Source organism: Candidatus Enterococcus leclercqii, from assembly GCF_009933135.1.
Lineage (GTDB): Bacteria > Bacillota > Bacilli > Lactobacillales > Enterococcaceae > Enterococcus_C > Enterococcus_C leclercqii.
In genome coordinates this window covers 115,343-215,275 of the sequence record NZ_MAEH01000012.1, presented here as the reverse complement: position 1 = coordinate 215,275, position 99,933 = coordinate 115,343, and the positions used below count along the sequence as shown (strand labels likewise).

Sequence of the window (99,933 nt, the reverse complement as noted above, 5' to 3'; positions counted from 1 at the left end):
TGGATATCGGAACTTCCTGAATTTTCGCTCAAGAATCTACATCATCCAAGGGCTGATTTTTGTTTAAGAAAGAGCGAAAAATAAAAAAGCGCTCAGGCAAGAATTTTTTCCTGCCTGAGCTCATTCACTCATTCAATTTGAACTCACCAACACTATTTGACGAAGAGCCAAAAAGAGCCGAAAGCAGGGGGGCTTTCGGCAGTTGAGGGAGAGTGTATCAGATATATTATTGGGAGGTTGAGTTGGCAGGTGTCGTTCAGATAACCTGCCTTTGAAAATGAAACAACAGCTAAAGTGAAAACCAAGAAGATCTTTCTCTGCAAGGCAATATTCCTTGACAAAAGACACCAGTCAAAAAAGTTTAAGGTTGGGGAGACCGTAAACCAAATCAATTGTGTCTAGTTGGGGAAATCTCGGAATATCGGGGAAGCCCGCTTGAGCTATCTCTTGTTTACAAGTTAATTTTATCTCCCTTTGGCAGGAAAGACAATTATTGAATGGAAATTTGAATAAAGAAAAGGCTATTTTGAATCATTATTAACTGAGCTAAGCCTGATTTGATAGTGTTTTCATTGGCTTGTTCCTTTTTTTTCTTTAAAATTGAAAAAAATGGGAGGGTTTTGAGTTTAAAGATAGTGAAAAAAGCTACAATGTCGGTCTTTTTATAGGATTGTTATGCCATAAAAAAATATTTGTTTAATGGTATATATGTGTTTTTGAAATAATAATAAGAGCAGCTGAGGAATCTCCTCAGCTGCTCTTATTATTGGTTTGTTATTTGACGGAACCGGATGTGATGCCTTCGACGTAATATTTCTGCATGTAGATGAACAGCAGTGTGATAGGGATGGCGATCAGAACACAGCCGGCGGTGAAGGTCATGAATAAGGAGTTGGCGGTGGTGCGAGTCATCATCGTGTACAACCCGATGGCCACCGTGTATTTCTGGATGTTGTCTCCCATGATGACGCGGGCGAAGATGAAATCCATCCAAGGGCCCATAAATGCCATCAGAGCGGTATAGACGATGATTGGCTTAGACAGAGGCAACGTAATCTTAGTAAAAATCTGCCATTTGTTGGCCCCGTCAATCATTGCGGACTCATCTAACGCCATTGGAATGGTATCAAAGAACCCCTTGGCGATATAAAAGCCCAGTGCCGCTCCTGCTGAGTAAACCAGAATCAAAGCGAACAGGCTTTGGGTCAAGTTCAATGCTTTCAAAATGTAGTAGACAGCAATCATGCTCATGAAGCCTGGAAACATGTTCAAAACCAAAGCAACTTTCAAAAAAGGTTTGCGCAGTTTAAAACGTAGTCGACTCAAAGCATAAGCCATTGCAATGGTGATAAACGTGGATAACACACAGCTGCAAACAGCAACGAACAAAGTATTTAAGAACCAACGAACAAAGGGATAGTTACCGGAAGCATCTTTTAGCAAGTTGATATAGTTAGTTAAAGTGAACTGCTTGGGGATGATATAAGGGACAAATGCGCCGCCTTCTTCCCGGAAGCTGGTAAGAATAATCCAAAAGATTGGAAACATCCAGACAACTGCCATGATAATCAAAATCGCATAGATCAAGGTTCGACTCAACCGTTGCTTGCGATGATAGCTTTTGTTTTTTGCTTGTACGGCCATGGGTTAACCCTCCTTGAATGAATTGGTGCGGGTGTACATGATCAAGCTGAACACCGCAGATAGAATGAAGATCAGAATACCAATAACGGAAGCTAAGTTGTAATCCATCGTGTTGACAGTCAGGTTATACAGCCAGGTCACCAATAAATCGGTAGAACCGGCACCGTAGAAATCGGAATTTGAAGGGCCACCACCGGTCAACAGGTAGATGACATTGAAATTGTTGATGTTCCCGATAAATTGCTGAATCAACGCTGGCGTCATGACAAACAAAATCTGTGGGAAAGTAATGCTTCTGAAAATCTGGAACTTATTGGCACCGTCGATTTCAGCGGCCTCGATTTGATCACGGTCCAGGTTTTGGATGATCCCGGTAGAAACCAGCATAGTAACCGGAATCCCAATCCACATGTTAACAATGATGACTGTAATTTTGGCCATCAAAGGGTCAGTCAGAAACGGAATTGCACTCTTGATCCAGCCCAAATTCATAAGGATGGAGTTGATGGGGCCGGCATCATTGAGGAGATTACGCATGATCAGCAGCGAGACAAATTGTGGAACGGCCATAGTAATGACGAAAATCGTACGCCAGAACTTTTTGTATTTAATTCCTTTTGATTGAATCAAAAGGGCGAGGATAACTCCGAAAAAGAAATTAGTGACGGTGGCAAGCACTGCCCAAATCAAGGTCCAGCCGAGAACGGGGAAGAAGGTATTGGCCATATCACCGGAAATGACATTTCCGAAGTTGCGTAGACCTACCCAAGTGAATAGACTTTTTGGCGGCAAGTGGTTGTGGTCATAGTTGGTAAATGCGATCGAAATCATGTAAAGAAGCGGTAAAACCGTAAAGAACAAGACGCCCAACAGAGGAATCGTCATCAAAGTTGCATGGAACCGCTCGTTCACTAAGCTGATCAGATCATCTTTGGTAGAGGGAATCGTTTGACCGGCTTGCTTTAATTCATAGATGTGGCGAGCGCTCTTGAGATTGATGATATACATAATCAATAAGAGCACACAGACTAAGATAGCAGCGATCCCAAAGAGGAGGATCAGCATGGAGTTATCGCCTTTTTGCAGTACTTCGATGCCGAGACTTTCATTGTAGACGAGGCCTTGTTTTTTTGTACCTAATGATTGCAGCATCGCCAGCGCGTGAAAGCCTGAATAGAACAACCAACCGATAACGCCCACTTGGGTAGCTAAAAAGATCAGTCCTTTAGGAATTTGTTTGTTGGCAAAGTTGGCTGAACCCATAATAAGAAATGATAGCTTAGTCGGCAGGTCGCCTTCTTTGAACAATTCTCTAAAGGTGATGTGTTGCTGGGAATTTTTTCGTTTAAACATCGATTCTCACCTTACTTTCTGGTAGGTAGGCGCCCAAGTTTCCGAATCATGCGGAAAGCTTCAGCGTTTTAAAAAGCGGGGGGCGCAAATTCACCCCCCGATTATCGTTTGTTTATCAAGTTTCTTCGCCTTGGTACGGCTTAGGAGACTGTCGGTGTAGGGAGTCTGTTCTCACCGGCTTGCCCAATTAAGTCCAAAGCAGCTTTGTCAGAATAGAAAGCAGAACTTATTCTTCCACTTTTTTGGAGATGTCTTGAACAAATTTGTCTAGTTTTGCTTGATAGTCTGCTTCTTTGATATTGCCTTTGTAAGTGTCGTTGATCAAAGCATCCATTGGTGGCCAGAAGGAAACCATTTCTGGCAATTTAGGCATTACGACAGTGTGTTCAGGGTCAGTCATTTCCATAACAGCTTTAGCTACTGCATCGTCAGTCACTTTGCTGTCAGCTTGTGCTTCTTTATTGGAAGGAATCACGCCGTTGGTTTCAAATTCGATCATTTGAGAGTCTTTGTTGGTCAAGTATTCAGCTAATGCCATTGCAGCAAGTGGTGATTTAGTTTGTTGGTTAACACCGTACAGTTTTACACCCATGAAGGCCATCATTTGTTTGGCACCATCACCAAAATCGATGGTTGGGTAAGCAGCTACTGCCATGTTGTCCCCAAGGGCTTTTTCAACGTCGTTTTTAGACCAAGGGCCACTGAGGAAGGCATCTGTTTTACCAGATTGCAGGTTACTCAAGGCAGATTCAGAAGATTGAACAACTCCTGGATTTGATTTTTGAGCAGCAATCCATTTCAAAACTTGAATTCCGTTGTCGTTGTTAAAGTTGGTTCCTTGCAGGTCTTCGCCGTTTTCACCGAAAAGGACGTCACCGTTACTCATAAACAATGGGCCAAAGATATAGTTTGCGCCGGCTTCACCGAAGTTCGTACCGATTTTACCTTTTGCAGTCAAGGTTTCCCAAGTTTTCACATCATCAGCAGACAGTTTTGATTTGTTATAGTAGAGAACTTGTGATTCAACACCGTATGGATAGCCATAAATCTTATCGTTCCAAGTCACACCATTGACAGAAGCTTCGGTATTGTTTTCTTTGATAGTTTCAGCTTGTTTGGTTCCTACTGGATATAAGAGACCGGCTTCAGCCATTTGTCCTACTTGGTCATGTGGCATCATGAAGACGTCGGCAGCTTTTTCAGGGTCTTTTGAAACATCGGCTTTCGCATCTGCAGAAGAGCCGGCTTTGACTTCAACTTTTACATCGGGGTTTTCTTTAACGAAGTTGTCGACAATTCCTTGGATAGCTTTGATATGGTCTGTGTCCACCCAAAGTTTCAAATCACCTTCGATTTTTGCTGCGTCGCCGGATCCGGAAGTATTGGTGTCACCGCCAGACGCATCATCTTTGCTACTGCCACATGCAGCCAGCGTCAAAGCTGAAATGCCCAATACTGCGGAACTCATGAGAATCTTTTTCCAATTTTTTTTCATTTCCTGTTCCCTCCATAATTGTTTGACTGATGTCAAAGAATGATTTCGCTTACAAGAGTATTATGCAACCGATTGCGGAAATAGTCAAGGGATATCCTTCAATAATTTGTTTTTTTCGTGAAAAGATTCTGTGGATGAAAAAGGAAATAAATCATTCAAAAACAAACTCCTACTATAATATGTAAGAGTGATTTGTTTTTATTGACAGCTGCAATCTGAGCCAAGCCTCGTGGAAATACTCAGGAGAAAGTCCTTTTTACAGGAAAATACACCAGATAACGGCTTGTGATTTGTAATGCAAACGATTGCTTAAAATTCTTGAAATGCGTTGCAGATTGTGCCATAATGAACGGGTAATAAGGACGAATAATCAGATTTGTTCGGCAAGATTCCTGTGATCTTGGCCAGAAATTTTTTATGAAGGAATTTTTTGGCACCGACTTTAATTCAGGAGGATGACAATCAATGAATACAGCAGCAATCTATCATCGCCCCGACAGCGAATTTGCTTTTTTGTACACAGCCGATAAGATGCGAATTCGACTGCGAACTGCTCGTGGAGATATCAAGGAAGCCAATCTACTTCACGGGGATACCTACACATTGCATCAAGAAAACTGGTATGAAGCACCCCTCAAGATGGTGCGTTATCTGACCACCAATCTCTATGACTATTGGGTCTGTGAGACGGATGCCCCTTTTAAACGCTTAGCATACGGATTTCATCTAAAAGGACATGACGGGACGGAAATTTTTTATGGAGACCATGGTGTTTTTCCTTATCAGGAAGAATATCTGCAAATGCCCAATAATTATTTCCGGATGCCTTACTTCCATGAATCTGACCGCTTCAAAGCGCCTGAATGGGTAAAAAGCACCGTTTGGTATCAAATTTTTCCAGAACGTTTTGCAAACGGTGACAAGAGCAATGACCCGGAAGGAACCCTGGCTTGGGGCTCCAAAGCGCCAGATCGCCAAGACTTTTTCGGCGGGGACTTGCAAGGTGTTTTGGACCATCTGGATCACTTGGAAGCGCTGGGAATCAATGGCTTGTACTTCTGCCCGATTTTTGAAGCCCACTCCAATCATAAATACGATACCATCGATTATTTGAAGGTAGATCCGGCTTTCGGTGATGAAGCACTTTTGAAAAAATTGATCCAAGAGTGTCACAAGCGAGGCATTCGGGTGATGCTGGACGCCGTATTTAATCATATGGGGGATGTTTCTCCCCAATGGCAGGATGTACTCAAAAATGGTGCAGATTCAAAATATGCCGATTGGTTCCACGTCAATGAATTTCCGGCGACGTATACACCAGGCAACGACTTTGAAGATGCCAAAGATTTGACCTATGATGTCTTTGCATTTACCCCTCATATGCCGAAATTGAATACTGCCAATCCGGAAGTTCAGGCATACCTCTTGCATATCGCTCGTTACTGGATTGAAGAATTTGATATTGATGCTTGGCGCTTGGATGTGGCTAACGAAGTGGATCACGGCTTTTGGAAAAAATTCCGGCAAGTCTGTGATGAAGCCAAGGAGGATTTTTACATTCTCGGTGAAATCTGGCATTCCTCTCAATCTTGGCTGCAAGGAGACGAGTTTCATGCAGTTATGAATTATGCCTATACAGACGCCATCATGGGGTATTTTGTCAAAGGTGAAATCCCAATGGAAAAAATGGTATCTGAGATCAATGGCCAACTGATGCTCTATCGCGATCAGGTGAATCAAATTCAATTCAATGTGTTAGACTCTCACGATACACCGCGACTTTTGACAGAAGCCAAAGGGGATAAGGACCTGATGAAACAGGTGGTGGCCTTTACTTATTTGCAACCAGGAGTTCCTTGTATTTATTATGGCGATGAGTATTCGATGACCGGTGAGATGGACCCTGATTGCCGCAAGTGTATGGTCTGGGATCCAGAAGAACAAGATCAAGACATGTTCGACTTTTTCCAAAATATGGTGGCACTTCGTAAAGAATGGCAACCGATTTTGTCTGAGGGACGGATGGATTGGCAAAAAGCCGATGAAGACAGCGGCATGGTCGTACTAGCCAGAGAATCCGCTGACGGAAAAATTCTGGGTATCTTCAATACTGGAACTGTGACGCAAGAGATCCCGGTTCCGCGATATAAATTGTTGACGGGAAATCTAGCCACGGTGGAAGAAGAGCGGGTTTTGATTTCTCCTAAGGGATTTCTGCTGCTTCATTGAGTTGTGACCGCCGCGTGATCGTGTATCCGTGGCGGTTTTTTTAAAATCAAAATCAATCAAAAAAACAATTATCGCTGTATCAAACAACGCTTAGATAAAGCGCAGCATACGTAAAAGGAGCGAAGGAACATGGAAAAACACTGGTGGCAAGAAGTTGTCGTTTATCAAGTATATCCCCGCAGTTTCAAAGATAGTGACGGTGATGGCATCGGAGACATTCCCGGCATCATTGAAAAACTGCCTTATTTGGAAAAGCTGGGAATCGGAGCTATCTGGCTATCACCCGTCTATCAGTCTCCTAATGATGATAACGGCTACGATATTTCCGATTATCAAGAAATCATGGCTGAATTTGGAACGATGGCAGATATGGATCGCCTAATTGCCGCCGCACAACAGCGGGGAATCAAGATTGTCATGGATTTAGTGGTCAATCATACCTCTGATGAGCATCGCTGGTTTATCGAGGCACAAAAAGGACGCGACAATGATTATCGAGACTTTTATATTTGGGCAGATCCAGCTGCAGATGGTGGCGTACCTAATGGGCTGGGGTCCGCCTTTTCCGGCAGTGCTTGGGAATTTGACGAGGCCAGCAATCAGTATTACTTGCACCTATTTAGTAAAAAGCAACCGGATCTAAATTGGGAGAATGAGAACGTCCGCCAAGCTGTCTATGACATGATGAATTTCTGGATTGAAAAAGGAATTGGCGGCTTTCGCATGGATGTCATCGATTTGATTGGGAAACAACCACAAAAAGAGCTGACCGGCAATGGTCCTAAACTTCATGACTATCTGCAAGAAATGAATCGGGCGACCTTTGGACAACAAGATCTCTTAACCGTGGGAGAAACATGGGGGGCAACACCGGAAATCGCTAAATTATACTCAGATCCAGCGCGCCATGAATTGTCGATGGTCTTTCAGTTTGAACATATGATGCTGGACCAGGAACCGGGAAAAGAAAAATGGGATTTGATTCCGCTGCAAGTAGGTGCTTTGAAACAAGCATTGGCTCGTTGGCAGACAGAATTGGGAACAGAAGGCTGGAACTCACTCTTTTGGGAAAATCATGATCTCCCGCGAATTATTTCGCGGTGGGGCAATGACAAGGAGTACCGAGAGGCCAGTGCTAAATTCTTTGCTATTTTGCTGCATATGATGAAAGGAACACCCTATATTTACCAAGGGGAAGAGTTGGGGATGACCAACTATGTGGCAGAAGACATCAGTGAAGTAGCCGACATCGAAAGCGTGAACATGTATCATGAACGTCTGGCACAAGGCTATTCCAAAGAAGCAATACTGGCTTCAATCAACAAAAAAGGCCGCGACAACGCCCGCACTCCGATGCAATGGGATGACAGTGCCCACGCTGGTTTTACCACCGGAACACCGTGGCTGGCAGTCAACCCCAATTATCGGGATATTCATGCGGCGAAAGCACTGGCTGATCCGGATTCGATTTTTTATACCTATCAAAAGCTGGTTCAACTGCGCAAAAAACATCCTCTGATGATCTGGGGTGAGTTTGAACTGTTGCCAACGGAGGAGAAAATTTTTGCTTATTTGCGGCGCTATGAGGGAGAGACGTGGTTAATCGTGGGGAATTTTTCTGATGACGAACAAACAGTTATGTTGCCGCAATTTACGGTGATGGCGACCATCATTCGAAACTATCCCGGCGATGTAGATGATCTTGCACAAGCCAGACTGGCGCCGTGGGAAGCTTTTGCTGTGAAAGTGAGTGAAAAACGATGATAGATACACTGTCTTGGTGGAAAAATGCGGTAGGCTATCAGATCTATCCCCGCAGCTTTATGGATTCTGATGGCGACGGTATCGGGGATATCAATGGAATTATTGAAAAACTGCCTTATATCAAGTCCTTAGGCGTCGATTTCATCTGGTTGAACCCTATCTATAAGTCACCTAATGTGGACAATGGCTATGATATTTCCGATTATCAAGATATCCAGCAGGAGTATGGCACGATGGCGCAATTCAAGGAGCTATTGGCGCAAGTCCATCAAGCGGGGATGAAGCTGATTTTAGATTTGGTGATCAATCATACCAGTGATCAGCACCCTTGGTTTTTGGAAGCAAAAAAAGGAGTAGAGAATCCTTACCGAAACTATTACCATTGGCAAAGTGCTGCTGGGGAAAAGCAGCCGCCCAATGAGTGGCAGAGTTTTTTCGGTGGGCCTACCTGGACCTATGATGCTACTAGTAAAGAAAGTTATTTCCATGTCTTTGCTCCACAACAGCCAGACCTCAATTGGACCAATTTCAAGGTAAGAGAAGAAATTTATGCCATGATTGAATGGTGGTTGGAGCTGGGGATTGACGGTTTTCGTCTAGATGCCATCAGCCACATCCAAAAAGAGTCTTGGGATTTTAAAATCACTGACAATCCGTGGGCACCCTTTATGAATGTTTCTGGTATCGAGGAGTACATGGCGGAATTGAAAGGGATTTTCGCTAGGTACGACATCATGACAGTGGGAGAAGCCAGTGGTGTCTCTAGCCGTCGCGCAGTCGATTGGACCGATGATGAAGGTTACATCAACATGATCTTCGAACTGGAGCACAATGTTCGTGAAGGAAAACCGGGAGCTGAGCGAATCAACCTACTGGGTTTCAAGAAAGTGCTGGCTCGTTGGCAGAAACATTTAGAACATGCTGGGTGGAATGCGCTGTATGTGGAGAATCATGACAATCCGCGTTTTAATTCTGTATTAGGAAATGAGACCGCCAAATCGGCTCAGGCGATTGGTACGGCCTATATGCTGCTGAAGGGAACGCCATTTGTTTACCAGGGGCAGGAATTAGGGATGACCAACTACCCATTTACCGGGATTGATCAAGTAGACGCCAAAGATTCTCATAACCATTACCGACTGTTGCTGGAAGAAGGTACCGATTCATTGGAAGCGTTGAAGTTGGTGACCCATTGGACCAGAGACCATTCCCGCACCCCGATGCAATGGTCGTCGGCTGTCAATGCAGGCTTTACGACCGGTCAACCGTGGCTCGCGGTGAACCCAAACTATCCACTGATCAATGCGGCTGTTGAAGAAGCAGATCCGGACTCGGCGTTGCAATTTTATCGGCGCTTGATTGCCTTTCGAAAGGCAGAGCCGGTTTTTACCACAGGCAGCTTTGACTTAGTGGCAGCCGGTGATCCAGATATCTTTGCCTATGTGCGGCAGACAGAGGAAAAGGCGCTATTGGTATTGGTGAATCTTTCCCAGCACTTACGAGTCGTAACGTTGCCCAACCGACTGATTGCCACTGGAGATCAAAACTACCGCTATGTTTTCGGTAATCTTTCAAAACAAGCTGCCAGTCGCAGCCTCACCAAACAAATGAGATTGGCGCCTTATGATGCCGCTGTTTTTGAACATGAGAAATAAATGAAAAAAACGGACCTGAAATTCTGAACAGGTCCGTTTTTTTGTGGCGGTGATATAAGAAAAATTGTGAGTGTGACAATGGTTGAGTCACCCTCCTGTGAAGTGAACAATACCAAACGTGAGCCCAAAAAAACCGACGATCTTCCATTAAAATCATTGGAAGATCGTCGGTTTTTCATTGCTAAAAATTTCAAATCCAGACTTTCCTTGATTTCGTCAAGCTAATTCAACCTCATTCACTTCCCTTTACACGTATGGAATTGTTCTCTCTTCCGACTAAGACATCAATAGGATCACAATTTTTTATCACCCGTATACTTTTTATTAATTGTGGTTAAACATTCGCTGTTTAGCACTTAGAAATTACTTATGTCACATTCGCAATTGTACCTGAGGCGAAGACTGGTATAATAAATTGGAAAACCAGGGTTGGATTTGTGAGGACTGCCAAGGACTATGGACTGATCAAGACAAATCATTGGAAAGAAATGGAGTCAGAAGTGATGGGGAAATTTCGCTTATTGTTGGTAATGGCGCTACTCTCAGTGGGACTTAGCGGCTGTCAAAATGATTCACCGGCTTATAAGGCGGCTGTATCCGCAGGTGTAACGACAGCTGCCAAAGGAAACTTTCAAAAAGCAGAGGCCTACTTTGAGATGGCTTTAAGCGAGAAGCCAGAAGATGAAACAGCTAAAGACTATCTGGAACAAGTTGCAGCCATTGGCAAAAGTCAGCGGCAATTGTCTGCCGGACAACTGTCGCAAAGCCGTGAAACAGTCGCTGCCTTATTGAAGCGCAACGATCTTTCCCGTGTCATACGTCAAAAGGCTCAGGAGCAATCCGAAGAAGTGAAAGGCGTGCAACAGGAGACGGATGCTTTTTCAGGGCAGTTAACCGAAATTACTAAATTGATGGATGAAAATAACTATGAAGAAGCGTTGAATAAGTGGATGGAGGCTCGCAATGCCGCCGATGGCAAACCGGCATTGAAAGAAGAGCGGGGGGAACTGGACAAAATTTTAAAACGACTGGTAAGACAAAAATCAACCTATGACGTGGCAAACAAGGTCGCAGAGTTGACCCCACCAGAAACAGAAGAGACCCAAACACCACTAATTCCGGAAATTTTGCAAGGACACTGGTATAGCCAGCCACCTGCTGAAGATGGCAACTTTGCCGGACAAACGCCGGCTTTGACAATTACCAAAGACAGCCTGCTGTTTACAAAAGAGCAAAGAATCTATCAGGTAACTGCAACTGATCATTGGCAGTCACGCTACACCTTGAGCTGGGATATGAACGCCTTTTCTCGTCGTTATGGCGCAGGGTCATTAGGCGAGAATCCGGTACCTTTTCAATTTTACCTGACAGCACCCACCGAAGAAGTCTCCTACACGACACTCACCTGGTTGGAGCAGACATTCTATCGCTGATTTGTAAAAATAGCACAAAAAATAAAGCTAAAACCTCACCAATCGGAACCATGATCTGTCTGTCGGTGGTTGATTCGGTGAGGTTTTTTAATAGCTAAAAATTGCAGACTGGATAGAAAAAGTCACCAGTGGAGCTCAATGTTTGACAGTTACTGACGCTGTTTTTAACTCTACATCTAGGTCCAAGATACCTTCGCTGCTTTTCAGCTGTAAGGTTCCATAACTTGGCTTGAACTGTAAGGTCAGGTCGCTTCTCAGGAAATTTTTCTCGTAGTCGGAAATATAAAAAGTAAAGGTGCCGTTTTCTAAAGGAATGGTAAATGGCGGGGTGCTGTTTTTCACTGGCTGGAGCAGAAAACGATCACCAATCATACAGCAACCTTGTGCGGAACTGTAGACGTTAGAGCCATCATTTAAAGCAAGAATCAAACGAGTGGCAACACCGAATTTGTTCTCTAAATGGCGAGTTGTTTGTTCATCCATAGTGATTTTCATAAGTCTTCACCTCTTTTGCTGCCATCATATAACGATATCGAAAAAAAGGTTATTTTTTTGCCTGAGGAGCTTTTGTTAGGGCCTTTTCTTGAAAAAAATTATAATGAGGGAGACGATAGCGGTGGAAATAAAGGAGTGAGCCGAATGGAAGAAAAGAAAAACGGAGGCATGATGGCGGTTATTGCCGCCTTGATTGCCAATATTTTGGTAGCCATCAGTAAGTTTATCGGTTATCTACTGAGCGGTAGTGCCGCGATGCTAAATGAATCTATTCACAGTGTAGTAGACTGTAGCAATCAGGCGCTATTGATTGTAGGGGATCGGCGAGCCAGCGTCGGCCAAAGCGAGCTTCATCAGTTTGGTGAAGGACGGGCAAAGTACTTTTTCAGTACTATCGTAGCAACGATGCTCTTTTTCGGTGGTGGGGCATTAGGCGTGATGGAAGCAACTGAAAAACTCTTTCATCCAGCCCATGAAGTGGGAAATCAGTGGCTAGTGATTGGTATCCTGATTTTCGGGATGGTGGTCGAAGGAAGTTCATTGCGAATCGCGTTTAAAGAGATTGCCGAACTAAATACAGAAAAGCTGCCCCTGTTCAAATTTTTACGAGTAAGCCGTCACAGTGAGATTTTAATTATTTTCACGGAAGACTTCTGTGCAGTGATTGGTCTGCTGTTGGCATTAGCGGGGACAATTCTAACCATGATCACCGGCAACGCCGTGTTTGATGCTTTAAGTGGGTTGCTGATTGGCCTGTTATTGATGTTTGCGGCTATCTTTTTGGCGAAAGAATTTTACAGTCTGATTATTGGGGAGAGCGTAACCGCCGGCGATCTTGCCAAAATCAAAAGTGCTTTTGCACGACCGGACATTGAGCGTTTGATTGACATTAAAACACTGCACATGTCAGCAGATGAGATCATGATTGCCGCCAAAGTCGACATCGTGGCTCCCAAAGAAGGCGCCGCTTACAGTATCATCAACGAAATCGAAGCGAATATCCGGGGAGGACTGCCAGATAAGAAAGCCTATATCTACATTGAAGTGGATGAATTTCAAGAAAATTATCACGACCATGGTCAGCCGCAAAAAGAGGAATAAAAAACAAACGTGAAAAGAATTTTTCTTGAAAGGTGGCGCTTCTGCCCGCCTTTTGCTAAAATGAACAAGGACTAATTTACGGAAAGAAGGATTATCATGATTTCAGCAAGTGATTTGCGGGCCGGGATGACATTCATCCAAGACGGCAAACTGATCAAAGTATTGGACGCCAGCCACCACAAACCAGGTAAAGGCAATACTGTTATGCGTATGAAACTTCGCGATGTACGGACTGGTGCAACTTATGATACAACTTTGCGCCCAGATGAAAAATTTGAAAAAGCCCACATCGATACCAAAAATGTACAATACCTGTACACAATGGATGATACTGGTTACTTCATGGATACCGAAACTTACGAACAATATGAAATCCCGGTAGAAACTGTTGCAGAAGAGATGAAATATATCTTGGAAAACATGGAAGTGAAGATTCAATTTTACGGCTCCGAAGTCATCGGCGTACAATTGCCTTCAACCGTTGTTTTGCGAGTAGCAGAAACGCAACCATCAATCAAAGGGGCAACTGTGACAGGCTCTGGTAAACCAGCAACAATGGAAACCGGCTTGATTGTCAATGTTCCTGATTTTGTCGAAGCTGGAGAATTATTGGAAATCAACACAGCTGAAGGCACTTATGTAAAACGTGCCGGCAAGTAACACTTATAAAGCGGGATCCGATTTTTCGGGTTCCGCTTTTTTTGCGGCTCTGGGATCGGAAATTACAACTTGAATAAAGGTAAGATACCAGTAAAAGACGACAAGCTTCCGTTGAAAACGAGTGGCAGCTTGCCGTCTTTTCGTTACTTAAAATTTCAAATAGCGACTAAGCTTGATTTCAGCAAGCCAAAGGAAATTTGTTTCCTCTTAACCGGCTTAAAGTATTTGTTTTCTGCCACTTGAAAAAGACTTAATCTGACAAATTTCTGTCAGCAGGTTTCAAAAAATCAGACCGTTTCTCGAATGACCAGCTCAGTGGCGAGCGTGGGAATTTCCGGCTGACTGTCTCCTTCAATAGCAGCAATCAGACTTTTTGCCGCCGCTGTCCCCATTTCAGCGATGGGCTGACGGATCGTAGTGATTTCAGGATACGTCAAAGCAGCGATGGGCTGATCGTCAAAACCCAGTACCGCCAGATCTTGTGGGATAGCAACTTTTAGTTTACGTGCTTCACTGAGAATTCCGGCAGCTACTTCATCACCATTGGAGAAAACCGCAGTCGGAGCTGTTTCAGGACTCATAGCAGCAAATTTTTGCAGAAAATCTCGGCCCCCTTGAACGCCTAATGTTCGTTCAAAGAAAAGTGTCTCATCGAATGTTAGGCCGTGATCCCGCAGGGCAAAAAGAAAGCCTTTGAAGCGGTGGTCATGGACATTCATCACATTACCAGTACAAAAAGCAATCCGGCGATGGCCTTGATTAATTAAATAGCGGGTGCCTTCATAGCTGGCCTTTTCTTCGTCAATCTTGATGACAGTCAATTCTTCGTCGCCGATATAGCGGTTGCACAAAACAATTTTACCTTCTGCCATCAGTTGTTTAATCTGCGGCGTAGCAGTTTCCAAGTTTGTGATGATGATGCCGTCCAGTTGCTTTTTCTGGATCATCTGGATATAGAACGCTTCTGACTGGGGATTGCCCTGGGTTTGCAGCACGACCAGATGATAGCCTAATTCCAACGCCGTTTTTTCGATGGTATTTACTAGATTGGCAAAAAAAGGATTGGTGATATAAGAGATGATAACGCCAATCATCTTAGATTTTTTACCCCGCAGCTGTTGAGCGACATTGTTGGGGTAGTAGTTCAATTCTTCCATCGCTTTATAGATTTTTTTCTTCGTCTTATCCGATACATAAGGATGGTCGTTCAAGGCGCGGGACACAGTTGTCACCGATACCTTGGCTTTTTTTGCCACGTCTTCGATACTGGCCATTCTCAAAACTCCTTTAGTTGTGTGCAATTTGTATTTCATGTTAGGAAATAAATTTAGCTTTTTTGCTCACCCGAGGTCGCCGCAAAAACTTTTTTCTTCTGGTCAGTCAAGCAGTAGGTTTTTCCGTCTGGCCCCCAAAGCAGCAGATTAAATCCTGAATACATAATCTATTCTCCAGTTTAATTATAGTCATATTCACTGATATAGCAACGAAAAAAGTTTATGAAAACGATTGACATATGAAAACGATTGACATATACTCGAGTCAGAAAAAGAAAGCGCGAACAATTAAACTTTTGCTTTCTTTTGACAATTAAAGGGGAAAAAACGTCTAGGAGGAATGAGCAACATGAAAACAAGAAAATTGGTTACTGGGTTGACGACAGCGGCACTGGCACTGGCACTTTTAGTTTTAGTTGGCTGCGGAAATTCTGGAGGGGATTCTGCAAAAAGTGATGAGCTTTACATTTTTAATACCAAGAGTGAGATTTCCGATTCGCTGAAAGAATTGGCAAAGGATTATGAAAAGGAAACAGGGATTCAAGTGAAAACCTTCTCCCCAGGATCCGGTGCTGATGTAACAGAGACGATGAATACTGAGATGACTTCAAAAAATGCACCGGCAATTTTCGCAACCAACAGCTTGATTACTTGGGGACCAAAAGACGGCGACTTCATGTACAACCTCCAAGACAGCAGCAATGAAGAGTTGAAGAAGCTGGCTGAACAAGTTCCTGAAAACATGCGCTTGTCCGTTGATGATAAAACAAATTTTGGCTTACCTTATACTGTTGAAGGTTATGGCTATATCGTGGATAAAGATGTCTTGAAGGAGCTGTTTCCGGCAGCAGATCAAGATGCCTTGCTGACTGATTTAAAAACGGTTGATTTCCAAGGATTTACCGATTTTACGAATGGCCTGAATGAATACTTGCAATCTGATAAAGTGGCGACTTTGAGTTTGAACGGTCACGAGTACCCATTGGCAGCTGAAAAAACAGAGTTGACTAAGAGCCTCACAGGCATTTTTGTTGAAGCAGGTGCGGAAAAGTGGACCTATTCTGATCACATGATTAATGTGGCGATGAATACAGTGTTTAGCAGTTATTCCGATGCATTGTATTCTGACCCAAGCAAATTTGATGAAATGAAAGATTCACTGGTCAAATACATGGAGGTGCTGGATTACAACACTTCCCATGCAGCTGGTGAAGATGGGCCGTTAGTTCGCGGCTCTGAATTTATCAACGGGACTGTCGGTAGTTATGACAATTCCTTGCAACTATTTGCCGATCACAAAGGGGTATTTATCAAACAAGGGAACTGGATTTATCCTACTTTGAATAAATTAAATCCAGACATGTTGGCAACTCTGGATATTATTCCCATCAAAATGCCTTTTGAGCAAAAAGATATTCATTTAGAAGGTTGGACACCAGAAGATTACAACAAGACGATTCCGACATTTGTGCCTAACTATTGGATCATCAACAAGCAAGTCTCTGAAGACAAAATCAAATTGGCGGAAGATTTTCTGGTTTGGCTGTATTCATCAGACCGTGGCCTGAAATTCTTGAAAGATGAATCTGGGTTCATCTTGTTCAATGACTTGGACAGTGGTGGTAGTAACACGTTAAATGAAGCGCTGATTTCCTATTTGAAAACCGGAAAAACATTGTCGAATCCATTCAATGCTTCACCGGGCAATTTCTTGGAATATGTAGGGAACGAGTTGAAAGAAAACTATATGACTAAAAAAGAGTGGGATGCAGGAACTTATCCTGATTTTGCCGACAAAGTAATCAAGAAGTGGCAGGAACTGAAACAAGATAGTTCTTACTGAGTTTAAAGCGAGTCAAAATCGTCTTTTACGGAGGAATCTCCAATGGTTATTCGTAAAAGACGATTTTTGATAGGAGGAAAGAAGTTATGAAAAATATCTATAAGAAATGGTTTGCTCCCTTCACGATTCCGGCAGTTGTCTTGTATTCCTGTGTGGTAATCATTCCGTTTATCATCGGTTTGATCTATTCCTTCTCAGCTTGGCGGGGCGTCTATTTCGCTGGAGGTGGGAATGCGTTTGAAGCTTGGGTAGGGTTAGATAACTATCGTAAAGCATTTGAAAGTGAAAGTTTTCGTCAGGCCTTCTTCTATACAGTTAAATTTACCCTGTTAGCGGTTGTTGTTGTCAACGTCGTAGCGTTAGGATTGGCACTTTTAGTCAACAGTATTGGAAAAGCAGTTGGTTTTTTCCGTGCAACTTTTTTCCTTCCCAATTTGTTAGGCGGATTGGCACTGGGTTTTATCTGGTTGTTCATCTTTGAAAATATTTTCTCACAAGTCTTATTTGGACCAGATGGGCTATTACCAATCAGTTTTTTGACCAATATGACGCAAGACAATACTAAAAATCTGTTTGCAATGCTGATGGTCGTTACTTGGCAGATGTCTGGCTACATGATGATTATCTATATCACTGGTTTAAATAATATTCCTACTGAGTTGTATGAAGCCGCCGCGATGGATGGAGCCAACGCTTGGCAGCGATTTAAAAATATCACAATTCCTATGCTGATGCCGTCGTTCACAATTGTCTTTTTCATGGTGTTATCTGGTTGCTTCAAACTTTTGGATCCCAACGTCGCATTGACCAACGGAGAGTTCAATACCCGGATGCTGGCACTACAAATATTGCGAGCACCGCGAGACAGTTCAAATAACTATGGTTTGGCACAAGCAGAAGCAGTTATTTTCTTTGTTATTATCGCAATAGTTTCTCTGACTCAGGTTGTGATCACGAAACGAAAAGAGGTTGAAATGTAATGAAATCAGTTGGTAAGTTTAAAAAGTTTGGCTTTCTGCGTTATCTGATTTTGACTGTGCTGGCCATCTATACTTTATTTCCCATCAGTTTTTTATTAATCAACTCCTTCAAGTCACAATCAGAAATTGTTAAAACACCGTTGGCTCTTCCAAAGAAAATTGATTTCACCTATATTCGGCGGGCTATTGAAGAGATTGACTTGGGTAATTCAATCGTCTTGACAGTGATTATCACCGTGATTGCTGTGGCTTTGATCGTGTTTGTTTCTTCAACAGTTGCTTGGATGATGGTCCGTTTCAAGTCTAAAGTGTCTAGCATCATGCTGTTGTTTTTTACTTCCTCCATGCTGATTCCATTTCAGGCTGTCATGTACCCATTGATTAATATGTTTGACAATGTAGGGCTTAAAAATACACTGGGCTTGATTTTGATGTACGGTGGTTTCGGAATGAGTATGTCAATTTTCTTATACCACGGCTTTATGAAGAGTGTTCCCATCGCTTTGGAAGAGGCCGCCATAATTGATGGTGCCTCGGTTTTCCAAGTATACTTCAAAGTCATCATGCCATTGGTGCGGCCAACGACGATGACAGTAATTATTTTGAATGCGATGTGGATTTGGAACGATTATTTACTACCGTTTTTAGTTATTGGCAATGGTGAAAAGAAGACACTGACATTGGCGATCTATTTTGCCAAGATTCAATCAGGACAGTATGGGAATGCGTGGGATTTAATTTTCCCAGCAGTACTGATTACGATTGTGCCGATTATTATCTTATTTTTACTGCTGCAGAAAAATATTATCCGTGGTATCTCTGATGGTGCTGTGAAATAAGGAGTAACTTATGACAAGTAAGATGAAATGGTGGCACTCAGCCATCGGTTATCAGATTTACCCGAAAAGCTTTCAAGATACTAATCATGATGGCATTGGTGACATTGCTGGCATCACGCAGCGCCTGGATCATTTGACAGATTTGGGGGTGGATGTTGTTTGGATTAGTCCAGTCAATTTGTCTCCCATGATGGATCACGGCTACGACATTTCTGACTATTACCAAATCGATCCATCTTTTGGAAGCAACGAAGATTTTAGCGAGTTGCTGGCCAAAGCCGGTGAAAAAGGAATCAAGATTTTGATGGATTTGGTAATCAACCATACCTCTACTGAACACCCTTGGTTCAAGGCGGCTATGGCAGATTTAGATAGCGAGTATGCGGACTATTATGTCATCAAAGAAGGCCGTGAAAACGGAGCGCCGCCGAATAACTGGCGTTCCATGTTTGGCGGCAGCGCTTGGGAAAAAATCTCCGGGACGGACAATAAGTTCTACCTGCATCTTTTTACAGTAGGACAGCCGGATCTCAATTGGGAGAATCCCAAATTGCGTCAGAAACTATACGAAATGATTCGCTACTGGCTGGATCAAGGAGTAGCTGGTTTTCGGATTGATGCCATTGCCCACATTAAGAAAATCTACGACGAGAAGATCATCTCGCCAGATGGGCCGGATGGCTTGGCGACTGTTTGGGAACAATACCGCAATGCTTGTGGGATTGGTGAGTTTTTAAAGGAGATGCGAGAGGCAATTTTTGCTGATTCTGATGTGCTGACAATTGCCGAGATGGACGTGCCTGATCCTGATCAGTGGCTTGAATATTTCGGAGACAATGGGTATTTCTCCAGCATTTTTGATTTTTACCACACGCCTTACACGATTCAAGAGGAGAAATATCAGCAAGATCCCGCCGCCTTCGTAGATCTGTTGAAGCAAAAGTTATACAAAAAGCAAGTGTTGGCCAACGATCGAGTTTTCTTCACCAATTTTTTGGAAAATCACGATTTGTCGAGGATGCCCGATCGGTTGATTCCACAGAAAGACATCAGTTTTGACAGTATCACCGCCTGGAGTATGATGTACTTTTTCCTGCGGGGAATTCCAGTCATCTACCAAGGCCAAGAAATCGGAATGCGGGATTACCCGAAAACAAGTATTGATGGTTACTTGGATTTGGCAACCCATAACAGTTACCGAGATTATCTGTTGAGAGGTCTCACACCGGCAGCAGCTTTAGCAAAAATCAATCAGGAGTGCCGCGAAAATAGTCGAACACCGATGCAATGGGACGCTGGCAACTTTGCCGGATTCAGCGAGGTTTCCCCTTGGTTTGCCGTTAATCCAAATTATCCGCAGGTGAACGTAGCCTGGCAAGCCGCTGAACCAGACTCGTTGTTGAACTTTTTCAAAAAGATGACTAGCTTGCGAAAAAGCGAGAAATTAGCACCGCTGATGATTTATGGTCGAACGGTGCCGGTATTGCAAGAGGTAAAAGGACTGGTAGCTTATTATCGTGAGCGCGAGGGGCAGCGATTAGTAGTGGTAGCCAATCTAACGGCAAATATGCAAAAAATTCCGCTAAAAAAAGCTGTCAACGAGCCATTACTGAATAACCTGCCAGGGTTTATACAAACGACAGCTTATGGGGAGCTGCAACCGTATCAGAGCGTAATCTGGTACGAGACAGGAGGGGAGAGCCTTGCTACCTGAAACACGTGAATGGTGGAAAGAGGCGGTGGTCTACCAAATATATCCTAAAAGTTTTCAAGATACCGACGGAGACGGTGTCGGGGATCTGCCCGGCATCATCCAGCGATTGCCTTATTTGGAAAAGCTGGGGGTTGATGTCATCTGGATCTGTCCTATCTATAAATCACCAATGGATGATGGCGGTTATGATATCGCCGACTATTATCAAATTGATGAACGTTTTGGTACCAATGAAGATTTTGATCGCTTGTTGAGAGAAGCTGAAAAACGCGGCATCAAGGTTTTGATGGATCTGGTGGTAAATCATACCTCTGATGAGCATGAATGGTTCCAACAAGCGTTAGCCGATCCTAAAAGCAAATACCGGGATTATTATATTTTCCGTGAAGGACAAGAAGGCCAGCCGCCGAATAATTGGCGAACCTATTTCGGCGATAATGCTTGGACGCAAGTGGCAGGGGAAGAAAACATGTTTTATCTTCATGCATTTACCAAAAAGCAGCCGGACCTGAATTGGGAAAATCCCGAAGTGCGAGAAGAAATCTATCGGATGATTAATTACTGGCTGGATAAAGGACTAGGGGGCTTTCGGATCGATGCAATCCTAAATATCAAGAAGCGACTGGTCTTTGGTGAGCTGCCAGCCGATGGGGAAGATGGATTGGCATTTATCGGTCATTGGATTTTGAATCAGCCGGGAATTGAAGTCTGGTTGCAAGAAATGCAGGAGCGTTGTTTCAAACCTCATGATGCGATGACCGTCGCAGAAGCCAATGTGCCGGCAGAGCGTTTGTCGGAATACATAGGTCCGGAGGGGTATTATTCAATGGTCTTTGACTTTAGTTACACCGATATTGACGTGCCTGTTACTGGGGAGTGGTTTAAACCTAGTGGCTGGACTTGGCAACAGTTGCGGGAAAATATTTTTGACAGCCAGCTAGTGACCCAAAGCGCTGGCTGGGGAGCCTTATATCTGGAAAATCACGATCAGCCGCGCTCTATCAGTAAGTATCTACCGGCTGCTGAAAATAATGACACTGCTAAAAAAATGCTTGCCACGTTGTTTATGCTTTTGCGGGGGACACCGTTTATCTACCAAGGACAGGAGTTGGGGATGTCCAATATCGAGATGACTAGTATTGACGAGTACGATGATGTGGCTACTTATGATCAATACCAGCGGGGGATATTGGCAGGCTTGAGTGAAGGCGAGTCTTTGGCTGCCATGAACCGTCGTAGTCGTGACAATTCTCGTACACCGATGCAATGGAACGATAGTGAAAACGCGGGATTTTCGGATGCGGAAAAGACGTGGCTGAGGGTCAATCCAAACTATGTCTCATTGAATGCGGAGTCGGAATCGCCTGATCCGTATTCGGTGCTGAATTATTACCGGAAATTAACGGCTCTTCGGAAAGATAAAGACTACAAAGAAGCGGTGGTGTACGGTCTGTTTGCTCCCTTGTCGGACACTACAGATGAAATCATTGCCTATCAACGACTGTTGCCAGATGGCAAGGGTTTGACAATTGCAATCAACAACAGTGACCGTTTGATAGCTTTTAAGCTGCCGGCAGCTTTTGAAAAGCGGGTATTAGGTAATTATGAGGATTTTCCTGAAAAGAAAGCTTCTGGAAATTATCTTCTGCGTCCTTATGAAGCTTTGGTTACAACAAATTATTAACAGCAGGCGGCGGCAGTTCTGATAACCATTCGGACAGCAGTCGCCTGCTTGTGAAAAGAGGAATAGCTATGAACATTAAAAACCAAGCCATGCTAATCACTTATGCCGACAGTTTGGGAAGTGATTTGAAAGAATTGAAGAAAGTTTTGACAGATCACTTGCAAGGAGTTGTGGGAGGTGTTCACCTGTTACCATTCTTTCCTTCTACCGGGGACCGAGGATTTGCTCCTAGTGATTACCGGGTTGTCGATCCCGTTTTTGGGACATGGGAAGAAATTGAAGCCCTAGGAGAAGAGTACTACCTGATGTTTGACTTCATGATTAACCATATCTCCCGCGAATCCGAGTATTTTCAAGACTTCAAAACTCACCATGAAAGCTCACCTTATAAAGAGATGTTTATCCAAGTACACGAGTTCTTTCCCGAGGGCCGGCCAACGCAAGCTGACATCGACTTGATCTACAAACGCAAAGATAAAGCCCCTTTTCAAGAGCTGGTCTTTGAAGACGGGGAGAAGACATTGGTCTGGAATACGTTTGGGGAAGAGCAGATTGATTTGGACGTGACCAAAGCTGTGACTAAACAATTTATCCGTGATACCTTGAAGGACATGGCCAAGCATGGCTGTTCACTGATTCGTCTGGATGCTTTTGCCTATGCGATAAAAAAATTAGATACCAATGATTTCTTTGTAGAGCCGGAGATCTGGGAATTGCTGGAAGAGGTTCGTGATGAAGCAGCAAAATACGAGATTCAGCTTTTGCCGGAAATCCATGAGCATTATTCGATTCAAATGAAAATTGCAGACCACGACTATTTCATCTATGATTTCGCGCTGTCAATGCTGACTTTACATGCTTTGTACAGTGGTCGCAGCGATCGTCTGGCTAAATGGCTTGCCTTGAGTCCCATGAAACAATTCACGACGTTGGACACCCATGATGGTATCGGTGTGGTGGATGCCAGAGATTTGCTGACACAAGAAGAGCTGGACTATACCTCCGAAAAACTTTATGAAGTAGGAGCCAACGTCAAGAAGGTTTACTCTTCGGCCAGCTACAACAATCTGGATATCTATCAGATCAACAGCACTTACTACAGTGCGCTGGGAGACGATGATGCCAGCTATCTTTTGGCGCGGGCGATTCAATGCTTTGCACCAGGAATCCCGCAAATTTATTATGTAGGACTTTTAGCGGGGAAAAATGATATTCAATTGTTGGAAACTACCAAAGAAGGCCGCAACATCAACCGTCATTATTATAGTCTAGCAGAAATTGCTGAGGAGACTGAGCGACCAGTAGTCAAAGCACTGTTTGACTTGCTGCGCTTTCGTAATACCAGTCCAGCTTTTGACTTGGCGGGAGAAATCCAGGTGAAGACGCCGAGTCCTAGTGAGCTGGTGATTGTCAGAACAGGTAAAGAGGGGATACAGGCTGTTTTAAATGCTGATTTGGTGTCGAAGACATTTACTATTAGTGAAAACGGAAATCGTGTCTTTTAAGAAGAAGCTCGAAAAAAGTAATCCACCTAAAAAAGCAGCAGGACTGTATGCGGGTGTAAACCGTCAGCAGTCCTGCTGCTTTTGATCGTATTGATATGGATGGCTAACTTAGGAAAAGAGACGCTTTGTTACATATCCTTACTTGTTCGTTCCACCAATCGGGTCTTTCTGGGAGCGCCAATCACTAATGGCACGGTTTCATATAAGACGTCGCTGTATTCCAAGCCAAACCAGTTTTCTGGTGACATGGTGTGTCGTTTGATAAAGAGCTTGGCTTGAATGACTTGTCGTTCCCATTTGCTGATAACAGTGTTGTTGGAAAGCTCTTTTTGAATCAGAACAAATTGGAAATCACCGACACTACGACCAGGAGTGATGGAATACTTTTGTGGTTGTCGTGGGATACGGCCGGTTTTCATCAAGTCGTGGATGATTTGACGAATATAGACGTTGACTTCTTGCTCCACACGAAATCCTAAAAACAGTTTTACTTTGATGACAAAATCGGTGCCCATCGTATCGATTTCATATTCTTGTGTGTAAGGTTCATCGGTGACTTCCACATTGACGAACCAATAAGCTTCTGCTCGTTTTGGTCGTTTGTCCAAGATAGAATAGATGAATTGCCGTTCAATATTGTCGCCGTTGATACGGGGGACTAAAAAGACGACATTGGTTTGATAAACCGGCAGAGATTTATCGTTGCGCAAATTAGTGAGCTGTGGTAAATAATCCCGCAAGTCTGCTTCTTCTGAAACGCTTTCCTCGATAAGATTGCCCCATTCCCAGATAACCATGACAAAGAGAATAGCTAAGGCGATTAATACTGCCACAAAGCCGCCATGGAAGAATTTCACGGCGCTGGAGATGAAGAAGACCGACTCGATGGTGCCAAAAAACAAAGTAATCAATAAAGAAACAGCGATAGAGTGGCCTCGTTCTTTCATAAAGAAGAACAATAAGAAGGTTGTCATCAGCATAGTGACCGTGATGGACAATCCATAGGCTGCTTCCATATGAGAAGAGGTACGGAAGGTAATAACCACTAGTGAACAAGCGGCCCAAAGGAGGCTGTTGACCAGAGGAATGTACATTTGGCCGATAGTTTTTCCTGGGTATAAGATTCTCATACGCGGCAATAGTTTTAATTTGATGGCTTCGGAAACCAAGGTGAAGGAACCTGAAATCAGCGCTTGTGAAGCGATGACAGCGGCAATTGTAGCAAAACCGACACCAATTACCATCCACCCGTCAGGCAACATCCGAAAGAAAGGGTTCAATTGTTCGATGGCTTGCATATCAGCCTCTTGGTAGACGCTGGTCAGCCAGGCTGCTTGCCCCAAATAATTAAGCATCAAACAAATTTTTACATAAGGCCAACTGACGTGGATGTTGCGTTTACCTACATGACCCATGTCAGAATACAAGGCCTCTGCCCCGGTAGTTGCCAAAAAAATGTTCCCTAGAATGAAGATTCCCAGATGGTTTTCAGCAGAAAACAACAGCTTCACTGCGTAATATGGATTCAAAGCCCGGATTACGCTGAGGTCCTGACTAAAGTTGACGATGCCCATAATACCTAAAAAGCTGAACCAAAGAAACATCACCGGCCCAAAGGCTTTCCCCACCAGATCGGTTCCAAAACGTTGCATAGAAAACAATATTAATAAAATGACCAATGTGATGCCGACGATGATGTTTTGATTCATACCGAAACGATCAAAAAATTCCGGAATTCCTCGCAGGCCTTCAATCGCGGTGGTAACAGTGACTGCCGGTGTCAAGACGCCATCTGCCAGTAAGGCTGCCCCGCCGATCATGGCAGGAATGATTAGGAACTTTCCTTGTTTGCGTACCAGCGTATACAAAGAAAAAATACCACCTTCGCCGTGATTATCGGCTCGTAGGGCAATCACGACATATTTGATAGTAGTCAAGAATGTCAGTGTCCAGAAGATCAGTGACACGGCACCAAGGATAAAATCGGGGTCAATAGATGCTAGACCACCGTTTTCTTCTACGATGGCTTTCATCACGTATAGCGGACTGGTTCCAATATCTCCATAGACGACCCCCATTGCTACCAATAGACCTGCAAAAGAAATCTTATGCAGATGGGGATGTTTCGACTGTTCTTCCATGCTTGATCTGCCTCCTGAAATATAGGGCTGACGGGTAATGGTCAGCCGTTTTTGTTTGATTGAAATAAAAAAAAGCGGTAATTAAGACCACTTTACGAACAAAGAGGGAAATAGTCAACTGAAAACCGGCCTATGCAAGTTTGCATGAGACCGGTAATAGAGTTAAATCAATTTATTGGCATACCATTTATTTCCCCGAAAACGCAAGTAAAAGATCGTTCCCCGCAGTGCCCATTCTGAACAGGTAACAGCAAAAAGTCCCAACAGTCCATAGCCCAGATAGATTCCAAAAAAGTAGCCCATACCAATCCGATAAAGCCACATGGAAAGCAGAGAGACCGCAGTGGTAAATTTTGCATCGCCGGCCGCCCGCAATGCAGCAGGCAGAATAAAGCTAATCGACCAGAATAAAAAGTGGGTGACAATATAGATCAAGAAAATTTGAAAAATCAAAGGCAGAACACCGGCTGGTGGATTGAATAAACTCATACCAACATTAAAAAATGGCAACAGTAGGAGATCCACTGTTAGAAAAGCGGTGCAGCCCAACAGCACAAAAGATTTTGTCAGCTTACGGGCATCTTTGATATTGTCACGGCCGATACACTGACCCACGATGGGCACCAAAGAAGTGCTCAGTGCGGAAGGAATAATTTCCGATAACTGTACCCAACTGACAGCAATGGCATTGGCAGCGATATTTTGCGTTCCCAAAGAAACAATCAAAATCTGCATGATGATTTTGCCACCATTGAAAACCAGCGATTCGGTAGCAAAAGGGATCGAAATCGTAATGATATGACGAATCTTGGTGAAAGAGGGCTGACGAAAATACTGGCGCCGAATATTCAGCAGTTCACGATTGGCATACAAGGTATAAATAGCGAAAAAGACAGCGAGAAAGCGAGAGATGTTCAAAGAATAGGTCAATCCTCTGACTCCTAGACCCAAATGGCTGACAAAGATGACGTTGCCGAGAATATAAAGGGCGTTCATCAAAAGGGAAAGTTTCAGAGAAGCTTTGGTTCGACCAATTCCGCGAAGGCTGCCATTGGTACCTTCGACCACAGCTTGCATTGGATAACTGATCAATAAACCAGTCATATAGATTTTGGCGTTGTTCATCACGGCAGGAGTGGCTTTTCCAAAGAGCAGCCCCAATACGGGATCTCTTAAAATGAGAAAAGCTGCTGTCAATATCAAGGCCATAGCAATACAGCCGAAGACAGTGCTAGCTGCCATCTGGCCCATTTCACGAAAGTTTTTACGGCCGTAATATTGCGCGATTACTACCGTTCCTCCGAGACCGACAGCAGCAAAAATCTGAACCATAAAATAATGAAGAGAGCCGACCATATTCACAGCACTGACTGCTTCAGCACCGGATGAAGAGATCATCGCAGTGTTGATAAAGTTGAAACTGACCAAAAAGAATTGATCGATGATTACCGGAACTACCAGTGAAACGATGAATGAAAAAGAGATGTCTTCTCCGGAGAACCAGTTGCGAATTCTCGAACCTGCTTTTGCCAACCAAACAACCTGCTTTCTATTGTCAATTCGAGCATGTCTAAAATTACATTGCTCACTACTGGACCTTCCTCACCACAAATTTGCGAGTTTAATTCTAGCGGACGCTAGTTATGAACCTTACAACGAGACGAGGCTTTTTTTTAGAAGAAAGTAGTGGGCACAGAGGTTTCAAGACACGCCCGTGTGAAACCACTTGCTTATACACTACAAAGCTTATCACAAACTTTAAAAAAAGCACGCCTCATTTGGAAGAGGTTTCAATCCTTCAAGTGGAAATCGTTTTTGTTTGCTGAATTCTCCATCAAGTTCTCTTCAACACAAATTGGAGAAATAAAGGATTAAGAGCGTTAGAAGGCCCTCGAGAGGACTTCGTGATACAATGGCTATAGGAAAAATAAGGCAGCAGTCCAAAGTTTCAAAAAAGTTTGATTGCTGTTATTTATAGGTAGGAGTGATTTTTTTTGGACGTTTACGGAATCAATTATCTGCAAGGGTCTGTCGGGGTTGCGGACTATATCAAGTATGGTCTGGTATTTTTTGCAATCGTCATGCTGATTTTTGCTTTTAGTACGTATCTGCGTCATCGGTTAGAGACGAAATATCGGGATTTGTCCATCATCATGTTATTGTTTCTGCTTTTCATGCTGGGTGTCCAATATGAAGAATATACCCAGGCGCAAACCAATTCTACCCAGTCATCACAAGTGGTTTCTTTTGTCAAACAAGTGGCTAAGGATCAAGGGGTGGATCCGACAGAAGTTTATGTAAACGGAACGCGAATGGCTGATCAGATGATTGTGGTAGTGAACGACCAAATTTATCGGGTATCTTTAAGCGGGGATGGGACCAATTACTTGTTGCAAGATGCCTATGTCTTTTCTGGCACTATCAATAAACACGATTGAGACGAGCTGATTAAGACAGGACTCTTCAAGAATAAGCGAATGAGTTGAATTTTTTTCATAAAAGGAGGCAGGCCGCAATGGTCTATTATTTACCGATATTTTTGAAATTTGCCTTAGGGCTGATTTGTTTGATTTTACAAATTACGATTATGGGCAAAGGGAATCTCGCCCCAACTTCGCCAATGGATCAAGTGCAAAATTACGTCTTAGGGGGCATTATCGGTGGTGTTATCTACAACGACAGCATCACCGTCTTGCAATTTGTTTTGGTGCTGATCATTTGGACGCTCTTGGTATTGGTGTTGAAGTTTGCTAAAGAACACAACCGCTGGGTAAAAGCTGTAATTGATGGTAAGCCGGTGACCTTGATTAGAAATGGTCAAGTTAATGTCCAGGAATGTCTGCGGGTGGGAATTTCCGCCAATGATTTGATGTTTAAGCTGCGTTCAAACAGCGTGTTTGAAGTGGAGAAAGTCAAATGGGCAGTGATGGAGCAAAACGGCCAGCTGAATGTTATCGCATTTGGAGATGAAATGATTCGCTTTCCAATTATTGTAGATGGACAGGCCAATTACGATTTATTGGAAATTATCGACAAAGATGTAGACTGGCTGACTCAGGAAGTCTCGGCTCAAGGCTTTGAACATCTGCGACAAATCTACTTAGGTGAATATCTAAATGGCGAAGTTTTGTTGACGCCATATATTGAAAACCAGCTGTCTTCAGGACAGTCTAGCTGAGTGTGTGTGCCAATGGTTAAATCAAGATAGTCAGTCCTTGAACTATTGAACGAATGAAAGACAAGCGACTTCCAATCTTTTTTATGGAAGTCGCTTGTCTTTTACTTGTGGCGCGCACTTGGCAGTGTTCGATTTAGAGGCGGGTGCTGGCTGATTGTCACCGCCTCTTTTCTTTTTCTGAAAAAGCGGTTATAATTTCTTATATAGAAAAAGAGGTGTTTTATATGGAAAAACAGAAACCTTATGGGACGGTGCTGATTAAAGCGTCTCATTTACTGGACTATTTAGCTGAACATGCCAATTCCACTTTGCAAGAAGTTGCCAAAGGAACGGGGATGACAGCATCGACTGCTCTTAAGATTCTAGATACGCTGGTTTTGATTGGCTATGTGGAAAAAACAGTGACCAAGACCTATCGACTCGGCTCAAAATTGATTCGTTATGCTAATCATGATCTGGCTCAAACAGAACTGGTAGAGATTAGTCGGCCCTATCTGGAGGATCTGAATGAAGCAGTGGATGAAACCGTCCATCTAGGTGTGTTAGTGAATGACGAGATTCTTTATGTCAATAAGCTGGAACCAAAAGGACAAACCATCCTCATGTCTTCAAAAATCGGAATCACGCGCCCGCTGTATTCGTCAGCGATGGGAAAAGCTGTCTTGGCAGAATTTTCTGAGGCGGATTATGAGAAATATTTAGAAGAAACCCCCTTAGTCCCTCATACGGCAAATACGATTACCAACCCTTTGAAACTAGCAGAAGAGCTGACCGAAGTTCGACAGACGGCGGTTGCTTATGATGATGAAGAGATGGAAAAAGATATTTTTTGTATCGGAGCGACGCTTATGTCACCAGAAGGAATTGCGGGCGCTTTCAGTGTTAGTGTGCCGAAATATCGCCTAACGCCAGCCTTTCGCCAAAAAATGATTAATCAGATCTTAGAAACCAAGTCAGCCATCGAAGGACAACTCAGCAAAAATTAATTTCAAGAAGGTTTGCCTTTTATAAAAATCCGTGTATAATGAAATTGAAATTTCCGATAAGAAAATATAAATTTCTTATTTGGAAAAATAAAGTTGTGAAGCACAAAAAGGAGAAGAGACAATGCAAACTATGGAAACCCGCTACACCCACAGCCCGTTAGATATTCGTCATTATTCGACAGAAGAGTTGCGCCGGGAATTTTTGGTGGAAAAGGTTTTTGTTCCCGGTGAGATCAGCTTGACATATACCCATAATGATCGGATGATTTTCGGTGGTGTGACACCGACTGAAACGTCTTTAGAGATTCAGTTGTCTGCGGAATTAGGCGTAGATTATTTCTTGGAACGCCGCGAATTAGGGGTAATCAATATCGGTGGCCCTGGTTTTATTGAAATCGACGGCGAAAAAGAACCGATGAAAAAACAAGACGGCTATTATATCGGAAAAGAAACCCGCCATGTGGTATTTTCTTCTGAAGATAGCAGCAATCCGGCAAAATTTTATATCAGCTCTGTGCCAGCTCACAAAAAATACCCAAATGTGAAAATCTCAATCGACCAAGTTAAACCGATGGAAACTGGGGAAGGCTTGTCATTGAACGAACGTAAAATCTATCAATATATCCATCCAAATGTCTGTGATAGCTGTCAACTGCAGATGGGTTACACGATTTTAGAACCAGGGTCATCATGGAATACGATGCCTTGTCATACCCATGAACGTCGCATGGAAGCTTATGTGTACTTTGATTTTGCGAATCCCGATACTCGTGTTTTCCACATGATGGGCAAACCGGACGAAACCAAACATCTGGTAGTTGATGAAGGACAAGCAGTTATCTCACCAAGCTGGTCAATCCATTCTGGTGTTGGGACATCAAACTACAGCTTCATCTGGGCGATGTGTGGCGAAAACATCACTTATACCGATATGGACATGGTACCGATGAGCGACTTGAAATAATTAAGGCGATCAAATCGTTTTGCAGATAAATGACAAATGATCACAAAAATAATAAGCGAGGGATAGAGTTATGGAATTTTCAATGGATATGTTCCGTTTAGACGGTAAAGTAGCGTTGATCACCGGAGCAACTTACGGGATCGGATTTGAATTGGCAAAAGCAATGGCAAGTGCTGGTGCAACTATCGTTTTCAACGATTTGAAACAAGAATCTGTTGATCGTGGCTTGGCAAACTATAAAGAAGCCGGCATCGAAGCTCATGGTTATGTTGCTGACGTGACTGATGAAGATGCCATCAACGAATTGGTAGCCAAAGTTGAAAAAGAAGTCGGCGTGATTGATATTCTGGTCAACAATGCGGGTATCATCAAACGGATCCCAATGCTGGAAATGTCAGCTGCTGATTTCCGTCAAGTTGTCGATGTTGACTTGAATGCGCCATTCATCGTCTCTAAAGCAGTCCTGCCAGGCATGATTAAAAAAGGCCACGGCAAGATTATCAATATCTGTTCAATGATGAGTGAATTGGGCCGCGAAACAGTTGCTGGTTATGCAGCTGCTAAGGGCGGGCTGAAAATGTTGACGAAAAATATCTGTTCTGAATTTGGTGAAGCAAATATCCAATGTAACGGCATTGGACCCGGCTATATCGCTACGCCGCAAACTGCCCCATTGCGTGAAAAACAAGCAGATGGTTCTCGCCATCCATTCGACGAGTTCATCGTGTCTAGAACACCTGCTGGTCGCTGGGGTGACACGGTAGATTTGGCTGGTCCGGCAGTCTTCTTGGCTTCTGATGCTTCAGATTTCGTAAACGGCCACATCTTGTACGTGGACGGCGGAATCTTGGCTTATATCGGCAAACAACCTTAATAAAACCGATCGTAACAGGACAGTAACATCCTTTCTTTAAAAATACTCGAGCCCTATCTGTACTGCTGCTGCCCTGCGACGGAGATTGTCGCGAGTCCATAAGGAAAACAGCACTTTTTCAGCAGATTAGGTTCGGGTATTTTTTTGATTATAGAAAAAGCAAATGGGTAGCTGATATACTAGAAGCGAAACTGCTGCACATTGTAACAATCAGCGAGTGTGGACCACTTGAATGGAGGAAATCAAAGATGAAACGTGTAGAAATTTTGACAAAATTGGAAAATGCCGGTGTTATTCCGGTGGTCCGGGGAAATTCAAAAGAACAAGGTCTCAAGTCTTGTAAAGCATTATTAGCTGGGGGAATGAAAGGGCTGGAAATCACGTTTACATTGCCAAAAGCAGATGAAGTGATTGCGGAAATGGTAGCAGGAAACCAAGATCCTGAAGTTGTTATTGGTGCGGGAACAGTATTGGATGCAGTGACAGCTCGTTTAGCTATCATGGCTGGAGCAGAGTTTATTGTCAGTCCAACCTTCGATCAGGACACGGCTGAAATCTGTAATTTGTACCAGATTCCTTATCTGCCTGGATGCATGACAATCACAGAAATCAAAAATGCCATGAAGGCCGGCGTGGATATCGTGAAACTGTTTCCCGGATCTGCTTATGGTTCATCAATCATCGGAGCTTTTAAAGCGCCACTGCCTCACGTCAATATCATGCCAACAGGTGGTGTCAGTCTGGAAAACATGGCGGAATGGTTCAAAGCCGGTGTCGTAACTGTTGGTGTCGGAGGAAATTTGATGAAACCAGCCGACAGCGGTGATTATGAAGGGGTAACTAAAGCAGCACAAGCATATATGGCTGAGTTTAAACGAATCAAGGAAGGAAACTAGCCTGATGAAAAAAGTGGTCACACTGGGAGAAATCATGCTGCGGCTGTCCACTGTGGCAGAAGCTCGGATGGCAGAAAGCACAACCTTTGCCGCTGATTATGGTGGGGGAGAGGCCAATGTTGCGATTTCGTTGGCTAATTACGGGCATCAAGTTGCCTTTGCTAGCAAGGTCCCGGCTAATCCGCTGGGTTTGGCAGTGAAGCAGCATTTGCACAAGTATGGTGTCGATACCTCTTTCTTATTAGAAGGTGGCGAACGTCTGGGAACCTACTATCTGGAAAATGGTGTTGGTCTGCGCTCGTCAAATGTCGTCTATGATCGCAAGTATTCCAGCTTTTCCATGATGGATACTTTGGAGTGGGAGTTGGATGCGCTGTTTGCAGAAACTGAAGTGCTGCTGCTTTCTGGAATCACACCAGCCTTGTCTGCTGTTTGGCGTCAAATGACTTTGTTGTTAGCAAAAGAAGCCAAAGCACGGGGTGTGAAGGTCGTACTGGATGTCAATTACCGCGGCAAATTATGGTCAGTCGAGGCTTGCAGCAAATTCCTTCGCGAAATAGCAGGTCTGGTTGATATTTTGTCTGCAGGACAGCTGGACGCCTTGAACTTCTTCAAAGTTCCTGAGCGAGCAGCGGCGGATTTGACTTACTACTATGGAGAAATTGCTAAACGCTACCCGAATATTCAAGCTTTTTATTCGACGACTCGGGAAGTCGTCAATGCCAACCACAACTATTTGCAAGGCAATCTTTATGTCAATGGCCGCCTATATCAGTCGGTGAACTATGACATTCACGACATTGTGGACCGGGTGGGAGGCGGAGATGCATATACAGCTGGGATTTTGCACGGCTTTTTATCTGACTTTGAACCACAAAAAACAGTTGAATTTGCCGCCTTGGCATCAGCTATGAAACATACCGTTCATGGGGATCATAATCAATTTTCAGCACAAGAAATTGAAGAGCTGCTACAAAGTGGCGTCAAAGAAATCAAACGTTGAGTAAAAAATATCCTTAACCGCTTCCCATGTTTAAAAGGGGGGCGGTTTTGTTGTAGAACACAGCGATTGCCAAGTAAAACAGAGCTGATGTTGAGTAGCAACTGTGGACGAAAGGAAAACTGATTCCCCAAAAAAATTGAAGGAAAAGCTGAATATATTAGCAAATTACTGGATGACAACCATTCATAAGTACAATTGGTTGCTTACTTTTTATAAGCGGTGTAAGATGGCTTTGTAAGTTTCGAGAAAGAAGGAATCCTCATGTATCAAGCAAGCAATGAAGAACATCCAATTGAAATCGTAAATATTGCGTCACTAGAAGGAAAAGTCAAAGCAGATATGGAAGTCGGTGCTTTTGGCTATATCCGGGGCGGCTCTGAAGACGAATGGACGATGCGGGAAAATACAGCATCTTTTAACCAAAAGAAAATTATGCCGCGAGTGTTACGGGGCATTGATCATGCCGATTTGTCTACTAAGCTGTGGGACATCGACTTGAAGACACCAATTATTCAGGCCCCTTCTGCTGCCCAAGGCTTGGCTCATGAAAAAGGCGAAGCGGATACGGCCATCGGTGTTGCTGCTACCGGGTCAATTTTCTCCATCAGCACATATGCCAATACCACGATTGAAGCGGCTGCTGCTGCGGCACCGGGTGCACCGCAATTTTTCCAATTGTATATGAGTAAAGATGACGGCTTCAATGAATTTATTCTGGAAAAAGCGGTTAAAGCCGGGGCGAAAGCAATTATTTTGACTGCTGATTCAACGCTGGGGGGGTACCGAGAAGAAGATATAATCAATCACTTCCAGTTCCCACTGCCAATGCCCAATTTAGCTGCCTACAGTGAACAAAGTGCCAGTGGTGATGGTGAAGGCAAAGGAATCGCTGAAATCTATGCTGCGGCTAAACAAGGTCTGGTACCGGAGGATATCAAAAAAATTAAAGATCTGACTCAGCTGCCGGTTATCGTCAAGGGAATTCAATCACCGGAAGATGCTGAAGTAGCGATTGCAGCCGGCGCAGACGGTATCTGGGTATCCAATCATGGGGGCCGTCAGCTAGACGGTGGGCCGGCTTCATTTGAAGTACTGCCTGCTATTGCAAGTGTGGTCAACAAACGAGTGCCAGTTATTTTTGACTCTGGTGTTCGTCGTGGTGAACATGTCTTTAAAGCGTTAGCCAGTGGTGCGGACTTGGTTGCTATCGGCCGTCCAATCATCTACGGATTGAATCTTGGTGGGGCGCAAGGGGTGGCTTCTGTTCTGGAACACTTGAACAAAGAGTTATCCATTACTATGCAATTGGCAGGCACCAAAACTATCGAAGAGGTAAAAAATACCCAATTGCTGGATTAATAAACGTGGTTGGCTAGCCTTTTAGGCTATAGGAAAAAAAGTAGTTAAACCGCTATATCGTGAAAACCTGCTAGACTTGTTGTTAAGACAAGTCCAGCAGAGTCGATATAGCGGTTTTTTGCGTTTAGTGAATCAGGAAATTCGATTTTTGCTGACATCTGGGTTGTGTCAGGCAGAAAATACTGGAAAAAGAAAAAGTGGTATGCCACTTTCTAATAAGATTATTATGGAAAAATAAGCATCCCTTTGTACTTTATTGGTATACACAGTGTTGTCAGACGGGGATTTGAGGGGCTGCGGCATTGGTAGTATTAGAATTGAATCAGTTCAAAAAAGTGAAGAAGCAGAATATTTTAATTAACCGACTTTTTTAATAAAATAACACTAATTTTCGGCGTAGTAGTTATTTCTTTGTTATCCTTAAATAAGAAATTGGTCTATTTAGAGACAGAGAAGGTGAAGGAGTATGCTCCGAAAACAACGGCGATTTTGGCTAGGCTTTATCGTGTTTATTATTGGTTCAACATGTTTGCTTTTGTTTTTTTTATACATAGTTTTGAAATTACTTGGAATCAGCTTTATCGTCTGAGATAAGGGTGAATCTTTTCTTTGATGTCAAACAATTGTGAACCCAAAAAGACCTATGACAGATCAGAAGAGTGATCTGTCATAGGTCTTTTTCTGTTACCGGAGCTCTTTGGTATTATCAAATGAGCGCCTGTTCATGGAGCACCAAAAAATAGGCGAACAGCAGAGAGTGCCAAGAACGACTGTAATCAGTAAGCAATCAAACGAAAAATCCCTACAAAGAATGCCTTGGTTTTACGAACGAATTCATTTTTATCGTCCAAGGTTTCGTACACTTCACGGATTGTACGTCGAGTCAGCAAATAAAACAAATAGACGCAAATTGCTGTAAAAAATGCCAAAAAAAATAAAACCTTCATATTCTCTTTACCCCTCAACCTTGCTTTTTACGCATGACAGTAGCAGCTACTGCAAAAGGACACCACATCCTTTCACGAATTTTAGCAGAACCTTTTCCAAAAGAAAAGTCAAACGGTTTGCATCAAACCTTGAGCTGATGTCAGCGATCTGAAAGTCGTTAGTCAAGCGTGTAGCGGAGGGGTTCTTTTTTGCGGGTAACATTTTTACAAGTCTTCCATTTTCTTATTTTAGGAAAACTTTTGTTCCCATAGTTTTTTTTGTATAATGAAAAGGATGAAATGAGGGAGAAGAGTTATGGCACAGAAAAAGAGCCAACGTAAAAAGACGAAAAAGGAGCTGGAGCAGCAGGAAAAACTGACGGTAGTCCTAGTGGGGCTGTTGTTTGTCCTTTTTGCCGGCTTCGGTTTGTTCAAATTAGGATTTCTTGGGACTTTGATTGCCAACTGTCTACGAGTCATTGGTGGGAATACTTACCCATTATTATGTGTGGGGTTGGGAGCATATGGCATCTGGCTGATGGTGAAAAACACCCAGGCGCGTTTTAAGAATCGTCGCCGAATTCTTGGTGTCTTAATGATCTACTTGGGAATCCTGTTGATTTTTGAGGCGCTGATGTTTTCTAAAGTATTGACGGCAGATCCAGCGATTCTCAAAACGACCTGGTCACAATTGCTAGTGGATATTCGTGGCGGGACAGTTGCTGAAAATGTCGGCGGCGGCATGCTGGGGGCATTGCTTTACAGCGGAACTTATTTTCTGGTTTCTCAAATCGGCAGTTATCTGATTGCGGCACTATTGATCGGTTTTGGTCTGTTTCTGGCGAGTATGCTCAGTGGTGGTGAAGCTGTAGAACACCTGCAGCGGACCGGTCAAAAAATTGGCGATCTGACCGCCGGTAATCCAGAGAAGAAAGCTGCCCGAGTGGCAAAAAAAGAAGCCCGCCAAGCGGAAAAAACGGCTCGTATTGAGGCAGAAAAAGAAGCTGCCCGTCAGCAGATTGCTGCTAATGAGCGCAACCAGGTCCGGCCCATGACAGAAGGCGAAAAGCTAGCGCAAGCCCAGCAAGAGGCGACAGCACCAGTTATTGAACCGCAGCAAACGGATTTGCCGGTGATTATCGACGACTTTACTCAGCAGGCATATGCTGCAGGAAAAAACAACGGGGATAGTCATGCTACGGCGGCTAAAAAGAAAGCCGCAGCTAGCGGGAGTGAGGAAAGCGGTGGAGAAGACGACGGTGAAGATCTGGAATTCGAGATTGCTGAAGAAATCGAGGATCGGGATTATCAATTGCCAACTGCCGATCTTTTGGATAAGCTCCCACCAGCAGATCAGTCGGGAGAATACAAAAAAATCGAGCGAAATATCGGCGTTTTGGAAAATACTTTCAAGAGTTTCAGCGTAGATGCCAAAGTCGTCAAAGCCAGTTTAGGGCCGGCGGTTACCAAATTTGAAGTGCAGCCGGCAGTCGGGGTGAAAGTTTCCAAGATTGTCAATTTGACAGACGATATTGCATTGGCATTGGCAGCCAAAGATGTACGGATGGAAGCACCAATTCCTGGTAAATCGCTGATCGGGATTGAAGTACCCAACAGTCAAGTTTCCACAGTGAGCTTCCGAGAAGTCATCGAGGCTCAGCCTGACCATCCGGATAAACTGTTGGAAGTGCCTCTTGGCCGAGACATTTCCGGCCGAGTCCAGACTGCGGATTTAACTAAAATGCCCCATCTGCTAGTAGCCGGTTCGACAGGGAGCGGGAAATCAGTCGCCATCAACGGAATTATTACCAGTATTTTGATGCGGGCCAAACCCCACGAAGTCAAGCTGATGATGATTGATCCAAAAATGGTAGAGCTGAATGTCTACAATGGTATTCCGCACCTTTTGACCCCGGTAGTGACAAATCCCCGTAAAGCAGCCCAAGCGCTGCAAAAAGTCGTCAAGGAGATGGAAGAGCGCTACGAAAAATTTGCGGCGACCGGTGTCCGCAATATCACCGGTTATAATGAGTTGGTGAATCAGAAGAACTTGGAAACCGGCGAGATTCACCCAACACTGCCTTTTATTGTGGTGATTGTTGATGAGTTGGCGGATCTGATGATGGTGGCCTCCAATGAAGTCGAAGATGCGATTATCCGCTTAGCTCAAATGGCGCGAGCGGCAGGGATTCACATGATCTTAGCAACTCAACGTCCCAGTGTAGACGTCATCACTGGGATTATCAAAGCTAACGTGCCCTCACGGATTGCATTTGCTGTTTCCAGCGGTGTCGATTCTCGGACAATCATTGATTCGAACGGGGCCGAAAAGCTCCTGGGTCGAGGCGATATGCTGTTTCTGCCGATGGGTGAAAATAAACCGATTCGGGTACAAGGGGCCTTTATTTCCGACCATGAAGTAGAGCGAGTAGTGGCTTTTGTAACAGATCAGCAAGAAGCCCACTACGAAGAAAAGATGATGGTAAGTGATGAAGAGACAACTGGACCTGGAAGTGGCAATGGTGAGCCGGAAGATGAGCTTTTCGATCAGGCCAAAGATCTGGTAGTTGATATGCAGACAGCCAGTGTATCCTTGCTGCAACGACGGTTTCGTATCGGCTACAATCGAGCGGCCCGTTTAGTAGACGAACTAGAAGCTCATGGTGTGGTCGGACCATCAGAGGGAAGTAAACCTCGGAAGGTACTAATCGAACCGTTACCGGAGGAAAGCGACCAGTTGCCGGAAGAATAGGCTTTTAAAAGTTTAGGCGTCAATATATTAAAGGGCATGAAAGCGGGAGACCGGTTTTCATGCCTCTTTTTTAAATTGCTGGAAGTGGCGGAGATATTTGTCTTTGAAGCAGCAAGTTTAGCCAAAAAAACACTGTACTAATGGACTTAATCAAATGGATGTTTGAAGGTTCCTTAACTTTTTCCAAAAAGGATACAGGAAGAAATCGCCTGTGTTGCAGCGTTTCTTTGAATAGTAACGGCAAAATTGCTGTAGAATAACAAAAATGTTAGGCGAAGTTATCGGTTAACAATGTTCTTTTTGCAATCTTTTGGCTAAACTGGAGTTTGTAATGTAAAAATGGTTTATGCTGTGGGCTGGCTAATAAACACAAGACAGCAGAAATAGCAAAAAAGGAGCGAATATAGTGCTGCAAGTAGAAAAATTAACAAAAGTATACGGGGATACCGTTCGTTATGAAGCGTTGAAGGGCATTGATTTGACGGTAAATGACGGTGAATTCGTCGGTATCATGGGGCCTTCTGGTAGCGGGAAATCAACGCTTTTGAACCTATTGGCCACCATTGATAAGCCTACGAGTGGGAAAATCTTATTGAATGGTCAAAATCCTCATGATTTAAAGCCGGATGAAATTGCCGCTTTTCGCCGACATGAACTGGGATTTGTTTTCCAAAGCTTCAATCTGCTACCGACATTGACCGTGGAAGAAAACATTGTGTTGCCACTAACATTGGATGGTGAAAAAGTAGCTGTAATGAAGCGAGCCGTTCGTTTGGTAGCTGAACGGCTGGGAATCAGTGACCTTTTGCCGAAACGAATTGCTGAAATCTCCGGTGGTCAGGCGCAACGGGTAGCCGTGGCTCGGGCGATGATCCATAACCCGCAGTTAGTATTGGCAGATGAGCCTACGGGAAATCTAGATACGAAAGCTTCAAAAGATGTGATGGGCTTATTGGCTCAGTTGAATCAAGAAGGACAAGCGACTGTTCTGATGGTAACCCATGATCCGTTGGCTGCCAGCTATTGCAAGCGTATTGTCTTTATCAAGGACGGTCAGCTGATTAAAGAAATTCGCCAAGAGCATGGGCAACAGGCTTTTTATAGCGTAATTATGGAAGAGTTGGCCCAACTCGAGGGGGTTGACAATGAATTTTAATCAATTCGTAGTGCGTAATACACTACGCAATAAACACCTCTATTTAGCTTATTTTTTAAGTACGATGTTTTCGGTGATGATCTTCTTTACTTTCAGTGTCTTTGCGTTTCATCCCATCTTGGCTGACGGTCTCAATCAGCAAGCCCAAACGGGGATGATGGTGGCAGCAGTGATTATTTACGGGTTTGCCTTTTTCTTTGTCATGTATTCCATGGGTGTCTTTTTGCAATCGCGAAAAAAAGAATTTGGATTGTTGATGATTCAAGGCATGAGCCCGTTGCAGCTGCGTAAGATGGTTTTCATCGAGAATCTGGTAATTGGTTTCTTTGCGACAATTGGCGGGATTTTGATTGGACTGGGTTTTTCTCAGCTTATCTTGATGTTGTCTAAGCAGATGATTGGCATTGAATTTGCTTTTTATTTTCCTGTGAAGGCAATCGGAATAACTGCCGTGGCCTTTATGGTTTTGTTCTTACTGATTTCTTTTTTCATCCAGTTCAGTCTGCCAAAGCTAAATGTTCAATCGCTTTTGAAGGCTGGAGAGTTGGGGAAAGGTTCTTTTAAAGCATCGTTGTGGCGCAGTGTGGCAGCTTTGATTTTGATTGGTGGAGGATATGGCGCAGCATTGTGGGCTCAAGGGACGACAGTTTTCATGGTCTTTATCCCAGTGGTTTTCGTGGTGATTGTGGGGACGAAGTTTCTCTTTGATCAGCTTAGCGTCTTCGTCATCCAGCGTCTTAGAAAAAGAGAACATATTTTTTGGAAAAAGACGAACATGGTAGTCTTTTCTGACTTAGCCTTTCGTATGAAAGACAATGCCCGCTCCTTCTTTTTAGTCGCTATCATTTCGACGGTAGCTTTTGCGGCTATTGGAACCTTATACGGATTTCAGGATATGCTGGTGGGCTCTTTGGACCGGACACCTTACGAGTTTTCTCTGTCTGACGGCAAGCCGGAACAGGTCAAAGCAGTAGATGACCAGTTAACAAACGCGAAAATCGCCTATGAAAAGGTGGATTACCGTTATGGCACCACGGCGGAGTATTCCTTTATTACGGAAGCGGATTTCAATCGCCTGGCCAAAGCTACTGGGGAACAGACTGTTTCGCTGGGAAAATTACAAGCTGTTCAGATTTTGACAGAAGGTGGCGGAATTGACAGTAATAGTCGACAGTCAGCAGTCACAATCGACAACACTGCTTACGAAGTCACCGATACCGTCACCAATCATACCTTAGTAACGGGGATGCAGTTATATGTGATCCCAGATGAGACGAAAGTACCAGATTCCAGTCAGTATGAGACGGTGATTTGGCTGACGCCAGATGCTTCTGAGGAAAAACTGATTACGCTTGGTGATGAATTGACCAAAGCAAATAGGGGCATGATTGCCAAGTCGGCGACACGCCATGAAATCATTGGGATGTATGCACCAATTCTATTTGTAGGTATTTTTATCGGAATCGTCTTTTTTGTTTCAGCAGGATCTTTTTTATATTTCCGTCTGTACAGCGACATGGACCAGGATATCGAGAAATTCCAGATGATCCACAAGCTGGGATTGGCCAAAAAAGAGTTGCGAAAGATGATCTATCAACAGATCGGCATCTTGTTCTTTACGCCAATCATCGTTTCGTTATGTCATGGGGCCGTGGCTTTAACAGCCATGTACCATATGTTCAATATGAAGATGCAGCTTGCAGGTTGGCAGGTGTTGGGCATCTTTTTAGTGATTCAAATCGTCTATTATCTAATAGCTCGCAGCTTTTACTTCCGTAAGGTTTATAAAACGTTGGTGGCGAGTTGATATTTCAAGGTCTCTGTCTTTTGGCGCTTGTGCCAAGCAGAGACTTTTTTGTATTGAAAATGGCTGTGGAGTGTCGACTTATGAGATTTTCGGAAATCATTAAGATGCGATAGACCCGATTGCGCTGCGTCAAGATTTCCGTTATAGTAGGAACGATGTTTTTACTTGAGCAAAGGCTGCTGAGAATACTTTGCCAATCATATGAAACGAGGGAACGACTTGAATCCATCTATTTACGGAATGACCAAACCTCAGCTGGAGGAATGGTTCATCGATCATCAGGAAAAAAAATTTCGGGCTGCCCAGGTCTGGGAATGGTTATACGAAAAGCGAGTGCAAAGTTTTAGCGAGATGACCAATCTTTCTAAAGGACTGATTGAAAAGCTGACAGAAAACTTTGTTATCAATCCGTTGAAGCAAATCGTAGTGCAAGAGGCCAAAGACGGCACTGTGAAATATTTGTTCGAATTGCCGGACAAAATGATGATTGAAACAGTTTTGATGCGTCAAGAATATGGGATGTCTGTCTGTGTGACGACTCAAGTAGGCTGCAATATCGGTTGTACTTTTTGTGCCAGTGGTCTGCTGCGAAAACAACGAGATTTGACTGCCGGTGAGATTACGGCTCAGATCATGTTGGTACAACGTTATTTCGACGAACGAGGGCAAGAAGAACGGGTTTCTCATGTGGTCGTGATGGGAATCGGGGAGCCTTTCGATAATTACGACAATGTTATGCAGTTTATCACCATCATCAATGATGCGAAGGGACTGGCGATTGGTGCTCGTCATATCACCGTTTCTACAAGTGGCTTGGCCCGTAAAATCCGCCAGTTTGCCGATAATGGGTTACAGGTGAATTTGGCAATCTCCCTTCATGCACCGAATAACGAAGTGCGTTCTTCCATGATGCGTATCAACAAAAGCTACCCAATTGAAACGCTGATGGAGGCGGTAGATTTTTATCTGTCGAAAAATAACCGACGCATCACCTTTGAGTACATCATGCTTCACGAGGTTAACGATCGCGTGGAACACGCGCAACAGTTGGCAGATCTTCTGCAAGACAAAAAGAAACTAGCCTATGTTAATTTGATTCCTTACAATCCCGTCAGTGAACATGACCAATATTCTCGTAGTGACAAAGAAGATGTCCTGAAGTTTTATGATGTTTTGAAAAAGCGGGGCATTAACTGTGTTATCCGAAAAGAACACGGTACTGACATCGACGCTGCTTGTGGTCAACTCCGCAGCAAGCAACTAAAAAAACAAAAGCAAAAAAGAACGGCCAGCTAATGACAGCTCTGACATAGGCTGTGACAATAGTTGAGTCACCGTCCTACGAAGCGAACAATACCAATCGAGAACCCCAAAAAGCCGACGATCTTCCATTAAAATCATTGGAAGATCGTCGGCTTTTCATTGCTAAAATTTCAGACATAGACTTTCCTTGACTTCATCAAGGAAAGTCAGCCTCATTCACTTCTCTTTATACGTATGGGATTGTTCTCTCTTCGGACTAAGACATCAAGAGGGTCACAAGTTTTCCTCACCCGTATATTTTTTATTAATTGTGATTAAACATCTGCTGCTTAGCACTTGGAAATTACTTAAGTCACCTTCCATTTTTTGAAAAATCGGTATTGAGTAGTGGTTTTTCTGTTGGCCCGGCAGCAGCTGGCAGTTGGCGAAAACACAAGGAAAGCCGCGAGGGGATCGCGGCTTACTTAAATGGTTTGTTATAATTAGTGGACAGTGATTCCTAGAAACAAAAATACTGTGATTTTTTCTATACCCTAGGCGATCCCTGGAGTCCCTTCCAGTTCATAAGCAACTGCTGATTTATCAGTTCAGGCATTTTTGCTGAGGGTTTGGAGATTGACGGTTTTGCCGTACCAACGTGCTTTGTATTTTAACTTTTGCAGGAACTTTTGCCAATCTGACCAGTTGAAAGCTACAGCTGACTGCTTTGGCTCAAAGCAAATAATAATCTCATCAAAATCTTTGACTAAGGTCAACGAGAGCTCGTCCATATAGGCCTTTTGCCGAGCCCGCTTGTGGCGTTGGAGATCCATGACGCGATTTTTTTGCTTCTGATAATTTTTGGCTTCCTTTAGTTTTACCAATCGGCGGCGGGCGCTGAGGGCTCGAATTGCCAAGCGTCGTTCTTCTTTGAGGAGTTTTTCGGACAGCTCCTTTTGACAAAAGCCAAGACCAGAGAGTGGAGCATCGGCCAAAACCAATTGTTGGGGACAAAAACGGATACTGATTGTACGGCTTGTCTTGGGTAGGTGTGCCACTTGCTCTTCGCATAAAAGGGAAACATAGAATTCTTCGAGGTTTTTGGCAGAAATAGTCGCAGACTTGATTTCACCCTTGATTTCTCGATGCAACAGCAGCGGGATCAGTGTTTTGATCTTGGGTAGCTTCAAGCGGCCGGTTTCAATGCGAATTGTCCCTTGTTGATTGTTAGTAGTGTACGATTGCCACATCGCCTTTTTGGTTTTCAATTTGGGATGACTGCAACGACCGGCATAGTAGTTGCGAAAGGCTCGATCCAGATTTCGTTGGGCATTGGCTAACGCCAGACTGTCGGTTTTTTTCAAAAAAGGATGCTTTTGTTTCAGCTTTGCAGGGGTTAACAGCTCGCCAGGATCATCTCGAAGATCACGATATTCCCGATTTTTTAGCAGGGAGTTATACGTAAAACGAACGCATCCAAAGGTTTCGATAAAAAATTGACGTTGCTCAGAAGTCGGATAGATTCGAAATTTATAGGCCTTCAAAACCTTCAAATGGTTCACCCCCGTTATGCTGATTGATTGGCAGCTCAAAGCTTCCAGTGAATTATCTGAAAATTAAATACTTTCAGAGTTGTATAAAATATTAATGAATGTTTATGAAAAAAGCAAGAGGGTTTCGGATATTCTTGATAAAAAAACAGCTGTAAATCGTTTGGAAGTTTCTGGATAATCGCTAAAGATAGCTGTAATAGCAGACTGGGCTCGCTAAAAGAGAGTATTCAAATTGCAATAAATAATTTGTGACTTCTTGATTTTTTCTTGTGAAAAATAAGAACCAATTGCTGATAAGGTTAACATAAAAAAGAAAAGGACCAGCTGCTTAAAGAATATCCAGCAGCTAGTCCAATTTCTAGCAATCAGTCCGTTGTGGGCTGTTTTTTATTCAGATCATATGGCGGCTGTAAGATGCGTTTAGCCATCAGAATGTCGGGTTTGTTCCAACCGTTGGCATCCGGGATCACACCGACAATTTTATAGCCCTGCTTTTCATAGAACTCATAAGGATGATGATCGAGATTTTCGATTTTAGAAATCGCAGTCAATGGGTCTTCAAACAGATCCAAATGGCTGAGACTGGTCTGTGACTTTTCATCATCGGTACCCAGATAGACAGTGATGCCGCCGCGAGTCTCGATCTCATCTTCAATAAAAGTCATCAAACGGGCACCGATTCGCTGTTTGCGGTGGCTGTCTCGTACGACCAGTGGATGAATCTCCCAGCCCGTGTTGCCGTATTGCGGGATTGCGCCGACAAAGCCTACCAGTTCATCATTGTCGATAGCAGCGATGGCTAAACGTTCACTGCTCATCAGATGATCGACTTCTGTAGTGGCATTGGCACCGTATGTTTGAGGCCAAGTCAACGCTAGCATGTCTGCTAATTGGACTTTCATTGAAGGGTCTTCCCGATCGAATTCTGTTACGATCATTTCATCACCTGCTTTTTCATTTAGTGCTATTTTACCAGTCTTAAGAAAAAGCCGGTAACGATTCGCCTTTACAGAAGCCGGCTGAAAACTTAAGTAACTAAAAGGGAGTCAAAATTCATAATTTTCAAGCGCAAAAGGCAAATCCATTAGTCTATTCAAGGGTGAACACAGACTTAAAAATTGGGATGCTGTTGGTTTATGATTTGAAATAAGGAAAAGACGACTAGTTGCCACTGATTTTAGTGGCGGCCAGTCGTCTTTTCCTTACAGTTCACATTTGCTCGTGTGTGCCTTTATAAGAGGGGGACAGGGTTAGGTTCAACGCATATGAATTATTCAATTTATCTTCTGCCAGTAAGCACTTCTTTTTTTAGCTGGTAAATCTTGGAAGGACGCCCAATTCCCAATGGCCGTTCACCAATTTCATCAAAGTACTGCAACATGGCCTTTTTGTAATTGGAATGATCAATGGAGCGAAAATCCACGCCCCAGAACTTGGCAAATACTTTGCGGGCTTCGGTGATGGTAAAGGTGTCACCTAGAACTTGCAAAACCAACGGCTCATGTTCCATTTTATTCGCCACGCGTTTGAAGGCTTTCAAGATGATCTGGCTATGGTCAAAGGCCAACGTATCGTGACCGATGGAAACCCCAGTATTTAAGTCCAAAATGATTTCAACACCGCCGGAACTCAAGCACAGCTGATTGCCGCGACGTTCCATATTGAACCAACGAACTTCATTGGCGTCGTCACCTGCGATGAGGGGCTCTTCTCCAATAAAAGCCAGATAACTGACTGTCACGACCCAGCCTCGAGGATCCCGATCAGGAGTGCTGAAGGTGTGGAGTTGTTCGATGTTGTGTTGGCCAATGGTGACGCCGGTTTCTTCTTTGGTTTCTCGAATAACACTGTCATCAGTGGATTCACCTTGTTCAACAAATCCACCCGGTAAAGCCCATGAGTTGCGATATGGATGACTTTTACGACGAATCAGCAAAGTTTTTAATTGATCTTCTTCCTTGTTGTAACACATGAGAACCATGTCAACAGTCAACGAAGGTTTGATGTATTCTGGGTGATCCTGGCGATGATACCAGTCCAAAAATTCTGCTTCTGTGGCAGATTGTTCGTAATATTGTTTTTCGGCTGCTTTATCAGCAAATTCTTTCATGAGAGACCCCCACATTTCTCAGATAGTAAGACCCATGGACTGGCTGCTTTTCACGCAGCACCAGGCCTAGTTCTTTCCTATTTCTCATTTATTGTACCATGTTTGGCAAGCAGTGTTCGGTGAAAGGCGACTAACGAAAAATAAATGGAATCACCAGGTTGAACAAAAAGAGGACTAAATAAAAGGGCACAATCTTTTTGGCACGGTCTTTGATGGCGATAAAGCCGCTAAAGGCAATGCCGGTTAAGAAGACGGCACGAATCAGTTGAACAGCGGTTAAAAAGCTGCGCAAGTGATCGTGAGTATTGAAATAGGCGGAAAGCGTCGGGTAGAAGGTACAAAAAACCATATGCACGAAGGTCAATACGGTAATGATTGTAATTAAATAGCGGTGTTTTTTTTCCATAAGCAGCTGCCGAAAAACTGGCAGGGGTCAGCACTTCCTTTTATAGAGAATGGTCACAGCCTAAAAGGCGGACCTCGAATTTTTATTATAGCATTTAATGTTTCCAAGGGCGATGGGCAAAGGGTCCAGCGGGTAAAAAAGCAGTTAAACATCAGGTGATTTGTGGTATACTAGCAAAGAATGAGTGCCAGTCAGAAGGGAATCTCGACAGAAAATCCAGGGTGCCGATCATCTGATAGGACAAGCTGAATCTCTCTTGACAGGCTGAACTTACTTATCTGAAATCCCGCAATCTGACGGTTGAGCAATACGCCAGGCCGGCTGAATGCCAAAAAGGATCCAAACGATCATCAAGGAGGAATCAACGTGACTGAAAAGAAAACTTTTTATATCACGACACCAATCTACTATCCAAGCGGGAAACTGCATATCGGTAACGCGTATACGACAATCGCCTGTGACGCAGTGGCTCGCTACAAACGTTTGATGGGTTTTGACGTCTTTTATTTGACCGGTGTCGATGAACACGGCCAAAAAATCGAGAAAAAAGCGGAAGAGCTTGGGGTAGCCCCTAAGGAATATGTTGACCGCATGGCAGCAGATGTCCAGAAACTATGGAAATCTTTGGACATCAGCTATGACAAATTTATCCGCACGACAGATGACTACCATCACGATGCGGTTCAGAAGATTTTTCAACAGCTTTTAGACCAAGGGGATATCTATTTAGGTGAATACGAAGGCTGGTATTCGGTTTCTGATGAGGAATACTTCACTGAAACACAACTAGCTGAAGTTTATCGGGACGAAACGGGCAAAGTCATCGGCGGAAAAGCGCCAAGTGGCCACGAAGTTGAGTTGGTGAAAGAAGAATCTTACTTCTTCAAGATGAGTAAATATGCGGATCGTTTGCTGGAATACTATGAAACGCATCCGGAATTTATTCAACCTGAATCCCGTAAAAATGAAATGGTTAATAATTTCATCAAGCCGGGGCTAGAAGATTTGGCGGTATCTCGGACTACCTTTAAGTGGGGAGTTCCAGTTAAATCTGATCCAAAACACGTAGTCTATGTCTGGATTGATGCTTTGAGCAACTACATCACGGCTTTAGGCTATGGTTCTGACGATGACAGCTTGTTCCAAAAATTCTGGCCAGCGGATATCCACATGGTAGGAAAAGAAATCGTGCGTTTCCATACGATCTATTGGCCAATCATGCTGATGGCATTGGATCTGCCTTTGCCGAAGAAAGTCTTCGCTCACGGCTGGTTGTTGATGAAAGACGGCAAGATGAGTAAATCAAAAGGTAACGTTGTCTATCCGGAGATGTTGGCAGAACGCTATGGTTTGGATGCTTTACGTTACTATTTGTTACGTTCTGTACCTTTTGGCTCAGATGGGGTTTTCACACCGGAAGATTTTGTTGCTCGGGTGAATTATGACTTGGCCAATGATTTAGGAAATCTGCTGAACCGGACCATTGCTATGATCAATAAGTATTGTGACGGCCTAGTACCAGATTACAAATCCAAGGTGACTGCTTTTGACAGTGAGCTGTCCACCACAGCTGCCAATGTTGTCGGCCGCTATCACCAAGCAATGGAAAAAATGGAATTTTCTACTGCCTTAAGCGAAGTTTGGGCGTTAGTTTCCCGGGCCAATAAGTACATTGATGAAACTGAGCCGTGGGTTTTGGCAAAAGACGAAGCCCGAGTGGATGAGTTGAATTCAGTAATGGTTCACTTGGCAGAATCACTGCGAATCGTAGCGATTTTACTACAGCCAATTATGACAGAAACTCCGAAAAAGATTTTCAAACAATTAGGTTTGGATCCGGAAACGATGAACTTGGAGGGCTTGCATTTCGGCGAATTCCCAACTGGTACCAAAGTCGTTGCCAAAGGGACACCAATCTTCCCACGTTTGGAAATGGAAACCGAAATTGCTTATATCCAGAAGAAAATGGCAGAAGGTGCCGGGATTTCCTCTGAGTCTGTCAAATGGGATCCAGAGGCCACCGATTTGACTTCTGAAAAAGGCGAGATCAAGTTCGATGATTTCGAAAAGCTGGACTTGCGAGTAGCCGAAGTTATCGACTGTAAGAAAGTCAAAGGCGCCGACAAGTTGTTGCAATTGCGGCTGTCTGCGGGTGACAATCAAGACCGTCAGATTCTTTCCGGCATTGCCGAATACTATCCAGATCCATCCTCTTTGATTGGCAAGAAAGTCGTTATCGTTGCCAACTTGAAGCCGCGAAAGATTCGTGGTTTGGTCAGCCAAGGTATGGTGCTTTCTGCTGAAGATGACAAAGGCAATTTGAAAGTTGTCGAAGCGCCAAAAGGAATGCCAAACGGTGCAGGTATTGCCTAAAAATTTAAATGAATACTGGATGAATGTTAGCTGAATGATACGTGCCTTGTGAGCAGTTGTCTGTTCACAGGGTACTTTTTTGTATGAAGAGAAGTACAGGATTCATTGAAACTCGCGTATAAGAATAGAAGCGGGTTTCGCTTCTTTCTACCTGTGGCAAATTTGGCGTAAGCGATACCCGCTGGTTTTGTAAAAGTCCATTATCAAAAAACGCTCCGGCACACAGTTTAACTGGTGCCGGAGCATTTTCGATTGGGCGGGGTACTTTCTTACTTCATAAACAGACAGCGACGATTCCTGGAAACCGCCGATTACAACTGTTCGGCCTGCATTTGATACATCTGCTGATAGATGCCAGCCTGTTGTAAGAGGGAGTGGTGATTTCCTTGCTCAACGATGCGTCCTTTATCCAAAACTAGGATTTGATCGGCTTCTTTAATGGTAGACAGACGATGGGCAATCATGAAGGTCGTCCGGCCTTTTTGCAACACCTGCATCGCTTTTTGAATGATGGCTTCTGTTTCAGTGTCTACATGACTAGTGGCTTCGTCCAAGATTAAAATCTTAGGATCAAATACCAATGCTCGGGCAAAGCTGATCAATTGACGCTCGCCGCTAGAAAATTCATTCCCCTTTTCTACGACAGGATGATGAATTCCTTGATCATAACGTCCGATCAAATAGCCGGCACCGACTTTTTCTAAGGCGTCTGTCACCATGTCATCACTGATGGCGGGGTCTCCCATGCTGATATTTGTGGCAATAGTCCCAGTAAAAAGATAGGGATCTTGCAAAACGATAGCCATGTGACGTCTGACACTGTGACGGTTACAGGCTTCAATTACCTGCTCATCAATCACAATTTGTCCAGCTTGAGGATCATAAAAGCGGAATAACAGATTTAAAATACTGGATTTTCCCGAGCCCGTATGCCCCACTAAAGCAATTGTCTCACCGGCCGCCGCAGCAAAATCAATCTTGTGGAGAACCGGAGTCTCCGGCAAATAGCCAAAGGAAACCTGCTCAAAGCGCACAGCACCGTCCGTGACGACTAATTCAACACCCTCTTGATTTTCAATTGGTTCATCGGCGAATTCAAAGATGCGGGTACCAGCTGCCAGGGACTGCTGGATATTGGCAAAAATTTGGATCATGCCATCGATGGGGTCGAAAAGACGGTTGATATAATCAATAAAAATATACAGCAAGCCGGCAGATAGTGACATACGACCATCTAGAAATAAAGAGGAGAGGGCGTAGATCACCGCCAAAATGGTGCCGTTTCGTAAGACGTTGGCAAAGCCCCAAGCAACTGCTGAATCAAGACGTAGATATTTCTTGCCGGCATCGTGCCATTTTCCAACAGTGTCCTTAAATTCAGCTAACAGCTGCGTTTCCCGTTGGAAGGCCTGGATTACGGGCATGCCTTGTACAAATTCATTCAACTGTCCGCTGATCTGGGAGGTATATTCCCGGATATCCAAGTTGTAGCGAGTGGCGTATTTGGTGTAAAATCGCTGCCAAATCAAAAGAATTGGCACCAAAATCAATAACGCTAGACCTAACCAGTGATTTAAGAGGGTGATGGCGATGAAGACGCCGATAATTGAAATCAAATTGCTGAGCATGTTACTCAAGACATTGACGTAAAAATTGGAGCGCAGGACCTCAGTATCATTCGTAATACGGGCAACGATTTTTCCCGCTGGAATACTGTCAAAATAAGACACTGGCAAACGATGCATGTGATCAAAGAGTTCATCCCGCATTTGTTTGACAATCATGTTGGCCATTTTCCGCAAGCGAAGGATACTGATGTAGCGAAACAGTGAACCAATCAGATTGATCAGCAAGTATCCGGATAGCAGCATCACTAAGAGTTGGGTGTTCAATTGGCCAGTTTTAAAAGCAGGAGTCATAACATCATCGAGGGAACGTTTTGCTAAAAGCGGCGAGCAAAGTTCCAAGGCCGCTGCGGTAATTAATAGAACTGTCCCTAAGATGAAGGTTCTTTTATGGTATTTCAGATAGCTGAAAAGACGGAGAATCGTCTTAAACATGAACGCCACCTCCTTTGATTTGTTGATGATGGTATTGTTCTTGATACCAACCAGGCTGTGTAATCAATTCAGCGTGTCTGCCCCGTTGAATGATGCCGCCGTCTTCTAAGACAATAATTTTATTGGCCTGAGTAATGGCAGACAGACGGTGGGTAATGATTACCAAGGTGGGGGACTGCTCGAGATTTCGTAGATTTTCGATGATGCTTTGTTCTGTTTTGGCATCTACTGCCGACAACGCATCGTCTAACAGCAGAAATTCGCTGTTTCGTAAGAAGGCCCGGGCCAATGATAAGCGCTGTTTCTGTCCGCCGGAAAGTGAAACCCCTTTTTCGCCGACCATAGTTTCCAGACCGTCTTTCATTTCCCGAACTTCAGCGGCAAAACAGGCAGTTTCTAAAGCCTGCCACAGCTGCTCCTCGGTTGCATTGGCATCTCCGAACAACAGATTTTCGCGAATTGTACGAGAAAACAGTGTGTGTTCTTGAGGCACTTCAGCAAACTTTTGCCGCAGGTCGTCAGTCTGATAATCGGTCAGAAGATGCTCGTTGATGAAAGGGACTTGATCTGAATAAGGATAATGATGACCAAATTGTCGCAAGAGCGTTGTCTTCCCGCTGCCGGTCTTGCCCACAATCCCGATGATATCCCCTTTAGCGATGGTTAAATCAACAGCATTAAGAACGGGACGGGAGCTTTCTGGATAGCGAAAACTGAATTGTTGGAAACGAAAGGTATCGACTGTGGCAAGTTTATGTTGCCCGTCTTTTTCGAGGCCGTCACCGGTATGAAGAACTTCACTGATCCGGCGCCATGAAGCGGCACCTTGCTGCATCACATTCACCAAATCCCCAGCTGAGATCATCGGCCAAACCACCATACCCAAATAGACTTGAAAGGAAACCATTGCTCCCACGGTAATCTCTTGTTTGGCTACCAAAAAGGCACCAGCACCGAAGCTCATGACAAAACTAATGGCCAATAAAATCGTAATCAAGGGCCCAAAACGGGAGTCGATTTCAGAGACTTCGTTGTTTTTGGCTAAGGTTTCCCCGGTTTTTTCGTTGAATTGACTAGTGGTAGCAGACTCCAAACCGAATGCTCGCACTACGCGAATGCCATCAATGATTTCCAACACTTCGCTGTTCATCTCAGAGACGGCGTTTTGGGCTTCAGTAAATTTGGCATCTACCAATGAACCCCATTTGAAGATGAAATAAGCTAGAAAAGGCATGGGAATCAAGGCAATCAAGGTCAGTTTCCAACTAACTGTGACGGCCATCATCCCCACAATGAACGCCAAGTAGACACTAGTGTTTAAGAAAACCATCAGGCCGTAGCCAATCGTCATCCCCATCACTTGAACATCATCATTGGCTCGAGTCATCAAGTCCCCCGTGCGGAAGCGATGATAAAAAGGCGGGCTCATTTTCAAAAAGTGTCCCATCATCTCGCCCCGGAGCTTTCTTTGCATGTCATAAGAGCCGATAAACAAGTAATAATTCCAGACGAACTCAGTGAGATAAGCCACGAGAATGGAACCCAAGAACAAGCCAGTATAAAAAAGCAGTGTCCCGTGATTGAAGTCGTCTTGCAAAATAGCATCGATAAACAGTCGTATGAGGTAGGTAGGCGCCACATACATGGCGCTGGCCACCAACATAAAGGTCACAACGACTGTGTAGCGCCCTTTGTGCTGTTTAAAATACGACCAGAGATAAGCAAAAATATTTTTCATGATAATAAGTCCTCGATTCGATAAATTAACAGGAAAACTCCTGTGATACATAAATGACAATACCCGGCAGTTTAGTTAGAAAAGCTGGTAAGACTAACGCCATACTAAAAAACACCAAGTTTTCAAAAAGCTTCATTTTGAAAACAGACAATCTCCACAACAGCCCTCGCCTCTCCGAAAAACCAAAAAGACTCCACCCACAAGTGGGTAGAGTCGAAAAAAGGCATAAGTATACCAGTTCATTCAAGCGTCAGTATGCAAGGAGACCTTAAGTAAGCGTAAGAATAGACACTGAGGTCAAAGTGCAGCGTTTGAAAAGACCCATCCAGGTTGTAAGGATAAGGAAGCTGATTTAATTAGGTGTAGATGCAGATTAAAGCCGTTCAGTTTGTTAATGAATTTTTGCATCGTTGCTTCCTCCCTTCCTGATTATTTACCGCTTTTTACGGCTGGGTCAACTAAGCTTGAATTCCCTTTTTATGAGGAAATTGGTTTTATCATAGGCACCTGATTGAGACGGTAGTCAAGATCGGGTGGGTGACAAAACGTTTTCATTTACGAAACCGAGTATACCGAAAGTCATTGTAAAAAACAAGAATTATCTTACAAATTTTCAAAAAATGTTCGGAAAGCAGTTAGATGATTGGCAAATACAAAAAAATCAAACAACACAATTTGATGCTCTTAGCCAAAGAAAAAGAGCTGATTGAATGCGATTTCTTAACTTTTTTCGGGAAATCTCCTGCGAAAAGGTTTGCTATAAATAACCTACTCCGATATAATGTCAGTTGTACTTATATTGTTTTCATAGGGGAGTAACTGGCAGCATAAGCTGTGGCAACATCACCAGCCGAAAAGTGTCTTTTTCTGGTGTTGCCTTAATTAGTGAGACTTATGTATGTTGTCGCATACACAAGTCTATTTTTTTTACTTTCGGAGTGTATGGTGGGAAAAATAGACGAAAGTAGGCGATGACGAGGACGTTTTACGTTCGCTGCTGCTACACCTCGACAGCCGAGAGCCGACTATCATTTAGAGTTGGGTTTCGATGACCTGGCGTTTCAGCAACACTTACTATTGGAAGTCTCCGATAATAGTACAGCAGAGACAAAGAGTGGAGAAACGATTTTTTCATTCTTCTGTTGTATGGAATCTATTGTAGGCTTGCAGCACACAACACAAGGAGGAAACAAAGTGTCAGAAGAAAGTACAAAGAAACAGCAACTGCAAAAGAAGTTCTATGCGCAAACAGAAGACGCGGTTTTGCAGGAGTTGGGCAGTTCCAAAGACGGCCTAACCAATGAGGAAGCTAAAAAACGTTTGTCTGATTTCGGTCCTAATGAACTGGAAGAAGGCAAGAAAAAATCAATGCTGCAAAAGTTTTTCGAGCAGTTCAAGGATTTGATGATCCTGGTGCTGTTGGTGGCAGCAATTATCTCTGCAGTAGTCAGCCATGAAGTCGTGGATGCGATTATCATTTTGGCTGTGGTAATCATCAATGCGGTGATGGGCGTTATTCAAGAAGCGAAGGCTGAAGAAGCTATCGAAGCGTTACGGGACATGTCAACGCCTGATGCCAACGTATTGCGTGGAGGCCACGCGCAAAAAGTCAAAAGTACTGAACTGGTACCCGGGGACATGGTTCTTTTGGAAGCCGGCGATGTGGTGCCAGCAGACATGCGTTTGATTGAAGCCAGCTCTTTGAAGATTGAAGAAGCAGCGCTGACCGGTGAATCTGTACCCGTGGAAAAAGAATTAGGGGTATTGGAAGACACTGAAATCGGAATTGGTGACCGTGTTAACATGGCATTTTCCAACTCCAACGTAACTTATGGTCGCGGGAAGGGCCTTGTCGTTAATACTGGGATGAATACTGAAGTTGGTAAGATTGCCGGTATGTTGGCTGAAGCAGACGAAACAGAAACACCATTAAAGAATAACTTGAACCATCTGGGTAAATTCCTGACTGCAGCTATCATCGTGATTGCTGTAGTGATGTTCTTTATCGGAACAGTCATCAATGACAAAGACTGGACTGAAATGTTGTTGACCTCCATCTCATTGGCTGTTGCGGCGATTCCAGAAGGGCTGCCGGCCATCGTGACCATCATTTTGGCGCTGGGTACTCAAGTAATGGCAAAACGAAATGCTGTGATTCGCAAGCTGCCAGCAGTAGAAACACTGGGTTCTACAGATATCATCTGTTCTGATAAAACAGGGACTTTAACACTGAACCAGATGACAGTTGAAAAATTGTATACCAACGATCGCCAGTATCCTTCTTCACAACATATTCCAGATGGCAATATGGCGTTGAAGATTATGAACTTTGCCAACGATACGAGAATTGGGCAAAATGGCGAACTGATTGGTGATCCGACTGAAACGGCATTGGTAGCTTTCGGTAATGACCAAGGGTTTAATGTAACTGAAAAAGTCAAAGCACAACCACGGGTAGCAGAACTACCTTTTGATTCTGATAGAAAATTGATGTCTACCATCCACCAAGAAGCTGATGGCCGTTACTTAGTAGCTGTCAAAGGTGCACCAGATGTCTTGTTGGGTCGCTGTAACCAAATCCAAATCTTCGATGAAGTCAAAACATTGACCAATGAAGAAGAACAAAAAATCTTGAACAACAACAAAGACATGGCAAAACAAGCACTGCGGGTGTTGGGAATGGCCTTCAAGTATGTGGATGCAATTCCTGAACAGATGGAATCAGAAATCGTGGAAAATGATTTGATCTTTGCCGGGCTTGTAGGGATGATTGACCCAGAGCGCTCTGAAGCAGCTGATGCCGTGAAGGTAGCTAAAGATGCTGGTATTCGACCAATCATGATCACAGGTGACCACCGTGATACTGCTGAAGCAATTGCCGGACGTCTGGGAATCATCAAACCTGGAGACGATGCCGCTGTCTTGACTGGTGCAGAATTGAATCAGATGTCTGATGAAGAATTTGCTAAAAAAGTTGAACAATACTCGGTTTATGCACGGGTATCTCCTGAACACAAAGTCCGTATCGTTAAAGCTTGGCAAAAAGAAGGTAAAGTTGTTGCCATGACTGGTGACGGTGTCAATGACGCCCCTGCTTTGAAGCAAGCAGATATCGGTGTCGGCATGGGGATCACGGGTACAGAAGTTTCCAAAGGTGCTTCTGATATGGTCTTAGCTGATGATAACTTTGCGACAATCGTCGTAGCCGTAGAAGAAGGTCGTAAAGTCTTCTCTAACATCCAAAAGGCTGTTCAATACTTGTTGGCTGCTAACTTGGGTGAAGTACTGACCTTGTTCATCGCAACTATGCTGAACTGGGATACGCTGTTACCAATTCATTTGCTGTGGATTAACTTAGTAACTGATACCTTCCCAGCGATTGCTTTGGGGATGGAACCGGCTGAAAAAGATTTGATGAGCCACAAGCCTCGTGGCCGTAACTCGAATCTCTTCTCCGGTGGTGTCTTCAGCTCAATCATCTACCAAGGGATTTTGGAAGCTGCCACAGTTCTTTGGGTTTACTGGTCAGCCATTCAATGGCCGGTTCACGCAGGGTATGATGCCATTCACGCAGATGCACTGACGATGGCTTTTGCAACCTTGGGTCTGATGCAACTCTTCCACGCATTTAACGTGAAATCTGTGCATCAATCCCTTTTCAAAGTGGGACCTTTCAAGAACAAGTCCTTTAACTGGGCGATCTTACTGTCCTTCTTCCTGATGATGGTTATCATCATTGTTCCAGGATTGAACGACATCTTCAAAGTGGCGCACTTGGACTTGTACCAATGGGCAATCGTGGTAGGCTCTTCCTTTGCGATTATCCCAATCGTAGAAATCGTCAAATTCTTCCAACGCAAGATGGGGGCAGAATAAGACATTATCTAACAGTTTACGAAAAAACGCTGACTTGGATTTTTATTCCGGGTCAGCGTTTTTTGATAGTAGATCGAAGAGTAGCTGGTCTCAGCGCTTTTCTTCTCGATTTTCGCGCCGTTTGAGGGCTTTTAGCCGACTGTTGACTTGCGCATTGGCACCAAACTGGTTGAAGGGAGTATCTACGTGACGATCTCGCTCAGAGGAACGAGTTTTGCGGGATTCCAGATAAAGACGGATTCGTTGGAAGAGAGTTGTTTTTTTCATTGCAATCAGCTCCTGAATTCATTTTAAAAGAGAATGGCTTTCAAGATAAAAGAGGACTTTTCTTTATCATAACAAATTTGAAAGTGAGCAGCGATGTTTATGGTTAGCCAGGGGCTTTTCTTAGTGGATAAAAAACGCTACAATGAAGTTATCTTAATGAAAGTAGGGATCGACAAGTGAGACCAAATCTGGGCTATTATGTACAAACTATCAATGATATCGTTCAGGACACCGAGAAGATCGGCGAAACCATGAATCCTGATTATGAAGTGATCCGCCAGGCGATTAACGATGATAAATTATCGGAAATAACACCGGAAAAAATGGCGACAACTATTGAGAGTTTCCAAGCGGGGACAGCAAAATACAAAACCATGCTGGAAAAAATCGGCAGTTTGCGTCCACCAGCAAAAGTGATGGGTATCCACAAAAAATTCGAACGTTCTTATCAGAAATATGTAGCAGGTTGTGAAGAGATGATTTTGAGCCTGCAGGGGGATGCAATCGATGTAGCCCTTTTTGACAGTTCTGAAAAAAAACAAGATGAAGCGACAGATGAAATCAGCTTTTCTATTCAGCGCATGACAAAATTATTAATGGGTCGTTAAAACGAGAGTTATCTAATTTAAATATAACGTTATTTTTATGACGGAAAGGTTGTTGTCGGTTATATTATATACATAACCAACAACAACCTTTTTATTTTTCATTTTACTCCGTTCGAGAGTAATTACTCCTTTTTCCACCGGACCTAACCAACCCGGTGGTTTTTTTGTGTAGTAAAAGCCTTGATTTATAACGCTTTTGCTGAGGTTCGTCCATATTGTGGTCAACACTGGCACTCCAACTGTGTGGAAGCTAGTTTTCAAATAGATTTTCCAAAAGCAGATTTCTACTCATTTTATAGATGGTTTTGTTTTTCTATTCTTTTTGTATTTGTTATCTATAGTGTTTTTTAGAAAATAGGAGAAACTTATTTAAATCAAAGTCGCTTTAAAAATAGTGTTCATTTATTTAAATAAAAAAACGCATATAAGAAAAAATAAGAGCTTTGATCCTGATCTTCCGGAAACTGGAAGATAGAATCAAAGCTCTATTGTAATCGATTGTGCAATGGGTAACGTGTTGATTTTAGTTTTCTACATTGCGAACGTAGTCTTCGAAGTATTGAAGAAGATCGTTTTTCAATTTTTCATATTCTTCTTCGGTGTATTCTTTTTCCTCCAGCTTGCCTTCAAAACGGGGAATCCCCAGATCCTTTTTCAAGCGGTCACGAACTTCTTGCGTATTCATGAATGGTTCCTCCTTTGTGCTGCCATCACTGGATCAGATTTCGTTAAAAGAGGCAGTCAAGATTTCGTATTCTGTTTGCATTCTTTTTAGGCTGGTGCGGAAGGTTTCAAAATCATCGTCATCGTGGAACATGATCTGTTTCAATTCAAAATAAAACTCATCAAAAGCGTTGACGAAGTTTGAGACTTCTTTTGTTTGTAATTCGGGATTCTGGTCACAGCGAACATAGGCTTTTTCGGCAATCGCATACCCTTCGGCAGTAGTTAAAATTGCCAAGTATTGATTGTAGCGGCGATTGGTGACCAAATCATAGCAGGATTGACATTTGTTCAGTAGGTTGGAAAAGTCCTTCAACAATAACTCAGTAGGGGTCTTGGTAAACATAGGCTTCCTCCTTAGTCCACAAAATCACGTAGGCCGTCAAGCACTTGACACACTAGGTTTTCTTGCGGGGACAGTTTAAAGTGATAAGAGCTTCTCAAGATTTACTTGGAAACATAGACGCAAACAGCTTCTGGTGCAAAAATATCTTTTTGTATCAGAGATAAAATCCCAGTCTCGGCATCGCGACTGTACAATGTCAGGTTATCGCTGTTCTGATTGGCGCAGATCAAAAAGTTTTCAGTTTGATCCAAGTTGAAATCGCGAGGAAAATCTCCTTCAGTTGAGATCAATTGACGACGGATTAAAGAGGTTCCGCCTTCGAAAGTTTCAAAGACTGCGATAGAATTATGGCCGCGGTTGGAGGCATAGACGAACCGACCGTCAGCAGAAATGCGGATTGCTGCGCCACCATTGAATTCATTAAAGTCTTCTGGCAGAGTTGAAAGTTTTTGCAACTGGGTGAAGCTGCCGTCATTTGCATCGTAAGCAAGAACCGTTACTGTACTGTCCAGTTCCCCGAAAAGATAGGCAATTTGGCCATTAGGGTGAAAGGCTAGATGACGAGGGCCAGTTTGGTCTTCAGCAAGATAGATAGCCGCTTCGGATAACTTACCTTCAGAAGAAATGTCGTAAGTATAGATGCGATCTGTGCCTAAATCACAAACAGCAAGGCGACCATCTGGCGTTAAGTCTGTAAAATGAACGTGGGGCTTGTCTTGGTTTTCATGACTTCCGCAAGGTTCATCGTGATAAACGGCATCAGCGGCTTCCAGGCTGCCATCTTCTTTGATACGGTAGACGTTGACTTCGCCTTTATGGTAATTGGCACCATAGACTAACTGGCGCTTTTCGTCCACGGCTACGTAGCACAAGGGAGCCCCTTCTTCTGTGACAGCATTCAAAAAATGCATCTCAGCGTCATAGGCCGAACAACCGCCTTTGTCTTCGACTGTTGTTACCGAGTAAAGACGACCGGCTGCACTCTTAGTCAAATAAGTAGGGCTCTTTTCTGGTACCACCAGCTGTAAGTTTTCCAATGTTTTACTATCAGTATCCAAATCAATCTGATAGATTCCTTGACTTTTTCGGCGGGTATACGTGCCCAAAAGCAATGTTTGTTTCATGTATAAATCTCCTTTTAGTAGTGATGATTTTTGCTAGGCTTTCAGAGTAGATGTAACCATTCTGCCACATAAGACAAACGGTTGAAAAGTCTGTTGGAAAGCCTGCGAAAGCGTTCTTTAATCTTCCATTATTGTAACATACTCTGCAGCATTTGCCTGACATAAGTCTCCTTGTGCTATACTGGATGTAACGTGATGTTCGGTTTTTTTCTTGCTGTTTGGCCAGCGTCAACCGTTTTTTCGGAAGTGAAAACTGTATGCCCTACAGTGAGTGTTTTCTGCGTAAAAAGCTGGCCGACGCGGGTCATAACTAAAAGTGGCCAGCTGCAAGTAGTACATTTACAGAAGGCTACTGTGACCAACAACCGTTTCACAATGAAATGATCTGCTAGGCTGGAGAAGTTCAGTCAAAATGGATCTTTAGGATTTGAATGGAGGAGTGGATTTTTAATGATCGAAGGAAAAATCCTTGAAATAGGACAGCAGGCTTATGATCCGAAAGAGCCACTAGTGATCCTTTTCGGGGAAAAAGTAACAGCCGGATTGCGGCCGTACAGTATTGTGCAGCAGATCCCTCAACGAGAAAAGATCAAGCTGGTAGTCGGTGGCCAATTGCAGATTGGTGAAACACAGTACACTATCGAAAATTTTGGCCGACTGGCAGAGAAGAATCTGCATGACTTTTCCCATACGGCCTTGCTGTTTGCACCGCCTACTGCAGAAGATGAGTTGCTAAATGCAATCTACTTGTCTCCAATGCAGATGCCTCAAATCAAGGTGGGAGATAAGATCAGCTATCCAGGAGGTGACGAAGATGGAGCCTAAAGGGAAGCTTAAACACAGTACCGAAGAACAAGAGCCAAAACGTTTGTCTTGGTTTTGGAAATGGTTTTTGAACAATCAAGTGGTGACAGCACTGCTGATTATTCTTTTGATCCTCTTGATATTGAATGCTTTCACCAAAGTTTCCTATCTCTTTGATCCCATCTGGCAGTTTGCGGCAGTAGTGGGGCTGCCAATCGTATTAGCGGGAATTTTTTATTACCTCATGAACCCGGCTGTGGACTATTTGGAGAAAAAAGGTCTGAAACGAATTTACGGCATCATTTTGCTATTTTTGGTGGTGCTGGGATTGATTATCTGGGGTGTGGTGGTTATCGTCCCGAAAATCAGAGAGCAGAGTATCAGCTTTGCGACGAATTTTCCTGATTACCTAGATACGGTGGACAGCAAAGTGCGGGAAATTCTGCAAGATCCACTGTTTTCACAATTTCAGACGCAGATTGAAAGTTATTCCGACAAGCTTATGAGTTGGCTGACAGATTTTATCCAAAACTTTTCTAAAACGACGATTAATGGTATTGGTCGGTTCGTGGGAGCTGTTGCCACAGTTGTTGTTGCTATCGTAACGGCCCCTTTTATCTTGTTTTACTTACTGAAAGATGGGCGAAAAGTAGCGCCTTATTTTGTAAAATTCTTGCCGAATCATTGGCGCAAGCCAACCCTTGATGTAATCACAGAGATGAACGGCCAGGTTTCTTCGTATATTCGTGGCCAATTGACCGTAGCTTTTGCAGTGGCGATCATGTTCATTATCGGCTTTTCCATCATCGGTTTGGATTATGCAGTTACTTTAGGGATTGTCGCCGGCTTTTTGAATCTGATTCCTTATCTGGGTTCATTTTTAGCGATGATTCCGGCGATTTTTTTGGGAATTGTCGGTGGGCCAATCCTATTACTGAAAGTGATTGTCGTCTTTGTGATTGAACAGACATTGGAAGGTCGCTTTATTTCTCCTTTAGTATTGGGAAGTCAATTGGCGATCCATCCGGTGACGATCTTGTTAGTGTTGTTGACTTCAGGTAAGCTTTTCGGATTGGTGGGCGTCGTGTTGGGGATTCCCATCTACGCTGCTGCCAAAGTCCTGATTACACATCTGTTTGAGTGGTACAAGGAAGTGTCACAGTATTATTATGAGGATGAAAAAACGGTGGAGGATCCGCCTAGTGAAAAATAGGTTTTAGATATGAAGAAGCTTGCCGACGAGTTCAAATCGTCGGCAAGCTTTTTTGCTGTGTAGTTAATGGAAAGCAGCTCACCAAGGCGAGCAAAAAAAGCCGCAAATACCGTGATGACATTTGCGGCTTTTGCTTATTCAAATTTCTCCCATTTTTGCTGTTTAAGCAGCTGCTTCAATGGTGTTGCGGTAGGCACGCATTCCCCCGATAACGTGCACGGCATTAAAGCCATTGTCCGACAAGAAACTTGCCAAAATTTCTGAACGACGTCCTGAATGACTCAAGACGAAATAAGTTTTACTTTTATCCAGTTCTTGTAAACGATTCGGCAAGCTTGTTGCCGGCATCGAGATTGCTTGTGGCAAATGCCCTTCTTCATACGCAGTGTGATCGCGGGTATCAAGCACGACAGCAGATGGTTCTTTGAGCTGTGCGGCAAAGTCTTGTACTGAAATTGATGTCATCTTCCATCCCAACTTTCTTATTGTAAGATGCTAGAATTTTATTGCACTTTCGTAAAAGATTCAACGATTTTGACTAATCTTAATAAAATAATGAAAGAGAACTTCACACAAATAACAGGAATCGTTTTTGTAACCGTTTGAGAACATGGATAGAGCGGAGATTCGCAAAAAAAGACGATTATGAGAAGAAGTATCTTGTCTTAAACTGTTGTAATTGTCAGACACAAAAAAATTCAAAAATGAGCAGCATATTATTGAAAAACGAACGTTCTTTTTTTGCGAGTTCGCTGTGCGTCGTTAAGTGACTCTGCTGCTTTTGTGATTGGCTCAGCTTTTTGTGCTTGTAATGTTAATTGATTGTTGCTAATTGGCTCAAAGAAAGGCGATAGTCTTGCTGTCCCATTTGCCACACAAGCTGGCTGCCTTCTAAGCGGGCATTGAGAAGTTGTGGACTGTTGGCAGCATTTCCCCCCTGACCAAGACAAGCCAAAAGAATTACGTGACGGCCTGGTGCTAGTTTGTAGGCGGCTTGTGGCAGGACCGTTTTTTCGAAAAGCAGATTGGTATTAGGTTCAGGACGGGTCAATTCGAGTTTGTCCGTCGGAGTAAATATCTTGATTCCGATGGTGCCGACTTTTGAACGGTAGCGGATTTCGTCAATGGATTCTATCAGGCTTTCACCGTAATCTGGTGCGGAAAAGCTGCCGGCTAACAGATTGACCCTGCGCTTAGTCTCTACGATATGCAGGCGCAGATGCCACGGGTAACAAGGGATGATAAAGCTGTCTATTTGACAGTCTTCCCACGGCTGCCAACGCCCATAAGTATACTCATCGCAAATTTGATAGTCTTCGTAACCAAAAACTGTGCGATAATGCGTCGTGGTTTCCGAGATTGCCAAGGTATTGTCAAAAGCTCCTTGTTTAGGGAGAACGCTGCCTTTTGCCACGCTGAAGCCAAATGTTGCAGAATAGACAAATTTTTCATATTTAGATTCTCCATGGGCATGCTCATGAGAATGTTGGCCACAGGTAAATGCCTGCAATTCATTACCTGTTTCACTGTGAATCAACAACATACGGCTATAAGGATTACGAGTTTTTGCATCAAAAGTTGGTTGGATGGCTTCAACTTGCCAGAAAGGGTCAGCTTCCGGTAATGCCAAAACGATGAAATTTTTGAGAGCCCAATAGGGAGAACCCGGGGCGTTGTAACCTTCTGCCATTACTAGATTCGGATAATGATAGCCGATTGATAAAAAGCCTTCTTCCGTAAAAATCGGCTGAGCAAACCAATGGCGCATGTTTGCCAGCAGCAGGTATTTGGCTTCTGCCAGTGAAAAATCAGTAAACTCAATATGGGCGAAGGCTGCTGCCGCAAAGTAGGCAGACTGAGCGAAACGATAGGTCTGGCTGCGACCAAAAGGTAAAGCCGCTCCTTGATTTGTAAACCAGTTTTTGAAGTGCTTGGCAAAGATGGCGCCGCGCTTGCGGTAGTTACTAACTGTCGGTGAACTTTGATTGGGTGTTAACACGCTGAATAACAAGGGATAGTATTGCAGTGCAAAGGGAATGTAATAATCAATCTGATTTTCATAGCCGTCAAAGTACCAGCCCTCAGCTAAATAATAGGTCTCGATAGCTGCTAGATCGGCTTGCAGCTGTTCGTGAGGAAAAAGGAGTCCGGCTTGTTGACAGAATGTGTTCACCAGAATGCGGAAAAACAACCAGTTTGTATTGGGAATTTTATGAGTGTTAATCTGCATCATCCAACTGTGAAGCTGTTCTTTTTCTAAAACAGACAAGGTGTCCCAAAAATGGTCTTTTGTCAGCAGCAGATACGTCGCTAAAGCGCCCATTTCAACGAAAAGCTGGTCGTAATCCTCCAACTGTCCCCAATAATACGGACTGTTGGGGTTACATCCGGCCAATATTCCTTCATTGGCAGCTGCAAAATATTCGTTGAACTCAGCCGCTTTTTCTTTTGTGGCACACAGCGGGCCAACGCCCCACAACGTGCGTAAAAAACCTTCGATATCTTGACGGCTGCGATCATAGACAGCTCCAGAATCGGAGAGATGAAATCGGCCTGGGGTCTTTTGTTCCTTCATGACTTGATAGACAGGAGCAATCAGCGCCAACAATGCTTGTTCCATGTCACGACGGGAATGCAAGGAATTTTTCTTAAGCGCTTGGTTGAATGGATCCATAAAAAATACCTCCTTTTAGACTGGGCGATAGTCAATAAAAAGCGAAAATTTCTGAAGGGTAAGTAAATCTCTAAATAAATTTTTACTAAAAACCACCTTTAGATTATACATCATTTTCAAAAAAATCAATAGACGGGCTGACATTTTAGCAAGAGAAAGGCTATAATATAAGAAAATAGTATCAGGAAGGAATTGAAGTAAAAATGACGAAAATTTTACTTGAAATACTCGATAAAGAAGGCGTTGTGAAAGCGGGAAAGAATGACTATGAAGGAATCACTCGTCTTATGACTGCTGTTGGCGAAGACTTTGTTGACTTGGCGACACAGGATCTGGCTTTTGAAGAAGGCGATCAGATTCGGGTAACCGTGGATGAAGCCAACTGCTATTTGGCGGCAAAACTAGATGAAACACTGGATACGACGCTGATCTTTTTACCGGAAAAAGTTTGGACCTACACCATCAGCATGACAGCCAATGCCATCGATGCCCGTCCTGACAAGCGCTTTATGAGTAAACGTCATTACCTCAGTGTGCGAACTGCCACAGCTGAAGAGGTGAGCACGTATCGCAATTGGGCATTGAATCCTCACGATCAAAAAGAGTTCAACGGTGCTTATCCTCACGCCTATGCAAATGTCGAAACAAGAAACGATGCCACTTTCTTTGCTTGCAATGCTATCGACGGAATCTTCGCTAATTTTTCTCACGGCGAATATCCTTACCAGTCGTGGGGAATCAATCGGCAAGCAGATGCAGCCTTGACCATTGATTTCGGTCGTCCGGTCACTTTGGATAAAGTCGGATTCACCTTGCGTAATGATTTTCCTCATGATAGCTACTGGACACAGGTGAGCTTGAGCTTTTCCGATGGTTCAAAAGAAGTTTTCCATACAGAGAAAAAATCACAGCCGCAATATTTCTCATTTGCCAAACGAACCGTAACTTCGGTGACCTTTTCAGAGTTGATCCAAGCAGAAGATGAGTCACCATTTCCAGCGCTGACGGAAATTGAATTGTTCGGACAGAATGCCTAAAGACCTTGAACCAAGTTGTGGAGAAGACCAGTTTTGAGGGGAGTCAAAAAATGAAAACAGACTTAGTGAGAGAAACGGCCCAAGCTGCCCAAGCGTACCTGAAAGCAGGACATGTGGAAGCTTTGCCTTATGAAGGCTACGAAGCCTATCTGCAGCAGGGGAATCGAATCGATTTTGAAAATCATTATTTTGCTCGGCGGCGACAACTGGCTATCTTGGGACTTGCTATGATTACTGACCCAAAGCCAGAACTGTTGAAACTGTTAGAACAAGTGATTTGGGAAGTCTGCAATGAATATACGTGGGCGTTGCCGGCACATCTTCCCCTCATTGAAGGACGGTTTGCGCCAGAGAGTCGTACCTGTTTGGATTTGTTTGCAGCTGAAACCGGGGCAACACTGGCAGAGCTTTTCGAACATTTGGAAGATCAGTTCTCTCCTTTTTTGAAAGAGCGGATGCTACAGGAGCTTGAGACCCGTATTTTGACTAGTTATGAATCTCGGCCCTGGGCTTGGGAGCAAAAAGAAAACAATTGGAGCTCAGTAATAGGCGGAGCTGTCGGGCTGACCGTGCTTTCCGTCGTACCTAAAGGCTCACCACGGCAGCTGCAACTGGTGAAACGCTTGGATACGGCCATGCAAAGCTACCTGCGGGGCTTTGGAGAAGACGGCGCTTGTGAAGAAGGTGTCGCTTATTGGAGCTATGGCTTCGGCTACTTTGTCTATTATGCAGATAAACTGGCAAAAACTTTAGGCGATCCCCGCTATATCCAGTTGACAAAGGTGAAGAAGATTGCGGCGTTTCCTTATTATGCCATGATCAACGAAGAGGAATATGTCCCATTTTCCGATTATTCTCAGTCAGAGCTCCCCAGTGGTTTGGTCAGTTGGTGTCATGAGGTAATGGAAGTGCCGATTCCTACTTTAAAAGGAATCAGTTCTTTGGACTTTGACCACTGCTACCGCTTTGCACATTTGCTGCGTAATTTAGAGTGGACGACTGCTGCTGTAAAAGAAGCGCATGAAGAAAAGGCCGTCCACTATTTTGACCATGCCCAGTGGTTGACGCTGAGAGACCCGCAACAAAACTTCTATTTTGCAGCTAAGGGCGGAACCAATGTGGAAAGCCATAATCATTTGGATGTGGGACATTTTGTAGTGGGAACGACGGCAGAGTTGTTTCTAACGGATCTCGGTGCTGGGGAATACACCCGTGACTATTTCAATGAGCGCTTGCGATATGATTTCTTTGTCAACGGCAGTGCTGGTCACGGTCTTCCCACAATCAATGGAACTAGCCAACAGCCTGGACCGGCAGGCGCAAAGGTAGTGGCTTTTGTGTCTGAAGATGAGCAGCTTCGTTTTGCTTTGGATCTGACAGCAACTTATGGAAAAACGCCTTACCTAACCGAATTTCAGAGGACTTGGCAAGTATCTGCCGCGGAAAAAACAGTTTTGTTAACGGATGACTTTACTTTTTCCGCGACTGGAAATCAAGTCGAAGAACGTTTTATTACAAGAATTCGGCCCCAGATAAAGGGAACCGAAGTCTTGTTAACGCAAAAATCAGGAGCAACTTGCCGTCTAGCGCTGGCTACTGAAGAAATCATCACTGAAGAAATCGTATACTCAGATCACGAAGGACGACCGGCGACGGCGTATGTCATCAAAGCCAGCTATCATCTGGCAATGAAGGCTGCCCTCGTAGTAAAAATCACGATTGACTAACTGAGATTAAAGGATCACCACAAAAAGCAGTAATCTGAAGTAGGTAAATAGTATTTCAGGTAGCGCCGCTTTTATGAACGATCTGAAAGAAGACCAATAAAGCCCGCTTATTGCACCTTTTTGGAAGCAATAAGCGGGCCTTTTTAGCAGGAAGAGGAAGCTGATTCATTTTCCCAACGTTTTTTCTATGCAAAACTTGTTGAAATGAAGGATCTCTGTTATATTTCTGGCGGAGCGGACTAGGATTTACGGGGAGCAGCAGTGGAACGTCGTTTGACCAGTTCAGCACCGAAAAAAACACGTCGCGAAATTTCCGGGTTAGTCAGCTGCATATGAAGCAGATCAACCCCTTGTTCACCCATTTCTTCGGTGAATACTCGGACGGTAGACAAAGGCGGCGAAACATAGCGGGAAATTGACAGATCATTGATACCCATCACGCTGATGTCCTGCGGAATACGCAGTCCGGCTTGAATCAAGGTGTGAATTACACCGATAGCTACCGGATCGTTGGCAGCCAAGATGGCAGTGGGCAGTTTTTCGCCCCACTGGTCGAGAGCATTTTTGGCTAAACGTTCGCCGGTTTGAACATCTAAACGCCCATTTTCCTCCACCATGAAATAGTCTGGTTCAAATAGTCCTTTGAAGGTCATGAAGTCAATATAGGTATTGGTAGTCGGTGTCTTATAACGGCGGTAACCATACATATTAGCGGTCTCTTCGGCGCCGAGAAAGGCAATTTTTCTATGTCCAAGATCAATCAGGTGTTGAAGTGCTAGTTCAGCTGCTTGAGTGAAATCACTATTGACGGAATCGTAGTTTTCCAACGGGAAATTACTGCCGATGACGACCAGTTTCGGATGTTTGCTGCTGAGGCGATGGAGGGTTTCCTGTTTGAATTTGCCAATAGCGATTAAACCATCTACACTGGCGATGGACTGGTCTTCCAATGTAGGAATCTTCAGCAGATCATAGCCCAGCTCCGCCGCTTTTTTTTCCACACCTAAGCGGATCGACATGTAATAAATATCGTCCAGCTCTTCGTTATCGCTCCGCCACTGAAAAACACCGATTTTTCGATTGTTGGTCGGAGCAGTTTTTTTGCCGGCAGCAGGTGCATTTTTCTTTTTTTTCTTGAACTTTGTGTAATTCAGCTGTTCAGCCGCTTCGAAAATTTTACGTTTCGTATCCTCGGTCACTGACAAGGTAGGATCATAATTCAAGACCCTGGAGACGGTTGAGATAGATACTTCGGCGACCTTCGCGATGTCGGTAATCGTTGCCATACTGCTCACTCCAAACTTTCCATATAGGACATCTAATATCAGTATGCCTATTTTAGTAAAAAAAAGCAAGGGATTCCAGTGCAAGCTAGTAAAAACAAATTGAGTTATTTTTACTAAAAGGCTTGTAGTTTTGGTAAAAACAAAGTAAAATAAAAATCAAGAAAGCGTTTTAAAAAAGGTGACGTCATGAAGAAACGATTTCAGAAATTAGGTATACTTTTATTGGTTGGCTTATTAACCGGGTGTTCTTCCGCTAGTGGCACACTTTCTTCACAAGAAAAAGATTTTACTAAAAACAGTAAAATGAATTTACGTGAAAAAGCCGTTGTTTATTCAGAAGAAGACTTGGTAAAAGATGAGATCCCATTGAACAGTTACATTCGCTGTACTGGGAAAATTCTTCGAAAAGATCGTAAAGGAGATACCCTTGAAAAAGGTGATCGGTTCATTTTGGAAATCGGCGAAGCCAAGATCCAAGTTTTCAATGAACAGTCAGAGGCTTTTAAAGTGGGCCAATATGTAAACGTATACGGTGAGTATTACGGGTTTCTAAAAGGGCAGTTGATTGAAGACGCTGATCGGTAATTTCGAAAGCTTCTATAATTATATGAAGATGATCGCTGATCGTCAAAGGGGAGAAAAAGCACATGGCAAATCAAAGGACGCCTTTCGCATTGGAATGGCTGCCGTCAGAACTTGAGTTTATCCTGAAAAAGATCAGGGAAAACCAAAAAGAATTTACCAATCTGGTACCACCCGCGGCTTCCGAGAATCTGGTTTATATACCGGAAGAAAATACAGATTGGACAGCCAGCTTTTGGGTAGGAATGTTGTTTTTGGCAAAGGAATACACCGGTAGCAGCGATTTTGATGAGACGATCATGCATCAGATGGCTTCTTTCAAACATCGTCTGGATCATGAGATTGCCTTGGAAACCCACGATATTGGTTTCTTATATGTTTTATCAGCTATTGCCGATTATCAAGTAAATCACAACGAGGCCGCAAAAGAGCTGGCTGTCAAAGCAGCTGACTTATTGATGAAACGTTACTCTCCGAAAGCGGGAATTATTCAAGCGTGGGGCGACCTTAACGATCCCCAGCAACAAGGACGGATGATTATTGATTGCTTGATGAATCTGCCGCTGTTGTATTTTGCGAGTGAAGTGACTGGTGATGAATCCTATCGGAATGCGGCTTATACCCACGCAAAACAAACACAAAAATATATCGTACGAGATAATTTTACTACCTATCACACGTATTATTTTGATGTAACTACCGGTGCTGCTAAATATGGTCGTACGCAACAAGGCTTTTCAGATGACTCTTGTTGGGCTCGGGGACAAGCTTGGGGGATCTACGGATTCACGTTAAGCTGGCTGCACACTGGTGATCGGAGCTTCTTAGAAACAGCGAAACACTTGGCTGATTACTTTATCGATCATTTACCGGCAGATCAAGTAGTTTATTGGGATTTGATTTTCGGCGATGGTAGCGGCGAGGAGCGTGACAGCTCGGCAGCAGCGATTGCGGCCTGCGGTCTTTTGGAATTGTCACGGCAGTTGCCTTTGTCTGATCCGAAGCACGATAGCTATGAAGTGGCAGCCTTGATGATGTTGACAAGTCTGAAAGACAACTACACCACTAAAAAACATCCAGAGTCAAACGGTATCTTGATGGAGGGAGTCTATGACAAGAAGTCTGACAAAGGTGTTAATGAGTGTATGATTTGGGGCGACTATTATTATATGGAAGCGTTGGTTTGCTTGTCGATCTCCTGGTACAGCTATTGGTAATTTATCAAAAGGCATTTGGGACTGAGAGCCCTTTGTAATCAAAAAAGATATGGAGGAAAAGTAAATGAAGATGTGGAAAAAAGGTTTGACCGCAGCAGCGTTGTTGGCAATGGCAGTAACGATGGGGGCTTGTGGTGGAAAAGACGATTCAACTAAAGACAGCGGCAAAGGCGGTTCTGATTCCAAAGAAGTAACGATTACTACTTGGAACTACGAAACAACACCGGAATTTAAAGCGCTATTTGATGCATTTAAAGAAAAAACTGGTATTACCGTCAAGCAAGTCGATATCTCAGCAGATGACTATGATACAAAAGTAACGACCATGTTGTCTGGTGGCGATCAAACTGATATTTTGACCATGAAGAACCTGCTTTCATATTCCAATTATGCCTTAAAAAATCAGTTGCTAGACTTGACTGACCATATCAAAGACATTGACACTTCAGCAGCTGATGAAACTTATAAAATGTATGAAATCGACGGTAAAACTTATGCTCAACCTTACCGTACCGACTTCTGGGTATTGTATTATAACAAAAAAATGATGGAAGAAGCTGGCATCACAGACGTTTCCAACTTGACTTGGGATGAATACGAAGCAGCTGCTAAGAAAATGTCTAAAAAAGACGGCGAAGTATACGGTGCTTATCAACATACTTGGCGTTCTACAATCCAAGCAATCGCTGCTGCGCAAAACGATGGCAACTTAGTGAAGCCAGACTACGGTTTCATGGAAGACTATTATGATCGGGCATTGCGAATGCAAGATGACAAATCACAGATGGACTTTGGTACAGCTAAATCCACTAAAGTGACTTACGCTTCTCAATTTGAAGGTTCTAAAGCTGGCATGATGTACATGGGTACTTGGTACATGGCTGGTGTTATGAATCAGAAGAAAGCCGGCGCCACAGACGTTGATTGGGCGATTGCTCCAATTCCTCAAAAAGAAAAAGGCCAGATTACTACCTTTGGTTCACCAACGGCATTTGCCATCAACAAAAATGCTAAAAACTCAGATGGCGCACAACAATTTCTCGATTTTGCTTCCAGTGAAGAAGGGGCTAAAATCTTAGCTGGTGTCGGGGTTGTTCCTTCCTTCCGTACCGATGAAGTCAATAAGATCTACTTTGGTCTTGAAGGCATGCCTACTGACGAAGTTTCTAAGAAGGCTTTTGAACCAGACACCATTAAATTGGAATTCCCAATCGATGAAAACGGCTCTGCTATCGACAAGATTTTGCAAGAAGAACATGACTTGATCATGACCGGCGACAGCAAACCAAAAGATGGTATCAAAGAAATGGAAAGCCGCGTCAAAGCGGAAGAGTAAGTCTGTTCGCGCCCCGGTTTCGGGTCATCTGAAACCGGGCGTGATCTTTAATCGCCTCAAAAAGAAGGGAGGGCCTGTTGAGGATATTTCCTGAAGATGGTAGGAAGTATCTTGAACAGGAGTATGTATGGAGAATGTACAGAAAAGCAAAAAATCGAAAAGCTTGAAACGTAAAAATACGCTGACTGCCTATTCGTTTATTGCACCGAATTTTATCGGATTTTTCATTTTCACACTGATTCCAGTAGTATTCTCATTGATTTTGGCTTTTATGAAGTGGGATTCTTTTACGACACCGGAATTTGTTGGAATTAAAAACTTTACCAAAATGTTGAGTGATACGACATTTCAAATCTCATTGAAAAACACCTTTTTATATGCCTTCGGGGTCGTACCGCTGACTTTGATTTGCTCGTTGACCTTGGCTATTTTGCTGAATCAGAAGATCCGAGGAATGAAATTTTTCCGGACAGCCTTTTTCTTCCCTTACGTAACTTCGCTGGTTGCGATTGCCGTCGTTTGGAACATGCTGTTTCATCCGACTATGGGACCAATCAATGGCTTCTTGCGACACTTTATCGAAAACCCTCCAGGTTGGACTTCTAGTTCTCACTGGGCATTGTTTGCGATCATTATCGTGTCTGTTTGGCGAGGCATGGGCTATTACATGATTTTGTATCTGGCTGGTCTGCAAAGTATACCAAAGGAATTGTACGAAGCAGCTTCAATGGATGGTGCGGGCAAATGGAAACAGTTTTTGAATGTCACGATTCCATCTTTGCGACCAACGACCTTCTTTGTGACAATCATGTTGGTAATCAACTGTTTCAAAGTATTTGACCTAGTGCAGGTAATGACCGATGGCGGTCCTGGACGGGCAACCAACGTCTTGGTATATCAGATCTATAATGAAGCCTTTAAGAAATTTAACTTCGGTTATGCTTCAGCCATCTCGCTGGTATTGTTTGTGATTGTATTAGGCGTCACTGTGATCCAGTTCAAATGGGAAAGCAGAAATTCAAACGCGTGAGGAGGAGCACAATGGAAGCGCATGTTTCAAAACCAAAATCTCAATCCGGGTTTAAAGTGGGGAAAGCGATCACATTTATCCTGCTGACGCTGTTGGCACTCTTTACTCTGATCCCGTTTTTCTGGATGATCTCATCATCCTTCAAAACAAATAACGAAGTCTTTTCCGTTCCTATTCAATGGATTCCTAAAACTTGGCATCCGGAAAATTATAGTGCCATTTGGGATCGTATTCCGTTGATGACCTTTTTCAAAAATACGGCTATCTTAAGTGTCGCCATCACTTTGATTCAACTGTTTACTTCTAGTTTTGCCGCTTATGGATTCTCAAAAATGCAGTTTAAGGGCCGGGATGTTTTATTTCTGGCTTATATCGGAACTATCGCAGTGCCGTGGCAATCTTATATGATTCCACAATTTATCATGATGCGTCATCTGCACCTTACGGACAAATTGCTTTCACTGGTATTGTTGCAAGCCTTTAGTGCATTCGGTGTTTTCTTGATGAAGCAGTATTATAGCAGTATCCCCGACTCTCTTTGTGAAAGCGCCCGGATTGACGGCCTTTCTGAGTGGGGAATCTATCGACGAATCATGTTGCCTTTGACAAAACCGGCGATTGCTTCTTTAACAATCATCACATTTGTCAATACTTGGAACGATTATATGGGACCATTTATCTATCTGTCTTCCACGGAAAACAAGACGATCCAGCTGGGACTGAAAATGTTCGTTGGTCTCTACGATGCTGAGTACGCGCTGATTATGGCGGCATCAGTCGTTTCAATTTTGCCGGTAGCCCTTTTGTTCTTGTCAATGCAAAAGTATTTCGTAGAAGGTATTGCCACTTCAGGGATGAAAGAATAAAGGAGCTTATTGGTTTATCGGTAAAGACCAGGAAAGAAGGAAAGACAATGTTTCGCAGACCGAAGTTTGAAGACAATATCTATATGAAAATGTTTCGTTGGGCGTACATTTTATTGATAGGCAATCTGTGCACACTTTTGGCGGCACTGCCGTTTACGGCTGCTGGGCTATTGTTAGCCATTGATGTCCGCAATCTGCCGGCATTTTTCATATGTGGATTGTTTGCCGGGCCAGCACTGATGGCGTTGTTGGCACTGCTAAATGAGTTCAAAGAACAAGGGGATGTCGAGCCTGTTGTCTTTTATTTCCGCGCTTACCGGCAGTTTGCTGCCCGGGGCTTGCTTTATTGGTTGATTGGCTGGTTCGGAATTTTAGTTTCCCTTACAGATATCTTGTTTTTTGCCTCGCTGCCAAATGGTCAATGGGTAGTGCCTTTCTTTTTACTACTAGGAATTTTGACGACTGCCCTCAGCTTAAATTGCTGGTATTTTCAAGTGCGCAATCCAAATTCCGGGGTTAAGGATGTCTTGCGAATTGCTGCATTCTACACCTTTAAAAAATGGTATTTTTCACTGCTGAATACGGTCTTGTTTGTTGCCATGATTGGCTTGATGTTGCTGAAGCCACAATTTGGCTGGCTGTTGACCCCCGCTTTGTTTTTAGGGCTGATTTATTTGAATTGCGGCTTGCTGCATAAACAGACGCAAGTTTCATAAGGGCAATTTGTCAAAAGGGATACCGACTCGTTACTTGACGAAGGTATCTCTTTTTATTTTGGTAGGAAGCTGCATGCAGGAAAATGCAGAAAAAGAAAGCGTTTTACAAAAATCTTTTAATGAGCAAAAAAATCGTGTAAACTAGAAGTATAATGAGAAATCAATCAGTTGCTTTGTCCCTTTTGCAGACCCCCAAAGAAATGGAGGCCTTTTTGTATGAACTTTTTACGACGTTGGACCATTAGTAATCACCTTTTTTATGCATTGAAGATTGGTATTGGTAGTGCTGTTTCGATTTATTTGGCAGAGCTGTTGCAATTGGAGTCTTCTTCATCTGCTGGGATTATCACCTTATTGACTATCGCCGGTACTAAGACGGAGACCTTTCGACTGGGAGTGAATCGCATTGCGACCTTTTTTGCGACGGTGGTGTTGTGCTGGGTGATCCATTTGCTAGTTGGACCGGAATGGATTGGTTATGGAATCGTGATGGTGATTGTGACTTTCTTTTTGAGTCTGCGCAGTTTGCTGACGACGCTTTCAGTCAATGCAGTTTTTGTCAGTCATTTTCTTCGTAACCCTGAGCAAAATATTACTTCTGAACTGGTACTCAATGAGTTAATGCTTTTGCTAATTGGTTTGCTGATTGCCGTTTTGGCAAACTACTTTCAAAATTATGAAAGTCAAAAGCGCTACTTGGATCAGGCCGCAGCGCTTACTGAAGCGAAAATGCGTGCGATTTTTATGAAGCTTTCGGAATATTTAAAGGATCCGGAAGTAAACAATCAAGTATGGGAAGATATTATTCAATTGGAAAAAAATATTCTTTTGCATACCAAATCGGCCTTTCAATATCAGCAAAACCGGCTACCGAACATGGATAATTACTATGTTGATTATTTTGAAATGCGTCTGCAACAGTGTAGTGTTCTCCATAATCTACACTACGAAATGAAAAAAATCCGCGTATTTCAAAGTGATTCACAGATTATCGCTGGCTTTTTGGACGATATTATCGATCATCTGCCAAAGATGGATGCTCCAGAAAGTCAGTTGGCCAAATTGGATCAGTTGATTTTGCAGATCCAAGAAGAAAACTTGCCAGGCTCCAGAGAAGAGTTTTTAAGTAAAGCGCGGCTGTATCATATCTTGATGGATTTAGAAGAATTCCTGAAGTTCAAACAGCGTTTTGTTGCTGGATTGGCACTTCCACAAGAGTTGCAACGAATACCTCTAGGGTCATAAAAAAGAGTCGAAAAACCAGCCACTACCGAGAAATATGCTCAGGAAGTGGCTGGTTTTTTGTGGCTAAATGTATGTGGCTTATTTACGATAGAGTGCCATCACTTTTTTGATAGCCTCCTGATGCGGTGCTTTGGGGATGATTCGAGCGACATAGGTGATGCCGTCTTTTTCAAAAGACAGATCAGATGCAGTAATATCATCGTTATCGTAGCGGGCAATAAAGTCAGCAACATAGGATTCCTGCATCCAAATGATATCTATTTCTCTGGCGGCAAGTTGATTGGCGAAAACTTGCTGTGATTGTGGATCATCTAGATTAGAGATATCGACTTGGACTTTTTCTTTACCTGCTGGTTTTAATAGATCGTTGTACGCTTTCTCCATTTCCAGAGATATGCCGGCATCTTGATTACTTTCAGTCATGATCTTAACATCAAGGATTACTTCTGTTCGTGAAGCGTAACCAAAATAGACAAAAAGAAGGATGGCAAATGCGACTAAAATACCGATAAAGTATTCTTTATAGGCGTATAAAAAGTAGAGTGCTTTGTCGATTCCCTGTTTTTTTTTGAGTGTTTCTTTAATAATCGGTTTCATAGGCGGGCCACCTTGCTGTTTTTTGCAAATAAAAAAGTTCTTGTAATTAGAATATTATATCACAAGCAAAGGGTAAAAGGGATTTAGCAGTTGTGAAATATTCGGTAAGTCTGTGTCCACCTCGTGAAATTACGAGATGAAATATCTTTAAGAAGGGAGCTTTGTGCTGACAATTTTAGCTCATCAATGATCGTAGAAAAATAAATCGTCGTATCTTTTTGATTGCTTGTCTGTTCAGCGGCAGCACTTTTCGGTACAATTAGCAAAAAGGGGGCGGCAATAAAATGAAGAAAAAATGGCTAATTGCAGTATCCAGCTTGATTATGGGTGGCGTATTGAGCGCTTGTAGTACCGGGAATGATAAGCAGATGGCAGATACTTCCCAGGCAGGGACGACGACTACCAGTGAAGCACAAAAACTACTAGTGACGATTGAAATTAAAGAAGATGGAAAACAGCTGGTTGAAAAAAATATCCAAGTGCCCGTGGGAACTTCGGTGTTTGATGCACTAAAAGACAGCTTTGAAATCAAAGATGATAAAGGGTTTATCACCGAAATTGATGGAAAATCCCAAGACGAAACGGCTGGAAAATACTGGATGTACACTGTTAATGGAGCCGAAGCGACTGTAGGAGCAAAAGATTACGTTCTCAATGACAAGGATACGGTGGTCTTCGAATTAAGTAGTATGTAAGCAGGTTACGACAGCTTTGAATAGGTGGTAAGATGTCTAAGTTTCAAAGTTATTTTACTGTGGCATTTTTATTGGTAACAGCTTTCGGATAACAAGGGTTAAAAGTTGCCGGATTGCCCTTTTCTCAGTAAAATGAAAAAGAAGAGGGGCGTGGAGAACTTGAAATTCAAATTGGGGAAAGAAACGCAGCTTGAAACAGTTGCAATCCGAGTAAAAAACCGAGATGCGATGATCCAGTTTTACCGTGATGTCATTGGCTTTACTCTGAAGCGAGAAGAAAATGAATTAGCCATCATGGGCAATAGTAAAAACAAAAACGAAAGTCTCTGGCTGGAAGAAAGTCCGCGGGCAGAAGACTATTTCGGCGAGGTAAAAAAACTGCGCCGAATCTGTTTGGTGATTCCGTCTGAAGGAGAAATGGCGGATGTTCTAAGTCGGATTGAAGGGGCTGGTTGGCCCATCATTGATGCCTTATATGACGAAGGTGTGATGGGTATCTTGCTAGAGGATCCCGAAGGCAATCAGTTAGAGTTGTACTACGGTGCAAATCAACAGCCGGTGTCAGGTAAGCCTGAGCCGTTGAACCGCAAAAAGTTATTGGCAAAAGCAGCGGGAGAGTTTCCAGTGCTGTCTGATTGTGTCTTTTTTGATAAGCTTCATCTAAATACTGCTGTGTTAGAAGATGAAAGCCGCTTTTTAGCGGAGGTGTTGGGATTTGAAGTACGAGACGAAACAGCTGGCATCCATGTGCTTAATGAAGGGTTATTTCACATTGGCCTTACTGAAGCCCGTGGTGGTACAGTAGAGTTGCCGACAGATAAAGTTCTAGGACTGGACTTTCTAAAATTCCGTCTCAGTCAGGAAGATCTTGAGGCGCTGGCTACTCATTTGGAAGCTCTAGGACAAAGCTTTTATAAAGATAAACGAGGAAGCATCGTGACTGTTTACGATCCTACTGGTCTTGAATGGTGGTTCGTCAGAAAAAAATAATCAGTAAACTGTTGTCGAAAAAACGGCAGCAGTTTATTTGTGCTGCCTCATTTTTGAAACTGTGGAATTTGAGATAGTGGCAGTGGTGTAAAAGATGAGAACAAAGAAAGTGGTCGATTTTTAATAAAGAAGGAAAGAGGACGGTCTTTTGTATAAACAAACACAACAACTGATTATGACTAAACGTCTAAGTGGTATCTATCCCGGCGTGGTATATGGTTTTATTAATCAGCAAGGAGAAGAGGTAAAAGCTCAAGGGCTAGCCCAGGTGTTTCCAACGGAAGAAAAAATGACGCCTAACAAACGTTTTGATGTCGCTTCTCTGACGAAAGTTGTCTGTACGACGACAGTGTTGCTTAAGCTTTGGGAGGCAGGGGCTATCGATTGGGATCACCCTTTGCAACGATATCTTCCGGCATTTAAGAATCAAAGAATCACACTTCGACATCTGCTGACCCATACCTCGGATATTCGGACGTGGATTGCAAATAGAGATCGTTTGTCAGCAGAGGACTTACGCGAGGCATACCTGGCACTAGAACCAGGGAGTAGCTTGGGACAAGTGGTGCAATATACTGATGCGGGGACAATTTTATTGGGATTTATGCTGGAAGAACTTTATCAGCGGCCGGTAATTGAGGTCTTTCGTCAAGAAGTATTGGTGCCTTTGGGGATGGACCATAGCGGATTTCTTCCCGAAAAAGGGGAGCTGACAGATATCGTGCCAACTGAGCGACTATCAAAAAATCAAGTGTTGCGGGGAGTAACGCATGATCCCAAAGCGAGAATTTTAGGAGCACATGCCGGAAATGCTGGGCTTTTCACGGATGTCGAAGATTTGTTGATTTTTTGTCGGATGCTTTTAGCCCACGGAAGAGCAGCGGATGGGCGATCGTATTTACAACCGGAGACAGTGGCACTGCTGCAACAAGACCAGACGCCTAGTGGTCTTGGCCATCGTAGCCTGGGGTGGGACTTGCGCCCAGGTGCATCAAAGAAGGCAACACCTGCTTTGTTTCATACTGGCTATACCGGTACTTTTTTATTAATTGATGTCGCCGTTGGAGAGGCTTTCGTGTTTTTGAGCAATCGCGTTCATCCGACAGACCGTCGAGAAGTTTACTTGAAAGAGCGGGATGAACTTATTGATGTGTACCAAAAAGAACGGGGTGCAGAGTCGTAAAAAAATGTTATAATATCTTCGATCGTGATTAAAACGTTTGCGTCCTGGATCTTTCAGGACGAATTTGAAAGGAGCTTTCTACGTATATGGAACCATTATTTATGAAACCTGTTTTCCAAGAGAAGATTTGGGGCGGAAATAAACTGCATACAGTCTTCAATTTTGAATTGCCCTCTGACAAAATTGGTGAGGATTGGGCGATTTCGGCGCATCCCCACGGTGTTAGTGTGGTGGAGAATGGTGAGTTTGCCGGCAAACAGCTGGATGATCTATGGAAAAATCATCAAGAACTTTTTGGGCATCAATCAGAGCCGGTCTTCCCGCTGTTGATTAAGATTTTGGATGCGGAAGATGATCTTTCTGTCCAAGTCCATCCAGATGATACTTACGGCTTGAAACACGAAGGTGAGCTTGGTAAAACAGAATGTTGGTATATCATCGATGCTGAACCAGGAGCAGAGATTATTTATGGTCATCATGCCCAAACCCGAGAAGAATTGGCAGAAATGATCAATGACGGTCGTTGGGATGATTTGTTGACGAGAGTACCTGTTAAAAAAGGTGATTTCTACTATGTACCATCAGGAACAATCCACGCGATTGGCAAAGGAATCATGATTTTAGAGACTCAACAAAGTTCTGATACGACTTATCGGGTCTACGACTATGATCGAACAGACGATCAGGGCAATCCGCGGGAATTGCATATCCAACAGTCAATCGATGTTACCACCGTTCCAGCGCTGACACCAGAAACCAATGTGACTGAAGTGAAACACGGTTCGTCAGCTGTTGTGACTTATTTGAAGACTGATTTCTTTAACGTCTACGAATGGCAAGTCCGTGGTTCATTGGATTTGAAAGCTGGCGCGGCTTATACGCTAATGACTGTGATTGATGGCTTTGGCAAGCTGATTGTAGACAACAAGAGCTATGACATGGCCAAAGGAACCAGCTGTATCATTCCAAACGGCATCAGCCAATGGCGAGTAGAAGGTGATTGCGATATTATCGCTTCTGAACCAGGCACTAAAGAGTAAACAGAGCTTCTGAACAGTAAATAAAACGTCTCAGTACCGCAAGCTTTCAACAAGCGGTACTGAGACGTTTTTGTTTGGTATAAGGTCATTTAAAAGCTGACAATCAATCTTCTGAAGGGCCTTTTTTAGAACGGGTCAAAATCAGCATGTAGTGGACAAAGGCAATGGCAGACGCGATGGCTAGTGTCATGAATACTGGGTCCCAACCAATCTCTCCTTTTGTGACCAGTTGATAAATCAGGAGCAGAGCCAGCGCAGCGAACAACAAATAATACAAGTAGGGTAGGATCCGTATTTTCATTTTGAGCACTCCTTTCTGCTGGAAGAGCAGTCGGCAAGTTCAACTATCAGATACAAATACAGGGACTCTTTCCTCAAGTTTATTATAAACGCTAATGCATAAAAAAAGAAACGATGGCCCCCGACAAGTCGTTGTAAGGAGCCGGCGTTTCGGCAAAATTCAAGAATATTTTTTGACGGAGTCGCTAGCGTTGTGGAAATAACGTAGAACCGCTACTAGGATGAAAAGCAACAGGATCAGTAGAAAAGCTGCTGCTAGTTGGGAGCCTAAAATTGTTCCGTTGCGGTAGTCCGCAGAATGGTGCTGGACTTGATTGATGATGGTCGCAGCAATGGCTGTAGAAACTGCACCGGAAAACTGCTGGAGCGTATTGAAAATCGCATTGCCGTCGGTGTATTGCGATTGCTCAATGGCGTTCATCCCGGTAGTCATCATGTTGCTATAGGATAAGCCGATTCCAATCATATAAAAAACGTGTCCTGCCACAAAGCCAGCTAAAAGCGGCCATTGCAAAAATAGCGTCAATGCTAGCCAACCGATTGCAGCCAGTAAAAGACCGATAGTAATCGGCTTTTTCGCACCGATAGTATCCAACAATCGTCCGGACAACGGAGCTAAAATCGCCCCGGTAGCTGCCCCGGGTAACATCATCAAACCGGCTACAAAGGCATCCTTACCCATGACAATCTGAACGTAATTCGGCAAGATAAAGCTGATTCCCAAAAGCAGAAACTGACACACGAGAAAGCCAGCCAAAAAGAGCCGGTAGCTGCTGTTTTTCAAAACTTCCAGTCGAATAAGCGGTTCTTTAGCGGTACGGGAGCGGCGGTAAAAGAGATAAAAGCCCGCGATTCCTACCAGCAGTGCTATCATTCCGGAGACCGAAGTGATTTGATCCAAGAACAGCAGAAAACCGCTAAACATCAATGTGATTCCTGCCAAGCTTATCCAATCCAGCGTGCCGCCACCAACAGCCGGCATCTCGGGAATGGCTTTGAGACCAAGAATCAAAGAAATAAATAATACCGGAATCAAAAACAAAAAGATATAGTTCCAGCCCGTCGTTGAAGTGAGAATCCCGCCATAAGTAGGACCGATAGCCGGGGCAATGGAGGTCGTCAAATTACCCACGCCAATCATTGCTCCCCGTTTTTCTATAGGGGAGTAAGTCAAAATGATATGGAACATCAATGGCAAGGCGATCCCCGTACTGATTCCTTGCGCCAAGCGTCCCAAGAGGAGAATTGCAAAACTAGGAGAAAGAAAGTCAATCAGCAAGCCGGCGATGAAAAAGAGATTAGCGGCTAAAAACAAGCGGCGCAAAGAAAAGTGTTTCAGTAAATAAGTCGACAAAGGGACGATCACAGAAATCACCAGTAGATAAATCGTGGTGACCCATTGGACTTGTCCGGTGGTAATCCCGAATTCAGTTATCAGTGTCGGGAAGGTGACATTCATGGCGGTTTCGATCAGAACACCGGCAAAAGACATGATTCCAGTAGCCAGGACCGCCAATAATAATTGTGGTTTTTTGTGCATCAGTTTCACTTCCGTTGATTCAAATTTCGTACGATCTGGTATGAACCAGCAGACAAAAAAAGAGAGAGTGGTTTCTATTTTCATAGAAACCGCCTCTCTCTCGACATCGCCTCAAGACAAGGGGATGTTATCTGTACGATTACGTTTGCTATTCTATTAAATTTTTCGGAGTTGGTCAAGAAAGAGTCAACTTTTTTTGAAAACTTTCCGAAAAAGGAAGCTTTTTTTACGGGTGCGGCCGTTCTTTAGCTGGAGCCAGCTATTCCGTCAAAAAATGGCAAGCAGCTCAGCCCCTTGCTTCATTATCCAGGGTCACTCTTTTTCATTTTGGATGACTGTTTCTCGGACAATTAATTTATGAGGGACGATGACTTTGATACCATCTGTCAGCTGGTGATTGATCTGATCCATCAGTTTCTGGGTAGCTAATTTTCCCAAGCGAGCGACATCCACGTCGATGCTGGTGATATAAGGATGAGTTAAAGTGGAAAAGATGGAGTTATTGAAGCTGATGACTGACAGATCATCAGGTACCTTATAGCCATACATGTTGGCCAACTGCATGATACGAACGGCAAATAAATCATCGATGACCACTAGGGCCGTGGGACGATCTTTTTTGAGGATTTCTTCAAAAAAGACGAAATCAGCCGGTTCTTCAAATTTGACGGCTGGATATGTTGGTAAACCAGCCATCATCAGCGCTTTTTGATAGCCAAAGTAACGCTCAAAGTAGAGATTTTCCCGAGTAGTATTAGTGGCAAATAAAATCCGCTGGTGGCCTCGTTGAATCAAAAACTCTGCCGCTTGCTTGCCTAAAAGCTGGTTGTCATTGTCTACAAAAACAATTTTTTCTTCATGCTTGTAGGGTTGTCCAATCAATGTGAAGGGAATCTTATGGGTAAACAAGTAGTCAATGACTGGGTCGTGATTGTCGGAATACGTCAAAATAAACCCGTCCACTTGTTTTTGCAAATGCATGCGCGTGACGTTGGCCAGTAAAGTCTCAAAATCCGGTGCGGAGGCGACTGCCACCGACATTTGGAAAAGACTGGCCTCTTCGTTAATGGCTTCGATAGTTTCCAGATAAAAGGGGTTACCTAGCCGTTCTTTCGTGTCTAGCGGTGGTAAGATGACCCCAATGGAGCTGGCTTGTTGCTTACCTAAGTTGCGGGCGGCAACATTGGGAACATAGCCCATCTCCTCCATCACTTTGCGGACCTTGCGCTTGGTCTCTTCGGAAATACTAGGATGGTCATTGATTACCCGTGAGACCGTGGAAGTTGCAACGCCGGCTTTTTTTGCAACATCTTTAACGGTGATGCTCATGAAACTTCACCTCTTTTCAACATGTTTCTGAAGGTTCCCGTTGAAGTGACGGGAGTGGAAAAATGGGAAGGAAGAGGCTCGTCAATGCCTGTTTGAGGGCAAATGGGGGCGTTTTCGCTTCCAAACTCTTTTAATAATAGCAAAACCTGTGACAAGTTACTACTGCAACGAGAAATAATCTTTGGTGTTCGTTGATCTAAAAAAGTAGTAAAAAAGAGCAGCGCAACGTCCGTAATATGAAAATGAGGATACCGATCAATCTAGCAACCTGCTAAAAGAGGATCGGTATCTCTCGGTGTTAAGCGTGCTTATTTTTCACCTGAATGCTGTCAGTTAAAGTCATTTTTTCGTCGTACAGACGCAGCTCCAAGGAGTCGCCGGTGACCAGCTTCAGACTGATTTCATCTGCTGAGACTTTGACGAATAAAAGCCGTCCACGATAGTTGACGTGGAAGCTGTAACCAGACCAGGCTTTCGGTAAGAATGGTGCAAAACGCAACTGACCATTGTCGGTTTTCATTTGAGCAAAGCCTTGAACGATAGCCAACCAACTGCCGGTCATGGAGGTGATGTGCAGGCCGTCTTCTGTATCATTGTTGTAGTTGTCCAAATCGAGACGAGCGGTGCGTTCGTACATTTCCATCGCCTTGTCTTCCATTCCCAAATCAGCTGCCAAAATTGCGTGGACAGAGGCGGAAAGGGAAGATTCATGGACAGTCATAGGTTCATAGAATTCATAGTTGCGGCGCTTTTCTTCTTCTGTGAATTCATGGCTCAAGAAGTAAAGACCCTGCATGACGTCTGCTTGTTTGATAAAGCAGGAGCGTAGGATATGATCCCAAGACCAATGCTGATTCAAAGGCAGTTCAGAAGGATCAAGCTCACTCACTGGCATCAAGTCTTTGTCTAGGAAGGTATCGTGTTGAACGAAAATTCCCAATTCAGTATCTTCTGGGAAGTACATATTATCAATGATATCTTGCCATTTGGCTTGTTCTTCTTCTGAGATGTCCACAGTGGTGACTGCTTTGAATTTATTGTAGTTTTCCAACGTGTAACGCAAGACCCAGGTAGCCATGGTGTTGGTGTACCAGTTGTTGTTAACGTTGTTCTCATATTCGTTGGGACCAGTGACACCGTGAATCATGTAGAGTCCTTTACGTTTAGAAAAATGGACCCGATCTGCCCAAAAGCGAGAAATCGCTGTCAAAACTTCCAACCCTTCTTTTTGGATGTAGCTTTCATCACCAGTGTAGTTGGTGTAATTGTAGATAGCATAGGCGATGGCACCATTTCGATGAATTTCTTCAAAGGTGATCTCCCATTCGTTGTGGCATTCAATTCCGGTAAAGGTTACCATTGGATACAATGCCCCTTTTAGCCCTTGTTTGCCGGCATTGATGTGAGCTTGTGGCAATTGGTTGTGACGGTACTTCAACAGATTGCGGGTCACGTTAGGCTCAGATAGCGCCAAGTAAAGTGGAACCGCATAAGCTTCGGTATCCCAATAGGTGGCACCACCGTATTTTTCGCCAGTGAAACCTTTAGGACCGATGTTTAACCGCTCATCTTCACCATAGTAAGTAGAGAAGAGTTGGAACAAGTTGAAACGAATCGCTTGTTGGCCGGCAGGATCGCCATCAATTACCACATCAGCCAATTCCCAGCGTTTTTGCCAAGCGACTTGTTGTTCGGTTTTCAAAGTGTCATAGTCTGCGCTGTACTCAGCAAACAGCTCTTGAACTTTGGTCACTTGCTGATCGGGTTCAATATCGCGGCTAGTAACGATTATGACCTTTTTCACCAGGCTGACAGTTTCACCAGCCTTAGCATTCAAGGTGAAGGTCTCGCTGACTTTCAAAGGGAATTTTTCATAGTGACCGCCAGTTATGTCATGTTGCATTGCAGCCGTTACAGTGAAACGATCAATCCCAAAATTGTTGGGAATTGTCCGCACAGTCAAGTAATCAAAGGCTTGTTCTTGTCCGGCAGCAATCTCTTCCCAAAATAATTCATCATAATTGCTGTCTTCATTGGTTACGTGAGAATCTAATTTGCTGGTGACTAAGATTTCAGCAGCGCCTGTTAGGACCTCTGCTTCTAAGCGGATGATTCCCAACTCTTTTTTCACAATGGATAAGAAACGCTGGAAGGTAAAGCGAACTTTCGTGTCGTCGAATGTGACGGTGAAATTGCGGGTCAAAATCCCTGACTGCATATCCAACTCCATGTAAAAGTCTTCGTAAGGGACTTTAGCCAAATCAATGACATGACCATTCACTGCGATATCCATGGCGATGAAATTCACTGCGTTGATGACTTTGCCGAAATAGTCCGGATAACCGTTTTTCCACCAGCCAACTCGAGTTTTGTCTGGATACCAGACACCAGCGAGATACGTGCCCAGATGATGATCGCCGGAATAACTTTCTTCAAAGTTGCCTCGCATTCCCATATAGCTGTTGCCGATAGCCGTCAGTGACTCTTGCAGCCGCCGATTTTCTTTGTCTAAGGTTGTCGTAGCGATCTTCCAAGGATCGATGTCGAATAAACGTTTAATCTGATTCATAAATTTACCTCCTGCGCTTGCGCTGTTTTCGGTGGCAGTGGCTGTAAAGGCCGCTGTCGGAGCGAACTTTGTTTTCTTTCTTCTCCATAATAAACGCAATCGATTGCATTAGTCAAGTGGCTTGTTGCGAAAGGCGTTGCAAAAATAGTAAAAATAAAGAGGTTGCTATCAGAAAGACAGATGTTCAAAGGAAAAGCTGCCCTTAAAAATACAGGGAACAGATATAGGAATATTTTACAACATCAGAATGAGATAGTGTAGGTAAAATAATTTGACGGAACCGATTGCGCAAAACAGACTTATTTTGTGCAAATTCTTAGCCTCTGGTATGATAAGAAGGCGCAGAAAAGCTAAAGCCTGTATTTGCTTGATTGTTGGGGGAGAAGACTAGATTAAGCAATACTTTGCGGAGATCAGCTTGCAAAGACATGTAGCCTGAAATAACGCTCTAGGAAAGGGATATGTATGAAAATATTGACATTGAATTGTTACAGCTTAGTGGAAAATGAAGGGACCCAGCAAGTAGCGGATCTTTCAAAAAAAATTGCGGAAGAACAATATGATTTGATTGCACTGCAAGAGGTTAACCAGACCTTTGATGCCCACGCTGCGGTGTTGGACGGCTTCTTTTGCCCGCCTACGACAGATCAGCCAGTAAAAGAGGATAATTTTGCCCTGCAGTTGATTGAAGCACTCCAGATTTTGGATCTGGAATATTATTGGACCTGGGCGTATACCCACGTAAGCTATGGCCGCTTTGAAGAAGGAGTGGCATTGCTGAGTAAAGCACCCTTGATTGCAGCTGACCATTCGGTAGCTCCAATTGCGCATTCTAATCCAGCCACAGACAACGTCCGCCGCATCCTCATCGGTTTGACGGAAGCTGATGGAGAATTGGTTCGCTTGGTCAGCACGCATTACAACTGGTGGGATCGGGGATTTGCCGAAGAATGGCAACGGACAGAAGAATTGTTGTCCGCGTCTGAAAGTAGCGGAAGTGACTATCCGCTAATTCTTTGTGGTGACTTCAATCAGCCGGCAGAAACACTTGGCTATCAATTGGTGCAAAAATCACAGCTGGAGCTGCAAGATGCCTTTTTGACTGCTACTCAGGTGACCGGAGGAACGGCTACCATTCCTGGAGCTATCAACGGTTGGAATGACAGTCCTTCACCCAAGCGAATCGACTATGTCTGGCTGTCTCCCAGCTTTAGCGTGGCTGCTTATTCGGTAACTTTTGATGGGAAAAATGGCGTACAAGTCAGCGACCATTTTGGCATCACGGTCACAGCGACACTGGAAGATTAGCGATTTGACAGGCAAAAAATCCGATTTTGTCAGTGTTTAAAAGTGTAATTTGTAACAATAAAAGACAAGCAGCTTCCACCGTTTCTTAATGGAGTTGCTTGTCTTTTTATTGTGGTTCATAGTTGGTAGTGTTCACTTTGGAAGCCGTGCAAGAGGAATGCCACCACAGTGAATGGTGCTATTTTATTGTTCCGGTCCACTGACGGCTTGTTGCGTTTTGTCAGCAATTGCATCGTATGTTGGCAGGTCTGTCAGATTGTCGGCGCCGTATTTTTTCTCCAGCGCGGTTTTCAATAGGCGATAAGCCAAAATTTCGTTTCGTGCCAGGATCGGCCCGTGGAAGTAGGAACCGTAGACGTTTTTGTAGATGACGCCTTCAGAACTATCTTCATTGTTATTGCCATGCCCTTGTTGGACTTTACCTAAAGGGCGTTCGCCGTCACCTAAAAAGGTGCGGCCGTTATGGTTTTCAAAGCCGTAATAGGTTTCGTTGAATTCTTCGTTATGGATCACAATATCACCGATGTAGCGATTGTTGTCTTGACTCAGTGTGTAGTGATCCAGTGCGCTGATGCCAGGGATTTTTTCACCACCAGCACCCATGTAATAGTGGCCCAACAGCTGATAGCCCCCACAAATCGCCAGCATGACCCCTTCGTTTTCGATATAACGGGTGATGGCTTCTTTTTTATCTTGAATGTCCTCAGAAACGATCAGCTGTTCAAAATCTTGACCGCCACCGAAAAAGACCAGGTCGTATTTGTCAGCATCAAACTCTTGATGAATACTGACAATTTCCGTGGTGAGGGCAATCCCCATTTTTTTTGCAAGGTAGCCAAGCATTAACAGGTTGCCATTGTCTCCGTATGTGTTTAATAAATTACCGTAAAGATGTGCCAGATGCAGCTCGTATTTAGCCACGATCCATGCCTCCTTTGATATACCCTTTATCTGCCAGTTTTTTGCGTAGCTGTAAGACAGCGGTGTAAGTTGCTAAGATATAAACGTGTTCGGTTGGCAGTGTGGGAATTGCTGTGATAACGGCATCCAAATCGGGGATTTCCGTCAATTTGTCCTGTGAAATACCAGCGACTTTCAACCGCAGCGCCATATCTGTATGACGATCGCCACCGGCAATAACCGCAGGAATATTCATATCAGCGAATGCCTCGTGATTGCCGTCCCAAATCCAACTGACATCCACGCCGTCAGCATAATTGGCATTCAGCAATGCCACCAATGAGAAAGGATATGGGGACAGACCGATCATATCAATCACCTGATTTAGACCAACAGGGTTTTTTACCAGTACCAAAGTACATTTTTTTCCATCAATTTCAATGACTTCTTGGCGTCCAAAAACTTTTTCATCGTAAGCCAGGCCGGCACGGATTTTTTCCGGAGCGACGTCGTACATTTCCGCAACTGCAGTAGCAGCCAATGCATTATAGACATTGTACATGCCGCCGACTTCGATTCCGTATGGCTGACCGTCAATTACAAAATCAGCCGAAGTATTGTCCATAGCAGTCATCGCTGTCAATTTGTAGTCCAGCTCTGGTCGCGCAAACCCACAGTTTGGACAGTAATAATTGCCTAGATTGGCGTAAGTGATCATCTTGTAATGTAGGATGTGATGACAGCGAGGGCACAAGACGCCATCGGTATTGTAATGAGCCAATTGTTCTTTGTCCGGCAGGTGATCGAAACCGTAATACTTGCGAGGGTTCACCGTATCCAAAGAATTGAAGATTGGCGAATCCCCATTGGCTAAGATCGTTGCCGCAGGTGATTTAGCGGCACCTTCAACAATCAGGCGATACGTCGTGTAAATCTCACCGTAGCGGTCCATTTGATCGCGAAAGATGTTGGTAAAGACGAATAGCTCTGGTTTGATGTATTCTGTGACCTTCGACAGACTAGCTTCATCAATCTCAAGAACGGCGAAGTTTTTCTGATTTTTCTTAGGCTTGGCCGATAAAAAGGTGGAGACGATTCCTTGTACCATATTGGCACCAGTGGGATTAGTCAGCACTTCGTCGTATTGCTGTCGCAAAATATTTACCGTTAAAGCAGTAGTGAGGGTTTTGCCGTTGGTGCCGGTAACCACCACTACCTCGTACAAATCAGAATAGTGATCTAAAACTTGCGGATCAATCTTCAGCGCCAGTTTTCCCGGAAAACTGGATCCGCCTTTCATAAATGTCTTTAAAAACCATTGGGCACTTTTGCCGCAAGCAATGGCAATGTGACTACGTAAACTCATACAGGTCGAGCCTCCAATAACGATTGTCAAACGGCGCGTGATTTTTCAATTGGAAAACCACAAGGCAAAAGTGCCGAGGAATTTCTTCATCAAAAACCAGCCGCCTATTATCAGGGATTTCCTGATAAAATTCCAACTTATCATACCATAGGAATAAAAAAACGAAAAATACCTTTGCTGATTCTTTAATTTTTCCTTTGTATCGAAGATGGATTCTGTCATCACGTAGTAAAAGGCGCCTGATGAGAAAAATCTCGCCAGACGCCTGCGTAATCAGCCAATGATGATTTGTTCAGTAGGATATTCGTAACCTAAATCTCGTGTTTCCTTTGGTACAAATAAGAGCAATGTGTACAACATGCCGATTCGCCCGATAAACATTAATGCTGCAATTACGGCTTGCCCCACACTAGAGAGATCACCGGTGATTCCCAGTGAAAGACCAGTGGTTCCAAAAGCCGAGCAGACTTCCACAATGATGGCAATCAGAGGCTGTTCTTCGGTGGCAGTTAAAAAGATAATAGAGAAAAAACACATGCTCATTGACAACATGAAGACGATTACAGACTTGCGGATATCAGCTTCCGGGATACGACGGCCGAAAATATTGATATTGTCTTCACTCTTCAAAAAGGAATACATGTACAAACCGATGATGGCCATTGTCGTTGTTCGAATGCCGCCTCCCACTGAGCTGGGGGAACAGCCGATAAACATCAAGATTGAAAAAATAATTAATGTTGTGACCTGAAAATCGGTGAGGTTATGAATTTGGAGGCCGGCATTACGGGTTGTCATGGAGTAAAAAGCGCTATTGACCCAAGCCCCGAAGCCCGAGAGGCCACTGAAAAGATGATTTTTTTCTAACAGCCAGATAATGACAGTTCCTCCGATAAATAAAATCACAAATGCCAAAACTGCAATCTTGGTGAACAACGAAAAGCGAAATGGCAGGCGCCGAAGTCCTTTTTTGGCTTGAAATTTATAATGAATCCATTCATGGAAATCCATCAATACGGGAAAACCAATGCCACCTAGAAAGATCAAAAACATGATGCAAATCAAAAAGAAATAATCGTTGGCAAAAGGTGTGATGGAATCGCCGGTGACGTCAAAACCGGAGTTAGTCACAGCAGATATGGCTTGATAGAAGCCATAAAAAATAGCATCTCGCCAACTGTGATAGTGACCCCGGAGCATGAAATAAACAGAAAAGAAAATGCCAAAAATCAATTGGGCGGCTAAGAGCATGGAAAAGGTGATGCGAATTAGTCGCACGATTCCCGAAAGCCGGGGCTGATTCATATCCGTCATAATCAGTTGCCGTTGTTTCAGCGTGATCCGTCGCTTGGAGACGATGAAAAAAAACGTGGAAATCATCATAATTCCCAAGCCACCGATTTGAAACAAGACCTCCAGCAAGACGACTCCGTGATCGTTGAACACGCTATTGATGTCAAAGGTAGACAAACCGGTAACCGAAACAGTGGAAATCGCCATAAACAACATATCCATAAAGCTGACTTTGCCATAAGAATCTGCTTCTCTAAAAAAGGGCAGGTAGAACAAAATGAGTGAAATCACAGTCATTAAAACATAATAACTAACGATGATTTGGATAGAACTGACATTGTTGGAGACAAAATGCCGCCATTTGCGGATCTTCAGTTCCCAAAAACGTTTGAAAATATCCATAATAGCTGAACCCTCGAATCTATAGTTGGTAGTGTGCCGGCTGCCCATGAATCTAAAATTATTTACGAGAAAAAAAGAATGCAAACAGTCAAAAAACAGCTGGCTGGCAACACTGTAAAATCTTTCTTAAGTATATCAGAAGAAAAAGGAAATGGTACTTTCAAACAGACGTCATGTTTTCTTCATAAATCCTCGTTATGATACTTTCATACCAACCAAAACCCTTTTTCAAAACTCCATTTTTTCCTTTTTCTCTCTTAAACATTCCTGAGTCGTCGGTGCAAAAAATGCCGATGCTTCAGGAATGTTTTTTTGTGGAACAGATTCTGGCAGAAAAAACATGGTAGGATAGAGAAAAAGAAAAAGGAGACGGTATGGACAAAACACAAGGTGCCTTTACGATTGTGACTGATCAGCAGCTGCGAGTTTTACTAGTCAAACGGCAAGATTTACCGATTTGGGATTTGCCTGGCGGGAAAATGGAAAATGACGAAGAACCTTGGGAGGCGGCACAAAGAGAATTGTTTGAAGAGACGGGGCTCAGAACGGAGCATCTGTTGGTATTAGGACGTTATGAATTTTCCCAGCGAGCTGATCGCCAGTGGCTGTTTATCGCAACGGATGCGACAGGTATGTTACAGGTGCCAAATGAAGAAGTTCGTCAGGCAGGTTATTTTTCGTTACAGCATCTGCCGATAAATCTCGTACCAGAACGGCGGCAGCAGTTGCGAGACTTTGCAGCCGGAGCGGGAGATGTCCGCAAAACATTGACCGATCCTCGCTGGCTTTGCCTATTGAAGAAATTTTTATAAAATCTGTCAGACTGTCTGTTACCAACGGCCACTTGGAAAATAGAGGTTTCTTGCAGGACTTTACAGAAAGTTTCACTATAAAAAAAGGCCGCTTTCCGCTATAATGCTCTAAGAAGAAACTGGAGGTTTGAACATGGCACAATTGTTTTTCAAATATGGCGCGATGAACAGCGGCAAGACCATCGAGATACTGAAGGTCGCACATAATTACGAAGAGCAGGACAAACCGGTAGTAATCATGACTAGCGCGTTGGATACTCGTTCTGGAATGGGCAAGGTTTCCAGTCGAATCGGCTTGGAGCGTCCGGCAATTCCCATATTCGAGGAGACGGATATTTTTCGCATGATTGTTGAGATGGAATACAAGCCTTATTGTGTCCTAATCGATGAAGCTCAATTCCTAAAAAAAGAGCACGTCTTGGCATTTACTCGGATTGTAGACGAATTGGATATTCCGGTGATGGCATTCGGACTGAAAAATGATTTTCGCAATGAACTCTTCGAAGGCTCGCAATATTTGTTGCTGTATGCGGATAAGATTGAAGAGATGAAAACTATCTGTTGGTTCTGCCATAAAAAGGCCAGTATGAATCTCCATTATATCGACGGCCAACCTGTTTATGAGGGGGACCAGGTTCAAATTGGTGGCAATGAAGCCTATTATCCTGTCTGTCGCAAACATTACTTCCACCCGGAAATTAAGGGCCATGACCTAGTCGATCCTAAGAAGGATTGCGCCCATGCCCATCACTAAAAAGATTGACTGCTACTGCAATTTTACTATTTGAATCGATTTGTTGGCGGCTACTCTTTTTCTTTTGCAAAAGGCAGCTGTATCCAATGATCACCTACAGAAAGGAACCCACATGTACGATCAATTACAATCCATCGAAGACCGTTACGAAGAATTAGGGGAGCTGTTGAGCGATCCGGCTGTTATCTCTGACACCAAGCGCTTTATGCAGCTATCAAAAGAAGAAGCAAATACCCGCGAAACGGTAGAAGTCTACCGCCGTTATAAAGAAGTTGTGCAAGGAATCAAAGATGCCGAAGAGCTGCTTGGCGAAAATCTCGATGCCGAGCTGGCCGAGCTGGCAAAAGAAGAGCTTTCCGATCTGAAAAAAGAAAAAGAAGATTTGGAAGAACAGATTAAAATTCTGTTGCTGCCAAAAGATCTCAATGACGACAAAAATATCATCATGGAGATCCGTGGAGCCGCTGGCGGGGATGAAGCAGCTTTATTTGCCGGCGATCTTTTCAACATGTATCAGAAGTATGCCGAGTCTCAAGGTTGGAAAACTGAAGTCATGGATGCCAACGTTACCGGGATTGGCGGCTACAAAGAAGTCATCATGATGATTACCGGCGACAATGTCTATTCCAAACTAAAATATGAATCCGGCGCCCATCGAGTGCAACGCGTTCCTTCAACGGAATCTCAAGGACGAATCCATACCTCTACAGCAACGGTAGTGGTGATGCCGGAAGCCGAAGAAGTCGAGGTGGACATCGAGGACAAAGACATCCGTACTGATATCTACCATGCTTCCGGAGCTGGTGGGCAGCACGTCAACAAGACAGCTTCTGCGGTTCGCTTAACCCACTTACCGACTGGAATCGTTGTAGCGATGCAAGACGAACGTTCTCAGCTGAAAAATCGTGAAAAGGCCATGAAAATCTTGCGAGCACGGGTCTATGACCAAATTCAGCAAGAAGCGCAAAGTGCCTACGACTCAGAACGAAAATCAGCAGTGGGTACAGGGGATCGTTCTGAGCGAATCCGAACTTATAATTTCCCACAAAACCGTGTGACTGATCACCGAATTGGTCTAACGATCCAAAAGTTGGATCAGATTCTAGCCGGCAAAATGGATGAAATCATCGACGCCTTGATTATTTATGATCAAACTGAAAAATTAGCGGAGATGCAAAATGGCTACTAGACCTACCTTGCGAGAAGTCCTTGATAGGGCTTCTTCTTTTTTAGAATCTGTCGGCGTAGAAGGCTACAGTGTGCTATACGTATTTATGGGACGTATGAACTGGACAAAAACAGACTGGTTATTGCAAATGGGACGACAAGCAACTGCTGCTGAAAGCGCGCAGGTTGAAAAAGATACCCGCCAACTGGCTCAGCATATTCCCCCTCAATATTTGCTGGGATGGGAAGAATTTTGCGGACATCGCTTCAAAGTCACTGAAGCTACCTTAATCCCGCGACCGGAAACAGAAGAATTGGTGATGCGGGCGCTAACGGCATTTCCTGATTCTGAAGAGACGAATGCTGTATGGCGTACCATTTCAGGGAAGCCCCCGCTGGTTGTCGACATCGGCACTGGTACCGGAGCCATTGCCATCTCTGTAAAACTGGCTCGTCCCCAGTGGCAAGTGCGGGCCTCAGATATTTCACCGGCAGCGCTTGCGATCGCCAAAGAAAATGCTGCCAGCCTGGGTGCAGATATCGCGTTTTGTTTAGGAGATACATTGGCCCCTTTTTTGACAGAAACAAACACAGAAAAAATCCAATTGCTATTATCAAATCCGCCATATATCTCCAAATCTGAATGGGACTTGATGGATGAAAGTGTTCGTACCTTTGAGCCTAAAATGGCTCTTTTTGCCGACAATAACGGATTGGCTATCTATCAGAAATTAGCCCGGCAGGCACCCAGCATTTTGGCTGAAGACGGACAGATTTTTTTAGAGATTGGTTTTGCGCAAGGTGAAGCTGTTAGAGGCATCTTTCAAGCAGCTTTTCCTCATAAAAGCGTTGAAATCATCAAAGATTTGGCAGGACAAGACCGTATCTTGCATGTGTTTTGATGGGGAAAAAGAAACCGCCTAGCTGTGGAAAAAAACTTTTTTATTTTGTTTCACAGAATCAAAAGGCGATAATAAGAAGTGTTCCACAGAAAAAAGACTTATCAACATGGTTATGCACACTTGACAGATTAGTTGTCCACAGAAAGTGGATAACTACTGCCTGATTGTTGATAAAGTCCGATTCGTTCTGAGAAAGGTTGTGGATAAACTGTGGAAACAAAACGATACGAGGAAGAACAAATCACAGAGGCAGCAGGGATGTTAAAATCTGGCGGCTTGGTAGCATTTCCAACAGAAACAGTCTATGGACTGGGAGCTAATGCGCTTTTGCCAAATGCGGTAGCACAGGTTTTTGAGGTGAAAGGACGGCCGCAAGATAACCCGCTAATCGTCCATGTAGCTGACTTCCAGCAGGTAAACCAATTTGTGGAAAACTTCCATCCTTTGACGGAAAAAATCGTTGAAAATTTCTGGCCAGGGCCGTTAACGTTGATTTTTCCTGTCAAGGAAGGGGCCTTGCCACAGGTAGTCACAGGTGGCTTATCCACAGCCGCCTTTCGTATGCCCGACAGTCCAATGACGTTAGCCTTGATTCGAGAAGCTGGAGTTCCGCTGGTCGGTCCAAGTGCTAATACTTCAGGAAAGCCAAGTCCAACCACCGCTGAACACGTCTTACACGACATGAAAGGGAAAATCAGTGGTGTATTGGATGGAGGGGCCACCGAGATTGGTGTTGAGTCTACTGTGTTAGACCTCAGCACACCAGATGGCATCCCGACTATTTTGCGTCCCGGTGCTATTACTCAGGAAGCTTTGGAAGCTGTCTTAGAAACCCCTATCGCAGTCGATGCTCACTTGGTGAAAGAAAGTGAAACACCCCGTGCGCCAGGCATGAAGTATAAACATTATGCCCCGGATACCCCGGTTTGGATGGTGCGTTCGGAGGATTGGCCGTCAGTTCTCGATTGGATAAAAGCCAGTGGCAAACGAGTCGGTATCATTGCCGGGCCGACAATCTCTGAGCAGATGCGTTACGAGGCCGCAGCCGTATTTATGCTGCCGCAAGATACTGTCGCTCAAGCCGCCAAAGGACTCTTCGCAGGCTTGCGTGCACTAGACGAACCTCAGTTGGGGTTGGATGCTATTTTTGCGGAGACTTTTCCTGAAATCGGTCTAGGTGTCGCCTACATGAATCGACTCAGCAAATCTGCCGCAAAAAGATGGTTTGAAGCGGGAATGAAGGAAAGCAAATGAAAAGACAAACAGCCCCCTGTTGCAGGGGGCTGTTTGTCTGAATTAAATGGTGAGGATGTTATAATAGTAATTGAAATTAGATAGTTATTACGGAGATAATTGAAACACAATCAATTATCTATTAAAATGAAATTCTGAGGATCTGAGGATTCTTACAGCAGTCATGCTCAGCATGTGGATTGAAAGATAGGTATATTTTGTAGAAGCCGGTTTATCACAGACCGGTTTTTTTGTATAATATTCCTATGAAGATATTGAGTAAGTATCATTTCTCTGGTAAAATTTTATATAGAAAACGTTTTCTGTAGTTAAATGTTAATCGATAATAAGGAGGATATCTATCAAAAGATTCTATTTCAAAGTTGAATTGTATTATAGCCATACGGATAATTCCACAGAAAAAACCGGTATTCTGTTGAGTGTCCTAAAAAGAATCAAGGCAATAATATTGAGAAGTTTATCTCTCTTTTTCAGCTAAAAGTGGAGGGAAATTGCTCACTTATAAAAGTGAGCAGTTTGTTCTCGTAGATTCTTTTGATAGCTATGAATAGTTGGGAGGGAGAAAATGTACATTGCTCATTTTAGGGAATCAGATGGTGCCAAACAGGGACTTGCCGACCATCTGCGGGAAACCGCTGAAATTTCTGAGAGTAACGGGGCTGTTTTAGGCATACCAACAATGTGTCGGATAGCTGGATTGCTTCATGATGCAGGCAAGTTTTCAACAGCTTTCCAGAATTACATTTTGGCAGCTCATAATGGGGAGACAGTCAGGCGGGGAAGTGTAGATCATTCTACGTATGGTGGACAGATGATACAAGCCTGTGCAGTTAAAACAAAATATGAAGCGATGGCACGGGAAATGATTGCGAACGCTATTTTTGCCCATCATAATCCTGGAGGGCTGTTGGATTTTATTTCTGGAGAAGGAGCGGCAGACTCTCCCTATCAGATACGATATCAAAAAGAGCTGGATGAATACGACAAAGTAAAAGAACTTTTCTTTGACACTATCCTGCCAGAAGAGAGCTTACAAAAACTACTTCAAGATTCTGGCAACGAATTGGCGTCATTGATCGGTGACAAACAAATAATAGAACGTACCGATCAGTTTTTTCTGACAAAAATGGTTTACAGTGCCTTGCTGGATGGCGATCGACGCAATACTCAGCTGTTTGAAGAAAAAGGTAAGTATACAAAAATTGAAACAGAACGATTATTCTCAGAGTTGGCGGATCGCTTGGAAGAGACTTTTTCCGAGTTTCAAAATGGTGAACAGACGACAATCAATTACTTGCGGCAAAAAATGGCAGATGCTTGTCTGGTTGCTGCAAATCGTCCGACTGGTATTTACCGATTATCTATCCCAACTGGTGGGGGCAAGACGTTGAGCAGTATGCGTTTTGCGCTGAATCATGCGCTATCAGCAAAGAAGAGGCGAATTATCTACATCATTCCTTTCAGTTCAATCATAGAGCAAAATGCCGAAGTATTCCGAGAAAAACTAGGAATCACAGATGCCGAAATTTTACTGGAGCATCATGCTAATCTGGTAGCAGAAGCAGATGATGAATCTGAAGAAAGTGAACGGAAACAAGCACTGATGCAGGATAATTGGGATAGTCCAATTATCGTGACAACGATGGTGCGTTTTTTAGAAAATGTCTTTGCAGGTTCTACCCGTAACCCTCGCAGAATTCACCAGCTGTTGAACAGTATTCTAATTTTTGATGAGATTCAGTCTTTGCCTCCAAAATGTTTATCAATGTTCACTAGTTTAATCAATTTTTTGAAAAACTATGGGCAAACTACGACTTTGTTATGTACAGCAACCCAGCCTACTTTGGAAAAGCGCAAAGTTGCATTAGAGTCTGCAATAGATTCAGAAATTGTTCCTGATTTAGAGGCAGTGAGCCATGCTTTCGAAAGGGTACAAGTTATTGATAAAACGATTGACGAAGGTTGGAATGCTGATCAATTGGCAGAGTTTGCTTTAGCTATTGCTTCCAAAGAGCAGAATTTACTGATGATTTTGAATACCAAGAAGGCGGTACGCAGTGTCTATCAGAAATTGCTAAACTCTGGGATGACAGTTTTCCATTTATCAACTGCCATGACACCAAATCACAGAAGTTTTGTTTTAGATAAAATACGGGAAGCCTTGAAGCTGAGTGAACCAATCATCTGTGTAACGACTCCATTGATTGAAGCTGGGGTTGATATCAGTTTTTCCTGTGTTATACGCTCACTTTCAGGCTTAGACTCTATTGCACAAGCTGCTGGCCGTTGTAATCGAAATGGAGAATCGGATCAATTACAGCCAGTATATCTGGTGAATCCAGTAAAAGAGTTGGAAAATATCGATAAAATGGCAGAAATCAAAACGAAGGCTGCAATAACCAGAGAATTATTGCAAGATAGGAAGTATCTCAAGGATGAATCTAGTTTGCTAACACCGGAATTGATGATGCGATTCTTTGATAAGTTTTACAGTCGGGTTGAAAAAACCGGTGAATCAGAATATCTGTTCAATCAAGGGTCGCAACAACTGTTTGATTTGATGCAAAAGAATAGTAATCGGCGTCTCTTTTATCAATCGATGAAGAAGCTAAAAGTGCCGACCTATCTAGTTAACAGCCCACAAACAATTGCTAGACATTTCAAAGTTATCGAGCAACAGGGCGAATCAGTCTTGGTGGAATTTGGAGATGAGGGGAAGAAGTTAGTAGCAGATCTTTTGGCAGCCGAAGAAGTTGTTTTTGATAAAGCATGGTATCAAAGGGCGCAAAGAAATAGCTTGAATTTGTATAATCACGAATTTATACGCCTTCAAAAAGACGGCTTGACTTCACTAACGGAAGCAGGAATTTATGTTCTTCATGAGAATGGGTACGATCCTCAATATGGATTGAATTTAGCAGGGGATTCCTTATCCAACTATTCGTTTTAATAACGTTGTATGAAAACGCTTTTCTGGTGTTTGAATTTTTGATATAGTCGAATCAGGGATATGCTACAAAATGATTTTGAAAGGAGGGAATTTGTTGAAAAATCAAATTTGTTTTCGTGTTTATGGGAAATATGGATTGTTCACAGATCCGATAACTAAGTTGGGAGGCGAGAAATCCAGCTATCCAGTACCTACTTACCAAGCATTAAAAGGAATTGCAGAATCAATTTATTGGAAGCCGACAATTATATATATTGTTGATGAAGTTCGGGTGGTTAATCCTATTCGAATGGAATCAAAAGGAGTTCGTCCATTGGTTTTCAATAACACGTCTAGCAGTAACCTCGCTTATTATAGTTACTTGCGGGATCCGGTTTATGAAGTAAAAGTGCATTTTGAATTCAATCACCATCGTCCTGATTTGCGGAAAGACTACAATGAGAACAAACACTATCAAATTTTGAAGCGATCATTGGCCAAAGGTGGTCGACGAGATATCTTTCTGGGAGCTAGAGAGTGTCAAGGATACGTCGAGCCCTGTGAATTTGGTGAAGCTGTAGGTGCCTATGATGAGGATGAGAATCCACAATATTTTGGAACGATGGTTCATGGATTATCTTACCCTGATGAAACAGGAAAAGATGAACTACAAGTTCGTCTGTGGCAACCAAAGATGGAGCGAGGGGTAATCATTTTTCCACGGCCGGAAGAGT

Annotated in this window: 79 protein-coding genes (1 of these 79 running past the window's edge); 50 read left to right on the top strand and 29 right to left on the bottom strand. The window is 43.6% G+C overall.

From position 1 onward, the window contains the following. Window positions 1–774: 774 nt before the first annotated feature. From BAU14_RS06310 to BAU14_RS06300, 3 genes are all read right to left on the bottom strand, one after another. Complete coding sequence (locus BAU14_RS06310) at window positions 775–1,644, bottom strand: sugar ABC transporter permease (RefSeq protein ID WP_161899241.1); 870 nt, start codon at window positions 1,642–1,644, stop codon at window positions 775–777. A gap of 3 nt (window positions 1,645–1,647) precedes the next feature. Beyond that, window positions 1,648–2,997, bottom strand: coding sequence for a carbohydrate ABC transporter permease (locus BAU14_RS06305; RefSeq protein WP_161899240.1), 1,350 nt, complete (start codon window positions 2,995–2,997; stop codon window positions 1,648–1,650). 226 nt (window positions 2,998–3,223) lie between these two features. Continuing rightward, the gene (locus tag BAU14_RS06300) at window positions 3,224–4,492 is read right to left on the bottom strand and encodes an extracellular solute-binding protein (RefSeq protein ID WP_161899239.1); all 1,269 of its coding nucleotides are present in this window, start codon (window positions 4,490–4,492) and stop codon (window positions 3,224–3,226) included. A 465-nt stretch (window positions 4,493–4,957) separates the two neighbouring features. Between BAU14_RS06300 and BAU14_RS06295 the strand changes: the two genes are divergently transcribed. The 4 genes from BAU14_RS06295 (at window position 4,958) to BAU14_RS06280 (ending at window position 11,573) form a co-directional block, all read left to right on the top strand. Continuing rightward, window positions 4,958–6,721, top strand: coding sequence for a glycoside hydrolase family 13 protein (locus BAU14_RS06295; protein ID WP_161899238.1), 1,764 nt, complete (start codon window positions 4,958–4,960; stop codon window positions 6,719–6,721). A gap of 129 nt (window positions 6,722–6,850) precedes the next feature. Beyond that, on the top strand, window positions 6,851–8,485 hold the full coding sequence (locus BAU14_RS06290) for a glycoside hydrolase family 13 protein (RefSeq protein WP_161899237.1): 1,635 nt from the start codon (window positions 6,851–6,853) through the stop codon (window positions 8,483–8,485). Then, window positions 8,482–10,140: a glycoside hydrolase family 13 protein gene (locus BAU14_RS06285; RefSeq protein ID WP_161899236.1), complete on the top strand. Its 1,659-nt coding sequence runs from the start codon at window positions 8,482–8,484 to the stop codon at window positions 10,138–10,140. Before BAU14_RS06290 ends, BAU14_RS06285 begins: the two co-directional genes overlap by 4 nt. A 503-nt stretch (window positions 10,141–10,643) precedes the next feature. Then, window positions 10,644–11,573 carry a hypothetical protein gene (locus BAU14_RS06280; RefSeq protein WP_161899235.1) on the top strand — a complete coding sequence of 310 codons (930 nt, stop codon included), beginning with the start codon at window positions 10,644–10,646 and terminating at the stop codon, window positions 11,571–11,573. Between the two features lie 135 nt (window positions 11,574–11,708). Here BAU14_RS06280 and BAU14_RS06275 read toward each other — a convergent pair whose 3' ends face one another. Beyond that, entirely contained in the window at window positions 11,709–12,068 is a 360-nt protein-coding gene (locus BAU14_RS06275; protein WP_161899234.1) for an iron-sulfur cluster biosynthesis family protein, read from the bottom strand. 144 nt (window positions 12,069–12,212) lie between these two features. Here BAU14_RS06275 and BAU14_RS06270 point away from each other — a divergent pair, with 144 nt between their 5' ends. Further along, entirely contained in the window at window positions 12,213–13,169 is a 957-nt protein-coding gene (locus BAU14_RS06270) for a cation diffusion facilitator family transporter (protein WP_161899233.1), read from the top strand. 96 nt (window positions 13,170–13,265) lie between these two features. Continuing rightward, window positions 13,266–13,829: an elongation factor P gene (gene efp / locus BAU14_RS06265; RefSeq protein ID WP_161899232.1), complete on the top strand. Its 564-nt coding sequence runs from the start codon at window positions 13,266–13,268 to the stop codon at window positions 13,827–13,829. Between the two features lie 287 nt (window positions 13,830–14,116). Here the strand turns inward: efp and BAU14_RS06260 are convergent, their stop codons facing one another. Continuing rightward, window positions 14,117–15,103: a LacI family DNA-binding transcriptional regulator gene (locus BAU14_RS06260; RefSeq protein WP_161899231.1), complete on the bottom strand. Its 987-nt coding sequence runs from the start codon at window positions 15,101–15,103 to the stop codon at window positions 14,117–14,119. Window positions 15,104–15,452: 349 nt separating this feature from the next. Here BAU14_RS06260 and BAU14_RS06255 point away from each other — a divergent pair, with 349 nt between their 5' ends. The 6 genes from BAU14_RS06255 to gtfA all read left to right on the top strand — a co-directional run bounded on the left by BAU14_RS06255 (window position 15,453) and on the right by gtfA (window position 23,668). Continuing rightward, window positions 15,453–16,946, top strand: coding sequence for an ABC transporter substrate-binding protein (locus BAU14_RS06255; RefSeq protein WP_161899230.1), 1,494 nt, complete (start codon window positions 15,453–15,455; stop codon window positions 16,944–16,946). An 86-nt stretch (window positions 16,947–17,032) separates the two neighbouring features. Then, window positions 17,033–17,926, top strand: coding sequence for a carbohydrate ABC transporter permease (locus BAU14_RS06250; RefSeq protein ID WP_161899229.1), 894 nt, complete (start codon window positions 17,033–17,035; stop codon window positions 17,924–17,926). Beyond that, complete coding sequence (locus BAU14_RS06245; RefSeq protein ID WP_161899228.1) at window positions 17,926–18,765, top strand: carbohydrate ABC transporter permease; 840 nt, start codon at window positions 17,926–17,928, stop codon at window positions 18,763–18,765. The genes BAU14_RS06250 and BAU14_RS06245 overlap by 1 nt, the downstream gene beginning before the upstream one ends. A gap of 10 nt (window positions 18,766–18,775) precedes the next feature. Further along, on the top strand, window positions 18,776–20,479 hold the full coding sequence (locus tag BAU14_RS06240) for an alpha-glucosidase (RefSeq protein WP_161899227.1): 1,704 nt from the start codon (window positions 18,776–18,778) through the stop codon (window positions 20,477–20,479). Further along, window positions 20,469–22,163, top strand: a complete 1,695-nt coding sequence (locus BAU14_RS06235) for an alpha-glucosidase (RefSeq protein ID WP_161899226.1) — start codon at window positions 20,469–20,471, stop codon at window positions 22,161–22,163. The genes BAU14_RS06240 and BAU14_RS06235 overlap by 11 nt, the downstream gene beginning before the upstream one ends. A 68-nt stretch (window positions 22,164–22,231) precedes the next feature. Next, window positions 22,232–23,668 carry a sucrose phosphorylase gene (gene gtfA, locus BAU14_RS06230; RefSeq protein WP_161899225.1) on the top strand — a complete coding sequence of 479 codons (1,437 nt, stop codon included), beginning with the start codon at window positions 22,232–22,234 and terminating at the stop codon, window positions 23,666–23,668. 128 nt (window positions 23,669–23,796) lie between these two features. Here gtfA and BAU14_RS06225 read toward each other — a convergent pair whose 3' ends face one another. Next, on the bottom strand, window positions 23,797–25,809 hold the full coding sequence (locus BAU14_RS06225; protein WP_161899224.1) for a KUP/HAK/KT family potassium transporter: 2,013 nt from the start codon (window positions 25,807–25,809) through the stop codon (window positions 23,797–23,799). Window positions 25,810–25,971: 162 nt separating this feature from the next. Then, window positions 25,972–27,342 (bottom strand): MATE family efflux transporter, encoded by a 1,371-nt coding sequence (locus tag BAU14_RS06220; RefSeq protein ID WP_161899223.1) that lies wholly within the window; start codon window positions 27,340–27,342, stop codon window positions 25,972–25,974. Between the two features lie 461 nt (window positions 27,343–27,803). Here BAU14_RS06220 and BAU14_RS06215 point away from each other — a divergent pair, with 461 nt between their 5' ends. The 8 genes from BAU14_RS06215 to BAU14_RS06180 all read left to right on the top strand — a co-directional run bounded on the left by BAU14_RS06215 (window position 27,804) and on the right by BAU14_RS06180 (window position 35,069). Further along, entirely contained in the window at window positions 27,804–28,247 is a 444-nt protein-coding gene (locus BAU14_RS06215) for a DUF3290 domain-containing protein (protein ID WP_161899222.1), read from the top strand. Window positions 28,248–28,324: 77 nt separating this feature from the next. After that, a complete protein-coding gene (locus tag BAU14_RS06210) occupies window positions 28,325–28,987 on the top strand; it encodes a DUF421 domain-containing protein (RefSeq protein ID WP_161899221.1) in 663 nt (220 codons plus the stop codon). A 224-nt stretch (window positions 28,988–29,211) separates the two neighbouring features. Further along, window positions 29,212–29,973 (top strand): IclR family transcriptional regulator, encoded by a 762-nt coding sequence (locus BAU14_RS06205; protein WP_161899220.1) that lies wholly within the window; start codon window positions 29,212–29,214, stop codon window positions 29,971–29,973. Window positions 29,974–30,094: 121 nt separating this feature from the next. Then, window positions 30,095–30,937: a 5-dehydro-4-deoxy-D-glucuronate isomerase gene (gene kduI, locus BAU14_RS06200; RefSeq protein ID WP_161899219.1), complete on the top strand. Its 843-nt coding sequence runs from the start codon at window positions 30,095–30,097 to the stop codon at window positions 30,935–30,937. Window positions 30,938–31,007: 70 nt separating this feature from the next. Further along, the gene (locus tag BAU14_RS06195; protein ID WP_161899218.1) at window positions 31,008–31,811 is read left to right on the top strand and encodes a gluconate 5-dehydrogenase; all 804 of its coding nucleotides are present in this window, start codon (window positions 31,008–31,010) and stop codon (window positions 31,809–31,811) included. Window positions 31,812–32,059: 248 nt separating this feature from the next. After that, window positions 32,060–32,707, top strand: a complete 648-nt coding sequence (locus BAU14_RS06190; protein WP_161899217.1) for a bifunctional 2-keto-4-hydroxyglutarate aldolase/2-keto-3-deoxy-6-phosphogluconate aldolase — start codon at window positions 32,060–32,062, stop codon at window positions 32,705–32,707. Window positions 32,708–32,711: 4 nt separating this feature from the next. Continuing rightward, a complete protein-coding gene (locus tag BAU14_RS06185; RefSeq protein WP_161899216.1) occupies window positions 32,712–33,710 on the top strand; it encodes a sugar kinase in 999 nt (332 codons plus the stop codon). A gap of 261 nt (window positions 33,711–33,971) precedes the next feature. Further along, a complete protein-coding gene (locus BAU14_RS06180; protein WP_161899215.1) occupies window positions 33,972–35,069 on the top strand; it encodes a lactate oxidase in 1,098 nt (365 codons plus the stop codon). 776 nt (window positions 35,070–35,845) lie between these two features. On the opposite strand, the gene BAU14_RS14220 is transcribed toward BAU14_RS06180, so the two are convergent. Next, window positions 35,846–36,016: a hypothetical protein gene (locus tag BAU14_RS14220; RefSeq protein ID WP_202622172.1), complete on the bottom strand. Its 171-nt coding sequence runs from the start codon at window positions 36,014–36,016 to the stop codon at window positions 35,846–35,848. Between the two features lie 295 nt (window positions 36,017–36,311). Between BAU14_RS14220 and BAU14_RS06175 the strand changes: the two genes are divergently transcribed. From BAU14_RS06175 to rlmN, 4 genes are all read left to right on the top strand, one after another. Further along, a complete protein-coding gene (locus tag BAU14_RS06175) occupies window positions 36,312–38,747 on the top strand; it encodes a DNA translocase FtsK (RefSeq protein WP_161899214.1) in 2,436 nt (811 codons plus the stop codon). Between the two features lie 406 nt (window positions 38,748–39,153). Next, window positions 39,154–39,903 carry an ABC transporter ATP-binding protein gene (locus BAU14_RS06170; RefSeq protein WP_161899213.1) on the top strand — a complete coding sequence of 250 codons (750 nt, stop codon included), beginning with the start codon at window positions 39,154–39,156 and terminating at the stop codon, window positions 39,901–39,903. Next, entirely contained in the window at window positions 39,893–41,710 is a 1,818-nt protein-coding gene (locus BAU14_RS06165; protein WP_161899212.1) for an ABC transporter permease, read from the top strand. The genes BAU14_RS06170 and BAU14_RS06165 overlap by 11 nt, the downstream gene beginning before the upstream one ends. 201 nt (window positions 41,711–41,911) lie before the next feature. Next, window positions 41,912–43,006 carry a 23S rRNA (adenine(2503)-C(2))-methyltransferase RlmN gene (gene rlmN / locus BAU14_RS06160; protein WP_161899211.1) on the top strand — a complete coding sequence of 365 codons (1,095 nt, stop codon included), beginning with the start codon at window positions 41,912–41,914 and terminating at the stop codon, window positions 43,004–43,006. A 554-nt stretch (window positions 43,007–43,560) separates the two neighbouring features. Here the strand turns inward: rlmN and BAU14_RS06155 are convergent. The 4 genes from BAU14_RS06155 to BAU14_RS06140 all read right to left on the bottom strand — a co-directional run bounded on the left by BAU14_RS06155 (window position 43,561) and on the right by BAU14_RS06140 (window position 47,021). Beyond that, window positions 43,561–44,505 carry an RNA-guided endonuclease TnpB family protein gene (locus BAU14_RS06155; protein ID WP_161899210.1) on the bottom strand — a complete coding sequence of 315 codons (945 nt, stop codon included), beginning with the start codon at window positions 44,503–44,505 and terminating at the stop codon, window positions 43,561–43,563. Between the two features lie 365 nt (window positions 44,506–44,870). After that, a complete protein-coding gene (gene aac(6'), locus BAU14_RS06150; RefSeq protein WP_161899209.1) occupies window positions 44,871–45,443 on the bottom strand; it encodes an aminoglycoside N-acetyltransferase AAC(6')-Ii in 573 nt (190 codons plus the stop codon). 341 nt (window positions 45,444–45,784) lie between these two features. Then, window positions 45,785–46,615, bottom strand: a complete 831-nt coding sequence (locus tag BAU14_RS06145; protein WP_161899208.1) for an NUDIX domain-containing protein — start codon at window positions 46,613–46,615, stop codon at window positions 45,785–45,787. 130 nt (window positions 46,616–46,745) lie between these two features. Further along, on the bottom strand, window positions 46,746–47,021 hold the full coding sequence (locus BAU14_RS06140) for a hypothetical protein (protein ID WP_161899207.1): 276 nt from the start codon (window positions 47,019–47,021) through the stop codon (window positions 46,746–46,748). Between the two features lie 366 nt (window positions 47,022–47,387). On the opposite strand from BAU14_RS06140, the gene metG reads away from it, so the two are divergent. Beyond that, window positions 47,388–49,394: a methionine--tRNA ligase gene (metG, locus tag BAU14_RS06135; RefSeq protein ID WP_161899206.1), complete on the top strand. Its 2,007-nt coding sequence runs from the start codon at window positions 47,388–47,390 to the stop codon at window positions 49,392–49,394. Window positions 49,395–49,705: 311 nt separating this feature from the next. On the opposite strand, the gene BAU14_RS06130 is transcribed toward metG, so the two are convergent. Next, complete coding sequence (locus BAU14_RS06130) at window positions 49,706–51,454, bottom strand: ABC transporter ATP-binding protein (protein WP_161899205.1); 1,749 nt, start codon at window positions 51,452–51,454, stop codon at window positions 49,706–49,708. Beyond that, window positions 51,447–53,192 (bottom strand): ABC transporter ATP-binding protein, encoded by a 1,746-nt coding sequence (locus tag BAU14_RS06125; RefSeq protein ID WP_161899204.1) that lies wholly within the window; start codon window positions 53,190–53,192, stop codon window positions 51,447–51,449. Before BAU14_RS06125 ends, BAU14_RS06130 begins: the two co-directional genes overlap by 8 nt. Before the next feature lie 1,194 nt (window positions 53,193–54,386). On the opposite strand from BAU14_RS06125, the gene BAU14_RS06120 reads away from it, so the two are divergent. Continuing rightward, window positions 54,387–57,068 carry a calcium-translocating P-type ATPase, PMCA-type gene (locus tag BAU14_RS06120; protein ID WP_161899203.1) on the top strand — a complete coding sequence of 894 codons (2,682 nt, stop codon included), beginning with the start codon at window positions 54,387–54,389 and terminating at the stop codon, window positions 57,066–57,068. A gap of 90 nt (window positions 57,069–57,158) precedes the next feature. Here BAU14_RS06120 and BAU14_RS06115 read toward each other — a convergent pair whose 3' ends face one another. After that, complete coding sequence (locus BAU14_RS06115) at window positions 57,159–57,335, bottom strand: hypothetical protein (protein ID WP_161899202.1); 177 nt, start codon at window positions 57,333–57,335, stop codon at window positions 57,159–57,161. Between the two features lie 176 nt (window positions 57,336–57,511). Between BAU14_RS06115 and BAU14_RS06110 the strand changes: the two genes are divergently transcribed. Then, the gene (locus BAU14_RS06110; RefSeq protein WP_161899201.1) at window positions 57,512–57,943 is read left to right on the top strand and encodes a hypothetical protein; all 432 of its coding nucleotides are present in this window, start codon (window positions 57,512–57,514) and stop codon (window positions 57,941–57,943) included. A 523-nt stretch (window positions 57,944–58,466) separates the two neighbouring features. On the opposite strand, the gene BAU14_RS14215 is transcribed toward BAU14_RS06110, so the two are convergent. The 3 genes from BAU14_RS14215 to BAU14_RS06100 all read right to left on the bottom strand — a co-directional run bounded on the left by BAU14_RS14215 (window position 58,467) and on the right by BAU14_RS06100 (window position 60,136). Continuing rightward, window positions 58,467–58,628, bottom strand: coding sequence for a hypothetical protein (locus tag BAU14_RS14215; protein ID WP_202622171.1), 162 nt, complete (start codon window positions 58,626–58,628; stop codon window positions 58,467–58,469). A gap of 33 nt (window positions 58,629–58,661) precedes the next feature. Beyond that, a complete protein-coding gene (locus BAU14_RS06105; protein WP_161899200.1) occupies window positions 58,662–59,012 on the bottom strand; it encodes a hypothetical protein in 351 nt (116 codons plus the stop codon). A gap of 101 nt (window positions 59,013–59,113) precedes the next feature. Beyond that, on the bottom strand, window positions 59,114–60,136 hold the full coding sequence (locus tag BAU14_RS06100) for a lactonase family protein (RefSeq protein WP_161899199.1): 1,023 nt from the start codon (window positions 60,134–60,136) through the stop codon (window positions 59,114–59,116). A 450-nt stretch (window positions 60,137–60,586) separates the two neighbouring features. Between BAU14_RS06100 and BAU14_RS06095 the strand changes: the two genes are divergently transcribed. Together BAU14_RS06095 and BAU14_RS06090 are read left to right on the top strand one after the other, a co-directional pair. Next, window positions 60,587–60,961: a PTS glucitol/sorbitol transporter subunit IIA gene (locus BAU14_RS06095; RefSeq protein ID WP_161899198.1), complete on the top strand. Its 375-nt coding sequence runs from the start codon at window positions 60,587–60,589 to the stop codon at window positions 60,959–60,961. Next, window positions 60,951–62,153: an AI-2E family transporter gene (locus BAU14_RS06090; RefSeq protein ID WP_161899197.1), complete on the top strand. Its 1,203-nt coding sequence runs from the start codon at window positions 60,951–60,953 to the stop codon at window positions 62,151–62,153. Before BAU14_RS06095 ends, BAU14_RS06090 begins: the two co-directional genes overlap by 11 nt. A gap of 162 nt (window positions 62,154–62,315) precedes the next feature. Here the strand turns inward: BAU14_RS06090 and BAU14_RS06085 are convergent, their stop codons facing one another. Together BAU14_RS06085 and BAU14_RS06080 are read right to left on the bottom strand one after the other, a co-directional pair. Beyond that, window positions 62,316–62,618, bottom strand: a complete 303-nt coding sequence (locus BAU14_RS06085; protein WP_161899196.1) for a rhodanese-like domain-containing protein — start codon at window positions 62,616–62,618, stop codon at window positions 62,316–62,318. Window positions 62,619–62,967: 349 nt separating this feature from the next. Continuing rightward, window positions 62,968–64,827, bottom strand: a complete 1,860-nt coding sequence (locus tag BAU14_RS06080) for a DUF2264 domain-containing protein (protein WP_161899195.1) — start codon at window positions 64,825–64,827, stop codon at window positions 62,968–62,970. A 203-nt stretch (window positions 64,828–65,030) separates the two neighbouring features. Here BAU14_RS06080 and BAU14_RS06075 point away from each other — a divergent pair, with 203 nt between their 5' ends. Both BAU14_RS06075 and BAU14_RS06070 read left to right on the top strand, forming a co-directional pair. Then, window positions 65,031–65,864, top strand: coding sequence for a hypothetical protein (locus BAU14_RS06075; RefSeq protein WP_161899194.1), 834 nt, complete (start codon window positions 65,031–65,033; stop codon window positions 65,862–65,864). A gap of 50 nt (window positions 65,865–65,914) precedes the next feature. Continuing rightward, a complete protein-coding gene (locus BAU14_RS06070; protein WP_161899193.1) occupies window positions 65,915–67,591 on the top strand; it encodes a heparinase II/III domain-containing protein in 1,677 nt (558 codons plus the stop codon). Between the two features lie 239 nt (window positions 67,592–67,830). On the opposite strand, the gene BAU14_RS06065 is transcribed toward BAU14_RS06070, so the two are convergent. Then, window positions 67,831–68,877 (bottom strand): LacI family DNA-binding transcriptional regulator, encoded by a 1,047-nt coding sequence (locus BAU14_RS06065; protein WP_161899192.1) that lies wholly within the window; start codon window positions 68,875–68,877, stop codon window positions 67,831–67,833. Window positions 68,878–69,063: 186 nt separating this feature from the next. Here BAU14_RS06065 and BAU14_RS06060 point away from each other — a divergent pair, with 186 nt between their 5' ends. The 7 genes from BAU14_RS06060 to BAU14_RS06030 all read left to right on the top strand — a co-directional run bounded on the left by BAU14_RS06060 (window position 69,064) and on the right by BAU14_RS06030 (window position 75,869). Further along, complete coding sequence (locus tag BAU14_RS06060) at window positions 69,064–69,462, top strand: hypothetical protein (protein ID WP_237580427.1); 399 nt, start codon at window positions 69,064–69,066, stop codon at window positions 69,460–69,462. Window positions 69,463–69,524: 62 nt separating this feature from the next. Further along, window positions 69,525–70,676 (top strand): glycoside hydrolase family 88 protein, encoded by a 1,152-nt coding sequence (locus BAU14_RS06055; protein ID WP_161899191.1) that lies wholly within the window; start codon window positions 69,525–69,527, stop codon window positions 70,674–70,676. A gap of 64 nt (window positions 70,677–70,740) precedes the next feature. Next, on the top strand, window positions 70,741–72,012 hold the full coding sequence (locus tag BAU14_RS06050) for an ABC transporter substrate-binding protein (RefSeq protein ID WP_161899190.1): 1,272 nt from the start codon (window positions 70,741–70,743) through the stop codon (window positions 72,010–72,012). A gap of 127 nt (window positions 72,013–72,139) precedes the next feature. Next, window positions 72,140–73,042 (top strand): carbohydrate ABC transporter permease, encoded by a 903-nt coding sequence (locus BAU14_RS06045; protein WP_161899189.1) that lies wholly within the window; start codon window positions 72,140–72,142, stop codon window positions 73,040–73,042. A gap of 125 nt (window positions 73,043–73,167) precedes the next feature. Continuing rightward, window positions 73,168–73,908, top strand: coding sequence for a carbohydrate ABC transporter permease (locus BAU14_RS06040; RefSeq protein ID WP_237580428.1), 741 nt, complete (start codon window positions 73,168–73,170; stop codon window positions 73,906–73,908). Between the two features lie 47 nt (window positions 73,909–73,955). Further along, window positions 73,956–74,624: a DUF624 domain-containing protein gene (locus BAU14_RS06035; RefSeq protein WP_161899187.1), complete on the top strand. Its 669-nt coding sequence runs from the start codon at window positions 73,956–73,958 to the stop codon at window positions 74,622–74,624. Window positions 74,625–74,840: 216 nt separating this feature from the next. Beyond that, a complete protein-coding gene (locus tag BAU14_RS06030; RefSeq protein WP_161899186.1) occupies window positions 74,841–75,869 on the top strand; it encodes an aromatic acid exporter family protein in 1,029 nt (342 codons plus the stop codon). 78 nt (window positions 75,870–75,947) lie between these two features. Here the strand turns inward: BAU14_RS06030 and BAU14_RS06025 are convergent, their stop codons facing one another. Beyond that, window positions 75,948–76,466 carry a hypothetical protein gene (locus BAU14_RS06025; RefSeq protein WP_161899185.1) on the bottom strand — a complete coding sequence of 173 codons (519 nt, stop codon included), beginning with the start codon at window positions 76,464–76,466 and terminating at the stop codon, window positions 75,948–75,950. 284 nt (window positions 76,467–76,750) lie between these two features. Here BAU14_RS06025 and BAU14_RS06020 point away from each other — a divergent pair, with 284 nt between their 5' ends. The 4 genes from BAU14_RS06020 (at window position 76,751) to manA (ending at window position 80,374) form a co-directional block, all read left to right on the top strand. Continuing rightward, a complete protein-coding gene (locus tag BAU14_RS06020; RefSeq protein WP_161899184.1) occupies window positions 76,751–77,161 on the top strand; it encodes a DUF4430 domain-containing protein in 411 nt (136 codons plus the stop codon). Window positions 77,162–77,320: 159 nt separating this feature from the next. After that, window positions 77,321–78,151, top strand: a complete 831-nt coding sequence (locus BAU14_RS06015) for a VOC family protein (protein ID WP_202622170.1) — start codon at window positions 77,321–77,323, stop codon at window positions 78,149–78,151. 148 nt (window positions 78,152–78,299) lie between these two features. Further along, window positions 78,300–79,334, top strand: coding sequence for a serine hydrolase domain-containing protein (locus BAU14_RS06010; protein WP_202622169.1), 1,035 nt, complete (start codon window positions 78,300–78,302; stop codon window positions 79,332–79,334). 86 nt (window positions 79,335–79,420) lie between these two features. Further along, complete coding sequence (gene manA / locus BAU14_RS06005; RefSeq protein WP_161899182.1) at window positions 79,421–80,374, top strand: mannose-6-phosphate isomerase, class I; 954 nt, start codon at window positions 79,421–79,423, stop codon at window positions 80,372–80,374. Window positions 80,375–80,477: 103 nt separating this feature from the next. Here manA and BAU14_RS06000 read toward each other — a convergent pair whose 3' ends face one another. From BAU14_RS06000 to BAU14_RS05985, 4 genes are all read right to left on the bottom strand, one after another. Continuing rightward, window positions 80,478–80,675 (bottom strand): hypothetical protein, encoded by a 198-nt coding sequence (locus BAU14_RS06000; RefSeq protein WP_161899181.1) that lies wholly within the window; start codon window positions 80,673–80,675, stop codon window positions 80,478–80,480. A gap of 159 nt (window positions 80,676–80,834) precedes the next feature. Further along, complete coding sequence (locus tag BAU14_RS05995; RefSeq protein WP_161899180.1) at window positions 80,835–82,214, bottom strand: MFS transporter; 1,380 nt, start codon at window positions 82,212–82,214, stop codon at window positions 80,835–80,837. A gap of 312 nt (window positions 82,215–82,526) precedes the next feature. Next, window positions 82,527–83,543 (bottom strand): LacI family DNA-binding transcriptional regulator, encoded by a 1,017-nt coding sequence (locus tag BAU14_RS05990; protein WP_161899179.1) that lies wholly within the window; start codon window positions 83,541–83,543, stop codon window positions 82,527–82,529. Between the two features lie 298 nt (window positions 83,544–83,841). Beyond that, window positions 83,842–86,112: a glycoside hydrolase family 65 protein gene (locus tag BAU14_RS05985; RefSeq protein WP_161899178.1), complete on the bottom strand. Its 2,271-nt coding sequence runs from the start codon at window positions 86,110–86,112 to the stop codon at window positions 83,842–83,844. A 465-nt stretch (window positions 86,113–86,577) separates the two neighbouring features. Between BAU14_RS05985 and BAU14_RS05980 the strand changes: the two genes are divergently transcribed. Next, complete coding sequence (locus tag BAU14_RS05980; protein WP_161899177.1) at window positions 86,578–87,420, top strand: endonuclease/exonuclease/phosphatase family protein; 843 nt, start codon at window positions 86,578–86,580, stop codon at window positions 87,418–87,420. Window positions 87,421–87,603: 183 nt separating this feature from the next. Here the strand turns inward: BAU14_RS05980 and BAU14_RS05975 are convergent, their stop codons facing one another. From BAU14_RS05975 to BAU14_RS05965, 3 genes are all read right to left on the bottom strand, one after another. Further along, entirely contained in the window at window positions 87,604–88,341 is a 738-nt protein-coding gene (locus BAU14_RS05975; RefSeq protein WP_161899176.1) for a type 1 glutamine amidotransferase, read from the bottom strand. After that, on the bottom strand, window positions 88,334–89,686 hold the full coding sequence (locus BAU14_RS05970) for a Mur ligase family protein (RefSeq protein WP_161899175.1): 1,353 nt from the start codon (window positions 89,684–89,686) through the stop codon (window positions 88,334–88,336). Before BAU14_RS05970 ends, BAU14_RS05975 begins: the two co-directional genes overlap by 8 nt. Window positions 89,687–89,959: 273 nt before the next feature. Further along, window positions 89,960–91,381 carry a TrkH family potassium uptake protein gene (locus BAU14_RS05965; protein WP_161899174.1) on the bottom strand — a complete coding sequence of 474 codons (1,422 nt, stop codon included), beginning with the start codon at window positions 91,379–91,381 and terminating at the stop codon, window positions 89,960–89,962. 374 nt (window positions 91,382–91,755) lie between these two features. Here BAU14_RS05965 and BAU14_RS05960 point away from each other — a divergent pair, with 374 nt between their 5' ends. From BAU14_RS05960 to cas5c, 7 genes are all read left to right on the top strand, one after another. Beyond that, window positions 91,756–92,193, top strand: coding sequence for an NUDIX domain-containing protein (locus BAU14_RS05960; protein ID WP_161899173.1), 438 nt, complete (start codon window positions 91,756–91,758; stop codon window positions 92,191–92,193). Between the two features lie 133 nt (window positions 92,194–92,326). Continuing rightward, entirely contained in the window at window positions 92,327–92,947 is a 621-nt protein-coding gene (locus BAU14_RS05955; RefSeq protein WP_161899172.1) for a thymidine kinase, read from the top strand. 112 nt (window positions 92,948–93,059) lie between these two features. Continuing rightward, entirely contained in the window at window positions 93,060–94,136 is a 1,077-nt protein-coding gene (gene prfA / locus BAU14_RS05950) for a peptide chain release factor 1 (RefSeq protein ID WP_161899171.1), read from the top strand. Beyond that, entirely contained in the window at window positions 94,126–95,016 is an 891-nt protein-coding gene (gene prmC / locus BAU14_RS05945; protein WP_161899170.1) for a peptide chain release factor N(5)-glutamine methyltransferase, read from the top strand. Before prfA ends, prmC begins: the two co-directional genes overlap by 11 nt. A gap of 210 nt (window positions 95,017–95,226) precedes the next feature. Next, the gene (locus BAU14_RS05940) at window positions 95,227–96,270 is read left to right on the top strand and encodes an L-threonylcarbamoyladenylate synthase (protein WP_161899169.1); all 1,044 of its coding nucleotides are present in this window, start codon (window positions 95,227–95,229) and stop codon (window positions 96,268–96,270) included. Between the two features lie 565 nt (window positions 96,271–96,835). Beyond that, window positions 96,836–99,220 carry a CRISPR-associated helicase Cas3' gene (cas3, locus tag BAU14_RS05935; protein WP_161899168.1) on the top strand — a complete coding sequence of 795 codons (2,385 nt, stop codon included), beginning with the start codon at window positions 96,836–96,838 and terminating at the stop codon, window positions 99,218–99,220. Between the two features lie 94 nt (window positions 99,221–99,314). Next, window positions 99,315–99,933: the 5' portion of a type I-C CRISPR-associated protein Cas5c gene (gene cas5c, locus BAU14_RS05930; RefSeq protein WP_161899167.1), read on the top strand. 107 nt of this gene lie beyond the right edge of the window; the window shows 619 of its 726 coding nt (coding positions 1–619); it begins with the start codon at window positions 99,315–99,317; the stop codon falls past the right edge of the window.

What these genes read in the sequence shown, in the direction of transcription:
- BAU14_RS14220 (WP_202622172.1), bottom strand. Translation starts at nt 36,016, where the DNA reads ATGAAGGTTTTATTTTTTTTGGCATTTTTTACAGCAATTTGCGTCTAT.
- BAU14_RS06275 (WP_161899234.1), bottom strand. Translation starts at nt 12,068, where the DNA reads ATGAAAATCACTATGGATGAACAAACAACTCGCCATTTAGAGAACAAA.
- BAU14_RS06105 (WP_161899200.1), bottom strand. Translation starts at nt 59,012, where the DNA reads ATGTTTACCAAGACCCCTACTGAGTTATTGTTGAAGGACTTTTCCAAC.
- BAU14_RS06050 (WP_161899190.1), top strand. Translation starts at nt 70,741, where the DNA reads ATGAAGATGTGGAAAAAAGGTTTGACCGCAGCAGCGTTGTTGGCAATG.
- BAU14_RS06090 (WP_161899197.1), top strand. Translation starts at nt 60,951, where the DNA reads ATGGAGCCTAAAGGGAAGCTTAAACACAGTACCGAAGAACAAGAGCCA.
- BAU14_RS05995 (WP_161899180.1), bottom strand. Translation starts at nt 82,214, where the DNA reads ATGCACAAAAAACCACAATTATTATTGGCGGTCCTGGCTACTGGAATC.
- BAU14_RS06100 (WP_161899199.1), bottom strand. Translation starts at nt 60,136, where the DNA reads ATGAAACAAACATTGCTTTTGGGCACGTATACCCGCCGAAAAAGTCAA.
- BAU14_RS06070 (WP_161899193.1), top strand. Translation starts at nt 65,915, where the DNA reads ATGAAAACAGACTTAGTGAGAGAAACGGCCCAAGCTGCCCAAGCGTAC.
- BAU14_RS06025 (WP_161899185.1), bottom strand. Translation starts at nt 76,466, where the DNA reads ATGAAACCGATTATTAAAGAAACACTCAAAAAAAAACAGGGAATCGAC.
- BAU14_RS06115 (WP_161899202.1), bottom strand. Translation starts at nt 57,335, where the DNA reads ATGAAAAAAACAACTCTCTTCCAACGAATCCGTCTTTATCTGGAATCC.
- BAU14_RS06225 (WP_161899224.1), bottom strand. Translation starts at nt 25,809, where the DNA reads ATGGAAGAACAGTCGAAACATCCCCATCTGCATAAGATTTCTTTTGCA.
- BAU14_RS05970 (WP_161899175.1), bottom strand. Translation starts at nt 89,686, where the DNA reads ATGAGTTTACGTAGTCACATTGCCATTGCTTGCGGCAAAAGTGCCCAA.
- BAU14_RS06040 (WP_237580428.1), top strand. Translation starts at nt 73,168, where the DNA reads ATGATCTCATCATCCTTCAAAACAAATAACGAAGTCTTTTCCGTTCCT.
- BAU14_RS06140 (WP_161899207.1), bottom strand. Translation starts at nt 47,021, where the DNA reads ATGGAAAAAAAACACCGCTATTTAATTACAATCATTACCGTATTGACC.
- BAU14_RS06210 (WP_161899221.1), top strand. Translation starts at nt 28,325, where the DNA reads ATGGTCTATTATTTACCGATATTTTTGAAATTTGCCTTAGGGCTGATT.
- BAU14_RS05965 (WP_161899174.1), bottom strand. Translation starts at nt 91,381, where the DNA reads ATGGATATTTTCAAACGTTTTTGGGAACTGAAGATCCGCAAATGGCGG.
- BAU14_RS06055 (WP_161899191.1), top strand. Translation starts at nt 69,525, where the DNA reads ATGGCAAATCAAAGGACGCCTTTCGCATTGGAATGGCTGCCGTCAGAA.
- BAU14_RS06280 (WP_161899235.1), top strand. Translation starts at nt 10,644, where the DNA reads ATGGGGAAATTTCGCTTATTGTTGGTAATGGCGCTACTCTCAGTGGGA.
- BAU14_RS06250 (WP_161899229.1), top strand. Translation starts at nt 17,033, where the DNA reads ATGAAAAATATCTATAAGAAATGGTTTGCTCCCTTCACGATTCCGGCA.
- BAU14_RS05980 (WP_161899177.1), top strand. Translation starts at nt 86,578, where the DNA reads ATGAAAATATTGACATTGAATTGTTACAGCTTAGTGGAAAATGAAGGG.
- BAU14_RS06080 (WP_161899195.1), bottom strand. Translation starts at nt 64,827, where the DNA reads ATGGATCCATTCAACCAAGCGCTTAAGAAAAATTCCTTGCATTCCCGT.
- BAU14_RS14215 (WP_202622171.1), bottom strand. Translation starts at nt 58,628, where the DNA reads ATGAATACGCAAGAAGTTCGTGACCGCTTGAAAAAGGATCTGGGGATT.
- BAU14_RS06060 (WP_237580427.1), top strand. Translation starts at nt 69,064, where the DNA reads ATGAAGAAACGATTTCAGAAATTAGGTATACTTTTATTGGTTGGCTTA.
- BAU14_RS06310 (WP_161899241.1), bottom strand. Translation starts at nt 1,644, where the DNA reads ATGGCCGTACAAGCAAAAAACAAAAGCTATCATCGCAAGCAACGGTTG.
- BAU14_RS06000 (WP_161899181.1), bottom strand. Translation starts at nt 80,675, where the DNA reads ATGAAAATACGGATCCTACCCTACTTGTATTATTTGTTGTTCGCTGCG.
- BAU14_RS06285 (WP_161899236.1), top strand. Translation starts at nt 8,482, where the DNA reads ATGATAGATACACTGTCTTGGTGGAAAAATGCGGTAGGCTATCAGATC.
- BAU14_RS06240 (WP_161899227.1), top strand. Translation starts at nt 18,776, where the DNA reads ATGACAAGTAAGATGAAATGGTGGCACTCAGCCATCGGTTATCAGATT.
- manA (WP_161899182.1), top strand. Translation starts at nt 79,421, where the DNA reads ATGGAACCATTATTTATGAAACCTGTTTTCCAAGAGAAGATTTGGGGC.
- BAU14_RS06075 (WP_161899194.1), top strand. Translation starts at nt 65,031, where the DNA reads ATGACGAAAATTTTACTTGAAATACTCGATAAAGAAGGCGTTGTGAAA.
- BAU14_RS06065 (WP_161899192.1), bottom strand. Translation starts at nt 68,877, where the DNA reads ATGGCAACGATTACCGACATCGCGAAGGTCGCCGAAGTATCTATCTCA.
- prfA (WP_161899171.1), top strand. Translation starts at nt 93,060, where the DNA reads ATGTACGATCAATTACAATCCATCGAAGACCGTTACGAAGAATTAGGG.
- BAU14_RS06305 (WP_161899240.1), bottom strand. Translation starts at nt 2,997, where the DNA reads ATGTTTAAACGAAAAAATTCCCAGCAACACATCACCTTTAGAGAATTG.
- kduI (WP_161899219.1), top strand. Translation starts at nt 30,095, where the DNA reads ATGCAAACTATGGAAACCCGCTACACCCACAGCCCGTTAGATATTCGT.
- BAU14_RS06260 (WP_161899231.1), bottom strand. Translation starts at nt 15,103, where the DNA reads ATGGCCAGTATCGAAGACGTGGCAAAAAAAGCCAAGGTATCGGTGACA.
- BAU14_RS06130 (WP_161899205.1), bottom strand. Translation starts at nt 51,454, where the DNA reads ATGTTTAAGACGATTCTCCGTCTTTTCAGCTATCTGAAATACCATAAA.
- BAU14_RS06095 (WP_161899198.1), top strand. Translation starts at nt 60,587, where the DNA reads ATGATCGAAGGAAAAATCCTTGAAATAGGACAGCAGGCTTATGATCCG.
- BAU14_RS05985 (WP_161899178.1), bottom strand. Translation starts at nt 86,112, where the DNA reads ATGAATCAGATTAAACGTTTATTCGACATCGATCCTTGGAAGATCGCT.
- BAU14_RS05955 (WP_161899172.1), top strand. Translation starts at nt 92,327, where the DNA reads ATGGCACAATTGTTTTTCAAATATGGCGCGATGAACAGCGGCAAGACC.
- efp (WP_161899232.1), top strand. Translation starts at nt 13,266, where the DNA reads ATGATTTCAGCAAGTGATTTGCGGGCCGGGATGACATTCATCCAAGAC.
- BAU14_RS06145 (WP_161899208.1), bottom strand. Translation starts at nt 46,615, where the DNA reads ATGAAAGAATTTGCTGATAAAGCAGCCGAAAAACAATATTACGAACAA.
- BAU14_RS06180 (WP_161899215.1), top strand. Translation starts at nt 33,972, where the DNA reads ATGTATCAAGCAAGCAATGAAGAACATCCAATTGAAATCGTAAATATT.
- BAU14_RS06185 (WP_161899216.1), top strand. Translation starts at nt 32,712, where the DNA reads ATGAAAAAAGTGGTCACACTGGGAGAAATCATGCTGCGGCTGTCCACT.
- BAU14_RS06125 (WP_161899204.1), bottom strand. Translation starts at nt 53,192, where the DNA reads ATGAAAAATATTTTTGCTTATCTCTGGTCGTATTTTAAACAGCACAAA.
- BAU14_RS06165 (WP_161899212.1), top strand. Translation starts at nt 39,893, where the DNA reads ATGAATTTTAATCAATTCGTAGTGCGTAATACACTACGCAATAAACAC.
- prmC (WP_161899170.1), top strand. Translation starts at nt 94,126, where the DNA reads ATGGCTACTAGACCTACCTTGCGAGAAGTCCTTGATAGGGCTTCTTCT.
- BAU14_RS06035 (WP_161899187.1), top strand. Translation starts at nt 73,956, where the DNA reads ATGTTTCGCAGACCGAAGTTTGAAGACAATATCTATATGAAAATGTTT.
- BAU14_RS06205 (WP_161899220.1), top strand. Translation starts at nt 29,212, where the DNA reads ATGGAAAAACAGAAACCTTATGGGACGGTGCTGATTAAAGCGTCTCAT.
- BAU14_RS05960 (WP_161899173.1), top strand. Translation starts at nt 91,756, where the DNA reads ATGGACAAAACACAAGGTGCCTTTACGATTGTGACTGATCAGCAGCTG.
- BAU14_RS06175 (WP_161899214.1), top strand. Translation starts at nt 36,312, where the DNA reads ATGGCACAGAAAAAGAGCCAACGTAAAAAGACGAAAAAGGAGCTGGAG.
- cas3 (WP_161899168.1), top strand. Translation starts at nt 96,836, where the DNA reads ATGTACATTGCTCATTTTAGGGAATCAGATGGTGCCAAACAGGGACTT.
- BAU14_RS06270 (WP_161899233.1), top strand. Translation starts at nt 12,213, where the DNA reads ATGGAAGAAAAGAAAAACGGAGGCATGATGGCGGTTATTGCCGCCTTG.
- rlmN (WP_161899211.1), top strand. Translation starts at nt 41,912, where the DNA reads ATGAAACGAGGGAACGACTTGAATCCATCTATTTACGGAATGACCAAA.
- BAU14_RS06020 (WP_161899184.1), top strand. Translation starts at nt 76,751, where the DNA reads ATGAAGAAAAAATGGCTAATTGCAGTATCCAGCTTGATTATGGGTGGC.
- BAU14_RS06085 (WP_161899196.1), bottom strand. Translation starts at nt 62,618, where the DNA reads ATGACATCAATTTCAGTACAAGACTTTGCCGCACAGCTCAAAGAACCA.
- BAU14_RS06030 (WP_161899186.1), top strand. Translation starts at nt 74,841, where the DNA reads ATGAACTTTTTACGACGTTGGACCATTAGTAATCACCTTTTTTATGCA.
- BAU14_RS06290 (WP_161899237.1), top strand. Translation starts at nt 6,851, where the DNA reads ATGGAAAAACACTGGTGGCAAGAAGTTGTCGTTTATCAAGTATATCCC.
- BAU14_RS06300 (WP_161899239.1), bottom strand. Translation starts at nt 4,492, where the DNA reads ATGAAAAAAAATTGGAAAAAGATTCTCATGAGTTCCGCAGTATTGGGC.
- BAU14_RS06245 (WP_161899228.1), top strand. Translation starts at nt 17,926, where the DNA reads ATGAAATCAGTTGGTAAGTTTAAAAAGTTTGGCTTTCTGCGTTATCTG.
- BAU14_RS06195 (WP_161899218.1), top strand. Translation starts at nt 31,008, where the DNA reads ATGGAATTTTCAATGGATATGTTCCGTTTAGACGGTAAAGTAGCGTTG.
- BAU14_RS05990 (WP_161899179.1), bottom strand. Translation starts at nt 83,543, where the DNA reads ATGAGCATCACCGTTAAAGATGTTGCAAAAAAAGCCGGCGTTGCAACT.
- BAU14_RS06255 (WP_161899230.1), top strand. Translation starts at nt 15,453, where the DNA reads ATGAAAACAAGAAAATTGGTTACTGGGTTGACGACAGCGGCACTGGCA.
- BAU14_RS06045 (WP_161899189.1), top strand. Translation starts at nt 72,140, where the DNA reads ATGGAGAATGTACAGAAAAGCAAAAAATCGAAAAGCTTGAAACGTAAA.
- BAU14_RS06295 (WP_161899238.1), top strand. Translation starts at nt 4,958, where the DNA reads ATGAATACAGCAGCAATCTATCATCGCCCCGACAGCGAATTTGCTTTT.
- gtfA (WP_161899225.1), top strand. Translation starts at nt 22,232, where the DNA reads ATGAACATTAAAAACCAAGCCATGCTAATCACTTATGCCGACAGTTTG.
- BAU14_RS06190 (WP_161899217.1), top strand. Translation starts at nt 32,060, where the DNA reads ATGAAACGTGTAGAAATTTTGACAAAATTGGAAAATGCCGGTGTTATT.